The following is a 114,096-nucleotide window of genomic DNA, read 5'->3' as shown; positions in this document are numbered from 1 at the left end:
GAGCAGCAGATCGAGCAGGCCATGGCCGCCTTTATCGGCGCCAAGGCCATCCGGATGCGGGCCTTCCGCGGCCCTGAACCCTGGAGAGAACGAACCTGAGCCAGCCTCAGGTCGGCACCTCCAGGGCCGCGGAACCCGTCACACCGGGATCCGCGGCCCTTCTGTTTTGTCCGGTACGCAAGACCACCCAGGCCCTCCGGGGCCTCCGGCCCAGCACCACCAGTCCCCTGGGCCGGAACCACTGAGAAGACGAGGAAGACGCACACAGTGTCCACGGTCATCACGCCGCCCATCCCGTCCGTACCGCAGACAAGCCAGATCACCAAGGCCGACCAGGCCGACCCCCCGGAGGTTCCTTCCATGCAGCTCAGCTCGATCGAGCAGGCCGAGGCGCTCGGTCTCCCCATCCCCTGCCGCGCCTTCGACCCCGAGGTGTTCTTCGCCGAGACGCCCGCCGACGTCGAGTACGCCAAGTCCCTCTGCGGCACCTGCCCGGTGAAGGAGGCCTGCCTCACCGGCGCCCTGGAGCGGCGCGAGCCGTGGGGCGTCTGGGGCGGCGAGCTCTTCGTCCAGGGCGTCGTCGTGGCCCGCAAGCGTCCCCGTGGCCGTCCGCGCAAGACCGAGGTCATGGCGTGAACCCCGCCGACGAAGCCAGGGCCGTCCGCCGGGGAGAGCAGCCCCCGCTGGACAGCGCCCTCCGCCGGTCCGTACGGATCGCCGCCGCCAAGGCCGACGCAGCAGCCCGCACCTTCCCATTCCCGAGCACGCACCACGAGCAGGACCACGACATGACCCCCGACGCCATCGATCCCACCGTCCGCGCCGAGCAGACCACCGAACTTCAGATCCAGAACAGGACCCTCGAAATGCAACTCATGCATGAATCCCTGGCGCGTGCCCATATGCAAGACAGGCTCCACGAGGCCGAGGAACAACGCCTCGTCAGCCGGGTCATCCGGGCCCGCAAGCTCAGGCAGCGGGCCGAGCGTGCCTCCCTGCGGGCTCGCAAGGCGCTCGCCGTCGCGCTGATGTAGTCGCGCCGCCGCAGTCGTGCCGCAGGCCGCCCCCCGTCGGTGGGGAGCGGCCTGCGGCCGTGTTCACGGTCGATCAGTCGATCAGTCGATCAGTCGGTCAGCTGGTTCGGCCGGGCTTCGGGGGCTTCCTGAGCCTCTTGGGAGGCGTGTCGGCGAACTCGGGCAGCCACTCCAGCATCTCGGCGCGGAACGGCGCCTTGGCACCCAGCTGGCACAGCACCCCGATGGTGCTCAGCGTCACCCGGTGGATCAGCAGGTACGCGGGCGGCAGGTTCAGCTGCTTGCCCAGGTTGTAGGCGGGCGAGCGCGGATCGGCGATCCGGGCCGCCTGGGCGCGCATCCAGACCCGGGTGAAGTGGAAGCTGTCCACCGCGGCCGGCTCGATGATCGGCAGCAGGTAGTCCAGCACCGCGTCCGGGTCCAGCCGGATCGAGGGCTTCACGAAGCCCTCCTCGCGCAGCATCTCCAGCACGCCCGCCGCGTCCCCGGCCAGCGCCATCCGCAGGGACGCCCCGATCGGCGCGGGCAACCCGCCCGGCAGCCGGTCCACCGTGCCGAAGTCCAGCACGCCCAGCCGCCAGCCCGAGACCGGGCCACCGTCCGTCAGCAGCCGGAAGTTGCCTGGGTGCGGGTCCGCGTGCAGCAGACCGGTCCGGGACGGGCCGGCGAACAGGAACCGGGCCAGCAACTGGCCGGCGCGGTCGCGCTCCTCCTGGGTGCCGTTCGCGATCACCTCGGCCAGCGGGGTGCCGTCCATCCACTCGGTGACCAGCACCTGGTCGGTCTGCGCCACCACGCCCGGCACCACGATGTCCGGGTCGCCCGCGAACTCCTCGGCGTGCCGGCGCTGCGCCTGCGCCTCCAACTCGTAGTCCAGCTCCTCCGAGACGCGCTCGCGCAGCTCGGTGATCAGCGGCTTGATGTCCAGACCGGGGATCAGCGGGCCGAGCAGCCAGGCCACCCGGCTCAGCTGGGACAGGTCCGCCAGCAGCGCGTCACCCGCGCCCGGGTACTGCACCTTGACCGCGACCGGGCGGCCGTCGTGCCAGACCGCCCGGTGCACCTGGCCGATCGAGGCGGCCGCGGCCGGGCGGTCGTCGAACTCCAGGAACAGCTCCCGCCAACCGTCCCCGAGCCGTTGGGAGAGCGCGGCGTGCACCTTCGCGGCGGGCATCGGGGGAGCGGCGTCCTGCAGCTTGGTGAGCGCGGCCCGGTACGGCCCGGCGACCTCCTCGGGCAGCGCGGCCTCGAAGACGGACAGCACCTGCCCGAACTTCATCGCCCCGCCCTTGAGTTCGCCCAGGACCTTGAACAACTGGTCGGCGGTGGCCTGTTGGAGCTCGGCCGTGACCACCTCGGCGGAGCGGCCGCCGATGCGCTTGCCCAGACCGAGTGTGGCGCGACCGGCTATCCCCAGCGGCAGGGCGGCGAGCCGTGCCGTGCGGGTCACTGCCTTGCGCGGAAGATCGCTCACCCGGGCCTCCAATCCCTGGCCCCCCGACACCGGGCGGCCCCACCATCACTAGGCCATTGTGCCCGCTCCGGATCCCGGGCCCGTCGGTATTTCGCGGGGCGGGGAGGGCGTCCCTTCGCGGGGGCGAGGCAGGGCGGCGTCCCTTCGCGGGGAGCTGGGGGACTGGTCCGCCCGGTCGGGGCGATGGGTGGTGGCGGGCGGGAGGGCCTCCAGGTCGGAGGCGGGTGCGGCTTCGCGGTCGGGGCGGGGGTCTGCGCAGGAAGTCGGCGGAGCCGACTTCCTGCGCGTGGGCGAGGGGTCATGCGGCGGCGGCCGTGATCTGCCAGACGTGGGGGCGTTCGCGGATCATCACTCAGAAGTGGTGATCCGCCTCACATTTGCTGACACTTCTGGGGCCCGCCCCCTCCCCCCCACCCCCACCCTCCTCCTCCCGCCTCACCCTCCTCGCCCGCCGCCCACCCACCTCTCGCTCTCGCCTCGCCCTCGTTCCGCATCCGGAACAGCGGCTCCCGCTCTCTCCCGGCCCGCTGGGGTCCTTGGAGTCTCGAACGGGGGGGCGATCGCCCGTGGCATCTCGGGGGCAGGGCAGCGGCCGCTGAGCCCCGCAGCCGCTGGGCCTGCTCCCGGTGTGCTTCTCGCTCCTTCCTCCTCAGCCCGGCGGCTGGGGCTGCCACAGGCAGCCGCAGTCCGGGTGTCCTCGTAGGCGTAGGCGCCGGGGCATGCCGTCGCCCGCCGAGATCTCGCACCAGCCGTCGACGCTCGGCGGACGGCCGCCGTCCAGGTGGAGCTGGACGTGCAGGGCCGCCAGTCCGGCGACGGCTGTCGCCAGGGCCGTGTCGCAGGCCGGTGTGCGGGCGCGGCCCGGGCCGTTGTTCGCCAGCTGGGCCAGGACCCGCGGCCAGGCGGCGTCCTCGTCCTCCCTCCGTAGCACCAGGCAGTGCCCGCAGGCTGACACCCCCGGGATGACCAGCGGCCCGATGATGCCGAACTCCTCGACCACCCCCACGTACAGGTGGGGCACCCCGGCCCGCAGCAGGAGCCGGGCCTCGTACGTCCCGCCCGCGAAGGCGGCGCTGCCGTCCCGCGGTGCGAGGACCACGAAGTCGGGCGGTGGATCGCCGGGCTTGCGCCGGGGTACGGGGACCGGATTGCGGCCGGTGGCCCGTTGCACCGTCTCCCGGGCGGCCGTCAAGCGCAGCCGCCCGATGTCCGCGGGTGGCAGTCCCGCCGGGGAACAGTCGCCGGGCTGGACCCGGCCGCCGTCGGAGACCGTGACCGTGCCCGTTCCGCCTGCGGCGAGCACCGCCGCCACGGCGGCGCCGACCCGGCCCGCGCCGCGCACCTCGATCCGGGTCCCGGCCCGGCGGGCCAGGACCGCAGGTGCGGCGCCAGGGCCCGAGTGGACCAGGGACAGTGAGGCGAGGTCGGGGCCGAGCAGGTCCCGATGGGGTTGGGGGAACAGGGCCAGGGCACGGTCGGTCGCCTCGGCGTCGTCCAGCAGCCCGGTTTCCTCCAGGTCGGTCAGCAGCGTGTCGGCCGGCTCGCGGCCCAGTCCGATCCGCTCGCCGGCCTCCAGGAGTTCTGGCCGGTCGCGCGTTCCGTCGACCAGCCCGAGGAACTCGCAGAGGGTCTTGTCGGCGTTTCCGAGCACCCCCGCGTAGCGGGTGACGGTGCCGAACTGCAGGGTGTCGGAGTCCCGCCAGCTGCGGGACAGAGCGGGCTTCAGTGCGAGGCGCACGACGATCTTCCTTCCGATCGTTTCCGGACGGCTGACCGCAGCATGCCCCATCGGGCCGACCGCGTGCTGAAAGTTATCCACAGGGCCGGGTGCATGATCGCACCATCTGTTTGCACACCCTGTGGATAACTGGCCATCTCCCGTCACGTCGGTTTCCGGACACCCCTTGTCGGCCTTTCGTTCCCGATCGCTCCACGAAAGATTTCGGCCACGGCAGCGGACTTCTGTCAGTGGTAGCGGGTAACGTCGTGTGCCATGGCAGCCGAGCGGGACTCCCATCCACCGGCGTCGCGTCGGCGTGCCCGTGCAGCGTCCGGGTCGCAGATGGCGGCGCCGAACACGCGCGGGCGCCCGGATGAGAATCAGCAGAAGAGGCCGCAGTACCCGCCCGCCGGGGCCGTGCCCCCGGAAGCGCACGACCGCGCCCGGGTCGAGGTGCGGCGCAGCGCCCGCCGCAGCCGCACCGTCTCCGCCTACCGCGAGGGCGACCGCACCGTCGTGTTGATCCCGGCCCGGATGTCGCACGCCGAGGAGCAGCGCTGGGTCGCGCAGATGCTGGAGAAGCTCGCCGCCCAGGAGCGCCGGCGGATCCTCGGGGACGACGCCCTGATGGCCCGGGCCAGGGAGCTGTCAGCCGCCTACCTGGACGATCGTGCCCGGCCGAGCCAGGTCCGCTGGGTGACCAACCAGAACTCGCGCTGGGGCTCCTGCACCCCGAGTGAGGGGACGATCCGGCTGTCCCACCGACTGCAGGGCATGCCGGAGTACGTGCTGGACTACGTGCTGCTGCACGAGCTCGCGCACCTGCTGGTGCCGGATCACGGCCCGGGGTTCTGGGCGCTGCTGGAGGCCTACCCCCGGACGGAGCGGGCCCGCGGCTATCTGGAGGGCGTGGTGTCCGCCGCCCGGCTGCCGCACATTCCCGGCGCCCGGCACGGCGCCTCGGGCCAGGAGGATCCGGCGGCTTCCTGCGGTTGAAGCGGGTGGGCTGGGTGCGCCGGATGGGCTGGGTGTGCCGGGACGGCCGGAGTCCATGGAGATGAGACGAAGAAAGGGGGCGCGGGCCGCACTGGCCCGCGCCCCCTTTTTCCGGTCACACGTCAGCCGGTCAGTCGCCGCGCCCGGTCCACCAGGTCCCGCACCGAGTGGTCGGTGAGCTCCGGCAGCCGGTCGTAGTCGAACCAGCGCAGGTCCAGCGACTCCTCGCTGATCAGCGCCTGCGCCCCGGCCGGGGCCAGCGCGATGTACTGGACGTCCAGGTGGGTGTTCTCCGGCCGGTCCTTGCCGGTGCAGCGGACCAGGTGCCGGTCCAGCTTGGCCGGGACGGGCGCGCCGTCCTCCCGCAGCAGGGTCAGGTCGGGGATGCCGGACTCCTCGACGGCCTCGCGCAGCGCGGCCGAGGCGAGGTCGACGTCGCCGGGCTCGCAGTGCCCGCCCATCTGCAGCCACATGCCGACCTTGGGGTGCAGGGTGAGCAGTATTCGCCCGGCGGCCGGGTCGACGACTGCGGCGCTGGCGGTGATGTGTGCGGGCAGGCAGGACCGGTACAGGCCCTCGGGCTGCTCGGCCAGGTGCGCGAGGTAGTCGCGCCGCAGCTGCTCCTGGTCCTCGTCGGCGGGCCGCCAGCCGGTCAGGGTGCGGACGGCGTCCGCGTGCAGGGCGGACGCGCCCGTCTCGGTGGCCGTCATGCGGTGGGCTCGCCCTTTCCGTCGGTGCCGTCCTGCTCGGGGCCGTCGTGCCCCTCGCCGTCGTCCTTCTTGGTCAGGTCGGGCTTGCCGCCCGCCGCGGCCTCGCCGAGCAGCTTGTCGAGGGCGTCGAAGTCGATGCCGCCCTCCAGGCCGTCGCCGCTGCCGCGGTGCACGAAGGCGTCCGGGTCGTCCAGGTCGGCCGCGGTGGGCAGCATGTCGGGGTGCTCCCAGAGCGCGTCGCGGCCCTCGATGCCGCGCGCGTCGGCGAGCAGCGCCCACAGCCGGGCGGCGTCGCGCAGGCGGCGCGGGCGCAGTTCCAGGCCGACCAGGGTGGCGAAGGTCTGCTCGGCGGGCCCGCCGGCGGCGCGGCGGCGGCGGACGGTCTCGCGCAGCGCGCCGGCCTGGGGCAGGTGGGGTTCGGCGGCGGCGTGGACGACGGCGTCGACCCAGCCTTCGACGAGGGCGAGCGCGGTCTCCAGGCGGGCGAGCGCGGCCTTCTGCTCGGGGGTGTCCTCGGGCTGGAGCAGGCCGCCGGCCAGTGCCTCCTGGAGCGCCTCCGGGTTGGTCGGGTCGAGCTGGCCGACGAGCTCCTCCATGCGGGAGGTGTCGACCTTGATGCCGCGGGCGTAGGCCTCGACGGCGCCCAGCAGGTGGGCCCGCAGCCACGGCACGTGGGCGAAGAGGCGCTGGTGGGCGGCCTCGCGCAGGGCGAGGTAGAGCCGGACCTCCTCGGCGGGCACGCTCAGGCCCTCGCCGAACTCGGCGACGTTCTGCGGCAGCAGGGCGGCCTTGCCGGCCGGGGCGAGCGGCAGGCCGACGTCGGTGGAGCCGACCACCTCGCCGGCGAGGGCGCCGAGCGCCTGGCCGATCTGGGTGCCGAACATGGCGCCGCCCATGGAGCGCATCATGCCCATCAGCGGGCCGGCCATGGCCTGCATCTCCTCGGGCAGGACGCCGCCCATGGCGTTGCCGACGCGCTCGGCGACCGGGTCGACGAGGTCCTTCCAGACCGGGAGGGTGGCCTCGATCCATTCGGCGCGGCTCCAGGCGACGGCGGTGCCGGCGCCGGAGGGGAACTCGGTGACGCCGTCGAGCCACAGGTCGGCCAGGCGCACGGCCTCGGCGACGGCGGCGCGCTCGGTGGCGCTGACGGAACGGTCCTTGCTCTTGCCCTCGGCGGGTTCGGCGACGACGCTCTGCCGGGCGATGTTGGTGGCGAGGTCCCAGTTCACCGGGCCGCCCTCGAAGGAGAGCATCTGCCCGAGCTGCTGGAACGCGGCGCCCAGGTCGCCGGGGTTGAGGCCGCCGAACATGGCGGCGAAGGGGTTGTCGGCACCGGCGCCGCCGGGGCCTCCAGGGGCGCCGGGCATCCCGAAGATCGCGCCGAAGGGGTTGCCGGCTCCGAAGCCGAACGGCTGCGGGCCGCTGTCACCGGAGCCGGCCGGGCCCTGGTCCTTCTTCTTCTGCGCGTCGTCGGGCTTGGCCTTGCCGTCCTCGGGCTCCTCGGGCGGAACGCCGAATCCGAAGGGAAGGTCGCTCACGGGGTCCTCGATCCGGTCGGCCGTCATACGGGTGTAGCGGGAAGTACTGCCGCCCGGGGGTCCGGTGGAGGGGGACTCGTGGGCGGATCCCGCGCGGCAGGCCCGCGCCGGGTGCACCGCCGGGCCTTCGCCTCGGGCAGGATGGACGTACGTGACACACGTCCGTACGCACATAAGCTAACCGTGGAGGATGCCCGGTGAGTTCCCCGCCCTCGGACGTTCGCTCTGGGCTGACCGGAGGAGAGGACGCGTCGGACACCACGGCGTCGCCGCCTCCAGCCTACGGCGGGCGGCCGCTGACCGTGGCCGTGACCGGTGCCGCGGGAGGGCTGGGCGAGCGGGTCGCCGCCCGGCTGGTGGCCTCCCCGCACGTGCGCAGGGTCCTGGCCGTGGACGACCGGCGCGGTGACGTCCCGGGCGTGCAGTGGCGGGTGCTGGACGTGCGCGACCCGGCGGTGGCCGAGCGGCTGGCCGGGGTGGACGTGGTGGTGCACCTGGCAATGGACTTCGGCATGGAGTCCGACCCCAGGGCCCGCAGCGCCTACAACGTGCGCGGCGCCCAGACGGTGCTGACCGCGGCCGCCGCGGCCGGGGTGCACCGGGTGGTGCTGTGCACCTCCGCGATGGTCTACGGCGCGCTGGCCGACAACGAGGTGCCGCTGGCGGAGGACTCCGAGCTGAGGGCGACCGAGGAGGCCTCGCTGGTCGGGGACCTGCTGGAGATCGAGCGGCTGGCCCGCCGGGCGCCGCGCGCCCACCCGGGGCTCCAGGTGACGGTGCTGCGCCCGGCCGTGGTGGTGGGCCCCGGGGTGGACACCGTGCTGACCCGGCACTTCGAGGCGCCCCGGCTGCTGGTGGTGGCCGGCTCCCGGCCGTGCTGGCAGTTCTGCCACGTGGACGACCTGGCGGCGGCGCTGGAGTACGCGGCGCTGGGCCTGGTCGACGGCGAGGTGACGGTCGGCTGCGACGGCTGGCTGGAGCAGGAGGACGTGGAGCGGCTGTCGGGGATCCGGCGGATGGAGCTGCCGGCCTCCCTGGCGCTCGGGACGGCGGCGCGGCTGCACCGACTGGGCCTGACCCCGGCCCCGGCGGGGGACCTGGCGTACACGATGTACCCGTGGGTGGTGTCCGGCAGCCGGCTGCACGAGGCGGGCTGGCGTCCGGTGCACAGCAACGAGCAGGTGCTGGCGGAGCTGCTGGCCCAGGTGGCCGGCAAGCACGCGGTGGCCGGGCGGCGGCTGGGCGGCAAGGAGGCGGCGACCAGCCTGGGCGCGGCAGGGGCGACGGTGGCGCTGGTCGGTACGGCGGCGCTGGTGCGCCGGGCCCGCAAGCGGCGCAGGTTCTGACCGGCGGGCCCACCAGGGCGGTCCGGCCGGGCGCGGGCCCACCAGGGCGGTCCGGCCGGGCGGGGCCGGGCCTGGTCGTTCGATCGACCGAACGACGGCACTTCTCGCGATGCGAAATCCGTACGTCGTGATGTGGAAAGCCCTTGCCTCGACCGCTCCCGCATGAGGAATCATGGGGACATGCCCGAGACCCACGACCCCATCCGCCTGCTCGCCGTCCGCGACACCCCGCTCTCGCTGGACGAGGTGTACGAGGCGGTCGGCGACGACGCGGCCGGCGGTACCACCGTCTTCGTCGGGACGGTCCGTGACCACGACGGCGGCAGGTCGGTGTCCGCGCTGGAGTACAGCTGCCACCCCACCGCCGAGCAGGAGATGCGCCGGGTCGCCGAGAAGGTCGTCGCGGACTTCCCGGTCCTGGCGCTCGCCGCGGTCCACCGGGTGGGCCGACTGGAGATCACCGACAAGGCCGTGATCGTCGCCGTCTCCTGCGCCCACCGCGGCGAGGCCTTCGCGGCCGCCCGCCGGCTGATCGACGACCTCAAGCACGAGGTGCCGATCTGGAAGCACCAGGTCTTCGCGGACGGCGAGGAGGAGTGGGTCGGCGCCGGGGGCTGCTGATTCCCTTCCCGGCTTCCGTCCCGGGCGGCGCGACCGGCGGCACGTCGCAACCGGCGGCACGTGGAGCGCGTCCCACGGGGCAGGCGTGCCGGGGACTCACCCGAACGGGTTCGGACCGGCGCCCCGATTACTCCCCTGGAAGTGAGCCGATCGGCCGTCCCGTAACCCGGACGGGCTCGGCCGCGTTGTCCGCCGGAGTGGTTAATCTGCTCATAGACACGACGAGCCTGGGAGTACTGATATGGGCACGCTCGCCTGGTTGATCATTCCGGTTGTCGCCGCCCTGGTGGCCGCCGTCTGGGCGGCCTGGGCCCAGCGGGCCCCGAAGGCCACGGGGGACCCGGCCTCGCTCGCCGAGCACCAGCGCTTCATGGCCGCGATGGAACGCACCACCTCCGGGACCTCGGCCCCCGGGGAGCGCTCCGGCCGGTAGCCCGCCGGGCGTCGCGTCACCCGCGTCCCGTACTGTCGAGGCATGCCACGCCGCTCCGCGACGATGCTCGCTGCCACCCTGCTGCTCATAGCGCTGCTCTGCGTCTCGGTGCTGATGAAGGTGCCGTACACGGAGATGAGCCCGGGCCCGACGTACAACACGCTCGGCGACCAGGGTGGCAAGCCGGTGATCACCATCACCGGGCGCGACTCCTACCCGGCCAGCGGGCACCTCAACATGACCACCGTCCAGGTCACCGGGGCCAAGTACGAGCCCAGCCTGGTCAACGCGGTGATCGGCTGGCTGCGCGACGACGTGCTGGTGGTGCCGCACGACAACGTCTACCCGAAGGGGCAGACGGACGCCGACGCCAAGAAGCAGAACGCCGAGGAGTTCGCCTCCTCCGAAGACAGCGCGCGCACCGCCGCGCTCAAGCAGATGGGCATCCCGGTCGGCAACGAGCTGATCGTCAAGTCGGTCACCGCGGGCGCCCCGGCCGAGGGCCGGCTGCACGCGGGGGACCAGATCGTCGCGGTGGACGGCACCGCGGTCACCTCGGCCGACCAGGTCGTCGCCGCCGTCACCAAGCACAAGCCGGGCGAGTCGGTGGTCTTCACCGTCGTCCCGCGGGTCAAGGACGCCTCCGGCAACGGGGCCGCCCCCGCCCCGGGAGTCAGGACCGACGTGACCGTCCCGACCACGCGGGCCAAGGACCTCGACCCGCAGGCCCCGGCCGAACGGGCCGACCTCGCGGTGGTCGGCATCGGCACCGCGATCCGGCACACCTACCCGTTCCAGATCGACATCGGCCTTCAGGACGTCGGCGGCCCGAGCGCCGGGCTGATGTTCTCACTGGGCATCATCGACAAGCTCACCCCCGGCGGCGACCTCACCGGCGGCCGGTTCGTCGCCGGCACCGGCACCATCGACGACGACGGCAAGGTCGGCCCGATCGGCGGCATCTCGATGAAGCTGATCGCCGCCCGGGACGCCGGGGCCGAGTACTTCTTCACCCCGTCCTCGAACTGCGCCGAGGCCGCCAAGAACATCCCGTCCGGGCTGACCCTGGTCAAGACGGACACGCTGGACGGCGCGCTGAAGTCGCTGGAGCAGATCCGCGCCGGGCAGACCTCCGCGCTGCCGTCCTGCGCCAAGTAGCGCCGCGCGGCACCGAGTAGCGCCGAGCAGCGCCAGGCCGGCGCCGGGCAGCGCCGAGCGGCTACGAGAAGGTCGCCAGCAGCGCCTCGGTCAGGCCGGGCACCAGGTCCGGCCCGGTCAGCACCTCGCGGGCGGAGTCCTTGGAGCGCAGCCGCAGGGCGATCTCCTTCTTGCCGTCGCGCAGCACCGCGGCGGTGATCCGCACCTCCTCGCGCTTGGGGTGGTTGGCCACCCACTCGGCGAGCTGGGCGTCGCTGGCGCCCCGCGGGCGGGACTGCTCGGCGCCCGGCGGCAGCATCAGCCGCTCGACGACCAGGGCGCAGCCGGCCACCGCGTCGGGCCAGGCGATGGTGCCGAGGAACTTGTCGAGCTCGGTGCCGGCCGGGATCTCGTCCTGCTCGACCGGGGTGAGGCCGGCCTCGTCGCCTTCCGTGAGGCCGAGCTGCTTGGCGATCCGCGGGTCGGCCTTGCGCAGGGCGGTGCTGTCCACCAGGGCGAACAGCCGGGCCGGAAGGTCCCAGCCGAGGGAGGCGGCGTACTCGTCGATCTCCAGCGCGGCCCGGGTGAGCGGGGTGGCGGCGGGGAGCTTGGAGACGTCGTCGGGGGAGCCGGGGGAGTTGATGAATGCAGACGCGTCGGACATGACTCAATCCTCACACGTCGGGCGCCCCGCGCCCGCCGGGCGGGCCCGGGGCGGGGTGGGGGCGGCCCGGGAGACGGGCTGGGCGGGGGCGGCGTCGTAACCGTCTGCTAACGGTGGGAACTCGGCCAAAGCCTGGTTAAGTTTCTCTGACGACCGACCGTTCACCAGACGACACAGCTGAGGTGCCACCGTGGTATTCCAGATGCCGGAACGCTCAGGGCCGGGTTTCCGGCGCAGGGTAGGCCCGCCCTCCCGGCGGGCGCGGGTGGCCCTGTTGACCCTGGGCGTGCTCGCGGTGCTGTTCCTGTTGTTCGTCATGTTCGCCGGGTTCTGGACGGACTGGCTGTGGTTCCGGTCGGTCCGCTACTCCTCGGTGTTCACCACCCAGCTGTGGACGAAGATCGGGCTGTTCGCGGTGTTCGGCCTGCTGATGGCGGTGATCGTCGGCTTCAACATCTGGCTGGCGCACCGGCTGCGGCCGCCGCTGTCGGCGATGTCGGTCGAGCAGCAGAGCCTGGACCGCTACCGGGCGGGCCTGGCGCCGTTCAAGCGCTGGGCGCTGATCGGCGTCTCGCTGGTGATCGGCCTGGTGGCGGGCGCCGCGGCCTCGGGCCAGTGGCGGACCTGGCTGATGTGGACGAACTCGACGTCCTTCGGTGAGAAGGACTCCCAGTTCGGCATGGACGTCTCGTTCTACGCCTTCGACCTGCCGTTCTACGAGTTCGTGCTGGGCTTCGCGTTCAGCGCGGTGATCGTCTCGCTGCTGACCTCGGCGCTGGTGCACTACCTGTACGGGGGGCTGCGGCTGCAGGGCCCGGGCCGGCGGGCGAGCGCGGGCGCGCAGGGGCACCTGGCGGTGCTGCTGGGCGTGTTCGTGCTGCTGAAGGCGGTGGCGTACTGGCTGGACCGGTACGCGCTGGCGGTGAAGACCGGCGGGTACAAGGGGGTGTCGGGCTGGACCGGCCTGCGTTACGTGGACGCCAACGCGTTCCTGCCGGCCAAGACGATCCTGTTCTTCGTCGCGATCATCTGCGCGGTGCTGTTCTTCCTGACGCCGGTCCGCCGCACCTGGGCGCCGGCCCTGATCGGGCTGGGGCTGATGGTGCTGTCGGCGGTGCTGATCGGCGGGCTGTACCCGGCGATCGTGCAGCAGTTCCAGGTCAAGCCGAACGAGCAGGCCAAGGAGACGCCGTACATCCAGAAGAACATCGACGCGACGCGGCAGGCGTACGGGATCGCGGACGCGCAGACGACCCCGTACAGCCCGCAGGGTTCGACCAGCGCGGAGGCGCTGAAGCCGGACGCGCAGACCGTCGCGGACATCCGGCTGCTGGACCCGAACATCGTCTCGCCGGCGTTCCAGTCGCTGGAGCAGCAGCGCAACTACTACGCCTTCCCGAACACGCTGGACGTCGACCGCTACGGCACCGGCTCGGGCAAGCAGGACACCGTGATCGGCCTGCGTGAGCTGGACCTCAACGGGGTGCAGCGCAACTGGATCAACGACCACTTCAAGTACACCCACGGCTACGGCGCGGTCGTCGCCAAGGGCAACCAGATCGACGACAAGGGCCAGCCGGTGTTCACCGAGTCGGGCCTGCCGGCGACCGGGGCGCTGGGCGACTACGAGCAGCGGATCTACTACGGCGAGAAGACGACGTCGTACTCGATCGTCGGCGGCTCGAACAAGGAGATCGACTACACCGACACCAAGTCCGGCCAGAACGTGGAGTACACGTACACCGGTGACAGCGGGGTGTCGCTGGACAACCCGCTCACCCGGGCCGCGTACGCGGTGCGCTTCGCCGAGCCGCAGATCCTGTACGCGGGGGCGATCACCGACGGCGCCAAGGTGATCTACAACCGCACGCCGAAGGAGCGGGTGGAGAAGGTCGCGCCGTGGCTGTCGATCGACGCCGACCCGTACCCGGTGGTGCAGGACGGCCGGGTCGTGTGGGTGGTGGACGGCTACACCACCTCGGACGGCTTCCCGTTCTCGTCGAAGACGACGCTGGGCACGGCGACCAAGGACTCGCTGACCAACCAGCGCGGTGAGCTGCTGGCCGTCGCCAACCAGGTCAACTACATCCGCAACTCGGTCAAGGCCACGGTGGACGCCTACACCGGCGAGGTGAAGCTCTACCAGTGGGACGAGCAGGACCCGGTGCTGAAGACCTGGATGAAGGCCTTCCCGGGCACCGTCGAGCCGAAGGCGGACATCCCGCAGTCGCTGCTGCCGCACCTGCGCTACCCGCAGGACATGTTCAAGGTGCAGCGCGACCTGCTCGGCCAGTACCACGTGACGGACGCCAACTCCTTCTTCAACGGCAGTGACATCTGGCAGGTCCCGGTGGACCCGACCAGTGACACCAAGCAGGTCCAGCCGCCGTACTACGTGACGGTGCGGATGCCGGACGCCGCCTCCGCGAGCTTCTCGCTGACCAGTACCTTCGTGCCCAACCAGCGGCCGAACCTGGCGGCGTTCATGGCGGTGGACTCGGATCCGGGGCCGGACTACGGGAAGATCCGCATCCTGAAGATGACGGGTGAGGGCGGCGCCCCCGGCCCGGGCCTGGTGCAGTCGAAGTTCAACTCCCGCCAGGAGGTGGCCAACCAGATCTACGCGCTGAAGAACGGTGACACCGAGCTGGAGTACGGCAACCTGCTGACCCTTCCGGTCGGCGGCGGGCTGCTGAACGTCGAGCCGGTGTACGTGCGCGGGCGCGGTGCCAAGTACCCGACGATGCAGAAGGTGCTGGCGGTCTACGGGGACGACAACGTGGCGTTCGAGAACACCCTGGAGGAGGCGCTGAAGAAGGTGTTCTCCGGGGCGCCGCCCGCGGTCACCCCGCCCGCGCCGTCCACGCCGGGCACCGGGGGCACGACGCCGACCTCCCCGGCGACGCCCGCGCCCACCGGGCAGGCCACTCCGGCGCCGGGCGGGACGATCTCGCCGGAGCTCCAGAAGGCGCTCTCGGACGCGGAGAAGGCGTACAACGACAGTCAGACCGCGTTCAAGAACGGTGACTGGGTGGCCTACGGCAACGCCCAGAAGGCGCTCGGCGACGCGCTGAAGGCGGCCGAGGCGGCCCGTGGCGGCGGCGCCCCGGCGGCCCCGACGGGAACGGCGACCCCGCCCGCCACGGGTTCCGGCTCGCCGAGCCCGCAACCGTAGCCGCTGAGCTGCGGTAACCGGTTTTTGCTCCACCCCGCGTCCGTGCTACGGTATGACCACCGACGCGGGGTGGAGCAGCTCGGTAGCTCGCTGGGCTCATAACCCAGAGGTCGCAGGTTCAAATCCTGTCCCCGCTACTCAGTGGGAGAGGCCCGGAGGATTCGTCCTCCGGGCCTCTTTCGTTTCCGTCCGGGGCCCTCTCGTTTCCGTGCTAAGGTTTAACCACCGACGCGGGGTGGAGCAGCTCGGTAGCTCGCTGGGCTCATAACCCAGAGGTCGCAGGTTCAAATCCTGTCCCCGCTACTCAGGGCAGAGGCCTGGAGGATTCGTCCTCCAGGCCTCTGGCGTTTTCCGGGCCCGTTCTCGCCCGTAAGCGGTGGGAACCGCTCCGGTACTATCGACCGTCGCCAAGGGAGACGGCAGCGGGGTTTGTGGGGTGGGAGTGTCGGGAAATCGACAAAGCGCCGAAGCAATTTCGTCGGCTTCGGGTCGGCCCCGCCGGAATTCGGCCGGGGCAGGTGCACGCGGGTAGCGGGTGATGCGACGATGGGACACGTGGGGGACGGTGCACGGCCGCTGACCGGCCGTCGGGTCCGGCGCCTCCCTCAGGAGTCCCCCCGGCCGCGGGCCGGGGCACGATGCCGCGACACTCTGGGGGAGCGGGAGTCGGCATGAGGCTGATCGGCAAGTCAGGCGCCAGGTCCGCGGCGGCCGTCGAGGCGGACACCGACGCCTGGGCGGAGAGCCCCGAGAGCCCCGACCTGCGCCCCGGAGCCCTGCCCGCCCAGCGCACCGGCGGACTGTCCGAGCGCCCCCAGGTCGGGGGCTCCGGGCCGGACAGCCTCGTCCACGTGTCGACCCGTCAGTTCTCCGCCGCCGTCGGCCCGTACGGGGGCGGGGCCGGAGGGCAGCCGCCCTCCGGCGCCGCGCTGGACCCGGCGGGCCTGGACCCGACCAGCTTCGAGACCGCGCTGGCCGCCCGGGAGTCCGCCGCGCTGGAGGCCCGGCACCGGCAGGCCGCCGACGGCGGCGACCCGGACGCCGCCTCCCGGCTCGGCACCCTGCTGCTGCGCCGCGGCGAGCTGGAGGAGGCCGAACCCTACCTGCGCGCCGCCGCGGCCGCCGGGGTGCGCGCGGCCGCCAACAACCTGGGCGTGCTGCTGCACCAGCAGGGCCACCGCGCCGAGGCCGGCCAGTGGTGGCGCCAGGCGGCGGTGGCGGGCAGCGCCCCGGCCGCGCACGCGCTCGGGCTGCAACTGCGCGACCAGGGCGAGGAGGAGGCCGCCGAGTACTGGCTGCACTTCGCCGCCGACCACGGACACCCGCTCGGCGCCTACGCGCTGGGCGACCTGATGGAGCACCGGCGCGACGTCCGCGCCGAGCGCTGGTTCAAGGTCTCCGCCGACGCCGGGCACCGCGAGGCCGCCTACCGGCTGGCCCGGATGCGCGAGGCCGCCGGGGACAAGGAGACCGCCGAGGCCTGGTACCGCACGGCCGCCGCCCGCAGCCACGCCCGCGCCGCGCTGCGCCTGGGCGTGCTGCTGGAGGAGCGCGCCCGCACCGACCAGTCGCTGCTGGACGAGGCCGCCCGCTGGTACCGGCAGTCCGCGCAGAACGGCGAGGCGCGCGCGGCCTGTTCGCTCGGCTTCCTGCTGCGCGACTCCGGGGACGTCGCGGCCGCCGCCGAGTGGTGGCAGGAGGCGGCGGAGGCCGGGGACGGCAACGCCGCCAACGCGCTCGGCGCCCTGCACGCGAGCCGGGGCGAGGCCAGGGAGGCCGAGCACTGGTACCGCACCGCCCTCGACGCGGGCGACCAGAACGGCGCCTTCAACCTCGGGCTGCTGTGCGCCGGCACCGGCCGCGAGCAGCAGGCCGAGCAGTGGTACCGCCGGGCCGCGTACGCCGGGCACCGGGAGGCCTGCAACGCGCTGGCCGTCGTGCTGCTGCAGCGCGGCGACGAGTCCGGCGCCCAGCCGTGGTTCTCCAAGGCCGCCGAGGCCGGCAGCGTGGACGGAGCCTTCAACCTCGGCGTGCTGCACGCCGGGCGCGGCGAGCACCGGCAGGCCCAGGAGTGGTACGCGCGGGCCGCCGCCGAGGGCCACGGCGAGGCCGCGCTGCAGCTGGCCGTCGCTCAGGAGCGGCGCGGCAACCTGGCCGGCGCGCTGGAGCGCTACCGGCAGGCGGCGGCCGGCGGCTCGGCGGAGGGCGCGTTCCGGCTGGCGTCGGTGCTGGACCGGCGCGGGGACGCGGACGCCGAGGCCGAGCACTGGTACGCGGTGGCGGCCGACGCCGGGCACCGGCGGGCGCAGGTGCGGATGGGCGTGCGGGCGGCGGAGCGCGGGGCGTTGGAGATCGCCGAGAGCTGGTACCGGCGGGCCGCCGAGGCGGGCAGCCGCAGTGCCGCGTTCAACCTGGGGCTGCTGCTGGCCCGTCAGGACAGCGAGGCGGAGGCGATGTTCTGGTACACCCGGGCCGCCGACGCCGGGCACGGGCGCGCCGCGCTGCGGCTGGCGCTGCTGGCGCTGCGCCGGGGCGAGCCGGTGCAGGCGGAGAACTGGTGCCGGCGGGCGATCGACCACGGGCCGGCCGAGGTGGCGGAGCGGGCCGGGCGGCTGCTGGGCGCGCTGAACGCCGAGCTGAGCGCCTAGCCGGGGCGGGGCGCGTGGCCGGGGCGGGGTGCGTGGCCGGGGCGGGGCGGGTCCGGGCGGGTCGGGGTCAGGGGCGACAGTCGGGGCACAGGCCGCGGTAGGTGACCTCGGCGGCGGTGACGGCGAAGCCGAAGCGCTCGGCGGCGGGGAGGGCGGCGAGCGGGTCCCCGTGCGGATGGACGTCGCGGATCGCGCCGCAGCCGGAGCAGACCAGGTGCTGGTGGGCGCGGTGGGCGTTGGGGTCGTAGCGCCTGGCGCGGCCGTCGGTGGCGACCTCCAGGACCTCGCCGAGGGCGACGAGTTCGCCGAGCGTGTTGTAGACGGTGGCGCGGCTGATCTCGGGCAGCCGGTCCGCGGCCCGGGCGTGCACCTCGTCGGCGGTGAGGTGGACGTGCTCGCCGTCCAGGACCTCGGCCACGACCCGGCGTTGCGAGGTCAGCCGCCAGCCTCTTCCGCGCAGTCTCTCCAGCAGGTCGCTCATGCATCCAGAGTAGGTCAGGCTCCGAGATTGGTTCCAGTGTTGACTTGGACAAAGTCCAAGTTAGGATCGTGTCATCACGATCGGATCCCTCGGAGGCACCCTTATGAGCACCCAGGACGAGCTGCGCCCGACCCTCACCACGGAGGCGGGTGCCCCCGTCGCCGACAACCAGAACACCGAGACCGCGGGCGTCGGCGGCCCGGCCCTGATCCAGGACCAGCTGCTGTTCGAGAAGCTCGCGCACTTCAACCGCGAGCGGATCCCGGAGCGCGTGGTGCACGCCCGCGGCGCCGGCGCGTACGGCACCTTCACGGTGACCGCCGACGTGACGCGCTGGACCCGGGCGGCCTTCCTCTCCGAGGTCGGCAAGCAGACCGAGACCTTCCTGCGCTTCTCCACCGTGGCCGGCAACCTCGGCGCGGCCGACGCGGTGCGCGACCCGCGCGGCTTCGCGCTGAAGTTCTACACCGAGGAGGGCAACTACGACCTCGTCGGCAACAACACCCCGGTGTTCTTCATCAAGGACGCCATCAAGTTCCCCGACTTCATCCACACCCAGAAGCGGGACCCGTACACCGGCTCGCAGGAGGCCGACAACGTCTGGGACTTCTGGGGCCTGTCGCCCGAGGCGACCCACCAGGTGACCTGGCTGTTCGGCGACCGCGGCATCCCGGCCGGCTACCGTCACATGAACGGCTACGGCTCGCACACCTACCAGTGGCAGAACGAGGCCGGCGAGTACTTCTGGGTCAAGTACCACTTCAAGACCGACCAGGGCATCCGCAACCTCACCCAGGCCGAGGCCAACCGGCTCGCCGGCGAGGACCCGGACAGCCACCAGCGCGACCTGCGCGAGTCGATCGAGCGCGGCGAGTACCCCAGCTGGACGGTGCAGGTCCAGATCATGCCGGCGGCCGACGCCGCGGCCTACCGCTTCAACCCCTTCGACCTCACCAAGGTCTGGCCGCACGCCGACTACCCGCCGATCGAGATCGGCCGGCTGGAGCTCAACCGCAACCCCGAGAACGTCTTCGCCGAGGTCGAGCAGTCGATCTTCTCGCCGTCGCACTTCGTGCCCGGCATCGGGCCGTCCCCGGACAAGATGCTCCAGGGCCGCCTGTTCGCCTACGCGGACGCCCACCGCTACCGGGTCGGCATCAACGCCGACCACCTGCCGGTGAACCGCCCGCACGCCACCGAGGCCCGCACCAACAGCCGCGACGGCCACCTGTACGACGGCCGCCACGGCCGCCAGAAGAACTACGAGCCGAACAGCTTCGGCGGCCCGGTGCAGACCGGCCGCCCGCTGTGGGCCGCCACCGCCGTCGACGGCCTCACCGGCACCCACGTCGCGCCCTCGCACGCCGAGGACGACGACTTCGTGCAGGCCGGCACCCTGTACCGGCTGTTCTCCGAGGACGAGAAGCAGCGGCTGATCGCCAACCTGGCCGGCTTCATCGCCAAGGTCTCCGCCGACCGCGAGGACATCGTGGAGCGGGCGATCGACAACTTCCGCAAGGCCGACGCCGACTACGGGCAGCGGCTGGAGGCGGCGGTCCGGGAGCTGCGCAAGCAGTAGCGCCGACCGGACCGGGAAAGCGGCGGGCCCGGTGACCAGCTCCCACTGGTCACCGGGCCCGCGACCACGTCCGGCGCGGTCGGCGCCTCCGGCCCGCTCAGACGGACAGGCGCCGCAGCGCCTCCTCGTGCAGCAGGCCGTTGGAGGCGACGGCGTCCGCGCCGCCGGGGCCGGGGACGCCGTCCAGGCCGGTGAAGCGGCCGCCGGCCTCCTGGACGATGACACAGGGCGCCGCCATGTCCCACAGCGACAGCTCGGGCTCGGCGGCGATGTCCACCGCGCCCTCGGCGACCATCATGTACGACCAGAAGTCGCCGTAGGCGCGGGTGCGCCAGCAGGCGCGGGTGAGGTCCAGGAACGGGTCGAGGCGGCCGCGCTCCTCCCAGCCGGTCAGCGAGGAGTACGAGAAGGACGCGTCCTCGATCCGGGAGACGCCGGAGACACCGATCCGGGAGGACTTGGTCAGGCTGCGGCCGGCGAACGCGCCCAGGCCCTCGGCGGCCCACCAGCGGCGCTGCAGCGCGGGGGCGGAGACGATGCCCACCACGGGGCGCTCGACGCCGTCCGGGCCGTCCTCCAGCAGGGCGATCAGGGTGGCCCAGACCGGGACGCCGCGGATGTAGTTCTTGGTGCCGTCGATCGGGTCGACCACCCAGCGGCGCGGGCCCGAGCCCTGGAGGCCGAACTCCTCGCCGAGGACGGCGTCGCGCGGGCGGGCGCGCTGGAGCACGCTGCGCACGAGCTCCTCGGCGGCCTTGTCGGCGTCGCTGACGGGGGTGAGGTCCGGCTTGGTCTCGATGGCCAGGTCGAGGGCGCGGAAGCGCTCCAGGGTGACCGAGTCGGCCGAGTCGGCGAGGACATGGGCGAGGCGGAGATCGTCGTGGTAGTCGGCCATGCCCGAAACCCTAGCTCAGTGAGCCGCCCGAGCCGGTCCGCCTCAGTGGGCGGTGCCGCTGAGCTGGAGGCCGATGACGCCGGCGATCACCAGGGAGATGGAGACCAGCTTGAGCACCGAGGTGGTCTCGTTCAGGAAGGCCATGCCGTAGATCGCGGTGCCGGCCGCGCCGATGCCGGTCCACACCGCGTAGGCGGGGCCGACCGGCAGGCTCTTCAGCGAGAGGGTGAGCAGCCCGAAGCTGCCGAGGGCGAACACGCAGAAGCTGATGGTGGGCCAGAGCCTGGTGAAGCCCTCGCTGAGCTTGAGGTTGATCGCGAAGCCGGTCTCCAGCAGGCCTGCCAGGACCACTAGGGCCCATGCCATCGCGTGCCCTCCCTGTCGATCGACGGACGGACCGCGCCCGGCCCGACGTTCCTATGATCGCCAGGCCGGCGCGCTCCGACACCTCGAACGGGCCACGAGCCCCGGGGAGGGCGCGGGATCAGTCGCCCTCGCGGGTCTCCTTGCTGGCCAGCAGCCGGCGCAGCGAGTACAGCCGGGCGGCCTCGGCGTGCCCGTCGGCGACCCAGGCGTCCAGGGCGCAGTCCGGTTCGTCGTGGCTGCACGCGCGCGGGCAGTCGACGGTGCCCGGCTCCAGGTCGGGGAAGGCGTGGATGACCCGGGACGGGTCGATGTGCGAGAGGCCGAAGGAGCGGAAACCGGGGGTGTCGATCACCCAGCCGGGGTTCAGCGCCTTCTTCGAGCCGGGCTTGGCGCCGGGCGGCGGGGGCAGCCGCAGCGCCAGCGCGGAGACGGTGGTGTGCCGGCCGCGTCCGGTGACGGCGTTGACCCGGCCGGTCTGCCGCTGGCGGTCCGGGACGAGCGCGTTGACCAGGGTGGTCTTGCCGACGCCGGAGTGGCCGATGAACACCGTGGACAGGCCGCGCAGGTGCTCGCGGACGGCCTCGGCGCCGGCGGTCTCCAGTTCGTCCCTACGGGTGACGACGTAGTTGATGCCCAGCGGCGCGTAGGACTCCAGCAGCGGGGCGGCCGGGGCCAGGTCGGCCTTGGTGAGCACCAGCAGCGGCTCCATGCCCGCGTCGTAGGCGGCGACCAGGCAGCGGTCGATCAGCCGGGGACGCGGCTCCGGGTCGGCCAGCGCGGTGACGATGGCCATCTGCTCGGCGTTGGCGACGACGATCCGCTCGTACGGGTCGTCGTCGTCCGCGGTGCGCCGCAGCACCGAGCTGCGCTCCTCGACCCGGACGATCCGGGCGAGGGTGTCGGCGTCCCCGGAGAGGTCGCCGACCAGGCTGACGGTGTCGCCCACGACCACGCCCTTGCGGCCCAGCTCGCGGGCCTTCATGGCGGTGACCTCGCGCTCCTGCTTCGTCCCCGGGTCGACCAGGCAGGTGAGCCGGCCGCGGTCGACGGTCAGCACCATCGCCTCGGCGGCGTCCTCGTGCTTGGGCCGGATCCTGGTCCGCGGCCGGGAGCCCCGGCGGGCCGGGCGGTTGCGGATGTCGTCCTCGTCGGCGTCCTTGCCGTAGCGGCGCATGTGCTCAGTCTCCGCTCAGGCGCCCGCCACCGCTTCGCCCCCGCCGAGCAGGTCCGCCCACATCTGCGGGAAGTCGGGCAGGGTCTTGGCGGTGGTGGCCACGTTCTCGACCTCGACACCGGGCACGGCGAGGCCGAGCACCGCGGCGGCGGTGGCGAGGCGGTGGTCCTCGTAGGTGTGGAAGACGCCGCCGTGCAGCGCGCGCGGGCGGATCCGCAGGCCGTCCTCGGTCTCGCTGACGTCGCCGCCGAGGTCGTTGATCTCCTTGGCGAGGGCGGCCAGCCGGTCGGTCTCGTGCAGGCGCAGGTGGGCGATGCCGTACAGGTGGGACTCGGAGTCGGCGAGCGCGGCGACCGCGGCGATCACCGGGGTGAGCTCGCCGACGTCGTGCAGGTCGGCCTCGATGCCGTGGATCCGGCCGGTGCCGGTGAACTGCAGGCCGTCCTCGGTGAACTCGCAGGCGCCGCCCATCGCGGTGTAGAGCTCGCGCAGCCGGTCGCCGGGCTGGGTGGTGTGCCGGGGCCAGTCGCGGACGGTGACCCGGCCGCCGGTGACCAGGGCGGCGGCGAAGAACGGCGCGGCGTTGGACAGGTCCGGCTCGACGACGAGGTCGCGGCCGAGCAGGGCGCCGGGGGTGACCCGCCAGACGTCCTTCTCGCCGCCGTCCTCGGGGGCGTCGACCTGGACGCCGGCCAGGCGCAGCATCTCGACCGTCATCCGGATGTGCGGCAGCGACGGCACCGGGCCGCCGACGTGCCGGACCTCGACGCCGTGGTTGTAGCGGGCGCCGGAGAGCAGCAGGGCGGAGACGAACTGGGAGGAGGCGGAGGCGTCGAGCTCGACCGGGCCGCCGTCGAGGCCGCCGGTGCCGTGGACGGTGAGCGGGAAGGAGCCGCGGCCGCCGTCCTCGATGCGGGCGCCGAGTGCCCGCAGGGCGTCGATCACGCCGTGCTGGGGGCGCTCGTGGCTGCGCGGGTCGCCGTCGAAGTGCACCGGGCCGTCGGCGAGGGCGGCGAGCGGGGGCAGGAAGCGCATCACGGTGCCGGCGTTGCCGACGTCGACGGAGGCGGGGCCGCGCAGCACGGGGGCGGGGATGATCCGCCAGGCCTCGCCGCCGCCGAGGCCGCCGGAGTCGTTGTTGACCTTCTCCTCGATGGTGACCCCGAGGGCGCGCAGGCCGTCGGCCATCAGCTGGGAGTCGCGGCTGCGCAGCGGGCGGCGCACCCAGCCGGGCCCGTCGGCGAGTGCCGCCAGCACCAGGGCCCGGTTGGTGACCGACTTGGAGCCGGGGATGGTGACGGTGGCGTCGACGGGGGCGGTGGCGACGGGGGCGGGCCACAGGGTCTCGGTCATGTGGCAAGTCTAGGGGCCGTACCGGAACGACCTCCGCGACGGCCGCATGGTGAAACCCGGGCGGGGGCGCGGGCCGGGTGCGGGGGCGCCGGCTCAGTGCAGCGGCTGGAGGAGCCAGCCGGCGCCGAGGGCGAGGCTGGCGAGGGCGATGAGCAGGAAGACGGTGACCCAGGCGAGGGCGGGGACGTGGGTGAGCCGGGCGAGCTGGTCGGCGTCGGAGTCGCGGGCCCAGCCGGTGCGGCGCTGGTGCTGGAGCTCCAGGACCGGGCGGACGGCGCCGAACAGCAGGAACCAGCAGCCGAGGTAGGCGAAGCCGGCCTGGACCTGGGCGCTGCCGAACCAGGAGACCAGGAAGAAGGCGCCGCCGGCGACCAGGACGGTGAAGAGCCCGTAGGCGTTGCGGATGCGGATCAGCAGGGCCAGCAGCAGGACGACGGCCAGCCACAGCAGCAGGGTGATCCGGTCGGCGGCGAGCAGGGCGGCGCAGCCGAGGCCGAGCAGGGCGGGGGCGGTGTAGCCGGCGGCGGCGGTGAGGACCATGCCGGGGCCGGTGGGGCGGCCGTAGGACAGGGTGAGGCCGGAGGTGTCGGAGTGCAGCCGGATGCCGGCGAGCTTGCGGCCGGTGGCGAGCGCGGCGAGGCCGTGGCCGCCCTCGTGGGCGATGGTGACGGCGTTGCGGGCGACGTGCCAGACCGGGCGGGCGAGGACGGCGAGCAGGGCCGCGGCGCCGGTGGCCAGGACCAGCCAGCCGGGTGGCGCGGCCTGGGTCCCGGTGACCTGGTCCCACAGTGCGCTGAAGTTCTGTCCGTCGGCACTCATGCGCCTCCTCGCCTCCGTCCGTTGCGTTGGGCCGTTCGGGGCAGCCTCCCATGCCGGGACGGCGGGACGGGAGCGGGCGGTTCTCGTCGGGGGATGAGGAAGTGGTGAGGAAGGGCGGCATGGCAAGCTGGCCCGCATGTGCGGTCGCTTCGCAGCCAGCAGCAAGCCCGAGGACCTCGTCGAGCTGTTCGACGTGGAGTACTGGGACCCCGAGGAGACGCTGGACCCGAACTGGAACGTGGCGCCGACCAACAGCGCGTTCGTGGTGCTGGAGCGGCTGTCGAAGGAGGAGGCCCGGCCGGTGCGGCAGCTGCGGGCGCTGCGCTGGGGGCTGGTGCCGCAGTGGTCGGACTCGGCCGGGACGGCGGTGAAGATGATCAACGCCCGGTCGGACACGGTGCACGAGAAGCCCGCGTACCGGCAGGCCTTCGCCTCGCGCCGGTGCATCCTGCCGGTGGACGGCTACTACGAGTGGCAGACGGTGCCGGGCGAGCGGGGCAAGGCCCGCAAGAAGCCGTTCTTCGTGTCCCGGGCGGACGGGGAGCCGCTGGCGCTGGCGGGGCTGTACGAGTTCTGGCGCGACCGGGCGGTGCCGCCGCAGGACCCGCGGGCGTGGCTGGTGACCTTCGCCGTGGTCACCACGGACGCCGAGGAGGTGCTGGCGCCGATCCACGAGCGGATGCCGCTGTTCCTGGACCGGGACTCCTGGGGGGAGTGGCTGGATCCGGGGTCGAGCGACCCGGACGAGCTGCGCCGGCTGCTGGTGCCCCCGGCGCCGGGCGCGCTGCTGGCCACGCCGGTGTCGCCGGCGGTCGGCAGCATCCGCAACAACGGCCCGGAGCTCAAGGAGTCGTGGACCGAGGCCGAGTACGAGACCACCCTGTTCTGACGTCGTCCCCGTTGCGACGCCGTCGCGCACTTCCTGCCTGGAGCCGCCGAGATGACCACCACCGAACTCGTGTCCACCGGGGCCGGCGAGGCCCGGATCACCCTCCACGGGGCGGTCGCTCCGAAGGCCGTGCTGGCGCTCGGGCACGGCGCCGGCGGCGGGATCGAGGCCCGGGACCTGGTGGCGCTGGCGCGGGCGCTGCCGCCGCGCGGGATCTCCGTGGCGCTGGTCGAGCAGCCCTGGCGGGTGGCGGGCAGGAGGCTCGGCCCGGCGCCGAAGACGCTGGACGTGGGCTGGCGGCCGGTCGCGGAGCACCTGGTCGGGCAGGGGCTGCCGCTGGTGGTCGGCGGGCGCAGTGCCGGGGCGCGGGTGGCCTGCCGCACGGGTGCGGCGACCGGCGCGGTGGGGGTGGTGGCGCTGGCGTTCCCGCTGCATCCGCCGGGCAGGCCGGAGAAGAGCCGGGCGGAGGAGCTGCTGGAGTCGGGGCTGCCGACGCTGGTGGTGCAGGGCGCGTCGGACCCGTTCGGCGGGCCGGAGGAGTTCCCGGCGCTGCCCGGGGGGCACGAGCTGGTGGCGCTGCCGTACGGCAATCACGGCTTCGAGGTGCCCAGGCGGGCGCCGGTGGGGCAGGACGAGGTGCTGGGGCTGATCTGTTCGGCGGTGGGGGACTGGGTGCTGCGGCTGGTGTGAGCGGTGCGGCCCGGGTGCGGCCCGCTTCCGCTCGCTCACCCGTGCGAGTGAATGGCCGGCGGGGGCGGGAATGCGGGCGCGGTCCTCGTGGTTGACGCCATCGTCAGCACGAGTCACGGGGTGAGAGGCAGGGCAGATGGGTTCGATCGCGTGCCCGGAACGGCCTGAGGAGCGCGAGGCCGCTGTGGCGTTCGCTCCGTCCTGGTCGGAGTGGCTTGACGCGGGCGAGAAGCCCGTCAGCCCGATATCCTCCATTTCGGGACGTCCCGCGGTGGGGCGCGCCCGTCATGCCGAGGAGGTGGGTCCGGTCGTCGGGACCGAGCACGAGGCCGAGCCGGGCCGTGGCCCGGACGAGGCCCTGCCTGCGGGTGAGGCGCTCACCGGTGAGGAGCTGGCCGAGGCGATCGGTGAGGACACCTTCCGTGTGTCGGCGGAGGAGAGCGAGGAGGCCCGGCGGGAGCGCTTCGAGCGCGACGCCCTGGGCTACCTGGATCCGATGTACTCGGCGGCGCTGCGCATGACGCGCAACCCGGCGGACGCGGAGGACCTGCTCCAGGAGGCGTTCGCCAAGGCGTACGCGTCCTTCCACCAGTTCCGTGAGGGGACGAACCTCAAGGCCTGGCTGTACCGCATCCTCACCAACACGTTCATCAACTCGTACCGCAAGAAGCAGCGCGAGCCCCAGCGCACGGCGGCGGAGGAGATCGAGGACTGGCAGCTGGCCCGCGCCGAGTCGCACATGTCGACCGGTCTGCGCTCGGCCGAGACCCAGGCGCTCGACCACCTTCCCGACAGCGATGTGAAGGACGCGCTCCAGGCCATCCCGGAGGAATTCCGGATCGCCGTCTATCTCGCGGACGTAGAAGGCTTTGCGTACAAGGAGATCGCGGACATCATGGGTACTCCCATCGGTACGGTGATGTCCCGACTGCACCGCGGCCGCCGTCAGTTGCGCGGCATGCTGGAGGATTACGCCCGCGAGCGCGGGCTGGTCCCGGCCGGCAGCGGGGCAGGGCAGGAAGCGAAGGGCTCGGGCTCATGAGCTGCGGCGATCCGCACGAAACCGAGTGTGGCGAGGTCCTCGACCACCTCTATGAATTCCTCGACAACGAGATGCCCGAGGGCGACTGCGCCAAGCTGCGCGTGCACTTCGAGGAGTGCTCGCCCTGCTTGAAGCAGTACGGGCTGGAGCAGGCGATCAAGGCGTTGATCAAGCGCTCCTGCGGCTGCGACGACACCCCGGTCGACCTGCGGAGCAAGGTGCTGGCCAGGATCGACTCGATCCGGGCGGGGCAGCGCTCGGGCGAGCCGGTGGTGGTCGCCGTCGAGGCCTCGGTCGAGATCCACACCGAGTCCGCCCGTCCGGCGCCCAAGGCCGCCGAGGCCGTGGAGGCGGTCGAGTCCGCGGGCTCGGCCCGGGAGCCGGCCGTGCGCCCCGGCGCGCCGGTCGAGGCCGGGGCCCCGGCGGAGTGAGCGGCCGGGCGCGGTAGCCGAACGGTCGAGAGGCTGTTCGGGGACGGTCCGGGCAGGGAGTTCAGCGGCCCCGGGAGCATGCGCTCCCGGGGCCGCTCCCGTTCTGCACACATGCGCCGTCATTCGATCGAGTGACTTGGCGGTGCGCCAACTGCGCCATTGCGCCATCATGCGTCCCCGTGCCCGGACGGCGGCCTATCCTCCTGACGAACAATCACCGTCGGTCGCCCCGGCGCGTGGAGGCGGCACGGGGCCCGGAGCGCGGGGAGGTCGAGATCGCTACCGACAGTGGAGGCGCGACCCTGCCGCGGGGAGCGGCGCGCTACCTGGTGGCCGTCCCGGTGACGGCGCTGTGCTGCCTGCTGCCGATGCTGCCCGACGCGGCCGCCCCCGGGCTGCCGGGCTGGCTCGGTCACCCGGTGGACTGGCCCAAGGTCGGACTGCTGGCCTTCCTGCACGGCTGCTGGGAGTCGCTCGCCCAGGGCCTGCCGACCCCCTGCCTGCTCCTGGCGCGCCGACTGCTGCGCCGCCCGGCCCCCGCCGAACAGGTGCCCGCCCGGCCCGGGGTGAACGCCTTCTTCCCGGTGCTGTTCGCCGGGGTGCTGATGCTCCCGCCGGCCGCCGCCACCCTGGTCGCCGCCCCGGGCGCGCTGTTCGGCGGCCCGACCGGGCCCGGCTGCCGCCGCCGCCAGCTGTTCAACGGTTCCCAGCTCGCGCTGTGCGCCTTCGCCTCCTCGGTCGTCTTCCACCTGCTGCACGGCCCGCAGCTGCTGCTCGGCTCCCGCTTCCCGGCCGCGCTGCTGCCCGGCTTCGCCGCCGTCGTCGCGTTCTGCCTGGTCAACGGCGTGCTGGTGGGAGTGATGGTGATGCTCAGCGAGGGCCGCCGGGCCGGCACGGTGCTGCGAGGGGCCTGCTCGGTGTGTGGACTGCCGGTGCTGGTGCACGCCGCCGGCGGACTGATGGTCGCGGTGCTCTGGCAGGGCCCGTACGGGGCGTTCGCCGCGCTGCTGGCGCTGCTGCCGCTGTCCATCTCGGCCTGGGTGTTCGCCCAGGGCCAGCGCGAGCGGGACGCCCACCAGGCCACCGTGCAGTCGCTGGTGCAGGCCGTGGAGATCAAGGACTCGTACACCCGCGGGCACAGCGAACGGGTCGGCCGGGCCTCGGTCCTGATCGCCACTCAGCTCGGCATGGAGGCCGAACGGCTGCGCACCCTGCGCTTCGCCGGGATCCTGCACGACGTCGGCAAGCTCGGGGTGGCCACCGAACTGCTGCGCAGAAACGGTCCCCTCAGCGAGGACGAGCGCCGGGCGGTGGAAATCCACCCGGTGTACGGGTACGAGCTGGTGCGCGGGATCGACTTCCTCGGCGAGGCGCACGCCGGGATCCTGCACCACCACGAACGGATGGACGGGCGCGGCTACCCGAACGGGCTGGCCGGCGAGCGGATCCCCGAGTTCGCCCGGATCATCTCGGTCGCCGACGCCTTCGACTCGATGACCTCCACCCGCTCCTACCGGCGCGGCCGCCCGGTCGCCGAGGCGGTGGCCGAACTGGAGCGCTGCTCGGGCAGCCAGTTCGACCCGGTGATGGTGCGGGCGCTGATCGACGCGCTGGCCGGGCACGACTGGCAGCCGGTGGTGCACTCCGAGGACTGCGTGCGGGCCGTCCCGGACATCCCGCTCGGGGTGCCCGAGCCGGTGCGGGCCGCGCCCGGCCGGGTGCCCGACCAGGGCGGGACCGTCCCCGCGGCCGGGCAGCCGTGAGGCGGCCCGGGCGTGCGGGGGCCGCGCACGGGGATGCTCGTGCGGCCGGCCCTGGCGGCCCTGCCGGTTCCGCGGGGCCCGTTGGTTCCGCGGATTCTGCCGGTTCCGCCGGTTCGGCGCGCGGGCGCACCACCCGGGTGATGCACGCGGCCGCCGCCGCGCTGCTGGTGGGCGCCCTCGGCGCGGTCGCGGTGCGCGGGGTGGCCGAGCCGGGGGTCGCACTGGCGTTCACCGCGCTGATCGGGCTCGGCGAGTGCGTCCGGATCACCCTCCCGGGGGACCGCGAACAGGCGCCCATCGGTGCGGCCGGCGCGCTGGCGTACGCCCTGCTCGGGCCGTTGCGCGGGGTGCCGACCGCGCACGGGACGCTTCAGGTGGTCGCGGTGACCGGGATCGGCCTGCTGCTGGGCTGGCTGCCCGGCCTCGCCCTGCCGCACCGCCCCGGCTGCCCGCACCGGCGCCGCCCCTGGGCCGACCCGGCCCGCCGCGACAGCGCCGCCCGCCGGCTGCTCGCGGTCGGCTTCGCGGCCGCCGTCTTCCAGCCGCTCTACACCGGTGGCCTGGTCGACCGCTTCTCGCCGGAGGGCCCCGCGTACGGGGCGTTCCTGACCGCCGTCGCCGCGCTGGCCGCGCTGTGCGACGCCACCCTGGCGGCGCTGCTGCGGTGCGACCGGTCCCGCCGGCGGCCTCCGGTCGTCCGGCCGTCCGTCGTCCGGTCGTCCGTCGTCCGGTCGGGGTGGCGGCGGGCGCGCGGGAGGGAGGCCGCGGGCCCGGAGGGCGGGCTGCGGTTCCCGGCGGCGCTGGAGGACGAGCTGCGCTCGCTGTTCGGGATCGGCTCGGCGATCGTCGCCACCGGGATGCTGGTCAGCCTCGCGGCCGGCGAGGTCGGGCTGTGGGCGCTGCCGGTGTTCTGCGCCCCGCTGCTGCTCGCCCAGGTGTCCTTCCGGCGGGCCGCGGCCGTCCGCGCCACCACCGGGCAGACCATCGCCAGCCTCGCCCGGGCCACCGAGGTGGCCGGCTACACCCCGCACGGGCACGCGCGCAGGGTCGCGGACACGGCGTGCGCGCTCGGCCGCGAGCTGGGTCTGGGCACCCGCGAGCTCGCTCTGCTGGAGTACGCGGCGCTGATGCACGACGTCGGCCAGCTGTCCCTGGTCGAACCGGTGCCGGACGGCGCCACCGCGCTGCTGCCCCACGCCGAGCAGCAGCGCATCGCCCGCCTGGGCAGCGAGGTGATCAGCCGCACCGGGGTGCCCCGGCAGGTCGCCGAGCAGGTCGCCCGGCTGGCCGACCCCTGCGCCGGAGCGGTCGGCTGCGAGCGGCCGGTGCCGCTCGCGGCCCGGATCATCCGGGTCGCCAACGCCCACGACGACCTGCTGACCGCGGCCCGCGGCCGGGGCCTCGGCGAGGCGGTCGGGCGGCTGGAGGCGCTGGAGCTGCTGCGACTGGGGCGCGGACGGGTCTACGACGCCCGGGTGGTGGACGCGCTGGCCCGGGTCGGCGGCCAGGCCCGGGACTGACTCCCGGGGGCCGGCGAGGCGGGCCTCCCGGGCACCGCTCCCCGGCAGGGGTTGAGGAGGCGCGCTCCGGCGGGCAGGCTGGGGAGGGGCGGGCCCCAACCTCGGCGGTGGGGAGCGCGGGCGGGGGCGGGCGTGGTTGGATGCGGTCGTAGCGTGGAACACCGACCCGGGACACCGGGACCGGCACCCCGTCGAGGACGGGAGGGGCCCGGCGGTACCGGACTTGAGCGGACGACGACGGCAGGGACGAACGTGAGGATCTTCCACCGGGCACGGCACCGGCCGTCCGCCACCTGGCGGCAGACGACCGACCGGGCCTTCACGCTGATCGGCGACGGCCGCTACGAGGACGCCGGCGCCCTGCTGGTGATGGCCGCCGACCTGGAGCCGTGGCTGTCCGACTCCTGGTTCAACCTCGCCCTGCTGCACAAGTTCCGCCGCGACTGGGAGCAGGCCCGCTCGGCCGGCCTGCGCGCCGTCGCCCTGCTCGACCGTGAGCACGGCGCCCCGGACTGGTGGAACCTCGGCATCACCGCCACCGCCCTGCAGGACTGGCCGCTCGCCCGCCGCGCCTGGCAGGCGTACGGGCTGAAGCTGCCCGGCGGCCCCGGCACGGACGGCCCGGTCAGCCTCGACCTCGGCACCACCCCCGTACGGCTCTCCCCGGACGGCGAGTCCGAGGTGGTGTGGGGCCGCCGGCTCGACCCGGCCCGCATCGAGGTGCTGTCCATCCCGCTGCCGTCCTCCGGCCGCCGCTGGGGCGAGGTGGTGCTGCACGACGGCGCCCCGCACGGCGAGCGGGTCACCGACGGCGTCGCCTACCCCGTGTTCGACGAGATCGAGCTGTGGGCGCCCTCCCCGGTGCCGACCTACGTGGTGCTGCTGCAGGCCGCCACCGCCGGTGACCGCGACGCGCTGGAACGCCTGGTCGCCGAGGCCGGCTACGCCGCCGAGGACTGGACCTCCTCGGTGCGGCTGCTGTGCCGCGCCTGCTCGGAGAGCCGGATGGCCTCGGACGACGGCATCGTCGCCCACCACGACCCGCACGACGACGGCGACGCCGCCCACCCCGGACACCTCAGCCACCTCAGCCAGGGCGGCGCCGCCGGAATGTCCTGGCTGGTCGAGCGCGAGTGCGGGATCGCGGCCCCGGCCGACCTCGTCCGCACCCTGCTGGACCGCTGGGTCGCGGCGGCCCCCGGGAGCAGGGCTTACCGGGACCTCGAAGAGGTCTGCTGAGTACCCTGGTGAGGTACGCGTAGACCTATGGAAGCGGAAGACATGGCGGAGCAGCACGGGCACGACCACGATCACGACCACGGTCATGACCACGACCACGATCACGAGCACGGGCACGACGAGAGCCCGAAGGTGATCGGGGAGCAGCCCGACCTCAGCAAGGGCGCCGCCCGTCCGATCACCGTCGTCGGCAACCCCGTCCTGCACCGCGAGGTCAAGGACGTCACCTCCTTCGACGGTGAACTGTCCGCGCTGATCGACGACATGTTCCAGTCGATGTACGCGGCCGAGGGCGTGGGCCTCGCCGCCAACCAGATCGGTGTGGACCTCAAGGTCTTCGTCTACGACTGCCCGGACGACGAGGGCGTGCGCCACATCGGCCACGTGATCAACCCGGTGCTGGAGGAGTTCCCGAAGGACCGCAAGCGGGTGCTCGACGACGGCAACGAGGGCTGCCTGTCCGTCCCCACCGCCTACGCCGAGCTGCCCCGCCCGGACTACGCCGCGGTGACCGGCGTCGACAAGGACGGCAACGCCATCCGCGTCGAGGGCACCGGTTTCTTCGCCCGCTGCCTCCAGCACGAGACCGACCACCTGTACGGCACCCTCTACATCGACAAGCTGTCGAAGCGCGACCGCAAGGACGCCCTGAAGCAGATGGACGAGGGCACCCCGAAGTACGCGACCGTCCCGAACGAGTAAGGCGCGACCGCCAGTCGGAGGCCGGTGCGGACCGATCCGCACCGGCCTCCCGGCTTGTCCGGCCGAGTTCTTCGCGCCTCAGCGGGCGGGCAGGACGAGGGTGACGCGCAGGCCGCCGGCGGGCTCCGGGGCGAGGCGCAGCTCGCCGTGGTGCGCCTCGGCGACGGCGGCGACGATGGCGAGGCCCAGGCCGTGCCCGCGGCGGGCGGGGTCGGTCACGGCGGTGCGGCCGCGGCCGCGCAGGAACGGTTCGGTGAAGGTGGCGACGGCCTCCGGGGCCAGCTGCGCCCCGGTGTTGGCGACGGTGAGCCGGACGTGACCGGGGCGCTCGGGGTCGGGGCCGGTGGTGACGGTGACCCGGCCGCCGGTGGGCAGGTTGTGGCGCAGCGCGTTGTGCAGCAGGTTGACGGCGGCCTGGCGCAGCAGGACCGGGTTGCCGGTGGTGGGGGCCGGCCCGCAGTCGGCGGTGACGGTGACGCCGAAGGCCTCGGCCTCGTCGTGGACGGCGGCCAGGGCCTGGCCGGTGGTGACCGCGAGGTCGGTGGGGCGGGTCTCGGGCGGGGCGTGGCCGAGGTCGGCGAGCTGGAGCAGGGCCTCGCTGATCTCGATGCCGCGCTGGTTGGTGTCCTGGAGGCGGGTGACGAGCTTCGTCCAGTCCTGGCCGGCCGGGTCGGCGGCGGCGACCTGGAGCATGGTGCGGGTGATCGCCAGCGGGGTGCGCAGTTCGTGGGAGGCGTTGGCGGCGAAGCGCTGCTGGGCCTCGAAGGAGCGTTGCAGGCGTTCCAGCATCTCGTCGAAGGCGTCGGACAGGTCGGTGAACTCGTCGCGGGGGCCGGTGAGGGCGATGCGGTGCTCCAGCGCCCCGCTCGCGGCGCGGTGGGCGGCGCGGGTGATGTCCTGGAGCGGGCGCAGCACGCGTCCGGCGATCAGCCAGCCGCCGGCCATGCCGACGACGGTGAGCAGGGCCAGGGCGTAGCCGCAGGCGGTCAGGAGGGAGTTGAGGATCTCCTGGCGGGAGGGGGCGTTGGAGCGGTAGCGCGGGTTGGAGGAGGTCAGCGGGTAGTTGGGGACGTAGCGCATGCCGATGTAGACCACGGCGAGGGAGAGGGTGCCGGCGGTGACGGCGAAGAGGGTGTAGCTGAGGGTCAGGCGCATCCGGGCGGTCAGGCGGCGCGGGCGCTTTCGGGTGCTCATCGAGGGCTCCGGCCGGGGTCGGTGTCGGTCTCGGCGAGGCGGTAGCCGACGCCGGGCACGGTGTGGATCAGCCACGGGTCGCCGAGGCGCTTGCGCAGGCCGGAGATGGTGATGCGGACCGCGTTGGTGAAGGGGTCGGCGTTCTCGTCCCAGGCGCGCTCCAGCAGCTGTTCGGCGCTGATGACACCGCCGCGGGCGGTCATCAGGACCTCCAGGACGGCGAACTGCTTGCGGGAGAGGGCGACGTAGCGCCCGTCGCGGTAGACCTCGCGGCGGAAGGGGTCCACGCGCAGCCCGGCGTACTCCAGCACGGGCGGGGTGGCCTGGGCGGGGCGGCGGGCCAGCGAGCGCAGCCGTACGACGAGTTCGGGCAGGTCGAAGGGCTTGGTGAGGTAGTCGTCGGCGCCGAGTTCGAAGCCGGCGACCTTCTCGTCGAGGCGGGCGGCGGCGGTGAGCATCAGGACGCGGCAGCCGAGCTGCTGCCGGACGATGGTGCGGCAGACCTCGTCGCCGTGGGTGCCGGGCAGGTCGCGGTCCAGGACCACGACGTCGTAGGAGTGGACGGCCAGGCGCTCCAGCGCGGCGTCGCCGTCGGTGACGATGTCGCAGGCGATCGCCTCCAGCCGCAGGCCGGCCTGGACCGCCTCGGCGAGGTAGATCTCGTCCTCCACCACCAGGACCCGCACGTGCCGTTCTCCCGCCTGTGTGCCGCGTTGCCGCGTCCATTGGACCCGAAGGGGCCTTTCGAAAACGTATCGGTTGTCGCAAACATCCTGGCAACACCGCTTCTCCTCCAATGGTTGCGCTGCGGCGGCGCGTCGCGGCTGTCGTGACGAACGGAACGGGAGACGGACATGAGCTGGGCGGGTACGAGGTGCGTGGGCCGGGTCGGGCGGAGGGTGGCCGCCGGGGTGTCGGGGGCCGCGGTGCTGGTGTGGGCCGCCGCCTGTGCGGCCGACCGGCCGGCCGCCGAGTCGGCGCTGCGGACCCTGGCGGAGACCGTCAGTGCGGCGCCGTCACCCTCGGTGACCGGTGGTGCCGACGATGACGGGGAGATTCCCGACGGGGTGACGCTCAGCCCCTTCGACGACCGGGCGGCGGCGGTGCGCAACCTGGACGGGCCGCTGCTGGAGGCCGTCCGCAAGGCGGCGACCGACGCGAAGGCGCAGGGCATCGAGATGACGGTGACCTCCGGCTGGCGCAACAAGGAGTACCAGCAGCGGCTGCTGGACCGCGGGGTGGTCAAGTACGGGAGCCTGGAGCAGGCCCGGCGGTTCGTGAACACCCCGGAGAAGTCGGCGCACGTCTCCGGGAAGGCGATCGACCTCGGCCCGACCAGCGCGGACTACTGGCTGATCCAGCACGGCGCGAAGTACGGGCTGTGCCAGGTGTACGCCAACGAGATCTGGCACTTCGAGCTGCGGACGACGCCGGGCGGGACCTGCCCGGCGCTGTTGCCGGACGCGGCGGGGTAGCGGGCATGGCTGTCGACGTTCGGCCGGTTCCGTTCCGGCGTGTCCTGGGGCGGGCCGCCCGGCGCTCCTCTCGGCGCTCCTCCCGGCGGCGGGTGGTGCCGCTGTGGCGGCGCGGGTGGGTGCCCGGCGGGTTCGCGCTGCTCACCGCGCTCGCCCTGGGCGGGCACCGGCAGGTGCCGGACCTGGGGATGAACCTCGCGAGCCTGTGGGAGAGCGCCCTGCCGTGGAGCGGGCTGGTGGTGCTCGCGGTGCTGCTGTGCGCGGCGGTGCGGCGGGCCCCGGCGGCGGCCTGCGCGGCCGGGGTGCTGGCGGCGGTGTGGGCGGCGCTGTTCGGGCCGGTGCTGCTGTCGGGCGGTGGCGCGGGGGAGGGGAGGGGCCTCGTCGTGATCACCCACAACGTGAGCGCGGACAACCCGGATCCGGCCGGCACCGCCCGGGCCCTGCTGGCCGCCCACCCGGACCTGGTCGCCCTGGAGGAGGTCACCGACGCCGCACTGCCCGCCTACCAGGGCGTGCTGGACGGCGAGTTGGCGCACCACACCCGCGTCGGGACGGTCGCGCTGTGGAGCCGCTATCCGGTGGCCGACGCGAGGCGGCTGACCATCGACCCCGGTTGGAGCCGCTCCCTGCGGGCCGAAGTCCAGGCCCCCGGAGGGCCGTTGGCCGTCTACGTCGCCCATCTCGCCTCGGTGCGGCCGACCCTCTCCGGCTTCACCACCGGCCACCGCGACCGCAACCTCGGCGCCCTCGCACAGGCCCTCGACGAGGAACCGCTGGGGAGGGTCCTGCTGCTGGGCGACCTCAACACCGCCGCCGGCGACCACGCCCTCGCCCCGATCACCTCCCGCCTCACCCCGGCCGAGCGGGGCTTCGGCTTCACCTGGCCCGCCGCCTTCCCCCTGGCCCGCATCGACCACATCCTGACCCGGGGCCTGCCCGCCTCCGATGCCTGGACCCTGCCCGCCACCGGCAGCGACCACCGGCCGGCCGCGGCGCGGCTGCGGCTCCCGTGATGTCACGTTCCCGGGCGGAAGGTCCGGGACTTGTGGACATGGGACGGGCCCCGGCCCTCGTCCGCCCTTGGCAGATGTGCCCCCGGCCGTCGAGGAATTCCTCGACGGCCGGGGAGAGGACGGGCGGGTCGTTCTCGTCGCCGGGTCAGGTCGCGTTCGTGTACAGGTACTCCGGACAGTAGGTGGAGCCGCTGCCGTCGGGCAGCGGGATCGCCAGGACCTCCCGGGCGGCGGAGCGCATCGCGCCCATCGACCCGATCGCCGAGTACAGCGGCGACATCGTGCCGGACCGCCAGGCCTCCTCCAGGCTGCGCAGCATGCTGCTGTAGTGGCCGTTGAAGGTGCTGAGCTTGGCCGCGGTGTCCGGGGTGGGCCGGTTCGACGGGTCGTTGGCCCAGCCCCCGGCCGGCACCCGGGCCGCCGGGTAGCTGTCGGGCAGCGGGATCGGGTCCCCCTGGAAGTCCCACTTGGGGTGTGCGGAGTCGGAGACCTTGATCAGCTTGCGGCCGTGGTAGATCTCGCGGAACCGGTAGTAGTGGGCGAGTTCGCCCGGCTTTCCGGGGAACGGGTTCTCCGGCGAGGCGTCGGTGCCCTCGCCCTGGGCCTTGATGATCTCGATGGCCTGCAGCACGTCGTCGATCGTCCTCATCGGCACGACGTCGTTGCCCGCGCCGTGCTGGCCGGCCATGGGGAACTCGATCTGCCGCAGCCCGGTGAGCAGGTGCGCGTAGGTGGGGAAGACCTCGGCGATCCGGGTGTAGAAGGCGCCGATCGACGTGTAGGTCTCGGCGAGTGCGATCGGGTTGTCGGGCTTCTCGATCTCCGAGAACAGGAAGGCCGAATCCCGGCTCAACCCACTGAGGTAGACCTCCAGTTCGGGCCGGACGCCGCCGGGCAGCGCGCCGGGGTACTGCGGGACGGTGGTCGCGCCGGTGACCGTGGGCGTCCCGCCGATGCTGGTGAGCATGTTGCACATGAGCCCGAAGTGGGACATCTCGTCGAAGACGATCTCGCGGATCGACTTGGCGACCTCGGCCTGGTCGTCCTTGACCGACCAGAGGGCGGCGGCGTACGGCGGGATCGTCGCCAGCTCCAGCACGATGGCCCGCTGCAACGCGTCCCTGAGCCACTGCTCGTCGCACTCCTGCGGTGGCACGTGCATGAGTTGGACGATTGCGTCGCTGCGGTAGTCCAGAACGGTGGTCATGCTCCGCCCTTTCGTTCGGTGGTGGCCGGAACGTACTCGGGGGGCGGTCGTGTGCGTACGGGTGATGCCGGTGTGGCCCGGGAGTTCAGCCGGACGGCAGATGGCCGTGGGCGCGTTCAGGGGACACCGCACTCGGCGAGGCCCGCTTCTGCGCACCCGGCCCGCGTGCGCGTCACCCGCCGGGCCGCCGAAGAGCCCTCGCGCGCCGTTCACGCGGACGCCGATGCCGAGGCCTGGGCTTCGTTCCTCGCCGGGGTCAAGGGTGGGGAGTTTCCGGCCGGCTGAAACGACAGGGGTGCCCCGCACGGCTCGTGGCCGTGCGGGGCACCCCTGTCGTATCTGCGGGCTTTTAGAAGTCGTCGTCGAAGGCGACCGAGCCCTCGACGGCCACCTGGTAGGCCGACACGCGGCGCTCGAAGAAGTTGGTCAGCTCCTGGACGTTCTGGAGCTCCATGAAGCCGAACGGGTTCGTGGACCCGTAGCGGATCGGCAGGCCGAGTCGCGCGAGGCGCTGGTCGGCGACAGCCTGGAGGTACTCGCGCATCGAGGCGGTGTTCATGCCGGGCAGGCCGTCACCGCACAGGTCCTGGGCGAACTGGAGCTCGGCCTCGACGGCCTCCTCCAGCATCTCCGTGACCTGCTTGGCCATCTCGTCGTCGAAGAGGTCGGGCTCCTCCTCGCGCACGGTGTCGACGACCGACATCGCGAAGTCCATGTGCATGGACTCGTCGCGGAACACCCAGTTGGTGCCGGTCGCGAGGCCGTGCAGCAGGCCGCGGCTGCGGAACCAGTACACGTACGCGAACGCGCCGTAGAAGAACAGGCCCTCGACGCACGCCGCGAAGCAGATCAGGTTCAGGAGGAACGCGCGGCGGTCCTCCTTGGTCTGCAGCGAGTCGATGTGGTCGACCGCGTTCATGTACTTGAAGCAGAACTGGGCCTTCTGGCGGATGGAGGGGATGTTCTCCACCGCGGCGAAGGCCGCGTTGCGGTCCTCCGGGTCGGGCAGGTAGGTGTCCAGCAGCGTCAGGTAGAACTGCACATGGACGGCCTCCTCGAACAGCTGACGCGACAGGTACAGCCGCGCCTCCGGGGAGTTGATGTGCTTGTAGAGGCTCAGCACCACGTTGTTGGAGACGATCGAGTCACCCGTGGCGAAGAACGCGACCAGGCGGCCGATCAGGTGGCGCTCGCCCTCGCTCAGCTTCGCCAGGTCGGCGACGTCCGAGTGAAGGTCCACCTCCTCGACGGTCCAGGTGTTCTTGATCGCGTCCCGGTACCGGTCGTAGAACGACGGGTAGCGCATCGGGCGCAGGGTCAGCTCGAAGCCGGGGTCGAGCAGCATCTTGCGGTCTTCGGACTGAGACATTACTGGCAGGCCTCGCAGGACTCGGGGTTCTCCAGGGAGCAGGCGATGGCGGCCTCCTGCTCCGGGGTGAGGGCGGGGGTGTTCACGGGCACGGGCGCCGGCGCGGCGGCACGGGCGGCACCCGACGCGGCCTGGGCGATGCGGGTCGCCGGGCGCGAGCGCAGGTAGTAGGTGGTCTTGAGACCGACCTTCCACGCGTACGCGTACATCGAGCTGAGCTTGCCGATGGTCGGCGCGGCCATGAACAGGTTCAGGGACTGGCTCTGGTCCAGGTACGGCATGCGCGCCGCGGCCAGGTCGATCAGCGCGCGCTGCGGCAGCTCCCACGCGGTGCGGTACAGCGACCGGACCTCGGCGGGCAGCCAACCGAGCTCCTGCACCGAGCCGTTGGCGTCGCGCAGGGCGTCGCGGGTGGTCTGGTCCCAGACGCCGAGCTCCTTGAGTTCGCGCACCAGGTACGGGTTGACCTGGAGGAACTCGCCGGAGAGCGTCTCGCGCTTGAACAGGTTGGACACCTGCGGCTCGATGCACTCGTACACGCCGGCGATGGACGCGATGGTCGCGGTCGGCGCGATGGCGAGCAGCAGCGAGTTGCGCAGGCCGGTCTCGGCGATGCGGGCGCGCAGCGCGGTCCAGCGCTCGCCCCACTGCGGGGCCACGTCGAAGTGGTCGATGTGGAGCTCGCCGCGGGCGGCGCGGGTCTCGCCGTAGGCCTCGTGGCGGCCCAGCTGCTCGGCCAGGTCGGCGGAGCGCTCGTAGGCGGTGAGCATGATGCGCTCGGCGATCATCGTCGACAGGGCCTTCGCCTCGGCCGAGTCGAAGTCGATCCGCAGCTGGAAGAAGACGTCCTGCAGGCCCATCACGCCGAGGCCGACCGGCCGCCAGCGGGAGTTGGAGGCGCCGGCCTCGACGGTCGGGTAGAAGTTGATGTCCACCACGCGGTCGAGGAAGGTGACGGCGGTGCGCACGGTGGCGTCCAGCCGCTCCCAGTCCATGGCGCCCAGCAGGTCGTCGGCGGAGGCGCCGGCGGCGACGTGCGCGCCCAGGTTGACCGACCCGAGGTTGCAGACGGCGGTCTCGGAGTCGTCCGTGACCTCCAGGATCTCGGTGCACAGGTTGGAGGAGTGCACCGTGCGGCCCGGCAGCGCGGTCTGGTTGGCGGCGCGGTTGGAGGCGTCCTTGAAGGTCATCCAGCCGTTGCCGGTCTGCGCCAGGGTGCGCATCATGCGGGCGTACAGGGTCTGCGCCGGGATGGTGCGGACGGCCTTGCCGGCCAGCTCGGCCTTGCGGTAGGCCTCGTCGAACTCGGCGCCCCACAGGTCGACCAGCTCGGGCACGTCGGCCGGGGAGAACAGCGACCAGTCCTCGTTGGCGTTGACGCGGCGCATGAACTCGTCCGGGATCCAGTGCGCCAGGTTGAGGTTGTGGGTGCGGCGCGCCTCTTCGCCGGTGTTGTCGCGGAGCTCCAGGAACTCCTCGATGTCGGCGTGCCAGGTCTCCAGGTAGACGCAGGCCGCGCCCTTGCGGCGGCCGCCCTGGTTGACGGCGGCGACGGAGGAGTCGAGGGTGCGCAGGAACGGGACGATGCCGTTGGACTTGCCGTTGGTGCCGCGGATCAGGCTGCCGCGCGAGCGGATGCGCGAGTAGGACAGGCCGATGCCGCCGGCGTGCTTGGAGAGGCGGGCGATCTGCGCGTAGCGGTTGTAGATCGAGTCCAGGTTGTCCAGCGGCGAGTCGAGCAGGTAGCAGCTCGACATCTGCGGGTGGCGGGTGCCGGAGTTGAAGAGCGTCGGCGAGGAGGTCAGGTACTCCAGGCGGCTCATCAGACCGTAGAGCTCGGCCACCTCGCGCACGGACTGCTCGCTGTCGCCGACCGCCAGGCCGCAGGCGACGCGGAGCAGGAAGTGCTGCGGGGTCTCGATGACCTTGCGGGTGATCGGGTGGCGCAGCAGGTAGCGGGACTGGACGGTGCGCAGGCCGAAGTACTCGAAGCGGTCGTCGCCCTTGGTGTCGATGAGGGCGTCCAGGGCGGCGGCGTGCTTGGCGACGAAGGCCGCGGTGGTGTCGCCGATCAGGCCCTCGGTGTGGCCGACGGCGATGGAGGCGGAGAAGGAGACCGAGCCCTGGCTGTTGGCCTCGTCGACGATCTCCAGGGCGAGCAGGCGGGCGGCCAGCTTCGAGTACTGGGGGTCCTCGGCGATCATCGACGCGGCGGCGTCCACGGCCAGCCCGCGCAGCTCGGCGAAGTCCGAGCCGGCGTGGCGGCCGCGCAGCGCGGCGGCGGCGACATGGCCGGGGTCCACCTCGGTGAGGTCGGCGCTGCGGTCGGTGAGCAGCCGCAGCAGCGCGCCCCCGGGGTCGGAGACCGTCGGGTCGGTGAAGGCGGTACCGGAGCCCTGGGCGGGCAGGGTGGCTGAGGCAGCGGTGGTCAAGGCGCTCTCTCCTGGCGGCGATCGGCGGCGTGATCGGGGTCACCGGACCGTTCAGGGCAGGGGAGCACGGCGCGCACGCGGACAGCGGCGCGCGACGGTGTCTCCCCGGCCCGCCCGCGAGGCCCGGAGGGTACTGCTCGTGCCGGCGCGGCCTCTGCGGGAGGGCCGTGGCGCACGCTGTCGGCAGGTCATCGGACTCGCGGAAGCGGCTCTGGAGCCACCCGCACACCGCTGCGGGGCAGTCCCGGATTCCCACCGGGTTCCCCTGCGTCGACAGCAGAAGCGAGCATACATGTAGTGCCGTGAATCCAATGCAGCCCCACATGTAGTGTCGCGCGGCACAGTTGGCGGCACGGCCCATCGAGCGTACGTGCGATAATCTGCTCAGGTCGGCGGGTGCCACTCCTGGGCCCTGCGGCCGTCGCAGGGGCGCATCGACACCTGGGCCGTACCCCCCACCGAGGCCCCGACCGTACCCCCCGCCACGGTCCCCGCCGTACCCCCGGCCGCGCCGCCGGGATTCTCCACGCACCGCCCCGTGTCCTGGTTCACGAGCTGCCCCGCCGGAGTCACCCGCCACCGCTGGTCGGGGTGCGAGGTGCAGCCGGTGAGGACGGGGAAGCCGATGGCCGGGTCCTCGACGCAGCGCCCGGACTGGCCGATCGAGCCGTCGCCCCCCATGGTCCAGGTCTGCGCGGGCGAGCCGTCGCAGGTGCCGGCGCCGATCGCGGCCGGATCGCCCGCCACCCGGCTGTCCAGGCAGAGGCCGGGCAGGGCCGAGGTGATCGCGCCGCTCGGTTGTCCGGTGGCGGCCTGGAACGAGAAGGAGTCGCTGCTGAGCCCGGCGCCGCCGTCCCAGATCTCGAACCCGGCCTGGACAGCGCACAGGTACGAGCCGCCCGGGACGTAGCCGCGCTGCACGGCGTCGCGGGTGAAGGCCCGCAGGTCCAGGTCGGTGACGGAGGTGGCGCTGGTGGCCATCGCGTAGGTGATCAGGGTGTGGCTGCCGTTCTTCGGCGCCTCGTACACACGGTAGGACGTGCCGCCGACCTGGAGGTCGCCGGCCGGTCGGCCGAACGGCGTCTTGCCGTTGCCGTGCAGCCAGATCATCAGCTCGGCGCTCTCGGTGAAGGAGCAGCTGGTCCGGTTGCCGCTGTACCAGATGTCGTACGAGGCGTTGTAGACGCCGTCGTCGACCTGGGTGGTGTGCCAGCTGCTGGTCGCGTACCGCAGGTTGCCGACCGGGATGGGCAGCGGGCCGGTGCCGGGTTGGAGCTGGGTGCTGATGTGCGGGTAGGCGCCGGGGCCGCGGTCCGGGTCGGTGAGGCTGGCGGGGCTGATCCCGCTGCGGGTCACCCGGAAGCCGGTGGCACCGTCGGTGCTGCTGATGCAGAGGCCGCCGGTGGCGTTCCACTCGTTCGGGTTGATCACGTAACGGCCGGAGTCGACGTCCTGGGAGGGGTAGCGGTTCTGCCCGGTGGAGCAGATCTCCCCGGCGGTGGCGGCCGGCAGCGGGGTGACGGTCGGGGTGGCCCGGGCGGGCTCCCTCGGGTCGTGCTGGAGCAGCACCGCGCACAGGGCCAGCGCGGTGGCGACGGCCGGCGCGAGCCACCACCACGGGCGCGGGCGGCGGCGTCCGGTTCCGGACACGGCGGGGTCGGACACGGGGCTCTCGCCTCCCTGCGGCGGTGTGGTGGGACGGTACGGGGGCCGGGGCGGTGGCGTGCTCACCCGGCGGGTGCGGAGCTCGACCGGGGCCGGGTCGCGGTGGGGGTCGGCTTCCTGGCGGGCGGTTTGGCGGTGGCCGACGGGCTCGGGGAGGCCGCGGGGTCGGGCGTCGGGTCCGGCGTCGGGGCGGGCGCGGGGGGTGGCGGCGCGACGGTCAGGGCCGGCTCGGAGCGGACGGTCCAGGGCGTGTTGTAGCGGGGCGCGGAGACCCCTGCGGCGTACGCCTCGGCGGCGGCGGGGGACCCGGCGATCCGCCAGTCGACCTCCTTGCGCGCCTCGTACCAGATCACGCCGATGATGTCGGGGTGCTGCGGGAGCTGCGAGAACATCTCGGTGATCCACTGCGCCTTCAGCCCCGAGGTGTCGGTGGCCCCGGTCTCGGTGATCACCACGGGCTTGTGGGTGAACGCCCGCACCTGGTCGATGGTCGGCTGGAAGATCTGGTCGAAGGGCTTGTACTTCTCGACGCCGGTGGTGCCGTAGTAGCCGGAAAGGCCGATCCAGTCGACGTAGTCGTCGCCGGGGTAGAGGGAGGACAGGCTGGTGGCGTTCTCGTAGTCGACGTTGGGGCTCCACACCCAGGTGACCCGGGTGGCGCCGACCTGCTTGAAGATGTCGTGGACGTGCCGCCAGGCCTGGACGTACTGGCCCTTCCTGTTGCCGTTCGCCTGCTCGGCCCAGGGGTACCAGTAGCCGTTCATCTCGTGGGCGAAGCGCAGCGCGACGGGGTAGCCGAGGCCCTTGACGCCCTCGGCCCAGGTCCTGATGTAGTCGTCGAACCCGCCGTCGATGATGTGGGAGAGGGCGTACTCCGGCTGCTCGCCGCGGAGCTTGTCCTCCTTCGCCTCCTTGCGGTAGTCCCAGGGCTCCCAGGCGACCATGGGCATGATGCCGCGTTCGGCGGCCGTGTCGAAGACCCGGCGGTCGAACGTGCGGTCCCACCAGCCGACCGAGAACTCCAGCACGTTCGGCTGGTGCTTGACGGCGGCGGTGAACTCGTCGAGCGGGCCGAGGTCGTAGGGGCCGGACTTGGTCATGATGCCGGTGAACATGCCGCCGGCCGGCGGGAACTGGGGAGGCTGGGGCGGCGCGGCGGGTGTCGGGGCCGCCGACGGGGCCGTGGTCGCGTCCGGGGCGGCTGTGGTCGGCGGCGCGGCCAGGGCGCTGGTCAGCCAGCTCGGCATGGCCGTGGGGGCCGCGCCGGCGAAGGCGTACGGGTTCGCGTCCTGGTGGCCGCGGGAGAGCCGGGGGGCCAGCACGAAGGTGTACCCGACCATCAGGGCCAGCGCGACCAGGGCGGCGATCCTGGGGATGGTGATCCGCAGCATCAGCGGCTCCCCTGCTCGATCCGCCGGTCGGCCGGGGTCGGCTCCAGCAGCTCCTCGAACTCGTCCTCGGCGGGCGCCTGTCCAGTGAGGACGGCGGCGTGCGGGGCGGCGGCGTGCGGGACGGCCGTCCGCTGGGCGGGCAGCAGGCCGGTGGCGGGGGCCTCGACGGCCTTGGCCGCGGCGGCCCGCTGGGCCCGGGCCTCGCGGCGCGAGCCCACGAGGGAGATCACCAGCGGCGCGAGACCGGTGAACAGGCTGAGCCCGGCCCAGAACCGCAGGATCCAGATGTCGTGGTGCAGCGTGAAGCTCGCGCCGAGCAGCCCCGCCGCGGCCGCCGCCCACAGCAGGTGCAGCCGGAACGTCGACAGCGACTCGGCGCTGCGCAGGTCGCCCTTGGCGGTGACGGCGTAGGCGAGCGGGCGGCGCAGCAGCGCGGCGACCGCGGCGGCGACGTAGACCGGGCCGGCGAACAGGGCGAGCCCCATGCCGGCCATGCCGATCTCGCGCCGCTCGTGTGCGGCCAGGTTGAACCGGCGCAGCCACAGCCACAGCACGAACCAGCTGCCCATGCCGGCGCCCCACAGCGCCATCCAGTGGGTGCTGTTGAGGTGGATGGAGGTGATGCCGAGGGCCAGGTAGACGGAGGTGGCGAGGCTGCCGAGGACGGTGCTGAGCGCCACGCTCGGGTAGTAGAACTGGACCAGGCCGTAGAGCACCCGCTGGCGCAGCCGCAGCTTGATGCCGGTGCGCAGCCGGCCCTTGAGCAGGATCTCCCAGATGCCGTACGCCCAGCGCTTCTGCTGGTTGAAGTAGTCGGTCCAGGAGGTCGGGCCCTCGCCGACGGCGAGCACGTCGGGGGTGTAGACGCCCTTCCAGCGGTGGCCGGTCGCCGGGTTGACGGAGGCCTGGATCCGCATGCTGGTGAGGTGGTCCTCGATGATCGAGTCCTGGTAGCCGCCGATCTGCTGCCAGGCGGTGGGCCGGTAGAGGTGGTTGGTGCCGATCAGCAGCGGCGCGTCCATGCCGTTGCCGCCGCGCTCGACCAGGCCGGAGAAGAGGTACTGCTGCACGGAGGCGCCGTGGGCGACCCAGTTGTCGTACATGTTGCCGTACACCTGGGGGGCGACCACGAAGGCGACGTCGGGGTCGCGGAAGTAGCCGAGGGTGCGCTCCAGGAAGCAGGGCAGTGGGACGTGGTCCGGGTCCATCTGGGCCACCACGTCGTAGCCGTGCTCGTGTTCGGCGCGCCAGGCGTTGTGGTTGCCGGACTTGGTTTTGGCCCGGAACTCGCCCTCGGGCTGGTTGTACTCCGGGCGCCCCTTGCGGCTGAAGTGGTTGACGCCGAGCCGGGCGGCCATTTTCCTGACCCGGTCGTCGTCGCCCTCGTCGAGGATCCAGACGTCGATCAGGCCGTCGTACTCGATCCGCAGCATGGCCGCGAGGGTGCGCTCGACGATCTCGATCGGCTCCTTCGAGGGCACGATCGTGGTGAGCACCGCGACCCGCAGCCCGGGCGGCGGGGTGACCGGCACCGGGTCCTTGGCGCGGAACGCGAAGACCCAGACGGCGAGGTTCTGGACCAGCCGGAGCACCTCCACCGTCACGACGGCGCAGAAGCAGAGCCGGGCCACGTTCACCCGCCAGTCGGAGGACCAGCCGACGCCCGGTCCGGGGATGTGCTCGGGGAGCAGCAGCCAGCCGACGAAGGCGAGGCCTGCCAGCGCGTTGACCGCGACCAGCACGGTCATGGTGAACGTGACGCCGCGTGAGGAGACGGAGCGGTAGCGGACGGCGGCGCCGTCCTCGCCGGGGGTCAGCGGGCCGGCGGTCTCGGCGCAGGCGACGTAGGCGCGTTGGGCCGCCGCGTTGCGCAGCTCCCTGCGGACGATCCGCCGTTCGTGCCGGGCCCGGGGCAGGACGCGCCCGTGCCGCCCACGCCCCCGGCTGCCCCGTTCCGCCGTGTGCTCCCTGGTGGAGTCCACCGATCAACCCCCGTACAGCCGCTCCGTCGTCGCGGAGTGCTGGTCCCCTGCCCCGTCACCGCCCGTCGCGCCGGACGCCTGGCCGTCGGCCCGACGGAGGCGCGGTGTGTCGGCGCCCCTCGTGGGCTTGGCTGATAGTCGTTCGAGCCGTCAGCATACGGGCAGTGCTCGGGCGTTCACTCCCTGGGGGTGGAGTGCCGGTGGTCCGCAGGCCCCGCGCGGGGGCGGGGCCTGCGGATGGCGGGGCGTCAGGGCGTGATCTTGACGGAGTTCGCGATCTGGTCCATCAGCGTCAGCGCGGGGGCCTCGGCCGCCTGGTCGAGGCAGATCTGGAGCACCGGGACGGTGGTGGCACCGGCCGCCGGGGTGACCTGGAGGACGCCGCAGTAGCTGTCCGGCGCGGAGGAGCCGCTGGACATCGGGACGTGCCACAGCGCGAGGTAGCCGTCCATGCCCTGGATCTTGACGGCCGACTGCTTCACCGGCTCCGGCGGGGTCGGCGCGTCGGAGCCGTAGCGGGTGTTGTAGAGCAGCTGGCCCATGCCGAGCACCAGGGACTTCGGGTCGGACCAGCCGCCGTTGAACACCCGGAGGTTCTGGATGATCAGGCCGCGGGTGCAGGCTCCGCTGCCGTGGCCCACGCAGGCGTACGGGTTGACCGCGTAGCGGACCTCGTTCGGGGCCTTGGGGTCGACCTGGGACTGCCATTCCTGCGGCAGCATGAAGTTCATCTTCGAGTCCTGGCCGGTGATCTGACGCCAGCCCTGAATCTGCTGACCGCCGGTCAGGGCGGTGCCCATGAAGCCGTTCGGGCTCTTGGGGTCGGCGGCGGACGTCGGGTTCGCGGTCGGATCGGCCTTCGCCGTGCCGGAGTTGCCGGTCCTGTGGCCGACCACGTAGCCGCCTCCCGCCATGACGACCGACAGCACCACGGCGCCGACGGCCAGGAGCACCCGGCGCCTGGTGCGGTTCGGCTCGACGGTCTCGAACACCACCGAGGTGGGAACCGGCTTGGTGGGGACGGGGAAGGCGGACTGCGGCGTCGGTGCGGCGGTTTGGCCCGGCGCCGCGGCCGGCGTCGGCACCGAGGGCTGCGTCGGTGCGGCGGGCTGCGGGCCCGGGACCGGCGGGGCGGCGCTGGTCGGCGCGGAGGCGTTCTGCGCGGGCGGGCCCGGGAACGGCTGCGCGGGCGCGCCGCCTCCGCCCGGATTGGCCTGGGTCTTGTCGGTCCAGGTCGAACCGTCCCACCAGCGCAGTGTGTTGGGCTGCCCGGAAGGGTCCTCGTACCAGCCGCTAGGCGCACTCCCCGTCGTCATGCGGCGGATCCTAGCAGCGAGCCGATCGGATGGTCATTCCACGTCAGAGGGGGGCGTGCGGGAGCCGACGGCCCCTCAGAACGCCATGGTGTAGACCATCAGGTCCATCCCCGGGTACGGCGCCCAGTCGCGCTCGGGGGTGCGCTGGAAGCCGACCCGCTCGTACACCCGGTGGGCTGCGGTCATCTCCGGGCGGGTGGAGAACGCCATGCCGGCCAGGCCCAGTTCGCGGCTGCGGGCGATCGAGGCGCGCACCAGCGCCTCGCCGACGCCCCGGCCGCGGGAGGCGGCGGCGGTGGCGAGCATCCGGATCTCGCCCTCACCCGCGGTGGCGATGTCGGCCCACTCGGTGCCGCCGCGGGCGAAGGTCACGCAGCCGAGGACCCGTTCGTCGGCCGCTTCGACGGCGACCAGGAGCTCGGCCTCCCGGGAGCGGCGCTCGGCGTCGCGGAGCAGGTCGACGTAGCCGCTCGTGGGGTTGGTGAAGCCGTCGCCGACGAAGGCCTCGACGGTGATCCGGCCGGCGTCTTCGAGGTCCCGGGGGAGGGCCTGGCGGATGAGGTAGTCCATCGGGCCAGTGTGCCGGAGCCGTGTGCGGTGCGGATCTCGGGGGTGGCGCGGACCGGGAGGGTGGCCGGGTCGGCGGAGGGACGCAGCGAGGCGGCGGGCAGGGTGCCGTACAGCCGGTCGGAGCGGTCGGGGTCGGCCGGGTAGCCGCCCGGGTGGTGGTAGTTGTCGCGCCCGGCGGCGGGGCCGCGGGAGAGTTCGCGGCCGATCATGCCGCCGAGCAGGCCGAAGCCGCCGACGGCGCCGGCCAGGGCGAGGGCGCTTGCGAGGGTGCCGGTGTCCATGGGCACCACTGTGGCGGGCGGTGCGGGCGCCCACGAGTGGCAGGAACGCCGCATTGCCTCGAAATCCTGCCACCCCGGCCCTTCCCCGGACCCCGCCCGCCGGGGCATCCTGGGCCGCATGCTCAAGAACGTGGTCGCGGTGGTGCTGGAGGAGGTCCACCCCTTCGAACTGGGGGTGGCCTGCGAGGTCTTCGGCCTGGACCGCACCGGCGACGGCCTGCCGGGGTACGACTTCGCGATCGTCGGCGCCCGCCCGGGGCCGCACGCCACCCACTCGGGTTTCGCGGTGGACGTCCCGCACGGGCCCGAGCGGCTGGCCGGGGCGGACCTCGCGGTGGTCACCGCCTCCTCGCTGCGCGGCGGGTACCCGGAGCCGCTGCTGGAGGCGCTGCGCTCGGTGGTGGAGCGGGGCGGCCGGGTGCTGTCCATCTGCAGCGGCGCCTTCGTGCTGGGCGCCGCCGGACTGCTGGACGGCCGCCGCTCCACCACCCACTGGCGGCACACCGCGGCGCTGGCCGAGCGCCACCCGCTCACCACGGTCGAGCCGGACGTGCTGTACGTGGACGACGACCCGGTGATCACCTCGGCCGGTACGGCGGCCGGCATCGACGCCTGCCTGCACCTGGTGCGCAAGGTGCAGGGCGCCGAGGTGGCCCGGGGGATCGCCCGCCGGATGGTGGTGGCGCCGCACCGGGAGGGCGGGCAGGCCCAGTTCGTGAACCGCCCGCTGCCGCAGGACGACGGCGCCTCGCTGGCCCCGCTGCTCGACTGGCTGCGCCACCACCTGGACGAGGAGGCGACCGTCGAGCAGCTGGCCGCCCGGGTGCACATGTCGCCGCGCACCTTCGCCCGGCGCTTCCAGCAGGAGACCGGCACCACTCCGCACCGCTGGCTGGTCGGGCAGCGGGTGCTGCTCGCCCAGCGGCTGCTGGAGTCCACCGCCGAGCCGGTGGACGTGATCGCCGCCCGCTGCGGCTTCGGCAACGCGGCCGCGCTGCGACACCACTTCGGCCGCCGGCTGGGCACCACGCCGCTGGCCTACCGGCGCTGCTTCGCCGGACCGGAGCAGGGCTGAGCAGGGCTGAGCAGGGCTGAGCAGGGCTGAGCAGGGCTGATCGGGCCGGAGCGCGGCTGAGAAGGCCGGAGCGCCGCTGATCGGGCGGGAGCAGGGCCGAGCCGCGAGCGAGCAGGCCCGAGCGCGGGGGTCAGTTCCCGGCGGCCAGGTGCTCGACGCCGTTCCAGCGGTCCGGGCGCAGCCGCCCGTCCTGGGCCCGCCACAGGCTGGTGGAGCAGTTGTGCACCGGCCCGAGCGCGGTGAGCTGCTCCTCGGTGAGCCGGTCCAGCGCGTAGCGCAGCATCAGCACCGTGCAGTCGTGCGCGACCAGCAGGACGGGCCGTCCGGCCTCCTCCTCGCAGACGTCCCGCAGCACGCTGCGCACCCGCAGTGCGACGTCGGCCCAGGACTCGCCGCCGGGCGGGCGGTAGTACAGCTCGCCCATCTTGCGCCGCCGGGCCGCCTCCTCCGGGTGCTTGGCCTCGATGGCGGCCTTGGGCAGCATCTCCAGGATGCCGAGCTCGCGGTCGCGCAGCCGCTCGTCGTAGCGCACGGCCAGGGTGACCGGGACGGAGCCGAGCCCGGCGGCCTGGGCGAGCGCGATCCGGGCGGTCTCGGCGGTGCGCACGTACGGCGAGCACCAGACGCTGCGGGGGCGGTCGGCGCTGGGCAGGGCGGCCCACCAGCGGCCGAGCGCCTGGGCCTGCTGCTGGCCGTGCAGCGACAGCGGGATGTCGGCGTCGCGGCAGCTGATCGGGACGCTGAGCGCGCCGGCGGCCTCGGCCTGGTGGAACTCGACGTTGGCGGTGGACTCGCCGTGCCGGGTGGCGATGAGCACGGACGGCAGCCGGGTGGCCCCGCGGTGGGAGGCGACGTGGTGGTGGTGCGGGCCCTGCGTGGACTGGTGCTGGCCGTTGAGGGTGGTGCCGAGTTCTGCCATGGCCGCGAGCTCCCCGTGGTTCGTTCAGGTTCCGGCCGGTTGCCGGTCCGGTCTGGTGGTGCCCGGCGTGCACGCCTGTTCATACATATGATCGCGCCGCCTCCTCCAGTGTTCACGGAGAAGGCGGCGCGATCACAGGGCGCGTACCGCGTGAATCAGTGCGCCGCTACGGGCTCCGGCGCGTTCTCCCGCTCTTCGTCGCCGGCTTCGGCGCTGTAGTCGGACGGCCTGGTCTCGTCCTGCCCCACGGGCGCCTTGGCGGCCCGCAGCACCAGGGTGAGCACCACCGAGACGATCAGGTTGAGCGCGAAGGCGGTCAGGCCGATGTAGCCGATCTCGCCGATGCCGGGGATCTCGGCGGCGTTGCCGCCGAAGTGCTTGGTGGCGGGGCTGGCGATCCCGTACGCCTTCCAGGTGCCGTAGACCATGCCGGCCGCCCAGCCGGCGAACAGCGCCCAGTGGTGGAACCAGCGGGTGAACAGGCCGCCGACGATCGCCACGAAGGTCTGGAGGATCCACAGGCCGCCCAGCAGCTGGAGGTTGATCGCGGCCTGCCGGTCCATGCCGAGCACGAAGACCAGCGCGCCGACCTTCACCAGCAGCGAGACCAGCTTGGCGACGCGGGTCTCGTCGGCGGGGGTGGCGGCGGGCTTGAGCCACTCCTTGTAGACGTTGCGGGTGAACAGGTTGGCCGCCGCGATGGACATGATGGCGGCCGGCACCAGCGCGCCGATCCCGATCGCGGCGAAGGCCACGCCGGTGAACCAGTCCGGGAACATGTTCGCGAACAGCTGCGGCACCGAGAGCTGGGAGTTGTAGCCCTTGACGCCGCTGCCCACGCCCGCCGCGATCGCCATGAAGCCGAGCAGCGCCAGCAGGCCGAGCATCAGCGAGTACGCGGGCATGATCGCCATGTTGCGGCGCACCGTGTTGCGGGACTTGGAGGCCAGCACGCCGGTCACCGAGTGCGGGTACATGAACAGCGCCATCGCCGAGCCGATCCCGAGCGTCGCGTACGTCCACTCCTTGTTGGCCGGCAGGGTCAGCGAGCCGGCCCTGGTCTGCTTGAAGTGCTGCGCGGCCGTGTCGAAGATGTGCCCGTAGCCGCCGAGCCGGATCGGGATGTAGATCACCGCGACGATGATCACGATGTAGACCAGGGCGTCCTTGACGAAGGCGATCAGCGCCGGGGCGCGCAGGCCCGAGGAGTAGGTGTAGGCGGCCAGCACGCCGAAGGCGAGGAACAGCGGCAGGTCCTTGACGAACCAGTTGGCGTTCTCCCCGCCGCCGACCCCGAGCACGTCCAGCACCGCCTGGATGCCGACGAGCTGCAGGGCGATGTACGGCATGGTGGCCAGGATCCCGGTCAGCGCGACCACCAGGGACAGCGGCCGCGAGCCGTAGCGGCCGCGCACGAAGTCGGCCGGGGTGACGTAGCCGTGCACCCGGGAGACCGACCAGAGCCGGGGCAGGAAGAGGAAGACCAGCGGGTAGGCGACGATCGTGTACGGCACCGCGAAGAAGCCGGCCGCGCCGGTCGCGTACACCGCGGCCGGGACGGCGACGAAGGTGTACGCGGTGTAGAGGTCGCCGCCGAGCAGGAACCAGGTCACCCAGGTCCCGAAGCTGCGGCCGCCCAGGCCCCACTCGTCCAGGTGCGCCGCGTCGCCCGCGCGGCGCCAGCGGGAGGCGAGGAAGCCCATCACGGTGACCAGCAGGAAGAACAGCACGAAGACCACGAGGGCCGGCACGTTGACGCCCGTCATCGCGCACCGCCCTTCCGGGCCGCCTTGCGGGCCTTCTCGTCCCGGTTGATCAGCAGGTACGCGGCGACCGTGAAGACGGCCGACACCGGCACCCAGAGCAGCTGGTACCAGTAGAAGAAGGGCATCCCGGCCGCGGCCGGGTCGGTCTTGTTGTAGGAGGACACCCAGAGCATCGCGACGATCGGCACGAGCAGGGCGATCCCGGCCAGTACCCGCTCGGGGGTCACCGCCGGGACGGGCGTCCCGGCTGGCTCGGGCATGACAGGTTCGGTGGTGGGGGCGTGATCAGACGGCATCTACGGCTCCGCTTCGGAGGGTTCTCCCGTCGGCGCCGCAGCCCCGGAGGCACCTCGCACCCCCCGCGGGCCCGCCGAGCAGCACCATCGGTGACCGGCAGTCAGTATGGCTGCGCAATCTAGGGCATGGCGTGATCCATGTCATCGGAAATGACGCAACTTCCCGCCATCCGGACACGAACGGGCACCGGCGCGCGGGGTGCGTGCGCCGGTGCCCGGGGTGTTGGAGGGGAGCGGGGTGTTCGGGGGGAGCGGGGTTACTCGGGGCGCTTCAGCCGGGTGATGAACTTGTAGCGGTCGCCGCGGTAGATCGAGCGGACCCACTCGACGGGGTTGCCCTCGGCGTCGAAGGAGTGCCGGGACAGCTGGAGCATCGGCAGGCCGAGGTCGGAGCCGAGCAGGCCGGCCTCGCGCGGGTTGGCCAGGGTGGTCTCGATGGTCTCCTCGGCCTCGGCCACGGTGACCCCGTACACCTCGCGCAGCGCCGTGTACAGGGAGTTGTGCTTGGCGAGGTTGCGCCGCAGGGCGGGGAAGCGCTTGGCGGACAGGTGGGCGACCTCGATGGCCATCGGGTCGCCGTTGGCCAGGCGCAGCCGCTCGATCCGCAGGACGCGGCCGCCGGGCTTGATGTCGAGCAGCGGGGCGAGCCGGTCGTCGGCGGTGATGTAGCCGATCTCGATCAGCCGGGAGGCGGGCTCCAGGCCCTGGGCGCGCATGTCCTCGGTGTAGGAGGTGAGCTGGAGGGCCTGGGCGACCTTGGGCTTGGCGACGAAGGTGCCCTTGCCCTGGATGCGCTCCAGCCGGCCCTCGACGACCAGTTCCTGCAGGGCCTGGCGGACGGTGGTGCGCGAGGTGTCGAATTGGGCGGCGAGCGCGCGCTCGGGCGGCACCGGGGTGCCGGCGGGCTGGGTCTCGGTCAGCTGGAGGAGGTGGCGCTTGAGACCGTAGTACTTGGGGACGCGTGCGGTCGGGTCGGTGCCGGCCTGCGTCGGGAGGTTCTTCACCTCGGGGTCGTTGACCTGGGCGGTGGATCCCCCGTCGCTGCTCATCGGACCTGTTCTCCCGCTTCTCGCGAGGCCTTTTCCGACCCCGCCACATCGTTAACGGATGACATCGTTGCATGTATGGCTACGGAACGAATACCTCATCACGCGATGAACGAGGGGCGGTGTCGGCTTGATAACGGGTGGTCTCGATCAGTCGAACAGCCGTTGACAGGCCCATTGGTCTAGGCCAAGCTCCAGGCATCTGGTCTACACCACTAGGCCGGTAACGATGAATCCCCCCACCCGTTCGAAGGGGTCCGCGGCACCTTTCCTCCCGCTTTGTGTGGGGCTGCCGCTACCGCCCGACGGGGGTAACCCTGGCATCCCTCAGGAGGATGGCGTGAAGCGTCAGCTCATCGCGGCGGTCGGCGTCGCAGCAATGGTCGTCGGTCTGGCGGCTTGTAGCTCGGACGGCAAGAAGGACGACAGCTCGGGCGGTTCGTCCGCGGCCAAGAACTTCGACGGCAAGACCCTCACCGTGTGGCTGATGGACGGCTCGGCCCCCAAGGGCTGGGAGGACAGCGTCAAGGCGGACTTCACCGCCGCTTACCCGGGTGCCAAGCTCGACATCCAGACCCAGAAGTGGAACGGCATCGGCCAGAAGGTCACCGCCGCCCTCTCCGAGGGTTCGGTCGACGTCCTGGAGATCGGCAACACCCAGACCGCGGGCTACGCGGCCACCGGTGGTCTGCTGGACATCACCAAGGACAAGTCCGACCTGGGTGGCGCCGACTGGGCCGCCAACCTGAACGAGTCCTCGATCATCGACGGCAAGCAGTACGCCGCCCCGTGGTACTTCACCAACCGCGTGGTGACCTACAACAAGGACATCTGGACCAAGGCCGGCATCGCCGCCCCGCCGAAGACCCTGGAGGAGTTCTACTCCGACCTGGACAAGGTCAAGGCCGTCGCGGGCGTCAACGACGCCCTCTACATGCCCGGCCAGGAGTGGTACACCTACTTCGGTCTGCTGACCAGCGAGGGCGGCAAGCTCGCCAAGAAGGACGGCGACAAGTGGGTCGGCGGCCTGGAGAGCCCGGAGGCCCAGAAGGCCTTCGAGACCTACAAGAAGCTCCAGAGCCACTCGACCACCGCCCCGAAGGACAAGGACGAGGCCACCCCGCAGCAGAAGGACGTCTTCGCCAAGGGTGACATCGGCACCATCATCGGCCTCGGCTGGGAGGTCCCGAAGCCCGAGGAGCTGGCGGCCGACAAGATCGGCTACTTCGCGCTCCCCGGTGCGACCGCGGACAAGCCGTCCAGCGTCTTCCTCGGCGGCTCGAACCTGGCGATCGCCCAGCAGAGCAAGAACCCCGAGCTCGCCAAGGGCTTCATGAAGATCGCCATGAGCGACAAGAACGAGGGCCTGATGGCCGCGGCCGGCCTCATCCCGAACAAGACCTCGCTCAACAGCCAGGTCACCGGTGAGTTCGCCAAGGCCGCCCTGCCGGCGTCCGCCAACGGTGCGACCACCCCGAACGTTCCGACCTGGACCAACGTCGAGAACGAGCCGAACCCGATCAAGGACTTCCTGACCTCGGCTCTGACCGGCGACTACGCCGCCGCGGCCAAGAAGGCCGACGACGAGATCGCGAAGCGTCTCAACCAGAAGCAGTAAGGCAGTCGAGCGGCGTCGCTCACCGGCTCCCGGCGGGGGGCCGGTGAGCGACGCCTTCCGTCGTGGTCGGGTTTGCAAGGAAGAGAGAACGATGGCTGCGCAGTCGGAACGGGTGCAGACACAGTCCCCGGAACCAGCGAAGTCCGTGGTGGCGCCGGCAGGTACGCCCACCGATCCCGGTGCCGAGCGCACCTCGAAGAGGGGCGGCAGACCGGCGGACGGGCCGGGCCTGGCGGTCAGGCTCGCCCCCTACCTGCTGCTGCTGCCGGCCGTCGCGGCGACCCTCGTCCTGCTGCTCTGGCCGTTGGTCGAGACCGTCGTGGTGTCGCTCCAGAACCTGGGCAAGAGGCAGTTCATCCAGCACCTGACGGAATGGAACGGCTTCAGCAACTACACCGACCAGCTGGGTGACTCGGAGTTCTGGTCGATCACCCTCCGCACGGTGATCTTCACGGCGGTCAACGTCGTCCTGATCATGGTGTTCGGCACGCTGATCGGCCTGCTGCTCAACCGTCTCGGCAAGGGCGTGCGGCTGCTGCTGTCGGTCGGCCTGCTGCTGGCCTGGGCGATGCCGGTGGTCGCCGCGACCACCGTCTACACCTGGCTGTTCGACCAGAACTTCGGCGTCGTCAACTGGTTCCTGGACAAGCTGGGCTGGCACTCCATGGCCCACTTCAACTGGACCAGCGGCGAGTACTCCACCTTCTTCGTGATCATCCTGCTGATCGTCTGGCAGTCGGTCCCGTTCGTGGCCTTCAACATGTACGCGGGCCTGACCACGATCCCCAAGGAGCTCTACGAGGCCGCCCGCGTGGACGGTGCCGGCTCGGTGAAGATCTGGACCTCGGTGATCTTCCCGATCATGAAGCCGTTCCTGCTGGCCACGACCTTCCTCGAAGTCATCTGGGTGTTCAAGGCCTTCACCCAGGTCTACCTGATCAACAAGGGCGGACCGGACGGCCTGACCCGCACCCTGCCGGTGCACGCCTTCCTCGAAGGCATCGGGGCCCAGCGCTTCGGCGTCGGCTCCGCGATCGCCGTGCTCACCATCCTGATGCTGGGCGGCCTGATGGCCTACTACTTCCGCATCATTCTCAAGCAGGAGGACGAGCTGTGAGGCGCTCGCTCATCGGACGCACCTGGCCGAACCTGATCGCGGTCGTCCTCTTCGTCTTCTTCATCTTCCCCGTCTACTGGATGTTCGCGACCTCGTTCAAGCAGAACAAGGACATCGTCAGCCGGGACCCCGTCTTCCTGCCGCTGAACGGCACCTTCGAGCACTTCGACCGGGCCGTGCACGTCCCGCACTTCTGGACGTACGTCACCAACAGCCTGATCGTGACCGTCGGCGCGGTGCTCGGATCGCTGGTGATCGCCACCCTGGCCGCCTTCGCGATCGCCCGGATGCGCTTCCGCGGACGCAAGAGCTTCGTCCTGGTCGTGATGGCCGCCCAGATGGCCCCCTGGGAGGTCATGATCATCTCGGCCTACCTGATCGTCCGCGACAACGACATGCTCAACAGCCTGGTGCCGCTCACCGCCTTCTACCTGATGATGGTGCTGCCCTTCACGATCTGGACGCTGCGGGGCTTCATCGCCGCCGTGCCGAAGGAGCTGGAGGAGTCGGCGATGGTGGACGGCTGCACCCGCACCCAGGCCTTCGTGAAGGTCATCTTCCCGCTGCTCGCCCCCGGCCTGATGTCGACCTCGCTCTTCGGCTTCATCACCGCCTGGAACGAGTTCCCGTTGGTCAACATGCTGAACAAGAAGGAGACGGCGCAGACGCTGCCGGTCTGGCTCTCTTCGTTCCAGACCGCCTTCGGCACCGACTGGGGCGCCACCATGGCCGCCTCGACCCTCTTCGCCCTGCCGATCCTGATCCTGTTCATCTTCCTGCAGCGCAAGGCGGTCGGCGGTCTGACCGACGGCGCCGTGAAGGGCTGAGTCAACGTGAGCATCCTCGTTCCCACCGTCCCGGACAGCGATCAGCTGCACCGCGACGCCCTGACCGTCCTGCAGCCCGGCTTCGTCGGCACCGAGCCGCCGGAGTGGCTGCGCCGCCACCTGGCCGCCGGGCTGGGCTCCGTCGCGCTGTTCGACCGCAACGTGGTCGACCTCGACCAGCTCTCCGCGCTCACCCGGGCGCTGCGGTCGGAGAACCCCGACCTGCTGATCGCCATCGACGAGGAGAGCGGCGACGTCACCCGACTGGAGGCCGGCTCCGGCTCCTCCTGGCCGGGCAACCTCGCGCTCGGCGCGATCGACGACCCGGAGCTGACCCGGGACGTCGCCCGTGAGCTGGGCCGGGCGCTGGCCGCGGCCGGCGTCAACTACAACTGGGCGCCCACCGCCGACGTCAACTCCAACCCGCGCAACCCGGTCATCGGCGTCCGCTCCTTCGGCGCCGACCCCGAGCTGTGCGCCCGGCACACCGCCGCCTGGGTCGAGGGGCTCCAGTCGGCCGGCGTGGCCGCCTGCTCCAAGCACTTCCCCGGCCACGGCGACACCGCGGTGGACTCCCACCACGGCCTGCCGGTCATCGACGTCGACCTGGACGTGCTGCGCGCCCGCGACCTGGTGCCGTTCCAGGCCGCGATCGCGGCCGGCACCAAGGCCGTGATGACCGCTCACATCATGGTCCCGGCGCTGGACCCGAAGCTGCCGGCCACCCTGAGCCCGACCGTGCTGCGCGACCTGCTGCGCGCCGCCCCGGCCGACGGCGGCCTCGGCTACCAGGGCCTGATCGTCAGCGACGCGATCGAGATGGGCGCCATCGCCGACACCTTCGGCATGGGCGAGGGCACCGTGCTGGCCCTGGCGGCCGGCGCGGACGCGATCTGCGTCGGCGGCGGACTGGCCGACGAGGAGACCGTGCTGATGCTGCGCGACGCCATCGTGGCGGGCGTGCGCTCCGGCCGGCTCGCCGAGGAGCGGCTGGCGGACGCCGCCGACCGGGTCCGGGCGCTGGGCAGCTGGGGCCGGATCGCGGCCCAGGGCGAGAAGGTCGAGCCGGACCTCGCGGTGGGCCTGAGGGCCGCCCGCCGGGCGCTGAAGGTGGTCCGGGCGCCGGGCCGCGAGGTGCTGCCGGTGCGCGAGCGCCCGTACGTGGCCTCGTTCTCGGACGAGCCGAACATCGCGGTCGGCGACGTCACCCCGTGGGGCGTGGCCGGCATGCTGGCCGACCGCTTCCCCGGCACCCGCACCCGTGAGGTGTCGGCCGCCGAGGCCGCGCCGGAGCTGCTGGACGCCCTGGTCGCCGAGCTGCTGGCCGGCGCCGAGGGCCGCCGCCTGGTGCTGGTGGTCCGGGACGCGCACCGGCACACCTGGATGTCCGCCGCGCTGGACCGCCTGGTGGCGGCCCGGCCGGACGCCGCCGTGGTCGAGATGGGGCTGCCCCAGTCCGAGCCGGTCGGCGCGCTCCACATCGCCACCCACGGCGCCGCCCGGGTCTGCGGGCTGGCGGCCGTGGAGGTCCTCACCGGGCAGCCGGGAGCGATCTGCTGAACCGATCGAGGAGACGTCACCGGCCGTGTCCGGTGGGCGTCGGCCAACGGGCCCGTCATGCGCATGTCGCATGGCGGGCCCGTTCCGTTTTCCCCGTGTTGACCTGCGATTTCGCCGTGTGACCGTGCTCCCTCAAGTGAGCCTTAAATCCACCTTAAGTTCCACTTAGGGTGACGGCCCGGCAACTGATCGCCACGCGGTACAACAGGTGTGCAACGGCGTTGGCGACAAAGGCTTTTGGCCGTTGACACCATTTGTGGTCTAGGCCAGAGTCCAGTCATCCGGTTCGAACTTCAACCTCACCGGATGTGGTATCGCGCCCTCCGTAGCTCTTCGCCGCCCCGCCCGGACTCCCGCCGCGGGCGCCAATCGCGCTGTCGACGGGCATCACCGTTCTTGAACAACCCTCGGAGGATGGCGTGAAGAAGCGTCAGCTCATGTCGACGCTCGGGATCATGGCGCTGGCCGTCGGATTGACGGCCTGTTCCTCGTCAGGCTCACCGTCAAGCGACGGCAAGAGCTCCTCCGCGGACCCGAAGGCCGCCAGCGGCACCGTCACCGTCTGGCTGATGGACGACGCCCAGAAGAACTGGCCCGACCTGGTCCAGCGCGTCAACGACGAGTTCGCCGCGAAGTACCCGGGCGTCACCCTCAAGCTGGTCTACCAGGGCTGGGCCGACAAGGTCACCAAGCTCGACAAGGCCCTCGCCGACGGCAACGCCCCCGACGTGGTCGAGCTCGGCAACACCGAGACCATGAAGTACGTGCTCTCCGGCGCGCTGGCCCCGGTGGACCGCACCACCTTCGACAACTCCGACAGCTGGATCAAGGCGCTCGCCAACACCTGTACGTACCAGGACAAGCTGTGGTGCGTGCCCTACTACGCCGGCGCCCGGGTCGCCATCTACAACTCCGCCACCTTCCAGCAGGCCACCGGCAGCGCGGACTTCCCCAAGACCGAGGCCGACCTGACGACGGCGCTGGACAAGATCGCCGAGAAGAACAAGGCCGACAAGACCTTCTCCCCGCTCTACCTGCCCGGCCCGTACTGGTACGCCGCGATGAGCTACGTGGCCGCGTACGGCGGCAGCATCGCCAAGTTCGACAGTTCCGGCAACTGGCACGGCACCCTGCACGACGCCAAGTCCCAGCAGGGCATCAGCCACTTCGTCGACCTCGTCCGCAAGTACAACAAGGGCGACCTGACGCTGAACGAGCAGAACCAGTACGAGGCGATGGCCCGCGGGCACGCCGCGTCCTTCTACGGCAACGGCTACGAGTCGGCCAGCGTCACCGCGCCGGTCACCGGCGACCCGAGCCTCAAGGACGCCGTCAAGCAGGCCACCATGCCCGGCCCGGACGGCAAGCCGCTGCCCACCTTCATCGGCGGCTCCGACCTCGCCGTCACCGCCAAGTCCTCGCAGGTGGCGCTGGCCACCGACTGGGTCCGGATGTTCACCAGCGGCAAGTCCGAGCAGGCGCTGGCCGACAAGGACATCCTGCCGAACAACCTCACCCAGCTGAACCCGCTGAAGAACAAGCCCACCACCGCCGCCGCGGCCAACGCCGTCCCGGACGCCTGGTTCACCCCGCTGGCCCCCGGCTGGGGCGCGGTGGAGAAGCAGAAGATCATCCCCGACATGCTGACGGCGATCCTCAAGGGCAAGCCCGTGGACCAGGCCACCAAGGACGCCGACGCCGCGATCGACCAGCTGATCAACAACCAGTCCTGATCCGGTGTCCGGACGCCCCTCCCCGCCGCCGGGAGGGGCGTCCGGCGTGCCGTGCGGTCCGGGCGGCACCGGCCCCCGTTCGGGGGTGCCGCCCGGGAGGCGTCCTCGTAGGATTGCGCCAGGAACGCCAGGAAAACCGCAGCGAGTGTGCGGACTCGCCGCCGTGGAGGGTCCCCGTCGGGCAACCTGCCCGGGCGGGGTCGAACCATCTCATCGGAGGCACATCCAGATGTCCGACCCGCAGACCGCTTCCGTCCCCGGCCGGATCATGGCGGCGGAGATGGCCGAGCAGCCGGCCGTCCTCCAGCGCATCCTCGACGAGGGCGCCCCGAAGATCCGCGCGATCGCGGCCGAGATCGCCGCCCGCAACCCCCGCTTCGTCCTGCTGACCGCGCGCGGCACGTCCGACAACGCGGCGCTCTACGCCAAGTACCTGATCGAGATCCTGCTCGGCAAGCCGGCCGGTCTGACCTCGATGTCCACCACCACCGCGTACGGCGCCAAGCCGGACCTCACCGACGTGCTGGTCATCACCGTCAGCCAGTCCGGCGGCTCGCCGGACCTGGTGGCCTCCACCAAGGCCGCCCGCGAGGCCGGGGCGATCACCCTCGCCGTGACCAACAACCCCGACTCGCCGCTGGCCGAGGTCTCCGAGTTCCACATCGACGTGCTGGCCGGCCCGGAGAAGGCGCTTCCGGCCACCAAGACCTACACCGCCGAACTGCTGGCGCTCTACCTGCTGGTCGAGGGCCTGCGCGGCGGGGACGGCTCGGCCGCCAAGGAACTGCCCGGCCTGGCCGCCGGGGTGCTGGCCCGCCAGTCCGAGGTGAGGGCGCTGGCCGAGCGCTACCGCTTCGCCCAGCGCCTGGTGATCACCTCGCGCGGCTACGGCTACCCGACCGCCCGCGAGGCGGCGCTCAAGCTGATGGAGACCACCTACATCCCGGCCAGCCCGTTCTCCGGTGCCGACCTGCTGCACGGCCCGCTGGCCATGGTGGACAACGTCTCGCCGGTGATCGCGATCGTCCCGGACGGCAAGGGCGGCGAGGCCCTCCAGCCGGTGCTGGACCGGCTGCGCGGCCGCGGCGCGGACCTCGTGGTGGTCGGCCAGCAGGCCCAGGTGGACGCCGCCTCGGCGGGCTTCGCGCTGCCGGCCGGCGTGCCCGAGGAGGTCCAGCCGATCCTGGAGATCCTGCCGTTGCAGCAGCTGGCCTACGAGGTCACCATCGCCCGCGGCCAGGACCCGGACGCCCCGCGCGCCCTCGCCAAGGTGACCGAGACGCGCTGACCCGGTGGCCGGGATGAGCTGACCCGCCCGCACGCCCGCACGACGAAAGAACCGGCCCTCCGTCCACAGACTGTGGACGGAGGGCCGGTTCTCTGAGCGGCGGATCGTGGATCCGGCGGGGGAGCCCCGACAAAGCACTACGGGCCACGGCGCCGACACGGGACCCTCAACCCATGCGGCACCGCAGCCCGGAGCTGTCGTCGGGCACCGGGTTCGATCGAGAACTGTGCGGGGTCCTCGTTCGGCGGCGTCCGACCGAGGAGAAGCCGCGCGCGGTCAGGGCAGTTGCGCGGTGGGCCTCTCCTTGGTGCACTTTCATTGTGGACTAGACCAATCTGGGTTGTCCAGGCCTCTCGGCAAATTGGTCTAAACAACTTCGGACAGTCATCCGCCGGGTCCGCACAGTCCGCCGAGCCCGACACCGACCGGCGGCGCTACCCTCGCCATGTGCCCTCGTTGAACGAACTCGTCCGCCGCCACACCACCCTCACCGGGGCCGATGTGGAATGGCTCCACATGCTGGTCTCGGAGTGGCAGCTGCTCTCCGACCTCTCCTTCGCCGACCTGGTGCTGTGGATCCCCACCTGGGACGGCATCCGTTACGTCTCCGTCGCGCAGATGCGGCCCAACACCGGGCCCACCTCCTACCAGGACGACATGGTCGGCCACCTCGTCCCGCGCGGTCGCCGCCCGCTGCTGGACGCCGCCTTCGACGAGGGGCGGATCGTGCGCGAGGGCGACCCGGAGTGGCGCGAGGAGGTCCCCGTCCGGGTCGAGTCGATCCCGGTCCGGCGCGAGGGCAAGGTGCTCGGGGTGATCGCCCGCAACACCAACCTGCTGACCGTCCGCACCCCCAGCCGGCTGGAGCTCACCTACCTGCAGAGCGCCTCCGACCTGGCCCAGATGATCGCCGCGGGCAGCTTCCCGTTCCCCGGCGTCGAACAGGCGGACATGGACGCCGCGCCCAGGGTCGGCGACGGCCTGATCCGCCTGGACGCGGACGGCGTCGTCACCTACGCCAGCCCCAACGCCCTCTCCGCCTACCACCGGCTCGGCCTCACCACCGACCTGGTCGGCAGCCATCTCGGCCGGGCCACCGCCGAGCTCGCCCCGCCGTCCCGCTCGGCCGTCCACGAGGCCCTGGTGAAGCTGGCGAGCGGCTGGGCGCCGCGTCAGACCGAGGTGGAGGCGCAGGGGGGAGTGGTGACCCTGCGGGCGATCCCGCTCAAGCCCAAGGGCGTCCTGACCGGCTCGCTGGTGCTCTGCCGGGACGTCACCGAACTGCGCCGCCGCGACCGCGAACTGATGACCAAGGACGCCACCATCCGGGAGATCCACCACCGGGTGAAGAACAACCTTCAGACCGTCGCCGCCCTGCTGCGGCTCCAGTCCCGCCGGATGGACTCGGAGTCCGGCCGGGCCGCGCTGGACGAGGCGGTGCGCCGGGTCGGCTCGATCGCGATCGTGCACGAGACGCTCTCCCAGGCGCTGGACGAGCAGGTCGCCTTCGACGAGATCGCCGACCGGGTGCTGGCGATGGTGATGGAGCTGTCCCAGGACGGCCGGGTGGCGACCCGCCGCACCGGCAGCTTCGGCATCCTCTCCGCCGAGGTGGCCACCCCGCTGTCGATGGTGCTGACCGAGCTGCTGCAGAACGCCCTGGAGCACGCCTTCGGCCCGACCGCCTCCGGGAACCTGGAGGTGAGCGCGCTGCGCGGACGGGCCCCGGCGACGGGCATGGGCTGGTCGGACAGCTGGACCGGCGGCGCCCGGCCGGAGGAGTACCTGCTGATCACCGTGCAGGACGACGGCCGCGGCATGCCAGAGGGCTTCGACCCGCAGACGGCGGGCAACCTCGGCCTGCAGATCGTCCGGACGCTGGCCACCGGAGAGCTCGGCGGCACCTTCGACATGGTGGCCGGACCGAACGGCGGGACCAAGGTGATCCTGGAGATCCCGGTCCGCTGAGTCCCGGTGCGCTGAGCTCTGGTCCGCTGAGTCCTGCTCCCTGGGGATTCGGTTGCACAAGGAGCGCGGCGGGGGCGTGTGTCCGGCGGAAGCGCCGGGCGCACGCTCCGTGAGCCGGCGGCGCGGGCGTGGAAGCGGGGCGCGGAAAGGGAGCGCCGAAAGGGGGCGGAAACAGAAACGAGGCCCTGTCGACCGGGGGGGGGTGGGTCGACAGGGCCTCTCAACCCGTTCCGGCCGTCGGGGGGAGTCGGCCGGAACGGGGGCTCTGGGTGGTGCGACACCTCGCATGTGCGTTGCACACGGTGAGCGCCACAGCTCCACAATATTGCTCTAAGTGAACAGTATCAAGTGGCCGGGCGGTCCGGTGTCGCGGGACCTCGCTGGGCAAGGTCCTTTGTGCGGAAGGCTTCACCAGGAGGTGCAGGGAAGCCTTTGATCATGTGTTGATCGGTACTACGGTCACTGCTGGTGCTACGGCGTGTGATCAGTCGGGTGATCAGGCGGTGCGGGCGCGGTTGCGGGCGGCGCGGCGCTTCATGGCGCGACGCTCGTCCTCGCTCATGCCGCCCCAGACGCCGGCGTCCTGGCCGGTCTCAAGAGCCCACTGGAGGCACTGCTCCATCACCGGACAGCGGCGGCACACGGCCTTGGCTTCCTCGATCTGCAGCAGAGCAGGACCGGTGTTCCCGATCGGGAAGAACAGCTCCGGGTCCTCTTCGCGGCAGACAGCGCGGTGGCGCCAGTCCATGGTCGTCCAACTCCTCCTGCCGCGGGGGGTGGCCCGATCGGCATAATCGAATGGCTTGTGAATGTGAACGCTTTCACGAATCCCACAACAGCAAAAGAGACCAAAGGCCCACCGGGCCCGGGTGGTCTGTGCTGGGAGGGGATTCGGCGATTCGAGGGACGCTCCGCGGTCGGCGCTCCTGTGGTTCCGGAGTTGCCGTCGCTGCGATGTGTCCCGATCGCCATGTAGAGGTTCGCAAACCTCGGGCTCGGATACAACCCCCTTCGGGGAGGAATTTTTGATTCTTCGGTGTCGCCTAGCTCACAGCCAGTACTTCTATGGAGTGAAGGGGGCTTGCGCGTTCGAGAAGAAGGGCGAAGGCCGCTTCCAGTCACACAATCACACGCAGTGCCCGCCGTACGCCTGTGAAACTGACGCGACTCCTGTCTCCAAGATGGTCGCCGTCGACCTGGAACGGGACGGGTTCCTGCGAAACCAAGGTGAAGTGTTTGACGTCGTGATAGGAGACGACGTGCTTCCCGGACGGGCCGGCCTGCGGTGCGCCATCGCTCGAAGGCTCGTACGACCGCAGGATCTGACGGACCGTTCGAGCCGTGCCGAACGCCGTCATCCGAGTGATCCCGAAGACGTCCAGATCCGTGTCGAAGGAGGCGAGCGGTGAGGGGTAGACCGGGCGGTTGCCCAGGAAGGTCCACGGGGAGGTGTTGCTGACTATCGCCATCACCAGGCCCGGCACGGGCTCGCGGCCCGGCAGTTCCAGGCTCACCGGGCCGGAGCGGCGCTGCTCACGCTGGGTGAAGTAGTGCCGCAGCGCCTGCCCGACGTAGAGGGCGTGGGTGGACTTGCGCCCGGCTCTGCGCTGCTCCTCGACGCGTCCGACCACGCCGGCGTCGAAGCCGAGGCCGGCGGTGAAGGTGAACCAGCGGTCCGGCAGGCCGTCGGTCATCGCCTTGCCCAGACCGATCGGCCGCTCCCGCCCGTGCTCCAGCGCGTCCAGCAGCACCCCGGTGGCCTCCACGGGGTCGTTGGGAAGGCCCAGCGCGCGGGCGAACACGTTGGTCGAACCGCCCGGCACCACGGCCAGTCGCGGGACCTTGTCGCCCGGGCCGTGCGTCATCAGCCCGTTCACCACCTCGTTGACGGTGCCGTCCCCGCCCAGTGCCACCACCAGGTCGACCGTGCCGTCCTGCGCCGCCTCGCGGGCCAGGTCGCGCGCGTGGCCCCGGTACTGCGTCTCGGCGACCTCCAGCTTGAGGTCGCTGCGCAGAGCGTGGATGAGCACGTCCCTGGTCCGGCCACTGGTGGTGGTGGCCTTGTGGTTCACGACCAGGAGAGCGCGCATGGGGAAAGCCTACGGGGCAGTACGGACCAACCGGCGGCTACCCTGCTGGAGTGACCGCAGAAACCTCCGCACCCGTACCCGCTCGCCCGGTTTCGCTCACCGTGGGCGCCGTCATCACCGCCCTGGAGGGCGCCGCGCTGGCCGTCGTCGGCGTCTCGGACATGGTGTCCGCGCTGTCCGGGCAGGCCAAGCAGCTCGCCCTGAACGAGTTCGGCGGCGCGGTCATCGTGCTGCTCGGCGTGCTGCCGATACTGGCCGCCCGGGCGCTGCTGAAGGAGCGCCGCTGGGGCCGCAGCCCGGCGGTGCTGACCAACTCCATCTGCCTGCCGGTCGCCTACTACATGATCCAGAGCGGCGGCGCGATGATCGCGGTCGGCGTGGTGGTCGGACTGCTCGGCCTGGTGGGCATCGGGGCGCTGCTGAACCCGAGTTCGACCGCGGCCCTGTACACCCAGCACGAGGACTGAGCACACAGGGCCGCTGAACGACTGAACGACTGAACGACGACGGCCGCCGAGCGGCCGTCAGTCCTACTCCTCCACCAGGAGCTTCTCCCGCAGCTGGGCCAGCGTCCGGGCCAGCAGCCGGGACACGTGCATCTGGGAGATTCCCACCTCTGCGGCGATCTGCGACTGGGTCATGTTCCGGAAGAACCGCAGCACCAGGATCTTCTGCTCCCGGGGCGGCAGTTGGGCCAGCAGCGGCTTGAGCGACTCGCGGTACTCGACGCCCTCCAGCGCCTCGTCGGTGGCGCCCAGGGTGTCCGCCACGGCCGGCGACTCGTCGTCGCTGTCCGGCACGTCCAGGGACAGCGTGGAGTACGCGTTGGCGGACTCCAGGCCCTCCAGGACGTCCTCCTCGGAGATGCCCAGGTGCTCGGCCAGCTCGTGCACCGTGGGGGAGCGGCCGTGCCGCTGGGAGAGCTCGCTGGTCGCCGTGGTGAGCGACAGCCGCAGCTCCTGCAGACGGCGTGGGACGCGCACCGCCCACCCCTTGTCGCGGAAGTGCCGCTTGATCTCGCCGACGATGGTCGGCGTCGCGTAGGTCGAGAACTCGACCCCGCGCTCGTGGTCGAAGCGGTCCACCGACTTGATCAGCCCGATGGTGGCGACCTGGGTGAGGTCGTCCAGCGGCTCGCCCCGGTTGCGGAAGCGCCGGGCCAGGTGCTCGACCAGCGGGATGTGCATCCGCACCAGCTGGTTGCGCAGCTCGACCCGCTCCGGGGAGCCCTCGGGCAGCTCGGCCAGCCGGACGAACAGCGCGCGGGCGGCCTCCCGGTCCGGCGCGCCGGTGCGGTGCGAACCCTGGGCGGGCACGGCGCCGTGCAGGTCCGCGGCCTCGTCCGCCTCCTTCGCCACGTCCGGCTGGTCCGGCGGGTTCGGGGAGGCGGGCGTCGGATCGGACGTCGGCTCGGTCGGGTGGCTCATCCGGTGGGCGTCCTTCGGGTGCGCTTCGTCGTTTGCGGCGAGGCCGGGAACGCTCGCCTGGGTCGGTACGGCAGGGCCCGTCGTCGCGAGGCCGGTACGGTCCAGATCACTCACGGCCATTCCCCCGTTCCGTTCCGGGAGCACCGGGGCCTCGGCCCCGGCATCGTCTCGTTGGTCGTACCGCCTGGGGCGGTACCGGGAGCCGCCCGCCGACCCCGGACGGGGGAGCGGCGGGACGGCCCTTGCAGGGTGCTGCTGGGGGCCCGGTCAGTGGGCGGCGGACCCGCCGCGCTTCTTGTGCAGGCTGATCGACACGGTGTTGTCCTCGGCGACCGAGGAGTCGACCTCGCCGGCCAGGGCGGACAGCACCGTCCAGGCGAAGGTGTCCCGCTCGGGGGCCTTGCCGTCGGTGGTCGGGGCGGAGACCGTCACCTTCAACGAGTCGCCGACCAGCCGGAACTCGCAGGACAGGACGGAGCCGGGCACCGCCTGCTGGAGCAGGATGGCGCAGGCCTCGTCGACCGCGATCCGCAGGTCCTCGATCTCGTCGAGGGTGAAGTCCAACCGGGCCGCGAGCCCCGCTGTCGCTGTTCGCAGCACGGAGAGGTAGGCCCCCGCCGCGGGCAGCCGGACCTCCACGAAGTCCTGAACTCCGAGATCGCTGTCGATCTGGGACACCCTTGCCTCCTGGGTGACGCGCTGTGCTTGCTTGGTGCCCCCGTGCGGGGGCCTTGCCTGTCCCTCTTGTTACCCCGAGGAGGGGTACCTTCTCCACCCCTTGGAGGGGTGTCGATGCCGAGGGGCCGTCATCGCCGGCCGTATCTCCGCACCCCGGTGCGAGAGTTACTCATGGTAAGGCATTGCGACGCAGGGTGGCAGGGCCTTTGCCCGTCCTCCGCGGTCCGTTCGGTGACTTCTCAACGACTTCTCAACGACGGGCGGCGGTCGTCAGTGCCTCGTCGGTGAGCCGGTAGACGGTCCAGCCGTCCATCGGCACCGCGCCGAGCGACTTGTAGAAGTCGATCGAGGGCTGGTTCCAGTCCAGGACCGACCACTCCACCCGTGCGTAGCCGCGCTCGACGGCGATCCGCGCCAGCTCCAGCAGCAGGGCCTTGCCGTGGCCGCCGCCGCGGGCCTCCGGGCGGACGTACAGGTCCTCCAGGTAGATCCCGTGGGTGCCGCGCCAGGTCGAGAAGTTGAGGAACCAGACCGCGAAGCCGACCGGCTCGCCGGTGGCGTCGTCCTCGGCGATCAGGCCGAACAGGGCCGGGTTCGCCCCGAACAGCGCCTCGTGCAGCTGCTCCTCGGTGGCCACCGCCTCCTGCGGGGCCTTCTCGTACTCCGCGAGTTCGCGGATCATGGCAAGGACGAGGGGAACGTCGCTGGCGACGGCGGTGCGGATCATGCCGCGAGCCTACTGCTCGGGACCGGTCTCGTCCCAGGCCTGGACGGAGGTCTGGTCGACGATCCGCCCGTCCCTGAGGTCGGCCATCGAGGCCATCACCACCCGTACGCCGTCGGGGTAGCGGCAGGACTCCAGGAAGGCGACGTGGTCGCCCTGGACCACCACCTGTTCGAGCGTGTGGGTCATCTCGCGGCCGTAGACGTCGCTCAGCATGGCGCCGATCTCGTCCCGTCCGTGCATCACCAGGGGGTGGCTGGGCTGGGTCGTGCGGTCGACCACGCGCAGTTCGGCGTCCTCGGAGTACAGCGCCAGCAGGGTCTGGGCGTCGCAGCGCTCGATGCCCTCGCGCAGTGCGCGGGCGTCGAAGGCGGACGGCGCCCCCAAAGTGGACATGATCTCGCTCCTCCGGTCGGTTCCGTCGGCTCGTACCTTGAGCCTACGCCCGGGGCGTCGGGCGGAGGAGCGGGATCACGGCCGGTCAGCGGGCCGGGACGGTGCGCAGGTAGTCGGCCAGCGAGCTGATCGCGGCCGGGTTGCGCGGGCTCTCCACCAGGTCGACGTAGTCCATGACGAAGATCCGGTCGTTCTTGATGGCGGAGACGTTCGCCAGCGGGGGGAAGGACTTGAGGAACTTCCGCTTGTCCTCGGCGTTCGGGGTCGCGTAGTTGTTGATCACGATCACCTCGGGGTCGCGCTGCACCACGCTCTCCCAGCCGGCGGTGACCCAGGTGTCGGCGAGGTCGCCCATGATGTTGGTCCCGCCGGCCTTGGCGATGATCTCGTTCGCGGCGGCGAACTTCCCGGCCGTGTACGGCTTGTCCTGCCCGCTGTCGTACAGGAAGACGGACGGGTGGCGCTCGGGCTGCGGGACGGCGGCGATCTGCGCCTTGAAGTCGCCGATCAGCTTGTCGGCGCGGTCCTTGACGTCGAAGACCTCGCCGAGGTTGGCCAGGTCGGTGTAGAGCGCCTCCAGCGGGTCCATCACGCCGCGCTCGGTGCCCTTGCCGCTGCGGCAGGACTCGCTGAGCACGTACGAGTCGATGCCGAGCGTCTTGAACGCCTGCGGGGTGACGCCGCTGCCCTCGTCGAAGCCGTAGTGCCAGCCGGCGAGGACCAGGTCGGCCTTGGCGTCCAGCGCGATCTCCTTGGTGAGCACCTTCTTGGAGAGCCACTGGGTCTGCTGGTAGCCGTCCTTCCAGGCCACCTTGTCGACCTGTCCCTTGTCGTCGGGCATCACGTAGCCGGCCATCCGGTCGGCGAGGCCGAGGGAGAGCATCAGCTCGGTGATGTTGACGTCGTTGGTCACCACGCGGGCGGGCTTCTGCGCGAAGGTGAGCTTCTCGCCGCAGTTCTCCACGGTCACGGGGTAGTGGGCGGAGGCGGTGGAGGCCTCCGTCGGGGCGATCTCGGCGCCGCAGGCGGTGAGCCCGAGGGTGAGCAGGGCGGTGGTGGCAACGGCCTTGGTGCGCACGGTGGTTCCTTACGAGGGGCGGGGAGGGGTCAGGGGAGGCGGTCGAACAGCAGCTGGAGGGCGCCGGTCTCCGGGTGACGGACCGGGGTGGCCCGGACGCCGAACACCTCGGCCAGCAGTGCGGGCCGGAGCACCTCGTGGGGCGGGCCGGAGGCGACGATCCGGCCGGCCCGCAGCACGTACAGCAGGTCGCAGTGGCCCGCCGCGAGGTTGAGGTCGTGGAGTGCGGTGAGCACCGTCGGCCCGGCCTCGCGGGCCAGCGCCAGCACCTCCAACTGGTGTGCGATGTCCAGGTGGTTGGTGGGTTCGTCCAGCACCAGCAGCCGGGGCTCCTGGACCAGCGCGCGGGCGAACAGCACCCGCTGCTTCTCGCCCCCGGACAGGCTCAGGAAGCCCCGCTCGGCGAGGTGCCCGGCCCGGACCTTGCGCAGCGCCTCCGCGCAGCGCGCGTCGTCCCCGTCGGCCGGGGAGCCGAAGCCGCGCCGGTGCGGCAGCCGGCCCATGGCGACCACCTCGGCCACGGTGAAGTCGAACTCGGCGGAGTGCTCCTGGGTCAGAGCGGCGACCCGCCGGGCGGTCTCGCGGGCGGTGAGCGCGTGCAGGTCGTCGCCGTCCAGCCGGACGGCCCCGCCGGCCGGCTTCAGCACCCGGTAGACGCAGCGCAGCAGGGTCGACTTGCCGCTGCCGTTGGGGCCGATCAGTCCGACCACCTGCCCGGCGGCCGCGTCCAGGGTGACCTCGTGCACCAGCCGGGTGCCGGCCAGCTCCACCGAGACGGCGTCGACGGCGAGGTCCTGGGCCGGCGCCGTGCCCGTCGTGCCCGTCGTGTTCGTCGGGCCCGTCGTGCCGGTCATCGGCTGCCTCCGAAGGCCTGGCCGCGACGGCGCATCATCAGCAGGAAGGCGGGCACCCCGAGCACCGCGGTGAACACCCCGACGGGCAGTTCGGCGGGCGCCAGCAGGGTGCGGGAGGCGATGTCCACCCAGACCAGCAGCAGCGCCCCGGCGAGCGGCGCGACCACCAGCACCCGGCGGTGCCCGGCGCCGACCAGCATCCGGGCCAGGTGCGGCACCAGCAGCCCGATGAAGCCGATCGCCCCGCTGACCGCGACCACGGTGCCGGTGACGGCGGCGGTCACCACGAACAGCTCGCGGCGCAGCCGGTCCGGGTCCACGCCGAGCGAGGCGGAGGTCTCGTCGCCCATCGCGAGCGCGTCCAACCGCCCGGCGGCGCAGGCCAGGTAGGCGAGGCCGGCCAGTACGGTGCAGGCGGCGATCGGCACCGAGCCCCAGGTGGCGCCGCCGAGGCTGCCGAGCAGCCACATCATGGCGTCGCGGGCGGCCTCGCCGCGGTCGGCGGCGAAGACCATCAGGGTGGTGATGGCGGAGAAGCCGTACGAGAGGGCGGTGCCGGTGAGCACCAGGCGCAGCGGGGTGAGCCCGTACGCGGTCCGGGCGGCGAGGTAGACCAGCGTCATGGCGACCAGCGCGGAGCCGAACGCGGAGGCGGAGATCGCCCACACCCCGAGCGAGGCGAAGGCGCCGAGCAGCAGTACGGCGTTGGCGCCGACGGCCGCGCCGGAGGAGATGCCGAGCACGAAGGGGTCGGCGAGCGCGTTGCGCACCAGCGCCTGGACGGCGACGCCGGTGGCGGCCAGTCCGGCGCCGACCACGGCGGCCAGCACGGTGCGCGGCAGCCGGATCTCCCAGACGATCGCGTACGCGGCGGCCTCGCTCGCGTCCAGTCGTCCGCCGGTCAGTCCGGCGCCCAACAGGCGCAGGACGCGGGGGAGTTCGATCCCGGAGCTGCCGAACGCGACTCCACAGACCAGGGAGAGCAGCAGGGCGGCGGCGAGGCCGACGGCGAGCGGGAGCGTTGGTATTCGGCGAACGGGGTCACTCACGTGCGGCGCGCCTTGCCTCGGGCCGCGGGTGTGCCGGGGCGGGCGCCGGCCGGGGGCGTGCCCGGGCGCCTTCCCCTCGCAGTCCACGGCGAGTTGTCGGGAGTTCAGCGGCCGAGGGCGATCGGGCTGGCGCGGCCGTGGGGACTGCTCCCCGGGCCGTGCTCACCGTTGCGGGTCAGCGCCGGATTCACACCGGACTTCCCCCTCGGACGCCCTGGCAGCATAACAGCCGCTCAGGCCTGGCACCCCTTACCAAGGGCCTGTCTCTTGGGTCCTTGCCGGGTCCGCGGCGCTGGGGCACGCACCTCGCCGCGTTGTCGTCGGTCGCCAATGCTCCGCAGTGGCTCCCTCCTCCGCCTTGCGATGCACGCACCCCAGCGCCGCGGCCTATCCGACAAAACCCAAGAGACAGGCCCTGGGCCAGGTGGGACGTGAACGCACGACCGCCCCCGTCCGACGGGGCGGACGGGGGCGGTCGGGGTGGCGACGCGTCAGGCTCAGGCCTGCTTGGTCTCCCAGAAGATCTTGTCGACCTCGGCGATCAGGTCCAGCAGGGCCTGGCCGGTGGCCGGGTCGGTGGACGCCTTGGCGGCCGAGGCGGCCTTCAGGGTGTCGTTGATCAGCTTGTGCAGCTGCGGGTACTTCTCGAAGTGCGGGGCCTTGAAGTAGTCGCTCCACAGCACCGAGATGTGGTGCTTGACGGCCTCGGCGCGCTGCTCCTTGATGATGATGGCGCGGGCGCGGAAGTGCGGGTCCTCGTTGGCCTGGTACTTCTCCTGGGTGGCCTTGACCGACTCGGCCTCAAGCTTGGCCTGCGCCGGGTCGTACACGCCGCAGGGCAGGTCGCAGTGGGCGTGGGCGGTGGCGCGAGGTGCAAACAGACGAGAGAACATGGGAGTCCTTCCTTAGATCGTCTTCCCGGGCCCGAGACTACCCTTCCGACCCCCGGGTTTCGCGGTCGGGCGGTGGGCCTAGGGCAAAAGGCGGACCTGGAACCGGGGTAATCCGGACATCGAACGGATGGCGGTCCGTACGGCAGACTGGGGGCGGGCGGTCCGGGAGGAGGAGTCGTGGCGCGGAGTGCGGAACCGGTGGGCGACGGCCGGGGCGGTGCGGTGCCGTTCGGGCTGGTCGACGTGGCGGGCCCGTCGATGGTCCCGACCCTGCGCGAGGGCGACCAGCTGCTGGTCCGCTACGGCGCTCCGATCCGGCCCGGCGCGGTGGTGCTGTTCCGGCACCCCTTCCAGCAGGACCTGCTGGTGGTGAAGCGGGCCGCCGAGCGCCGCCCGAGGGGCTGGTGGCTGCTGTCGGACAACCGCCCGGTGGACAGCGACAGCCGCAGTTACGGCCCCGTCCCGGACGAGCTGGTGCTCGGCCGGGCGCTGGCGCGGCTGCGCCCGGACCCGGCCTGGCTGGCGCCGGGCCGCCGGCTGGAGAGGTTGCTGCTCAGCCCCCGGCTGGTCCGGGTGCCGGGCCTGGCCCGTCGGCTCGGCGCGTGGGTGGAAGAGGTCTGAGGGCGGTCCGCCCCCGGCCGGTCCCTGTCGGCGGCCGGTGCCCGGCTCAGGCCCCGGTGCTCAGTGCCGCCTCGGCCTCCTGCCGCTTGCGGGCCCGGTAGGCGGCCACGTTGGCGCGGGTCGCGCAGCGGTCCGAGCAGTAGCGGCGGGAGCGGTTGGTCGAGGTGTCCAGGTAGGCGTTGCGGCAGGGCGCGGCCTGGCAGATGCCGAGCCGGTCGGCGCCCAGCTCGGTGAGGTGGACGGCCAGGCCCATGCAGGCGACCGCGCTGAAGTGCGCGGTGGCGGTGGGCGAGTTGTCGGCCAGGTGCAGGTGCCAGCGCGGCCGTCCGGCGTCGTCCAGGTGGTCGTGCCCGGAGACCAGCGGGCTGACCGGGTACTCCATCAGCAGGCTGTTCAGCAGGTCGACGGACCGGATCTCGTCCCCCTCGGCGGCGGCCTCGAACACCCCGCGCAGCCTGGTGCGCACCGCCCGCAGCCGGGGCACGTCGGAGTCGTCGGCGAGCGCGGCGGCCCGGGAGCCGTCGGAGAACAGGGCGCGCACCGCGTCCACGGAGGTCAGCGTGTCGGTGCCGCGCTCGGGCTCCTCGGTGTTCACCAGCCGAACGGCGAGGTCGGCGTAAGAGGCGAGCTCCACGGAGGTCCTTCCAGAGAGTCGGTAACGGGCTGAATGCCTCCAGCCTATTACCCGGCGGGGGAAACGGCGGCGCCCGGCAGGAAACCGCCTGCCGGGCGCCGATCGTACGGGGTCAGAGCACCTTGGAGAGGAAGGCCCTGGTGCGTGCGTGCTGCGGGTTGGTGAGCACCTCGCGGGGGTTGCCGGACTCGACCACCACGCCGCCGTCCATGAACACCAGCGCGTCGCCGACCTCGCGGGCGAAGCCCATCTCGTGGGTGACGACGATCATCGTCATCCCCTCCTCGGCCAGGCCGCGCATGACGTCCAGCACCTCGCCGACCAGCTCCGGGTCGAGCGCCGAGGTGGGCTCGTCGAACAGCATCAGCTTGGGCTTCATGGCGAGTGCCCGGGCTATCGCGACCCGCTGCTGCTGGCCGCCGGAGAGCTGGGAGGGGTAGTTGCCCGCCTTGTCGGCGAGGCCGACCCGCTCCAGCAGGGCCATCGAGCGCTCCCGGGCGGCGGCCTTGTTCTCCCGCTTGACCTGGACCGGGGCCTCCATGACGTTCTCGACGGCCGTCATGTGCGGGAACAGGTTGAAGCGCTGGAAGACCATGCCGATGTCCCGGCGCTTCAGTGCGACCTCGCGGTCCTTGAGCTCGTGGAGCCGGTCGCCCTTCTGCCGGTAGCCGACCAGTTCGCCGTCCACCCAGAGGCGGCCGCCGTTGATCTTCTCCAGGTGGTTGATGCACCGCAGGAAGGTCGACTTGCCGGAGCCGGACGGGCCGACCAGGCAGAACACCTCGCTCTGCCTGACCTCCAGGTCTATGCCCTTGAGCACCTCGACCAGGCCGTAGGACTTGTGCACCCCCTCGGCCTTCACCATCGGCTCGGCCGAGGCGGCGTCGCGGGGGGTCTTGGTCAGATCGGTCATACGTGACCACCTCCCTCAAGCCCCGGGACCACGTCGTGCCCGGTCTTCGGGGCGGGCCTGCCGGCGAACAGCGAGCGCAGCCGTTGGAACGGTGTGGGCGGGAGCGTCCGGTTCGCACCACGAGCGTAGTACCGCTCGATGTAGTACTGCCCGACGGTGAGGATCGAGGTCATGAGCAGGTAGTAGATGCTGATCGCGACCAGGACCGGGATGGTCTGGTACGTCCGCGAGTAGATGTCGTGGCCCGCGGTGAACAGCTCGGACAGCGAGATGACCTGGACCAGCGAGGTGGTCTTCAGCATCGAGATGGTCTCGTTGCCGGTCGGCGGGACGATCACCCGCATCGCCTGAGGAAGAACGATTCGGCGCAGTGTGGCCGTCCGGCTCATGCCCAGGGCGTGCGCGGCCTCGGTCTGGCCCTCGTCGACGGACTGGATGCCGCCGCGGACGATCTCCGCCATGTACGCCGCCTCGTTGAGGCCGAGGCCGAGCAGTGCGGCGGTGAAGGTCGGGATCAGCTTGTTGGTCGACTCGGACCAGAACTCCGGGCCGAACGGGATGCCGATCGAGAGGTTCTCCCAGATGGCGCCGAGGAAGTTCCAGAACACCAGCTGGACCAGCACCGGGGTGCCGCGGAAGATCCAGATGTAGAACCAGGCGGTCCCGGAGAGGAGCGGGTTCGGCGACAGCCGCATGACCGCCAGGATCACGCCGCCGACCACGCCCATCAGCATGGACAGCACGGTGAGTTCCAGCGTCACCCCGATGCCGTGGATGATCGTGTCGTCCTGCATGGTCTGGCGGACGACGTCCCACTGGAACGCGGGGTTGAAGATCAGGGCGTGGACCAGCATCGCCGCGAGGACGAGGATGATGATGGCTCCGGCCCAGCGTCCGGGGTGGCGCACCGGAACGGCCTTGATGGGTTCGGGCCGCACCGGTGTCACCACCCCCTTCTCTGAAGGATTCACAGTGGATGGCCTCAGGGGGTGTGGTGGTACGGAGGATCAGCTCTTGGCGGCGTTGATCTCGGACTTGTCGATCGCGCCGGCCTGGACGCCCCACTTCTCCAGGATCTGCTTGTAGGTGCCGTCGGCGATCAGCGACTGGATGGCGCCCTGGACGGCCTTGGTGAGCGGCGAGCCCTTGTCGACGATCACGCCGTAGGGCGCGCTGTCGTAGGTGTCGCCGAGCTTCTCCAGTTGGCCGTTGGTCTGCTTGAGCGCGTAGTCGACGACCGGCGAGTCGGCCATCATGACCTGGTCGCGGCCGGCCACCAGGGCCTGGGTGACGTCGGTCTGGAGGGTGAACTTGTCGCCGTCGTTCGGGATGGTGGGCTTGCCGGCCTTGGCGCAGTCGGGGTTGCGGGTGTCCTTGATCTCGTCGGCCTGGGTGGTGCCGGTCTGGACGGCGACCTTCTTGCCGCAGAGGTCCTTGGGGTCGATCTTGTCCGGGTTGCCCTTCTTGACGGCGACGGCGCTGCCGGCCTGGAAGTAGGTGACCATGTCGACGGTCGCCTCGCGCTCCTTGGTGTCGGTGAAGGAGCTCATGCCCAGCTGGTACTTCTTGGCCGAGATGCCCGGGATGATCGAGGTGAAGTCGGCGTTCTGGACGTCGGCGGTCAGGCCCAGCTTCTTGGCGATCGCGTCGGCGAGATCGACGTCCATGCCGACGACCTTGCCCTTCTCGTCCTTGAACTCGTTGGGCGCGTACGAGGCGTCGGCGGCGACCACCAGCTTGCCGGAGGCCTTGACGTCGGCCGGGACGAGCCCGGCCAGGGCCGGGTCGGCGGTCACGGCGGCGACCGAGGCGCTCGGGTTGGCGCCGGCCGCGGAGCCGGACGAGGACTTGCCGCTGCCGCAACCGGTCAGCACGAGGGAGATGGAGACTGCGGCCACGCCGGCCGCGAGGAGACGGGTGCGCTGGGTACGGGCGGTCATGAGGGGGATCTCCTCCTAGGGGAGAGAAATCGGGCGGAGCGCGCCGCGGGAGCGGCGCACCGGGGCAGCAGTCCGTACGGAGCCGTACGGATGGGGCGTGTCGCTGGTACGTCGTCGTACGTGCGGACCGGTGGTGCAGGGCCCGGGCGCAGGGGGCCGCCCAGGGTGTTGCAGGTACTGCGTCCGCCACCCTCCGCCGAGGTGGACGTTGACCGAACCGTCTCGACCAGTGGCCGGCTCGATCCGAGATGGGGGGAATCCTGCCATCTGATGACGGTCAGGTGGCCCCCATCCAGATCAAAATCGGATAACGAGGGGGCGCCGTGTCCGCTATTCGGACCGATCCCGTGGCCCTGTCACCCTGCGCATAAGTATGCAGATCCGTCTGTATCCAGCCAGGAGGCCCGCCGCCCGCATCCACCGCCCACTTGCCCGCCCTGCCGGGCCCGTTGGCGGGTGTGTCAGAATTCGGTACCGGGTGACCCCCGAACGTTCGAACCAGGCCGACGAGCCCCGACAGGCTCGGGGTGCTCGGGAACGGAAGTCATCACGTGGCTCCGTATCCGGAGTGCCGACTCCCCTTCAGGTCTGCGTTCACTCCTGCGGGTTCGTGTGCGTCCATGCCGTTGCCGCCGCGGAGCCGGGCGCTTCCGACGCCGGGCCCGTTCGATGCGCCGGGACGGTGATGAACGCCACGTGACGAGGACGAAAAGGCATAGGTGCGATGCCTCCGTCCGACTTACGCTCGGCCCGGTAGCACAACACGGACAACACCAGACCCAATAAAAACCCTCATCCGAGGGCGCCGCCGACGGCAGCGCCCCGACCCCGCCCCGGGTCCGCTTCGGCGTACCCGGTTTCCGGTTTCCGGGCGGGGCCGTCCTGCCCGTCGGTCGCGCGGCCCTCGCCGATTCCAATGACGAAGAGGTCATCGTGGCAGCGGAGATCATCCACAGCAGCACCCAGGACACCGACGATCCGGTCGACGCCGTTTTCGCGCTTCACCGCGGCGGCAAGATGGAGATCCGGGCGACCGTCCCGGTCCGTGACGCGGACGACCTGTCCCTCGCCTACACCCCCGGTGTCGCCCGGGTCTGCACCGCCATCGCCGAGCAGCCGGAGCTGGTCAACGACTACACCTGGAAGTCCAACACCGTCGCGGTGGTCACCGACGGCACCGCGGTGCTGGGCCTCGGCGACATCGGCCCGCAGGCCTCGCTGCCCGTGATGGAGGGCAAGGCGATCCTGTTCAAGCAGTTCGGCGGCGTGGACGCGGTGCCGATCGCGCTCGACTGCACCGGGGTCGACGAGATCGTGGAGACCGTGGTCCGGCTGGCGCCCTCCTTCGGCGGCGTCAACCTGGAGGACATCTCCGCGCCCCGCTGCTTCGAGATCGAGCGCCGGCTCCAGGAGGCCCTGGACATCCCGGTCTTCCACGACGACCAGCACGGCACCGCGATCGTCACCACCGCCGCCCTGTGGAACGCGGCCAAGGTGACCGGCCGTGAGATCGACTCCCTGCGGGCCGTCATCTCCGGCGCCGGCGCGGCCGGCATCGCCATCGCCAAGATGCTGCTGGCGGCGGGCATCGGCGACGTGGCCGTCTGCGACCGCAAGGGCGTGGTGTACGAGGGCCGCGGCGACCTGACCGACGTCAAGGCCGAGATCGCCGGGCAGACCAACCGCTCGGGCCTCAAGGGCTCGCTGGCCGACGCGCTGGCCGGCGCCGACGTGTTCATCGGCGTCTCCGGCGGCACCGTGCCGGAGGAGGTCGTCTCGACCATGGCCGAGGGCGCGTTCATCTTCGCGATGGCCAACCCCAACCCGGAGATCCACCCCGAGGTCGCGCACAAGTACGCGGCGGTCGTCGCCACCGGGCGCAGCGACTTCCCGAACCAGATCAACAACGTGCTGGCCTTCCCGGGCATCTTCGCCGGCGCCCTCCAGGTGCGGGCCTCCCGGATCACCGAGGGCATGAAGCTGGCCGCCGCCAAGGCGCTGGCCGGCGTGGTGGCCGACGAGCTCACGCCGCAGAAGGTCATCCCCTCGCCGTTCGACGAGCGGGTCGCCCCGGCGGTCAGCAAGGCGGTCGCCGAGGCCGCTCGGGCCGAGGGCGTCGCCCGGATCTGATGCTCTTCTGACGGTCCGACGAACCAGGGCCGACGGTCCGAGGCCGGGACACGCGTCACACCCACGCGTGGTTCCCGGCCTCGGCCGTCCCGGCTATCGTCCGGGTCATGTTTGCTGCCTACGCCGCACGTATCGACGCCGACGACCCGCTCAGCGGGCTGGAGTTGGGCGAACTCCCCGAGCCGCAGGCCCGCCCCGGATGGAGCGTGGTCACGGTCCGGGCCGCCAGCCTCAACCACCACGACCTGTGGTCGCTGCGGGGGGTCGGCCTGCCCGCCGAGAGGCTGCCGATGATCCTCGGATGCGACGCCGCAGGGGTCGACGAGGACGGCAACGAGGTGGTCGTCCACTCGGTGATCGGCCAGACCGGCCACGGGGTCGGCCCGAGGGAGCCCCGGTCCATCCTGACCGAGCGCTACCAGGGTGCCTTCGCCCAGCAGGTGGCCGTGCCCACCTGGAACCTGTTGCCCAAGCCCCCCGAGCTGAGCTTCGAGGAGGCCGCCTGCCTGCCCACGGCCTGGCTGACGGCGTACCGGATGCTGTTCACCAACGCCGGGGTGAAGCCCGGGGACACCGTCCTGGTGCAGGGGGCCGGCGGCGGCGTGGCGACCGCGCTGATCGTCCTCGGCAAGGCGGCCGGCCTGCGGGTCTGGGTCACCGGCCGGGACGAGGCCAAGCGCCACCGGGCGGTCGAGCTCGGCGCGGACGCGGCCTTCGAGAGCGGAGCCCGGCTGCCCGAGCGGGTGGACGCGGTGATGGAGACGGTCGGCGCCGCGACCTGGTCGCACTCGGTGAAGGCGCTGCGCCCGGGCGGCACCATCGTCATCTCCGGCGCCACCTCCGGCCCCAACCCGAGTGCCACCGAGCTGAACCGGATCTTCTTCCTGGAGCTCAAGGTGGTCGGCTCGACCATGGGCACCAAGGAGGAGCTGGCCGGGCTGCTGGCGCTGTGCGCCAACACCGGCGTCCGGCCGGTGATCGACTCGGTGCTGCCGCTGTCCGAGGCCCGGGACGGCTTCGCCCGGCTCGCCAAGGGCGAGGTGTTCGGCAAGGTCGTGCTGACGCCCTGACGCCCTGACGCCCTGACGCCCTGACGCCCTGACGCCCTGACGCCCGACGTGCGGCGGCCCGGCGCCGCTCCGAGGAGGACGCCGGGCCGCAGCCGTGCGGTCAGCCGAGCAGCCGCTTCAGCCGCTCACCGGCCGAGCCCAGCACCGAGCGGGCCTCGGCCAGCTTGTCGGCGCTCACCCCGCCGTCCCGGGCGGCGTCGCGGACCTGGTCGCGGAAGCGGTCGAGCAGCCGCTCCAGCTCGCGGGTCGGCTCCCCGGCCGGGTCGGTGTGCGTCCACGGCGGCAGGTCGGCGGGGGCGGTGGCCCCGGCCCGGCCCCCGGCACCGCCGTTGTCCTGGTCGTCGTCCTTGTCCAGGTCGATCCGGGTCACCGTGACCCGCTCCTGCGGAGCCGCCGGCGGGGCCTCCTCCGGGGCCTCGGCCGGGTGACCCCAGCGGGCCGCGTCGGCCAGCCCGGCCAGGCCCCTGGTCAGCTCGGACAGGCCCTCGGCCAGCCCGGTCGGCCAGTCGCCCTTGGCCGCGTGCTCGCGCACCTGCTGCTCGACCCGGCGCTTGATCCGCAGCGCCTCCTGCTGCGCGGCGGTGCGGGAGGCCTTGGCCTGCTCGCGCAGCCGGCGGGCCTCCTCCTCGGCGGCCTTCGCCTTGGCCTTGGCGGCCTTCTCCTGCTCCCGGGCGCGCTTGGCCTGCTCCTTGGCCTGCCGCTTGAACTCGGCGAACTCGTCCTTGGCGCGCTGCCAGGACTCGTTGTCGCCCCAGGGCCCGGCCCACGGGTCACCGCCGCCGCCCTCGGTGCGGTCCGGCCGGGGGGCCTGCTTGGCGGCCTGCCACAGCTCCTCGCGCAGGTCCTTGGCGCTGTCCCGGACGTCCTCCCGGATCGCCCCGGCCAGCTGCGCCACGGACTCGTGGATCTCCAGCTCCAGCTCGTCCAACTCGGCCTGGCGGGCCTGGAGTTCGACCCGCCCGGCGTCGGTGAGCCGGTAGACCTTGCGGCCGCCCTCGGTGCTGTGGCTGACCAGGCCCTCCTGCTCCAGCTTGGCCAGCCGCGGGTAGACCGTGCCTGCGGAGGGCGCGTACAGGCCCTGGAAGCGCTCCTCCAGCAGCCGGATCACCTCGTAGCCGTGCCGCGGGGCTTCGTCCAGCAGCTTCAGCAGGTAGAGCCGGAGCCGTCCGTGGCCGAACACGGGGCTCATCTCAGGCCTCCTTGGTGAGGTCGGGACCGGTGGGCTTGTCGAAGTCCGGGGCGGCCGGGAGCTCCTTGACCACCACCTGGCCGTCCTCGTCCGACTCGGGGCGGTGCAGCACGGTGACCGCGCCGGAGACCGTGGTGACGTTGAGGCTGCCGCGGCCCTCGCCCAGCCGGCCGGAGATCTTCTTGGCGCCCCAGGTGCTGCTCATTTCGAGCTGGTCGAAGGTGCTGGAGACGTCGCCGCTGGTGGAGCCGGCGTGGACGGTGGCGTCCGCCAGCGAGGGGATGCGGACCACGACCGGGCCGCTGACCGTGTTGACCTTGACGTCGGTCTCCCCGGCCACGTCGAGGTCCAGGGTGACGGCGCCGGTGACGGTGTTGGCCTGGACCCGGTCGGCGGTGCCGGCGATCACGGTGAGCTGCCCGGAGACGGTGTTGACCTTGAGCTGGCCGCCCACCGCCTGGGCGTCCACGTCGCCGGTGACGGTACTGGCGTCGATCCGGCCGGTCAGCCCGGCCAGGGTGGCGTCGCCGCTGGCGCTCTGCACCGAGACGTGCCCGTCGATGCCGGTGACGGTGGCGTCGGCCGAGACGGTGCCGACCTTGACCTCGGTGCCGGACGGGACGGTCAGGGTGACCCCGGCGGAGCGCTTGCGCTTGAAGGAGTCGAAGAAGTTGCGGACCGAGCCGATCGACTTGATCCGGTCGCCGAACTCGCCCCAGCTGTTGATGTCCTTGTAGGTGACGGTCAGGACGCCGTCGACCAGGGTCACGTGCAGCGGCTCGCCGCTGAGCTCGGTGACCTCCAGCCGGGCCGGGCCCTCGGCCGCGACCACGTTGACCGTGCCGTCGATGATGCGCACGTGCAGCGCGCGGACCGCGTCCTCGAAGGTGATCCTCTCGGGACCGTCGACCGTCCACTGGCTCATGCCTGCCGCCTCCCGTTGTCGATCGCGATGTATCGCGTTCTCTTTTAAAGACGATATATCGCGTGCTGGGAAAAGCAAGCGGTTCCGGCCCTGAGACGGCCCGGACGGGACCCCGATCCGCCCCCTACGGGACGCGCGAGGGGCCCGGGAGGCGGTTGCCTCCCGGGCCCCTCGACGGCCGTCACCGGGTCACTCGTCGTCCTCGTCGTCGAGCCGGGCCAGCCAGGTGGCCAGCCGCTCGACCGGGATCTCGAAGTCCGGGTTGAGGTCGACGAACTCGCGCAGGCGCTCGGCCAGCCACTCGAAGGTGACCTCCTCCTCGCCGCGCCGGTTCTGCAGCTCCTCGATGCCTCGGTCGGTGAAGTACACGGTTCGCTCCGGTCCGATGGGGATTGACCCGGTCAGGATAGACCGGGCCGGTCGGCCGTCGTCGCGTCGGCCGGCGACGGCGGGGTCGTACGACGGAAGGCCCGCGGCCCCCGGCCTCCCTGGACGGGAGTACGGGGGCCGCGGGTTCCAGCGGTGCGGGGCCTCGGCGCGTCAGAGCGCGAAGACCTCCTCGATCAGCGCCTGCTGCTCGGCGGCGTGGCGCTTGGCCGAGCCGACCGCGGGGGACGAGGCCGCCGTGCGGGCGACCCGGCGCAGACGGGCGTCGCCGCCGCTGCGGCCGATGACGACCTGCAGGTGGTCGACCAGGTTCATCGCGATGAACGGCCAGGCGCCCTGGTTGGCCGGCTCCTCCTGGGCCCAGACGAACTGGACGTTGTCGCCGTAGCGGGCCAGCTCCTCCTGGAGCTCGGCCACGGGCAGCGGGTAGAGCCGCTCGACCCGGACGATCGCGGTGTCGGTGACGCCGCGCTCGGTGCGGGCGGCCTCCAGGTCGTAGTAGAACTTGCCGGCGGTGATGACCACCTTGCGGACCTGGGCCGGGTCGACGGTGCTGTCGCCGATGACCGGGCGGAAGGAGCCGGAGAGGAACTCCTCGGCCGAACTGGCCGCGGCCTTCAGGCGCAGCATCGACTTCGGGGTGAAGACGACGAGCGGCTTGTGGTGCGGGTTGTGGGCCTGCCAGCGGAGCAGGTGGAAGTAGTTCGACGGGAGGGTCGGCATGGCGACCGTCATGTTGTTCTGGGCGCAGAGCTGGAGGAAGCGCTCCGGGCGGGCGGAGGAGTGGTCCGGTCCCTGGCCCTCGTAGCCGTGCGGCAGGAGCAGGGTGACGCCGGAGTGCTGGCCCCACTTCTGCTCGGCGGAGGCGATGTACTCGTCCACCATGGTCTGGGCGCCGTTGACGAAGTCGCCGAACTGCGCCTCCCACATGACCAGCGAGTTCGGGCGGGTCAGCGAGTAGCCGTACTCGAAGCCCATGGCCGCGTACTCCGACAGCAGGCTGTCGTAGACGGTGTAGCGGGCCTGGTCCTCGGTGAGGTACTGCAGCGGGGTGTAGTCCTCGCCCGTCTTGCGGTCGATCAGGACGGCGTGCCGCTGGCCGAAGGTGCCGCGGCGGCTGTCCTGGCCGGCCAGGCGGACCGGGTGGCCCTCCATGAGCAGCGAGCCGATGGCGAGGGTCTCACCCATCGCCCAGTCGATGGAGTTCTCCCCCACCGACGCGACCCGCCGCTGCAACTGCGGCAGCAGCCGCGGGTGGACGGTCAGCCACTCCGGCAGGTTGACCTGCGAGGCCGCGATCCGCTTGACCATGTCGGCGGAGATACCGGTCTGGACGGACACCGGGAAGTCCGCCACCGGACGGCCCGTCTCCGCCGGCGCCGGGGCGGTGGTGGCCTCACGGACCTCGGCGAAGACCTTCTCCAACTGCCCCTGGAAGTCCTGGAGCGCCTGCTCCGCCTCCTCCATGGTGATGTCGCCGCGACCGATCAGGCCCTCGGTGTACAGCCTTGCCCATCGCCCAGTCGATGGTGTTGTCCTCGACCGAGGCGGCGCGGCGCTGCAACTGCGGCAGCAGGCGCGGGTGGACGGTCAGCCAGTCCGGCAGGTTGACCTGCGAGGCGGCGATCCGCTTGACCATCTCCTGGGAGATGCCCGTCTGGATGGAGACCGGGAAGTCGGCGACCGGCTTGCCGGCGGTGGCGTCGGCCGGCGCCTGGGCCGCGTCGCGGACCTCGGCGAAGACCTTCTCCAGCTGCCCCTGGAAGTCCTGGAGCGCCTGCTCCGCCTCTTCCATGGTGATGTCGCCGCGACCGATCAGGCCCTCGGTGTACAGCTTGCGCACCGAACGCTTCTTGTCGATCAGGTCGTACATCAGCGGCTGGGTGAACGACGGGTTGTCGGCCTCGTTGTGACCGCGGCGGCGGTAGCAGATGAGGTCGATCACGACGTCCTTGTGGAACGTCTGACGGAACTCGAAGGCGAGGCGCGCGACGCGGACCACGGCCTCCGGGTCGTCGCCGTTCACGTGGAAGATCGGGGCCTCGATCATGCGGGCCACGTCGGTGCAGTACATCGAGGAACGCGAGGCCGCCGGGGCGGCGGTGAAGCCGACCTGGTTGTTCACCACGACGTGCACGGTGCCGCCGGTGCGGTAGCCGCGCAGCTGCGACATGTTCAGGGTCTCCGCGACGACGCCCTGGCCGGCGAAGGCCGCGTCACCGTGGATCTGGATCGGCAGCACCGGGAAGGTCGTGCCGCCCTGGTCCAGGATGTCCTGCTTGGCGCGGGCGATGCCCTCGACCACCGGATCCACCGTCTCCAGGTGGGAGGGGTTGGCGACCAGCGAGACCTTGACGGTCTCCCCGTCCAGGCCGGTGAAGGTGCCCTCGGCGCCCAGGTGGTACTTGACGTCGCCGGAGCCGTGCATCGACTTCGGGTCGAGGTTGCCCTCGAACTCGCCGAAGATCTTGCCGTACGGCTTGCCGACGATGTTGGCCAGCACGTTCAGACGGCCGCGGTGGGCCATGCCGATGACGGCCTCGTCCAGGCGGTGCTCGGCGGCGGAGTCGATGGTCGCGTCCAGCAGGGCGATCAGCGACTCACCGCCCTCCAGCGAGAAGCGCTTCTGGCCGACGTACTTGGTCTGGAGGAAGGTCTCGAAGGCCTCGGCGGAGTTCAGGCGGCGCAGGATGCGCAGCTGCTCCTCGCGCTCGGGCTTGGCGTACGGCTTCTCCAGGCGCTCCTGCAGCCACTTGCGCTGCTTGGGGTCCTGGATGTGCATGTACTCGATGCCGACGGTGCGGCAGTAGGTGTTGCGCAGCAGGCCGAGGATGTCGCGGAGCTTCATCATCTTCTGGCCGCCGAAGCCGCCGACGGCGAACTCGCGTTCCAGGTCCCACAGGGTGAGGCCGTGCTGGACGACGTCGAGGTCGGGGTGCTTGCGCTGCTTGTACTCCAGCGGGTCGGTGTCGGCCATGAGGTGGCCGCGGACCCGGTAGGAGTGGATGAGCTCCATGACGCGGGCGGTCTTGTTGACCTCGTCGTCGTGGGTGGTGGCGACGTCGGTGGCCCAGCGGACGGGCTCGTACGGGATCCGCAGCGACTCGAAGATCTCGTCGTAGAAGCCGTTCTCGCCGAGGAGGAGGCGGTGGATCTCGCGCAGGAACTCGCCGGAGGCCGCGCCCTGGATGACGCGGTGGTCGTAGGTCGAGGTCAGCGTCATGATCTTGGAGACGCCCAGGCGGGAGAGGGTCTCCGGGGCGGAGCCCTGGAACTCGGCCGGGTACTCCATGGCGCCGACGCCGACGATGGTGCCCTGGTTCTGCATCAGGCGCGGCACGGAGTGCACGGTGCCGATGCCGCCGGGGTTGGTCAGCGAGACCGTGACGCCGGTGAAGTCGTCCATGGTCAGCTTGTTGGCGCGGGCCCGGCGCACGATGTCCTCGTAGGCCTGCCAGAAACCGAAGAAGTCGAGCGTCTCGGCCTTCTTGATGGCCGCGACGACGAGCTGGCGGTCGCCGTTGGGCTTGACCAGGTCGATGGCCAGGCCGAGGTTGACGTGCTCCGGCTTGACCAGGAAGGCCTTGCCGTCCTCCACCTTGTAGCTGTAGTTCATGCCCGGGGCGGCCTTGATGGCCTGGACCAGGGCGTAGCCGATCAGGTGGGTGAAGGAGACCTTGCCACCACGGGCGCGCTGCAGGTGGTTGTTGATGACGATGCGGTTGTCGATCAACAGCTTCGCCGGAACGGCACGCACCGACGTCGCCGTCGGCACCTCCAGCGAGGCGTCCATGTTGGTGGCCACGGCCTTCGCCGGGCCGCGCAACTGGACCAGCTCGAAGCCCTCCGCAGCACCCTTCTCCGGGGCGGTCACGGGCGCCGGCGGCGCGGCCGGAGCGGGAATCACCACAGCCTTCGGAGCGGCCGGTACGGCCGACGGATCGGCGCTCGGACCCTGCGCACCCGGCTCGTGGTCGGCGAAGAACTCCCGCCATGACTGGTCGACCGAGTTCGGATCCTGTCGGTAGCGCTGGTGCAGGTCTTCGACCAGCCACGCATTGGCACCGAAACTCTGCGCGAGGTCCGGGGAGGCCGGTCGCTCCTCTGCGGACCCGCCGGGGATGCTGCTGCGGTGAGGCTCTGGAGACACGGCGGCGACGCCCTCTTCCACTCTCTTCAGCTACGGCAATCTTCGCGGGAACACTACCTCCGCCACCTGAACACCGCAGTCGATTCCCGTCAATTCCAAGCCAGTTCAGACCGGCGACCAGGCACCCGCACCCTCCTGTCGGACCACCGGTGCCGGACACCGGTCGCCCCGGCCCGGGTACCGGCCAGGGTTCGGCACCGGCTCGACGGGCCCGCGGTCCCGGGATCGTGATCGGTGGACGCCGACCGGCTTCCACCACGGCGAAGGAGCTGACGAAGTGGAATTCAAGATCGAGGTCATGGTCGTCCCGGTCTCGGACGTGGACCGGGCCAAGGACTTCTACACACGGATCGGGTTCCGCGAGGACGTCGACTTCTCCGGCCCCGGCGGCTTCCGGATCGTGCACCTGACCCCGCCCGGCTCGGCCGCGTCGCTCGTCATCGGCAGTGGCGTGACCGACGCGGCACCGGGCTCCGAGCACGGTGTGCACCTGATCGTGGACGACGTCGTCGCGGCCCGCGCCGAGTTGGCGGCCGCCGGAGTCGAGGTCAGCGAGGTCTTCCACGACGCCGGCGGGGTCTTCCACCACGCCGGCACCGCCGAACGGGTCGCCGGCCCGCACCCGGCACGGCTGTCGTACGGCTCCTTCGCGTCGTTCGCCGACCCGGACGGCAACACCTTCGTCCTGCAGGAGGTCACCACCCGGCGCCCCGGCCGGATCGACCACGTGGTCCACCGCTCGGCCGCCGAGCTCGAATCGGCGCTGCGCGACGCGGCGCTCGCCCACGGCACGTACGAAGTCGCGCTCGGCCACGCGGATCCGGACTGGCCGGCGTGGTACGCCACCCACATGGCCCGCGCGGCCGGACTCGGCAGCTGAGAGGCGCCGGCGGGGCCCGGCTCAGGGGCGGGCCGGACGACGGCTGTCACCGCCTGCCGACGCCCGCCGCCAGGGTGAAACGACAGGACTCCGCCGTGGAATTCGTTTCGCTACACGGAACACACCATCTGATCACATAGCGTAACCCGCCGGGTTGCACCCTCTCCCACATCCCCCGGCGGGTGCAACGCGGTCGTCCACCTGCCCGAGAAGACCGATCCCGGGCCGGTCCTGGACCGCACCCGCCCGTGCGACCGGGGGCGCGCAGAAGGAACGATGATCATGAATGCGAGCTCCTCCCCTCCGCTCCGGCGGTCCCGTACGGCGCGCCTGACCGCCCTCGCCGCCGTCGTCGCCGCCGTCGCCGGAGCACTCGGACTGCTCAGCGCGTGCGGCGGATCGTCACACCCCGAACCCGCCACCGCGCTGAGCCCCGGGGCCGGCCAGACCCTGCCGGGACTTCCCGGCGCCACCGGAACCGGCGACACGGTGACGGCCACCCCACCACCCGGCACGTCCCCGGCCTCACCCGCCGGCAGTCCGGCCTCACCCACCAGCAGTCCGGCCTCCGCCCCCGCGACCGCCAACGCGGTGTCGATCAAGAACTTCGCGTTCTCCCCGGCCGAACTGACGGTCAAGGTCGGCACGAAGGTGACCTGGACCAACACCGACCCCGACGCCCACACCGTCACCAGCAAGCAGGGATCGAACGGACCGCTGCAGTCGGCGGCCCTCGCCACCAACGACACCTACAGCTACACGTTCACCACCCCCGGCACCTACGCCTACTACTGCAGCATTCACCCCTTCATGACCGCGACCGTGGTGGTGACCCCGTGACCGATGACATTCGCGACTCCAACGGCGTCGGCGAGCACGGCATGACGCGCCGTCAACTCGCCCGCCACTCCGCCTGGTTCGGCGGCGCCGTGATCCTGACCGTCACCGCGGGAGAGGTGATCAGCCACATCCCCGGTTCGGCGGCTCCGCCCCCCGCGAGCAGCACGGACCTGCGGTTCGTGCAGATCTCCGACAGCCACATCGGCTTCCAGGGCCCGGCCAACACGGACGTCACCGCGACGTTCGCCGCGGCGATCGACCAGGTCAACTCCCTCGGGTTCCGGCCCGACTTCGTCATGCACAGCGGCGACATGACCCACCTGTCCACCCCCGCCCAGTTCGACCAGGTCAAGCAGATGCTGACGCAGCTGGACACGGACCGGGTCTTCACCGTGCCGGGCGAGCACGACTCGATCGGGGACAACGGGCCGATCGCCTACCGGCAGGCCTTCGGCAAGAACACCCTCGGCGACGGCTGGTACAGCTTCGACACCCACGGTGTGCACTTCATCGCGCTGGTCAACACGCTGCACCTGGAGCAGCTCGGCCACCTGGGCAACGACCAGATCGACTTCGTGCGCAAGGACCTCGCCGGCCTGTCGTCGGACACCCCCATCGTCGTCTTCAGTCACATCCCACTGTTCGCGATGTACCCGACCTGGGGCTGGGGCACCGACGACGCGGTACAGATCCTGTCGATGCTGCGCCGCTTCTCCTCGGTCACGTGCCTCAACGGGCACGTCCATCAGCTGTTCACCAAGACCGAGGGCAACATCACCTTCCACGCCGCGGCCTCCACCTGCTACCCGTTCCCCAAACCCGGCGAGGGCCCCAGCCCCACCCCGCAGGTGCTGCCCGCCGGACGCCTCAAGGACGCACTCGGCATCCGCACCGTCAACTACTCGCAGGGCAGCCACGCACTGGCCGTCAAGGACGAGAAACTCGCATGAGCACCCGGAGCCTGCCCGCCCTCGCACTACGCCTGCTGCTCGCCGCCACACTGGCGGCGAGCGGGTACATCCACGCCCAGCTCTACATCGACGGCTACCGCTTCATCCACGTCATCGGCTCGATGTTCCTGCTGCAGGCCAGCGCCGCCTTCGCGGTGGCCGCGCTCCTCCTGCTGGCGGCGCCCCTGATCCTGCGGATCGCCGCCGCCGGAATCGCGATCGGCGCACTCGTCGGGTTCGCCGCATCCCGCACCATCGGAGTGTTCGGGTTCTCCGAGCAGGGCCTGCAGCCCGCCCCGCAGGCCCTGATCAGCCTCATCGCCGAGGCGCTCACCCTGCTCGTCCTCGCGGTCTGGCAGGTGTTCGACGTCTCGTCGAGATCGGGAGCGGAGGCCGCCGATCACGTGGAGGACCCCGCCCACCCGGCCCACCCCGCGGAACTCCAACAGCCCTTCGACGCCCTGTGGATGCTCCTGCCGGTCGTGGTGATGGCCGGCCTCTTCTGGTACGGCCGGGTGCACACCCCCAACTACGAGACCAGCCTCTTCGGAAACCGCGGCAGCGACGCGAGCCTGCTGAAGGCCCAACTGGGCTCCGCACTCCTCGGGCTGGCACTGATCCAGCTGCTCCTCGCCCTGTGGATCTACGGCCGCCTGCCCGCCCTGCGAGCCGCACCGCACGCGGTCCACACCACGCACCGCCTCATCGGCCTGGCCGCCTTCCTCCTCTCCCTGCCCATCGCCCGGCACTGCATCACCGCCTACGGCGTCCAGTTCGCCCCCACCCGCGTCGCGCTGCACTCGCTCACCGCCTGCTTCCTCTACGGGGCCTTCGTCGCCAAGGTCATCGTGGTCCGACACCGCCGCTGGCCCGGCTGGGCACTCCCCCTGTCCGGCGGCGCCCTCGTCACCGCGATCGCCCTGATCTGGTACGCCGCGCCCCTCTGGTACCTGAACGGCTCACAGGCCCCCGGCCTGTGAGCCGAACAGCCTCATCCACGGTGCCGGGCACTCGGCCGACGACGCCTGCGCACCAGGAACCAGCGGCCGACGGCCAGGAGCGCCACCGCCACCACCCCCTTCGACACCCAGCCCCCGTACTCCTCGACCAGCCGCCAGTTGTCGCCCAACCAGTACCCCGACAGCACGAACACGGTGTTCCACACCAGGCTGCCGGCGGCGGTCATGACGGTGAAGGCCACCGGTGACATGCGCTGGATCCCGGCCGGTACGGAGATGAGGCTGCGTACCACCGGCACCATCCGGGCGATCAGCACGGCCTTGCGGCCGTGCCGCTCGAACCACGCGTCGGCCCGGTCGATCTCGTGCGCACTGATGAACGGGACGCGGGCGGCGAGTGCGCGGGTCCTGTCGCGGCCCAGGAGGGCGCCCGCGGCATACACGATCCAGGAGCCGACGACGGAGCCGACCGTGGTCCAGACGATGACGGCGGGCAGGCTCAACCTGCCCTGCCCGGCGGCGAATCCGGCGACCGGAAGGACGATCTCGCTGGGAATGAACGGCAGGACGGTGTCGACCAGGTTGGTCAGGCCCGCACCCATGGCGCCGAGGGTGGTCATGACATCGACGGCCCATCCGGCGATGCCGCCCACGGGCTCGGCGGAGGCGATGGAGAGCGGCGCGGAAGCCAACGTTGCGATCATGCCGTTCACGCTAGGAGGCGGAAACGGCCGCCACCATGCGGTCAACCGCCGAGTGATCCTGCGGTTTCCCGTAAGCACCTTGACGACCAGTTGGACGCGCTGGAGACCCGCGCCGGCGTCGAGAACCACGCCGGCGTCGAGACCCGCGCCGGCGTCGAGACCGTGGTCGGCCACCCGACCGCACGGCCCGGGCCGCCGCGGCGTCCGGGCGATCTTGCCCGGGTTGCGCGGCCGCACTAGGCTCCGACCTCGTGCGAGTTGATCCAGCAGGCGCCGCATCCCACCACCCGACGGAACTTCCGGGTGATCACGGCGCCGCTGGGGACGAGACCGCCACACCGGCCCGCTCCCGGCCGCGGCGCAGCCTGGGGGTGCTGATCGGCTGCCTGACCGCCCTGCTCGGCGCGCTGTACCTCCTCGCCGTCGGCGCGGTCCTCGGCCCCTTCCTGCTCCGGCCGCGCAGCCGACCGGGCGCCCTGGAGGTTCTGATGGCCGGGGCCCGCCGACTGACCGCTCTGGAGCGGAGGCGGCGCTCCGCCTTCTTCGGCGACCGCTTCCCCGAGCACTACAAGGCGTCCGACCAGAAGCTCCTGCGCTACCTGGCGGTCCGCTGCTACACGGGGCTGCTCTGCGCCGTCGTCATCGGACTGCTGGGTTTCGGGGCCGTCCTGGCCGGGCTGGTGGTCGTCGGGGCGGCCCGGGACACGCTCACGTGGGACCAGCTCCTCATCCAGGCACTGCTGGGCGGCGTCCTGCTCTTCCTCGACCTGCAGGGCCTGCACTCGCTGGCGGCCCTGGACACCCGGATCGCCCGCGAGTGCTTCGGCCCCTCCGAGCGGGAGCTGCTCCAACGGAGGGTCGACGAACTCTCCACCAGCCGGGCCGCGGTGGTCCAGGCCGTGGACGCCGAGCGCCGGCGCATCGAACGCGATCTGCACGACGGCGTCCAGCAGCGCCTGGTGGCGCTGGCCGTGCTGCTGGGCCGGGCCCGCCGGGGCCGCGACCCCGAGCAGGCCGGCGCGCTGCTGCTCCAGGCCCACGAGGAGTCCCGGGGCGTGCTGACCGAACTGCGCGAGGTGGCCTGGCGGGTCTACCCCTCGGTGCTCGACAGCCTCGGCCTTGAGGAGGCGCTGGGCGGGGTGGCCGAGCGGTGCGGCATCCCGCTGCGGACGGAGTTCCAGGTCGGCGCGGCGCTGCCCAAGCCCGTGGAGACGGCCGCCTACTTCGTGGTGTCCGAGTCCGTGACCAACGCCGCCAAGCACTCCTCGGCTTCGGCCATCTCGGTGCGGGTGGCGCTCAGCGGCACCCTGCTGACGGTCCGGGTCGAGGACAACGGCACGGGGTGCGCGGACCCGGCCGGCAGCGGACTGACCGGACTGCGCGGCCGGGTGGCCGCGCTGGACGGCGTCCTGCACGTCCACAGCCCCCTCGGGGGACCGACCACCATCACTGCGGAGATCCCATGCGCGTGATCCTCGCCGAGGACTCGACCCTGCTGCGGGAGGGCCTGGTCCGGCTGCTCGTCGAGGAGGGCCACGAGGTCCTGGCCGCCTTCGGCGACGCGGTGACACTCCTCCAGGCGGTCGAGGCGCAGCAGCCGGACGTCGTCGTCCTCGACATCCGGATGCCCCCGACCCACACCGACGAGGGGCTGCGGGCCGCCGTGGAGATCCGCGACCGCTGGCCGAAGGTGGGCGTGCTGGTGCTCTCACAGCACGTCGAGCGCACCTACGCGGCCAAGCTGCTGGCCTCCAACGCGGAGCGGGTCGGCTACCTGCTCAAGGACCGGGTGGCCCAGGTCGAGGAGTTCCTCGACGCACTGGAACGCGTCCACGCGGGCGGGGCGGCGATCGACCCGGAGGTCGTCCGACGACTGGTCGTCCGCACCACGCACGGCGATCCCCTCGCCAGGCTCACCCCGCGCGAACGCACCGTGCTGGAGGCGCTGGCCCAGGGGCACACCAACGCGGCCATCGCGCAGAAGCTGCACATCTCCCTGAGTTCCGTGGAGAAGAACCTCAACACCGTCTTCGACAAGCTGGAACTGAGCCACACCACCGGCTACAGCCGACGGATCCTGGCAGTCCTGCGGTACCTGGAGTCCTGACCCCCGACGCGCCGGACGAGCACGCGAGCAGCTGACACCATCGCCACGCCGACCAGGCGTTAGCATCCACACAGTCGAGGCCTCACGGCCCGGAACACGTGGAACGGAAAGGCAGAGACCGTCATGGGAGTTGAGATCCAGATCGAGCCCCTGGGTGACCACGAGCACCTGGTCCGGGTCCGCGAGGGCGCCGCCGAGGCCGAGACCCGGATCCGGGTCACCGACGGCGTCCTCGACCTGCCCCAGATCACCGGCGTCGACGAAACCCGGATCGTCCACGAGACGGTGACTTTCCTCATCGAGCACCAGCCCGTGAACGACATCCCGCCGATGATCGACCTCGACGACCTCTCGGACGCCTACGGCACCCCCTACCTGGACTTCCTCAACCGCCGCCTCACCCCGCAGTAACACCACCACGCCGGTACGAGGCACACGGTCAGCTCGCCTTGCCGCCGCCCGCAGCCCTCGACGAACCGCACAGGCACACCTGCGAAACCGCACGGTCCCGAGCCTCCCCCACCCCGCACACTGCCCCCCTCCCTGACGAGCCTCCGCCCACTGGTCCCCCGCAAGATCGCCGGAGGCCCGACACAGACGGCACGGGCACCAATGACCCACCCATGCAAAAGGCCGCCGCCCTGGGATTTCTCCCGACCAACGGTCTTTCCAACTACTGTCGGGACGACAGGATCCGAACCTGCGACCCCTTGACCCCCAGTCGCCCGACGATAACCATCGCTGCACGTCAGACGGTAGACAGCTCGCGCTGTTCGTTCACCGAAAGGCACCTCGGAGGCGATGGCGAACACCGTGTGGTCCCCGACAAGTCCCCGAGCCTCTCCCACCCCCCTGGCCGACCTGCCTCTCGTGCTGGTCGGACGCATTTGCTCGGACCGCGTCATGCTCCGCGACCTGGGCCCCACCCGCTGCGGGCCGAAGGGCGGACGCCCGCGCCGGCACGACGGCGTCCTGACCTTCGCCAAGCCCGACACGTGGCAACAGCCCGGGGTCACCACGGCCACGGACACCGCCCGCTACGGCAAGGCGAGACGGTGGCCTGGGACCGGATGCACCCCAGGCTCACCCACCTCGGCCCCTGGCTGGAGCACGCCGAGGATGAACTGATCATCCTGCACGGCACGTTGGTGCAGTTACAGGTGACCGCCTACCTGGTGACCGCGACCCGAAACCGGTCTGGCCGTGGTACTCGGCCACCGCTGCCGGCCCCGTGGACGTGGACCGCTGGTGGCAGTCGTTCCTCCGCCGCTTCGACCTGGAGCACACGTTCCGGCTGATGAAGCAGCCCCTCGGCTGGACGGCCCCGAAGGTCCGCCACACGGCGGACACCGCCGACCTGTAGAGCTGGCTGCTCATCGCCGCCCACACCCAGCTCCGTCTTGCCCGCGCCTCGCCGAGGACCTCCGCCGCCCCTGGGAACGACTGGCCGAGCCCCGCCGACTCACCCCCGCCAGCGTCCGCCGGGGGTTTCGCAACGTCCGCGCGACAGCCGTTTACCCGGCAGCCGCACCGAAACCGTCCCGGCCGGGCCCGGGGCGGCCTCCCGGCTCGTAGAACAAGCACCGGGCCAAGCGCCACGACGGCGGCAAGACGGTCAAACGCGCCGATTCGATCAAGGAGCATCAAACCCGGCGAGAATAAACCAAGCTCAGGATGCCGGGAAGAAGCCGAGGTTCCTCTGTTTCAGCCCTCCGACGACGAGCGCCCGGTCGAGGAACCGGTTGTACTCTTCGCACGCGGTTTCGGGGAGAAGGGCGCAGCTATGGCAGGCGGCGAGGTTGCAGGACCCAGGGCCCTGGCCACGGCTTTCGATACAGACAGGGTCGGAGGAGCACCAGGCGGCCTGTCCGAGGGCGTTCTGGAGCACGTCTTCGAGGCGGCCGGGCTGGCCCATCCGGACGAGGCCGCCAAGGGTGCCTTCGGAGTCGCCGGCGGCGGTGTAGATGAGCAGGGCCGCCATGCCACCGGCGCCAGGGCTGACGTAGAGGCGTTCTCGCAGGGAGGCCGAGCTGTATCCGCACTCATAGATGAGCTGGTTGATGAGCAGGTGGGCGAGGGTGTGCAGGAGCACGAAACGGGGTGACAGCTCACGTTGCTGCAGCCCCCGGTCCGCAGCGAGGCGGGCGAAGCGCCGGGTGAGGAGGTCGGTTCGTTCAAGTACACCGGACTGTTCCTCCCAGGGGGCGAGCCTGCCGGTGTCGAGTTCGAGGTAGATGCCTTCTCCGCTGACCGCGTAAGCGGGAAGCCATCCACTGCCCGGACGGGCCGGGGTACGCCGCAGGAGGGCCTTGCGGGACGTGCGGTCGTACGAGGACTCCGCGAAGACACGGTTGAAGCCCCAGAGCACCCGGGTCTCCCGGAGCTTCTCCACCAGCCGCACGCGCGCGAAGGCTCCGGCCACGGCCTGGCCGTAGACCGCCGCTGGCTGGCGGACCACGAGTTCGCTGGACTCGATGGAGTCACGCAGCGCCTGGTACTCGGTAACCCGGAAGTCCGCTGGGTCTTCTGCCAGGACAGGCCCACCGGGGCTGGGGCCAGGGCTGGAGCTGCCAGTGGTCTCGGCGTCGTGGAGGGCCTTGAGGCCAGCCTCAATCTGTGGGTCGGTGAAGCCTTCGAGGATGAAGGCGTTTCCCTGAGCGACCCTCCGGAGCAGGTCCGGCGAGGGGATCACTCCCTCTCCCACGAACACGGCTGCCTGCCGCCGGGCCTGAACGATCGTCCCGTCCTGGAGGGCTTCCAGAACCTTGGGGTCAGCGGCGCTGTTGCCGTCCTCGGGCACGAAGATGGAACTGCTCAGAAGCGGGTAGTACACATTGGCGGCTGCCCGGAGGCTTCCCCTGAGCGGACTGCCACAGGGCTCTCCCACGCATTCGATGCCGAGCCAGGGCGCGGCACCCCGGCACAGGTAGGGGGGTCCGCCCGGTTCGAGTTCCTCGGACAGAACGGTGGAGGAGCCGTTGTCCCTGCTGGCCGTTGTCGAGGTCACGCCTTCCAGGCTCCGGCCCTCGCCGCAGCTGCACGAGACCCGCTGGGCTGAGAGGGTGCCTCCGCCTGAAGAACGCAGTGAGAGGGTGTGATTGCGGCAGGAAGGCGCGGCGGAACGGTGCGCCCACTCGTTCCACGGGAAGTCCTGGAGGTGTCCCCGCTCGCAGATGGCCACGAAGGGGACCTGGGCGATGACGGGCTTGCGGCGGGTGCCCTCGTGGTGATCGCATACGGGGCGGCGGTCGGCGTGGAGACGGTCTCTGGTCAGCGTCCGGCAGCTCGGGCAGAAACCCCAGACAGGGAATCGGAGGACGGGGACACGGGCCTTTCTGTTCATCTCGTCCTCTGACCAGACCCGGTAGTCCGGCGGCGAGTAGAGTGCGTCGATACCCAGATGCTGCTCCAGACGCCACTCGTGGATCCGGTACTCCTCACGGTCGCGGTCCTTCCCGGTCGGGAACCAGTGGTCAAGGCCCGCTGTCACGACGGACGTACCGTCAGAGAGCACGTGCATGGCGCCAGGGCCGAACGGGACAACCAGCTGGGAGCGGCGGACACTTCCGCGGATCATGAGTTTCCTTCCTCGATCGCGTACTGCACGGTGACCTCGACCTCGGATTCGGCATCGACGCCGCGCATCGACGAGGGGATCGCCCAGCTCAGATTCCGCTGGTTCTCGGGTGCGTAGTGGCCGAGCGGCCGCAGGAGCCGGCCATGGCCCACGGGGCCGAAATCGCCCCACTCGCCGGGCCGCCATGCCTCCCATTCCTTGCGCATCCGGTCCAGCAGGGCCGCTGTACGGCCGGCCTCGTCGGGGTCACAGAATTCAGCGCGGCCGAGCAGCAGTTCCCTGGCTTCCTCCCATCGATCAGCCGGGAAGGGGAGGGGAGCGTCGACGGCCTTGCCCCCGGCCTGACGGATGTAGGCGACGGCGACGGCCCTGAGGGCCCGGTCCAGGGCGGGCGGGGCGAACGGGGTCGAGCTGGTGGGCTCAACCTGGGCGTACAGGCGCTCGTGGTAGCTGCGGAAACGTTCGAAGTGGCTGCGGTCGCGGGGCTTGCCGGCGCCGTAGAGGGTGACGACCAGGCCGGGGATCCGACGGCCGACACGGCCGGTGACCTGGATGTACTGGGAGGTGCTCTTGGGCTGGCCCACGACGGCCATGAGGGAGAGACGGGGGATGTCGATGCCGACTTCGATCAGGCTGGACGCCAGGCAGGTGTCCACGGCCCGCTGTTCCGGGGTGAGTTGCCGCTCCAGCTTCTGGATGGCCTCGGGAACCTCATCCTGCCGGAGGCGGCTGGTCATCTCCTCGACCCAGTTGAGGTAGCGCATGCCGCTGCGGTCCGCGATGGAGCGGTTGTTGATGGTGCGCAGGTAGTCAGGGATGTCGGACTGCATGAGCGAGAGCGAGTTGCCGAGCTCGCGGAGGCTGTTGAAGAACGCGAGCAGCGTCCACCAGGGGTCGCGCTGGTCCTCGGGGAGGTCCCCGGCAGCCTGGAGAAGCGCCGCGAAGGTGCGGACCTGGACGGTCTGCATGGAGCCGAGAGCAGGGGCGTGCACGCCGATGTAGCGCCGTCCGGGCTTGAGCAGGCCGGTCTCGGGGTTCCGGTCGTATACGGCGAAGAACGAGTCGGAGGCGTCGATGCCGTGCGGCGGGAAGAGGTGAACCCGCTCACGGCCGTAGAGGGCGCGTACCTGTTCCTCGTGGCGGCGGATCGTGGCGGTGGAGGCGACGATCTTCGGGCGAACGGGAGTGCCGCTTCGCCGGTCGGTGCACAGCTCTTCGATGACGCCCTCGTAGAGGCCGGCGAGGGAGCCGAGTGGGCCTGCGATGAGATGCAGCTCGTCCTGGATGACCAGTGACGGCGGCGAGAAGTCCCGGGCACCGTCGGGGCCGAGTCCTGAAGCTCCCAGGCCGAACAGAGCGCGGGCCCCGGGGCGCCAGGCGAGCAGGGCGAACTTGTCGATGGTGCCGATGACGAGCGTCGGCCGGCGGTCGTAGAGGTCGTCATCGGTCACGAAGACGGGCAGCGGGGTGTCGTCCGCCGAGAAGCGGCACTCGTAGTCCGGACAGATGAACCGTACGGTCCCCGCGTACTCGACGTACCCCGCCACAGGAGTGCGGCTCGCGGAGGCAGCCTGACCGCCCCTTCCGCCCCTGCGGGGACGCCGGCGGGGCGCACCGCTCTCTTCCTGCCCGACGACGGGACCCATCTGGGCCGCACACCAGGGGCAGCGCAGCAGGAGGAAGGGATTGTCCTCGCCGCCGGCCCGGAGTCGGCCGAGGGCCGAGGTCGCATCGCCGCGCTTGTTGGGGGTCGTGTCGCCGCCCACCCAGATGCCGATAGAGAAGGGACCCCCAAGGTCCGGCTCATCCTCCCGCAGTTCTTCGAGCGCGCAGATGAGGGAGGCCGCACGCAGGAACTGCTGCGCGGTCAGCAGACGCAGGGTGTAGCGCATGAGGATGGTGACCCCGGCGTCGGCGGGGTCACGCAGACGGCGCAGAAGAATGGTGAAGGCGGACAGACCGAGGTACGCCTCGGTCTTGCCGCCACCAGTGGGGAAGTAGATGAGGTCGACGGTGTCGCGGTCGTCGTGGAACGGGTCCGCGGTCGACGGGACAGCGGCGAGGAGGAAGGCGATCTGGAACGCGCGCCAGTTGCCCTTTCCCTGGCTGCGGGCCGTGTCTTCGTCCAGTTGGACGCCGTCCACCTCGTAGCAGCCGTTGACGTAACGGGTTCTGCGCAGAGGCGCACCGGAGCGCAGCTGTTGGCGCAGCATCACCCGGTTCGTCATGCGGAACGCGCGACCGGCATCCGTGCTGGGGTCGCGGACGAGTTCGAGGCCCTCCCGCATCCGGGCCAGGGCGGTGCGGCAGCCCTCGATGTGCTTGGCGGCGGTCGGCTGGAACCGTCCATCGAGTCCTGCGGCCTTCTCCTCGAGTCCGTCGATCCACTGCGCGTAGGCGGTGACGACCCGGCTGAGCTGCTCGGGGCCTTCCGGTCCGTCTCCTGCCAGCTGGTCCATGGAGACGGTCAGCGGGGTGCCGTCGGGCAGCCGGATGTCGGGAGTGATGCTGGGGGCTTCATACTGCGGCATGGGATCGGCCCTGGCCCAGGAGGAGCGGTCCCCCGCCGGTGTGTCCCAGTCCGCCGCACAGCCGTGTCCGACGGCGAAGGTACGAGCGCCCCGGTAGATCAGGCTGAACGATGCATCGTCCGGGTGGGTTCCGGCTTCGGCCGCCTCCGGGTACGGGGCCAGCCAGCCCTGTACCGGCTCGACGGTGATCTCGGTCTGGAACAGGCTGAGAGCGTCGGGGGCCCCTTTGCCCAGCGGTGTCCGGTTGACGAGGGCGACCGTGATGAGGCGCCCGTCGCGGTGGGGCCTGATGCGGACGGTGAGTTCGAGGTCCAGGCCATCGAGGCCGGTCGAGGTGTCGGAGGACGGCTGCGGCTTGCGCAGGAGGGGGCCGGCGCTGGCGAGCGCCTCCGGCGACAGATCCCAGACGGCCGCGACGGGGCCGCGGACCCACCAGTGACGGACGCTGCTGCCGATGTGCACGGTCCGGCGCCGGTACCGGCCACCGGTGGCGGAGATCCGCAGCCCGGCCTGTTCTCCTGCCAGGAGGATCGACAGGCCCATGGCGCTGGGGCGCCGGTCGTTGGCGCCGAGGAGTTCGAAGTCATCGTCGTCAGCATGGCCGCCCTTGCGCGCGTATGCCTCCTGGATGCCTTCGGGCACCTCCGGAGCGTCTTCGTCCTCCTCCCCGTCCGGCCCATCTTCGTCGGCATCCACCGTTTTGTCCGCCTCGGAGTCCGCGCGCTGGCCAGCGGTGTCCTCCGGTGTCGCCGGGTAGAGGATGCCGACGCCGTAGCGCAGCAGGGGAGCACGGTCGAGGATCTCCTCGCCGCTGTCAGCGTCGGTCCACGGTCCGCGGGCGGCGGGCCAGCCGTCGAACGACGTCTGGTCGAGGGGCTTGCCTGCGGGGGCCGGGCCCATCAGCTCGGCCCGCAGGGCGTCGATGACGTCCTCCCGGGCCCCGAGGTTGTCACTGGCCGTGGTCATGCTCTGCCTGCTCCTTGAACCTGCTTGATGTATCCGGGGCGTGCGCTGTGGGCCATCAGCACGGTGAGCTCGTCCCTGGCCCGGGAGGCACCGACGTAGAAGAGCGTCCGGTCCCGGTCCGTGCCGAAGGAGGTGATGTCGGTGAGGACGACGGCGGGGGCGTCCAGCCCCTTGAACGTGTGCACGGTTCCGTACCGGACGGATCCCGGATTCGGGGAGTCCAGGGGTGTCAGCCGTCCCTTCCAGCTGGGGGCACGGCAGGTGCCAGCGGCACTGAGCTCGTCCCGGAGCGGAGACAGGACGACGATGTCCTCGGGCGGGAACCCCTCCCGGGTGAGCTCCGTGAGGCGGCTGGCCAGCTGTCGCTGCTGCTCCTCTTCGTCTGCCCACCAGAGGTTCGTGGCCTGGCGGTCGTTGGAGGGCCTCAGGGTGCCCGCGTATCCGGGGTCGAGTACCGACGTGACCTCCACGTACAGCGTGATGCCGGGGACGCTGCGGCAGTTGTGGTTCAGCGTGACCGAGGGCAGTTCTCCGGCCCGTTTGTGCAGGACGTCCATGCCCTCGCCGTCGGAACCGTAGAGGGCCTGGCGGGTGAAGTCGCCGAAGCCCAGCCATCGGCCTGCGGACAGGCCGCCCCGTACGGAGAAGTCGAGGACATCGAGGTAGGACTCACGCATCAGGTCCTGTGCCTCGTCTACGACGAGCACGTCGAACGGGGGCTTGTCCTTCTCCATGAGGACGTCCAGGGCGGCCTCGGGCAGCACCTCGGTGAAGAAGTCCCCGGTGCCGCCGGCATCGCGGGCGGACGGGGCCAGCCCGGCCATGTAGGAATGGAAGCTGGTTGCCGTCACCCCTGGCAGGCCCGCGGTCTCCTCCTTGAGCCAGCGGCCGAGGTGGCGGTTGAAGCAGCACAGGAGCACCCGCTGTCCCCCGGCGGCGTAGCGGCGTGCCGCCTCCACCGCCACGTAGGTCTTGCCCGTCCCGGCAGCGCCGTCCACCATGCAGCGCCGGTTCCTGGCGATCATGTCGAGCACTTCGTACTGTTGCTGGGTGAACGCCTCCGTCTCGCGCTCCATCCGCTGCCGCCTCAGCTTCGGCGGCTCGGCGAACTCGAACGAGGGCCGCAGAGCCTGGATGATCCGCTCAGCCTGCCCGGCATCGGGTGCCACGGACGCCGGGTCGAACCACGCCGCTCCCGGTGTGGCCGCGAGGTGGGCCCGGTGCGCGTCCAGGACCCCAGTGACCAGCGCCGCCACGGAGCGGCTGCGGAAGGCGACCGTGTCCAGTGCCTGCCACGAGTGCCACTCCATCGGCCCGGACACCGCGAAGCGGCTGTGGGTGAACAGCACCGCGAATGCGACCGGCACCGCACCGGCACCGCCGCTGGGGCCCCCGAGCTTCTTCCTGACGGCGTGCATGGCCTCGTCGGCCTGCTGGAACGGGCTCCGATTGGTCAGGGGCTGATTGCCGAGGCGCCACTCCCCGCTCGGCAGCCGCCGCACCTGGAGATGCGCCTTGACCTCCAGGACGAGTATCCCCTTGCCCGGGACGATGATGACGAAGTCTGCCTCCCCCTGGATCTGTCGCGGGTGCTGGGCGATTCCGAGCGAGTGGAGGACGGTCCAGTCCCCGGTCGCCGGATCGTCGCGCAGCCGCTGGAACACCTCCCGTTCCCCCGGGCTCGGCGTGCAGGCCGGATCGAACGATGGCGGGATCATACGTGCCATCAGGGAACCTCCGGGGAACGGAGCCGGCACAGGTAGTGCACGGGAACGGTCAGCTGCCCGGGCAGCAGCACATCGATAAGGACCACCCGCGCGCCTGCCTCGGTGTCGTCTAGGGAGATGTCGCACCACTGATCGGACTGCAGGGTCTCCCAGGTGCCGCCCGAGACGGCCCTCTGGACGACCTCGGCGTAGTTGCGCCCGGCGCTGCGGTGCGCGTGGTCGATGCGGCCCAGCGCGTCCCAGGCGTGGTCGGCTTCGTCGCCGCGTCCGAGGTAGCGCATCACCACGGTGAAGTCTGCTTTGAGGCGGGTCCGGATGCACCACGGCCCTGTCCAGTAGCCCAGGTTGGCGGTCGTCGCGCCTTGGGACTTCAGGTCGGCGGCGACTCCGTGGACCCCGTCCCGGTGGCGGGCGACGCGGTCGCGCAGCTGCGCCTTCCACGCCCGCTGGATCTCGCGCAGCATGAGGGCGTCCTCGCCGAGTGCGGCGTCGGCGCGCTCGACCAGGCTCTGGTAATAGGACCCGCCGCGCAGTACGACGGCGTCGCCGATCGTCACCGTGGCCGCGTCCACCGCCTCGACGGCCGGCCTGCCCTCGTCGTCCGCCTCGACGAGCAGCACCTTCTGAACGCCCGCGTCCCGGGGCAGCAGTACGAAGGAGCCGTCGGCCAGTTGGGCCGCCTGAGCGGCCACACGCTCATGCGCGCCCGGAGCAGGCTGCTCCAGCACGTCGGCGGGCAGCCCCGCGACCGCTTCGCCAGCCAGGGAGAGCACATCGAAGCCGGTCAGCTCCGGCGTCTCACTGGCCTCGGGAATGCCTGCCCTGAGACCTTGCGCTCCCCCGAGGAGGAGGGACGGGCGCCGGATGATCCGCGACGGCATCCGGCCACGCCGGACCGGTCCTTCCCCGAACAGCGGCCAGACGTCCTGCGGCTCGCGGTAGAAGTCATAGTGCACCAGTCCGATCCGGGAGGCGCGCGGAGCGTTCAGCACCCCGGGCGGAAGCCAGCCCACGGGCCCGACAACGACCGCGGCACCGTACACGCAGGTCCCGGCGAGGTCCCGGGCGGTGCCCACGTCGACCGGGCACCTCAGTGCGGTGAACGCGGCCACCGCGTCGTCCTGGTGGGCGCGACTGGTGACCACCACCAGGACGCTGCCCGCACCGGGTGATTCCAGGTACTTCATCACGCCGCGGGCCAACGGGTTCTCGCGCTCCCGTCCCAGGTTCCGCAACGCGTCGGCGACCGCGTCGAACTGCCTCAGCAGGCCGCGGTCGGCGACGCGCTCGATCACCCTCGCACGGCCGGCCAGGGCTTCCGCGGTCTCCCGCAGTCCCAATGCGCCGGAGTTGAGCGGCAGGGGCACCGTCCCGATGAGCCACCGTGCCCGGCGGATCTCCGCACATGACTGCCGCCACAGGTCGGAGCCCTCCGACTCCCCCACTGCGCGCAGGAGTTGTGATGCCGCGTGCATGAACGTGCTGACACCGGAGTGCCGTACCGGCTGCTCCGCTATCTCGGCGTCTGCCCTCTGGTACACACCGTCCGCATCCAGCATGCTCACCACTGCCTCCGCCTGGTCCGCCAGGCCAGCGCCTCGACGCCGGCAGGGAGGGCCCGTACGAGCCCGGCGGGCATGGGCAGATCGGCCTGGCGGCGCGCACGGTTCGCGTAGAGCGCGTCCGCCGCGGCCACGGCCGAGGGGCTCGTCCGCTCGACCACGGCCATCGTCACCTCCGCCAGGCTCGCCGCCATCCACCGCCGCACCGTCGCGGCACCGTCCAGCACCGCCACGGCCGGCTTTCGGGACCGCACAGGATCACGGATCTCCTCCGGATCGCTCCTGCTCGACAGGACGACGCTGCGGTAGTGGTTACCCGGTGAGTGCACACCGCGCAGACGCATCAGCTCCTGAAGGGATAGCCCGGGACAGCCCGGAGCCGCGGCAACCTCCTGCGCCTCCGCCAGAACCGTGCTCACGACCCCCACCAATACGCAGTCGAGCGAGCAGTGCCGGTAGTACTCGTCCAGGGGGCCCGTCAGCAGTCCGCTGGCGCCGCCCGGTGCCCCGGTTTCCTCGCTGAAACGGTTGCGGTCGGTGTAGTCCCCAGGCTGATCGGGCCAGGGGAGCGTCTGAATCCGGTACCGGTCCGCTGGGAACCACGACACCATGCCCGGGCGCCCGCCGGGGCCCGGGCGTCCCGACAGCTCGTAGACCTTCCCGTGATGGTTCTCCACCGCCCTCAGGAAGAGGCCCGAGTATGCTCGCTTCCCCGCACCTGGAAAATCCGCCGGCACGATCCGAACACAGGTCCCTGCCGGGAGGACCCATGCCTGCTCGAATCCGAGCTCCCGCTCGGCACGCGATTGCGCCGTCCATGACGTCCGGTCCACCGAACCCAGCGCGAGAAGTACGGCGGCGTATTCACGGGCCGGGACGGACAACGCCACGACGGCGCTGTCGCCGGCCTCGCTCAGCTCGGCGGCCCAGCCGCCGGCCCGAACGAACCACACGGCCCACTCGGGCAGCTTCCGCCAGCCCCCCTCCGTGCTCAGGTAGGCGCCGCGGAGCGCAGACCCGCCTTCCGCCACCGCCCCAGCCCCTAAGCCCGCCCGAGAGTTCCCTTGTGCCGCCACGCGACCTCTAGTACTGGCAGCGCTCGCGATCGTACAACATTTTCACAATTCGTCGCATCAACTTCATTGCCTCAAAGCGGATTTACCGCTACCAGCTATGCGGCCTGCGCGCTGCGGCTGATCAGCTCCCGGGCATCCGCGTGGCCGCCGGCGTCCATCAGATGACCCACCACATCGAGGACGAAACGGTCGGGTCGGCCGCCGACCTTTCGCAGGAGAACATCCACGACCTCCGCGAGACCCCGGCTACGGCACGTCTGAATCGCGGCAGCAGACTCCAGCGCAGGCGCCTCGTCGCCGGCATAGTCCAGCATGCCGACGACATGCTCGTACCGGCCGCTGTCTAGGTGCAGCACCAGTTCGTCGACCGGCCACTGCAGCCCGGTCGCACGTTCGTTGCGCCGGTCCCCCTCGGCGGGCGGGACCGGCGCAACGGCTGGCGCACCGGTGCCGCCCTCCTGCGCACCGCCGCCCATGCCAGTGGCCTCTTCCAAAGCCGGCCTGTCGGCTTCAGCAATGCTGTTGTCGGCGGCGGCAGCGTGCTCACCCTCATCGAGAACCCGCTGCAGGAGAGCCCTCAGGTCGCTCTCGGGCACCACTTCGACACCGGTCCTGCGCTGCGCGAGCCGGTGCAGCTTCAGAACGGCGTCCGTGTCAGGGAACAGGACCTTCCCCGACGCGAGCCGGTAGAGGGCCGAGCGGGAGCTGTGGATCTGACCTGCGACGCTGCGCAGCGTGCCGCCGATCGCCCTCAGCATGGCGCGCACCGCCCCGGCTAGTTCGCGGCGTGCCGGGGGAACGGAGGACGGAAGGGCCTTCATCTGTCCGCGCGGAGGCAACGAAGCTCCCTAGAGGTAGGGGTCGGCGAAGTGTCATCCCATCTTGGCAAACGCCTATGACAGCTGAGCGGTCCTACGGCACGGGAGGGACACCCCGGGACACCGGGAGAGAGGGGGACACCGGGGGACAGAGAAGCCTTCCCCTGTCGGCGGACCATGCGCTTCGCTTGAAGAGCAGGCGGGACCGGCCCGTTGACAGCCCACCAGGGCCGTCACTGCGCTGTGCACGAGAGGATCCGAAGAGCATGGTGGCAATTCCGTCCTGGACGGACGAAGGACTCGGCACTATGAAGCGCGTTGCGCTGTGGCTGGTGCAGGAGGTCGGAATCGGCAGCGTGTTCACCAAGGAACAGCTCCGGACCGCATTCGAGGGGGTCAGCCAGGTCGATCGCCGCATGAGGGAGCTCCGCGACCACGAGTGGCAGATCGACACCAACAGGGAGGACCCGGCCCTCGACCCCAGTGAGCACCGGTTCGTGTGTGAGGGTGCTCCGGTATGGCAGCCCGGCAAGGGAGGCCGCAAGGCAGCCGAGTCCGTGGGAGCGGTGCAGCGCCGCGCCGTGCTCCTGAACGACAACTATCTGTGCCGGACCTGTGGCATCGGCAACGGCGAGGCGTACGCCGACGGCCACGGCGCCACCTCCCACCTGGACATCGCGCGGCGCCAGGTCACCCTACCCGGCGGCGGCACCGAGGTGCAGCTAGTCACCGAGTGCAACCGGTGCCGCGTCGGCGGGCGCGACGCCGGCGCCGATCTGAGCGCCTTCACGGCGGCGGTGGCACAGCTGTCGACATACGAGCGCAAGATGCTTTCGTCCTGGATGGAGCAGGATGCCCGCGGCTTCAACGAGGTCGAGAAGCTCTGGGGCACCTACCGGACCCTGCCGGCGGCGGCGCGCGCCGATGCCCGCAACATGCTCCTGTAGTCCCCCTCCGGGGCGGCAGCGGAATCCCCGGTGCCGCCCCGTTCCCAGCCCTGGCAGTATCGGCATCGCTTTCACACACACGAAGGAGCACACCCGTGTTGATCGACTTCGGCCAGCCCCACGAAGCGGCCGGCAACCGCGAGCTCGTGGCCCACCGGCTGAAGGAGCTGCACAGCGGAATCGGCGTCCCGGAGACGCTGACCGTTGAGTGGCGTGGGAAGCCCATTCACATCGAGGTCATCGACATGCCGGTCGAGGTCCTGCGCTACAACCCTGGCACACACCGCATCCGTGCCCAGCGTGCCTACGACCCTGCCCGGGATCAGGCACTGACTCGGGACCCCTGGAGCCCCGAGAGCCAGGACTATCTCCACTTCCTGCTGAAGGCCCTGCCGGCTGACCCCTCCAGGACCGACAAGGCCTTCGAGGACCTGTCGGAGAGTCTGCGCGAGTACCAGCAGAACGAGCCCGGACTGATCACGCACGAGGGCATCCTCGTCAACGGCAATACCCGCCGCGCTGCGCTCAAGGAGCTCGGACGGACCAGCATGCGGGTCGGCGTTCTGCCGGAGAGCTGCGAGTGGAGTGACATCCACGCCGTCGAGCTCTCCCTCCAGCTGCGCCCGGACACCCGACGGGACTACTCCTACATCAACCACCTGCTCGCCCTGGAGGAGCAGGTGGCGCTCGGCAAGCCGATGCCGGAGATCGCCCGGAATTTCCACACCACGACGCCGGCCTGCGACCGCGACCTGTGGATCCTGGCCCAGCTTCGGGATCTCATCAGCCGTAGCGCTACCGGAACCGCCTCGCTGCGGCTGATGGACTTCGAAGAGGCCAAGGAGCGGTTCTTCGAGCTCTACCGCGCCTACAACACCGAGTCCGCACGCAACCGGGAGCGTGCCGACCTGCTGAAGGAGGGCCGACTCTCGGCCATCGTGCTGGAGTTCGCCAAGACGGATGTCCGGTTCATCCAGCCCGACTTCCAGGAACGGTTCCTGGACCAGCGGCTGCCCGCAGAGCTCAGGCCCGCTCGAACCGATGCGGCACCGGCGGTGGCCATCCCCGGCCTCGGCCGCACCGTCCAGGCCGCCGGCGCGAGCGTCGCCGCGGCCAAGGCGCTCACCGACTCCCTCCTGCAGGCCAAGGCTGTCAAGGCGGCCGGCGCCGCCGCAACCCCCGAGGAGCAGACGGCGGCCGCCGAGGTCCTCGACCGCACCCGGGACGTCTTCAACGAGGCGTTGGAGTTCGCAGGCAAGGACTTCCGGCTCCGAAAGAAGCGCCTCGCTGCCCCCGACCGCGTCACCGACGCCTGCAAGGACCTGGAGCAGTGCGTCACCGACCTCGTCCTCGCCCGCGGCAACGGGAGCCTGGACGAAGGGGCGTTCGACGACGCCCTGCTGAAGCTGCGCACCATCATGGAGCGCGTGGCCGTCGAGGCCGGCAAGAGCGTGCCGCTGCCGGGTGAGGGCCTGGCCTGGCTCAACGTGGCTGTGGGGAAGCAGCAATGACGGATACCCAGACCGAGCCGTCGCTGCGGATCGTATTCGACGTGTCGCGGACCCGCGTTGTCCTGCGCACCACGCCCGGGCACGAGCAGGACTTCGCGGACCTCGCCGCGCGCATCGCCCCCGGCGGCCAGCGCGGGCCACTGGTAGGCGAGTTCGAGCTCGACGACTTTCTCGACCGCATCATCGAGCTCGGCTCCTGGCGCCACGACGGCGTCGAGTGGGAGGACGCGCTGGTCCAGCTCGTCACCGGCGTCCTCGACGACGCCGAGCGGGCCGAGCAGACCCTCCGCAGTGGCGCGGACGTCGGCCAGGGCGCGGTCGCACCGGACGACGTGCCAGGTCTCCTAGGTGACGGCTGGACCGGAGACCTCACCCCGTTCCAGCTCCGCGATGCTGCACAGCTGCTGTCACTCGGGCACGGCGCAAACTTCAGCGTCCCCGGCGCCGGCAAGACCCGCGTCTCACTGGCCGTCTACGCCGCCATGCGTGAACAGGGCCTGGCCAAGCGGCTCCTGGTCGTCGGGCCCAAGTCCGCCTACGAAGCATGGCAGACCGAAAGCCAGCTCTGCTTCCGAACGCCGCCACGCATCGCCGTCATGGGCCGCACCCCCGACTACGGCGCAGAGGTACTGCTGGTCAACTACGAGCGCCTGTCCCGGGCCGTACCCGGGCTTGCGTCCTGGCTGGGCGCGGCGCCGTCGATGCTGGTGCTCGACGAGGCCCACCGCATGAAGCTCGGCGCCAACGGAACCTACGGCTCCGCCTGCCTCGCACTCGGGCCCACCGCCACCCGGCGGCTCATCCTCACCGGCACACCGGCCCCCAACGGGGCTCGGGACCTGGAGAACCTGCTGTCGTTCGTCTGGCCCGGCCGCGGCAAGCGCGTCGTCTCTGACGCTGTACGCGGCGGCGACCTCGCCTACGCCAGCACGGTGCTGCGGCCGCTGTTCACCCGCACCACCAAGCGCGAGCTTGGTCTGCCCCCGTTCGAACCGAAGGTCCGGTACGTCAGCCTTCCGCCGATCCACCGGGAAGTGTACGAGGCGCTCAAGGGCAACTTCTCCCCACGGGCTGAGGCGTCCCGTGCTGACATTGAAGCCCTCGGGCGGGCAGCACTGCGCCTGCTCATGGCCGCAACCAGCCCGGCGCTCCTAGTCGAGGGCAGCAGCCCGTACGAGCCGCTCGCCTACCAAGTGCCGGCACTGGAGGCCGCCCCCGGCGAGTCCCTCCACGCGCTCCTGCGCGACCTTCCACGCTACGAGCTCTCCCCCAAGTTCCAGGAGGCCGTCCGGATCGTCGCCGCGAACGCGGCAGCGGGCCGCAAGACGATCGTGTGGACGACCTTCGTACGCAACATCACCACCCTGGCCGAGCTCCTCGCCCCGTACTCACCAGCCGTCGTCCACGGCGGCACAGCCGACCGGGACGAGGAGATCCGACGGTTCCGCGAGGATCCCGACTGCATGGTGCTGCTCTCAAACCCGGCTACCTTGGGCGAGGGCATCAGCCTGCACCAGGTCTGCCACGACGCCGTTTACGTCGACCGCGATTTCGTGGCTGGTCGGTTCCTGCAGAGCCTCGACCGCATCCATCGCTTGGGCCTTGCCCCCGGTACGGAGACGAGGGTTACCGTCCTCGTCGCGGAAGGCACCATCGACGAGGTGGTCCAGTTGCGTCTTGAGGCAAAGCTGGAGTTCATGGGCAGCATCCTGGACGACCCGGAGGTGCGCCAGCTCGCAGATCTCGTCGAAGAACCCGTCGGCAGCGTCGGCCTGGATATGGCGGACATCCGGGAACTCCTGCGCCACCTCGAGCCCCCCAGCCTTGCTCGATGAGCAACCACGGGGTGAGGCCCGGGACCCGCGACCGCGGCGGGCCTAGGGTTCCACACGGATCGGAAGGAGTCCTCGAATCCGCCGTATTCAGCGGGAGGAAGATATGACACACCCAGAAGTGGACAGCGAGCGCCCGCTGCCCGACCCCACTGATCCGTCCGTCAACGATCTCTTCAGCAGCCAGGAGGCCGCCGAAGCCTGCCGGTTCCTCCTCATGCGGCTGGACAGCCCCCCGACTACGGCGGAGTGGCTGGCCCGGTCGCAGCAGGTCTTCGGCAAGTCCAACGTGCAGAGTCAGCGTCGGCTGCGCGAGGTCCGGAGCCACTTCGTGGTGCAGAGCCGGCGCCGCACCGGTGACGGAAAGTGGATCTACCAGCTGCTCGGCTGGAAGAAGGCGGCTTCCGCTGCCGTGAAGATCTCGGCCCGGCTGCAGGCGGAGGCCTTCGGCAAGAAGGGCCGCTTCTGCCAGATGTGCGGGCGCGGCCCCCAGGACGGTATCCGGCTGCAGATCGACCACATCGCGCCCGAGTCGTGGGGCGGCAAGACGGTGTACTCGAACCTGGAGCCTCTGTGCGAGGAGCACAACCACGGGAAGCAGGCGTTCTTCGCCTCGCTCGACGCATTCGGCCCGGCTATCGGGCGAGCTCTCCCCCGCCCGACTCCGTGGGAGCGCATCGGCGAACTGCTCATCTCCTTCCAGGAGATGGGGAAGTCGACGCCGGTCGAGCTCATCGAACTGGTCGCACAGGACACCCACAAGGGCGACCCGAAGAAGCGGCTGCGAGAACTCCGCTTCATCCTCGGCTGGGACATCGTCGCGCACCGCAGGAAGACGGACGGCGTTACTGAGGTGACCTACGAGCGAAGGCGCAAGGAGCGCAAGACCGCTGAACACGCCGCAACCAAGTCCGACTGACCCGGCCCACGCACCGTAGACAAGCTGCCGAAATCCTGCATTATCCCTTCATAAGAATTGAGTTGACGTGACGTCAGTCGATACCTTATTTTCCGTCTCCTCTATCCTGCCCTCCGATACGGAGCTGGCCCGCGTCCGCGCCGAAATCCTGGCGGCGGACCCGTGCGGCGAGATCTTCGCTGCGGCTCTGCGCCGTACGTTCGACATGCTGCTCGACGGACAGCACACGGGCCGGTTCCGCTGGGAAGAGCTCCACAAGACCGAGAAGACGCATGCCGGCACTCTCGTGGAGATCAACCTCCAGCGTGCCTTCGGCTTCGCTGACGGCGACAGGATGGACTACTCAATTCACGGTATTGACGTGGACTGCAAGTACTCCCAGGACCTGGGCCGCTGGATGATCCCTCCGGAGGCTATGGGACATCTGTGCCTCGGAGTGTGGGCCAGTGATGACGCCGGGCGCTGGTCGGCGGGGCTGTTCCGCGTCTCTGAAGAAATACTGACCAAAAAGGAGGGAAACCGGGACGGCAAGCGGTCTCTCACCGCCGCTGCCCGCAGGAATGCCGTTCACTGGCTCTTCGAGGACGCACCGCTCCCCGAGAACATTCTGCTGCGTTTGCCCGAGGAGGACATCGACGCGATCTTCGCGTCACGGTATGGCACTCAACGGGTGCATGAGCTGTTCCGGCGCACGCAGGGCCGTATAGTCTCCCGCGGTGCGGTCGCCACAGTCGCACAGCAAGACGACTTTATGAAGCGTGTCCGGTACAACGGTGGCTCCCGCTCAGCTCTCCGACCGGAGGGAATCGTGATCCTCGGCCAGTACGGCAATCACCAGGCGGTGGCCAATGGCCTCGGTCTGCCGGTGCCAGGCGCCGGTGAGTCCGTGAGCGTGCGCCTGGCACCCTGGACACCGGGACATGTGGACGCACGGTGGGTGGAACTGGAGGGCGTCAAGTGGGTGGTGGCACGGGAAAACGACCCGGTCGTCGAGGCACCGCTGCTGCCGGAGCCGCGGGAACGGTAAGCGCTAATGCCGCCGAGTGGGTCGCCCCGGAAGGATCATGGGCCTCTTCAGCCGCCAGGCGCCGCAACATGCAGGCGATCCGGAGCCGGGACACGTCCCCCGAGCTCGCGCTGCGTTCCCTTGTCCACGCCGAGGGGCTTCGGTACCGGGTAGCGGCAAAGCCGCTACCCGGTATGCGGCGGACTGCTGATCTTCTGTTCCGCCCCACAAGGGTGGCCGTCTTCGTCGACGGGTGCTTCTGGCATGGGTGCCCGGAGCACTTCGTTCCGCCGAAAACCAATCCCGCGTACTGGGAGTCGAAGATCGGCGGGAACGTCACCCGCGACCGGGATACCGATGAGCGCCTCGCCGACGAGGGGTGGCTCGTGCTGCGATTCTGGGAACACCAGTCGCCTGAGGAGTGCGCGGACGCGGTGGTAGCCGCCGTGGTAGCGCGGAGGAGGGAGCTCGCTGAGCGGAAGCGGCAGCGTGTGGAGGACAAGCAGGGCCGTCCAGGCGCCGTGCCGCCCACAGGCTGATGCCTGCGAGCGGCAGGTCGATCAGACTCAGCTGATCTTGGCCTTGTTCGCCTTGAAGAGTTCGTGCCGGTCGTGGTCTTCCTGCCCGACGAAGGCCTTAAAGTCACGGAGCAGGTAGCCCATCGCGCCGTCCTGGCCGGCCTCGGTCTCTTCAATATGGAAGTCGCGGCCGAGGTGGGAGAGGCGTCGCTCGATGTCGTTCATTCCCATGACGACACCGGTCTTGTCCAGTGCGGCGACGATCTGCTCTGCGGTCATGGCTTCGCTCTTACCCCGGAGGAGCCGGTACACAGGGTCATGGGTGGTTTCAACCCGCTTGCGGGGGTCGCCCTCCTTCCGGAGTGCCCTCGCGATGGAAAGCCCGACCGCCCTGGCGACCGGCGGCGGGAATGCGTTGCCAATCTGGCGGTATCCGGTGGTCTTCCCCCCGGCGAACTGCCAGTCGTCGCTGAACCCCTGGATCCGCGCGGCCATGCGGCTGGTCAGCTTCGGACCACCCCTGACTTCGCCCTTCCTGCTCACTGCAGGCTTGAAGTCATCACCCGGCGCCTCGTTGGCAATGCCCCACGCGTCGACCCCCAAAGCCTCCCAGGCCGCCTTGGCCCGGGAGGGGCCGAGGTCTGCCCCGCCGTGTTTCTTGGAGCCGCCGACGATCGTGGGTGCGATGTCACTGGCCTTGGCGGCCCATGCCTCCGCGCCGCCCCAGCCGTTGTCTGCCATGAGGTCCTTCAGCGTCTCGCCAACTGTAGGCGCAGGTCCGGGCAGAGGCTCGGGCCAGTGGAAGTACTCTGCGTACTCGTCCTGGAGTGCCACCAGCACGAACCTCGGCCGGAGCTGCGGCACCCCGAACTGGGATGCCTGGAGAAGCCGCCACTCGCCCACATACCCGAAGTCGCGGAGCGTGTCCAGGACGTGCTGCCGGTAGGCCGAGAAGCGATTGGCACTTAGCCCCCGCACGTTCTCCAGCATGAGCGCCTTGGGCTTGATGCGGCCTGCCAGCTGGACTGCCCAGGCAAAAAGGTCGCGCTCATCGGTAGCGCCGAGCTGCTTGCCGGCGATGGTGAACGGGGGGCAGGGCACACCTCCCGCCAGGAGCGAGACACCTTCGTACTCGTCGGGGTTCCAGATCGAATCGTCCGCGACGTCGCCCTCTGCGACCTTCCACGTCGGTCGGTTCAGCCTGAGGGTGTCGCACGCGTTCGGGTCGAGCTCGACTGCGAGCCGGTGTTTGAATCCTGCCCCTTCGAGGCCTAGGGCCTGCCCCCCTGCTCCTGCGCAGATCTCGACAACCTCAAGGGCAGACATTCTTCCTCCGTACAACACGCGCCGAGCCTGCGGGATGGGAGGCGCTAGGCGTCGAGCTGGAAACAGCCATGATATCGAACAAACTAGCTACCTCCCTTCGGGTGTGACCTTGCCGCTCCATCCCCCGCCCAAGCCTCACCCGCGGGGCACGCCGGGACAAACAGCCTGTGTGGACCGGATCGACCAGTCTAGTTGCGCGCTCTGACATGCCGGCCGACGTGGCCCGAATCCTGCCCCGCCTCTGCACAACGCGCCGATGTGAACGAGGACACGCGTACCGTCCTCCTCGCACTGACCCGGACCGCTGAAGACCGCCGGCGAGAAGGGCTGGGACACTGACCACCTGATGCGCGATGGCCTGGAGGAGCGTGTCAGGAAGTTCGTGTAAGTCTGTGATCTGGAAGGCTGCTCTGGGCCCCCGATTGAGGGCTCTGGCCGGCCGGAACGGACAGGACATGGGCGAGAAGGACGGACCGGTCGTCGAGCCGGTCGATGAGCGGTTGGTGGACGAGGTCGTCGAGCGGTTGATGAACCGCGCCGACGCCTCAGGGGCGGCCCTGCTGGGCGAGGGCGGCCTGCTGACCCAGGTCACCCGGGCCGTTCTGGAGCGGGCCCTGGACGCGGAGATGACCGAGCACCTGG

97 protein-coding genes, 2 tRNA genes, 4 pseudogenes and 2 riboswitches (1 of these 105 running past the window's edge) are annotated in these 114,096 nt (G+C 71.4%); of the genes and pseudogenes, 51 read left to right on the top strand and 52 right to left on the bottom strand.

Translation table 11 applies throughout. The annotated features are described in order from the left end of the window. The 3 genes from RZ50_RS04490 to RZ50_RS30300 form a co-directional block, all read left to right on the top strand. Positions 1-99, top strand: the end of a protein-coding gene (locus RZ50_RS04490; protein ID WP_196948109.1) for a hypothetical protein. It extends 360 nt beyond the left edge of the window; 99 of the gene's 459 nt are visible here — the last part of the coding sequence; the start codon falls outside the window, past its left edge; the stop codon is at positions 97-99. 168 nt (positions 100-267) lie between these two features. Then, positions 268-636, top strand: a complete 369-nt coding sequence (locus RZ50_RS04485; protein ID WP_374199870.1) for a WhiB family transcriptional regulator — start codon at positions 268-270, stop codon at positions 634-636. Between the two features lie 152 nt (positions 637-788). Next, on the top strand, positions 789-1,034 hold the full coding sequence (locus RZ50_RS30300) for a hypothetical protein (RefSeq protein WP_374199897.1): 246 nt from the start codon (positions 789-791) through the stop codon (positions 1,032-1,034). 97 nt (positions 1,035-1,131) lie between these two features. Here RZ50_RS30300 and RZ50_RS04475 read toward each other — a convergent pair whose 3' ends face one another. Both RZ50_RS04475 and RZ50_RS04470 read right to left on the bottom strand, forming a co-directional pair. Beyond that, the gene (locus tag RZ50_RS04475; protein WP_196948112.1) at positions 1,132-2,508 is read right to left on the bottom strand and encodes an AarF/ABC1/UbiB kinase family protein; all 1,377 of its coding nucleotides are present in this window, start codon (positions 2,506-2,508) and stop codon (positions 1,132-1,134) included. A gap of 649 nt (positions 2,509-3,157) precedes the next feature. After that, the gene (locus RZ50_RS04470; RefSeq protein WP_196950891.1) at positions 3,158-4,246 is read right to left on the bottom strand and encodes a ThiF family adenylyltransferase; all 1,089 of its coding nucleotides are present in this window, start codon (positions 4,244-4,246) and stop codon (positions 3,158-3,160) included. Positions 4,247-4,645: 399 nt separating this feature from the next. On the opposite strand from RZ50_RS04470, the gene RZ50_RS04465 reads away from it, so the two are divergent. Further along, positions 4,646-5,224 carry a YgjP-like metallopeptidase domain-containing protein gene (locus tag RZ50_RS04465; protein ID WP_308271364.1) on the top strand — a complete coding sequence of 193 codons (579 nt, stop codon included), beginning with the start codon at positions 4,646-4,648 and terminating at the stop codon, positions 5,222-5,224. 122 nt (positions 5,225-5,346) lie between these two features. Here RZ50_RS04465 and RZ50_RS04460 read toward each other — a convergent pair whose 3' ends face one another. Together RZ50_RS04460 and RZ50_RS04455 are read right to left on the bottom strand one after the other, a co-directional pair. Beyond that, positions 5,347-5,934 (bottom strand): NUDIX hydrolase, encoded by a 588-nt coding sequence (locus tag RZ50_RS04460; protein ID WP_196950889.1) that lies wholly within the window; start codon positions 5,932-5,934, stop codon positions 5,347-5,349. Continuing rightward, the gene (locus tag RZ50_RS04455; protein ID WP_196950888.1) at positions 5,931-7,475 is read right to left on the bottom strand and encodes a zinc-dependent metalloprotease; all 1,545 of its coding nucleotides are present in this window, start codon (positions 7,473-7,475) and stop codon (positions 5,931-5,933) included. Before RZ50_RS04455 ends, RZ50_RS04460 begins: the two co-directional genes overlap by 4 nt. A gap of 197 nt (positions 7,476-7,672) precedes the next feature. Between RZ50_RS04455 and RZ50_RS04450 the strand changes: the two genes are divergently transcribed. The 4 genes from RZ50_RS04450 to RZ50_RS04435 all read left to right on the top strand — a co-directional run bounded on the left by RZ50_RS04450 (position 7,673) and on the right by RZ50_RS04435 (position 11,033). Beyond that, positions 7,673-8,821: an NAD-dependent epimerase/dehydratase family protein gene (locus RZ50_RS04450; RefSeq protein WP_374199869.1), complete on the top strand. Its 1,149-nt coding sequence runs from the start codon at positions 7,673-7,675 to the stop codon at positions 8,819-8,821. A gap of 180 nt (positions 8,822-9,001) precedes the next feature. After that, positions 9,002-9,442, top strand: coding sequence for a molybdenum cofactor biosynthesis protein MoaE (locus tag RZ50_RS04445; protein WP_254801978.1), 441 nt, complete (start codon positions 9,002-9,004; stop codon positions 9,440-9,442). Positions 9,443-9,683: 241 nt separating this feature from the next. After that, positions 9,684-9,875, top strand: a complete 192-nt coding sequence (locus tag RZ50_RS04440; protein WP_196950886.1) for a hypothetical protein — start codon at positions 9,684-9,686, stop codon at positions 9,873-9,875. Positions 9,876-9,917: 42 nt separating this feature from the next. Beyond that, positions 9,918-11,033, top strand: a complete 1,116-nt coding sequence (locus RZ50_RS04435; RefSeq protein WP_196950885.1) for a PDZ domain-containing protein — start codon at positions 9,918-9,920, stop codon at positions 11,031-11,033. A gap of 61 nt (positions 11,034-11,094) precedes the next feature. Here the strand turns inward: RZ50_RS04435 and RZ50_RS04430 are convergent, their stop codons facing one another. Next, a complete protein-coding gene (locus tag RZ50_RS04430) occupies positions 11,095-11,676 on the bottom strand; it encodes a PPA1309 family protein (RefSeq protein WP_254801977.1) in 582 nt (193 codons plus the stop codon). Between the two features lie 202 nt (positions 11,677-11,878). Here RZ50_RS04430 and RZ50_RS04425 point away from each other — a divergent pair, with 202 nt between their 5' ends. The 4 genes from RZ50_RS04425 to RZ50_RS04410 all read left to right on the top strand — a co-directional run bounded on the left by RZ50_RS04425 (position 11,879) and on the right by RZ50_RS04410 (position 17,499). Further along, positions 11,879-14,851 carry a UPF0182 family protein gene (locus RZ50_RS04425; RefSeq protein WP_196950884.1) on the top strand — a complete coding sequence of 991 codons (2,973 nt, stop codon included), beginning with the start codon at positions 11,879-11,881 and terminating at the stop codon, positions 14,849-14,851. A 63-nt stretch (positions 14,852-14,914) separates the two neighbouring features. Further along, positions 14,915-14,988 (top strand) — tRNA-Met (locus RZ50_RS04420). A 92-nt stretch (positions 14,989-15,080) separates the two neighbouring features. Beyond that, positions 15,081-15,154, top strand: a tRNA-Met gene (locus RZ50_RS04415). Positions 15,155-15,522: 368 nt separating this feature from the next. Then, positions 15,523-17,499, top strand: a complete 1,977-nt coding sequence (locus RZ50_RS04410) for a tetratricopeptide repeat protein (RefSeq protein WP_254801976.1) — start codon at positions 15,523-15,525, stop codon at positions 17,497-17,499. A 67-nt stretch (positions 17,500-17,566) separates the two neighbouring features. On the opposite strand, the gene RZ50_RS04405 is transcribed toward RZ50_RS04410, so the two are convergent. Then, on the bottom strand, positions 17,567-17,980 hold the full coding sequence (locus RZ50_RS04405) for a Fur family transcriptional regulator (protein ID WP_196950883.1): 414 nt from the start codon (positions 17,978-17,980) through the stop codon (positions 17,567-17,569). A 103-nt stretch (positions 17,981-18,083) separates the two neighbouring features. Between RZ50_RS04405 and RZ50_RS04400 the strand changes: the two genes are divergently transcribed. Beyond that, a complete protein-coding gene (locus RZ50_RS04400) occupies positions 18,084-19,559 on the top strand; it encodes a catalase (RefSeq protein WP_196950882.1) in 1,476 nt (491 codons plus the stop codon). A gap of 97 nt (positions 19,560-19,656) precedes the next feature. Here the strand turns inward: RZ50_RS04400 and hisN are convergent, their stop codons facing one another. From hisN to RZ50_RS04375, 5 genes are all read right to left on the bottom strand, one after another. Continuing rightward, the gene (gene hisN / locus RZ50_RS04395) at positions 19,657-20,454 is read right to left on the bottom strand and encodes a histidinol-phosphatase (RefSeq protein WP_196950881.1); all 798 of its coding nucleotides are present in this window, start codon (positions 20,452-20,454) and stop codon (positions 19,657-19,659) included. A gap of 42 nt (positions 20,455-20,496) precedes the next feature. Continuing rightward, positions 20,497-20,820, bottom strand: a complete 324-nt coding sequence (locus RZ50_RS04390; protein WP_196950880.1) for a multidrug efflux SMR transporter — start codon at positions 20,818-20,820, stop codon at positions 20,497-20,499. A gap of 118 nt (positions 20,821-20,938) precedes the next feature. Continuing rightward, positions 20,939-21,994: a ribosome small subunit-dependent GTPase A gene (gene rsgA / locus RZ50_RS04385; RefSeq protein ID WP_196950879.1), complete on the bottom strand. Its 1,056-nt coding sequence runs from the start codon at positions 21,992-21,994 to the stop codon at positions 20,939-20,941. Between the two features lie 15 nt (positions 21,995-22,009). Beyond that, positions 22,010-23,347, bottom strand: a complete 1,338-nt coding sequence (gene aroA, locus RZ50_RS04380; protein ID WP_196950878.1) for a 3-phosphoshikimate 1-carboxyvinyltransferase — start codon at positions 23,345-23,347, stop codon at positions 22,010-22,012. A 93-nt stretch (positions 23,348-23,440) separates the two neighbouring features. Continuing rightward, a complete protein-coding gene (locus RZ50_RS04375) occupies positions 23,441-24,166 on the bottom strand; it encodes a M50 family metallopeptidase (protein ID WP_196950877.1) in 726 nt (241 codons plus the stop codon). 136 nt (positions 24,167-24,302) lie between these two features. Between RZ50_RS04375 and RZ50_RS04370 the strand changes: the two genes are divergently transcribed. From RZ50_RS04370 to def, 8 genes are all read left to right on the top strand, one after another. After that, positions 24,303-25,055 carry an SOS response-associated peptidase gene (locus RZ50_RS04370; protein WP_196950876.1) on the top strand — a complete coding sequence of 251 codons (753 nt, stop codon included), beginning with the start codon at positions 24,303-24,305 and terminating at the stop codon, positions 25,053-25,055. A gap of 51 nt (positions 25,056-25,106) precedes the next feature. Beyond that, complete coding sequence (locus tag RZ50_RS04365) at positions 25,107-25,745, top strand: alpha/beta family hydrolase (RefSeq protein WP_196950875.1); 639 nt, start codon at positions 25,107-25,109, stop codon at positions 25,743-25,745. A 298-nt stretch (positions 25,746-26,043) separates the two neighbouring features. Further along, positions 26,044-26,787 (top strand): sigma-70 family RNA polymerase sigma factor, encoded by a 744-nt coding sequence (locus tag RZ50_RS04360; protein ID WP_374199896.1) that lies wholly within the window; start codon positions 26,044-26,046, stop codon positions 26,785-26,787. Beyond that, positions 26,784-27,218 carry a mycothiol system anti-sigma-R factor gene (gene rsrA, locus RZ50_RS04355; protein ID WP_196950874.1) on the top strand — a complete coding sequence of 145 codons (435 nt, stop codon included), beginning with the start codon at positions 26,784-26,786 and terminating at the stop codon, positions 27,216-27,218. Before RZ50_RS04360 ends, rsrA begins: the two co-directional genes overlap by 4 nt. A 368-nt stretch (positions 27,219-27,586) precedes the next feature. Beyond that, positions 27,587-28,981, top strand: coding sequence for an HD-GYP domain-containing protein (locus RZ50_RS04350; RefSeq protein WP_196950898.1), 1,395 nt, complete (start codon positions 27,587-27,589; stop codon positions 28,979-28,981). A 140-nt stretch (positions 28,982-29,121) separates the two neighbouring features. Then, positions 29,122-30,501: an HD domain-containing protein gene (locus RZ50_RS04345; RefSeq protein ID WP_196950873.1), complete on the top strand. Its 1,380-nt coding sequence runs from the start codon at positions 29,122-29,124 to the stop codon at positions 30,499-30,501. A gap of 252 nt (positions 30,502-30,753) precedes the next feature. Beyond that, entirely contained in the window at positions 30,754-31,740 is a 987-nt protein-coding gene (locus tag RZ50_RS04340; RefSeq protein ID WP_196950872.1) for a hypothetical protein, read from the top strand. 42 nt (positions 31,741-31,782) lie between these two features. Next, complete coding sequence (gene def / locus RZ50_RS04335) at positions 31,783-32,442, top strand: peptide deformylase (protein WP_196950871.1); 660 nt, start codon at positions 31,783-31,785, stop codon at positions 32,440-32,442. A 78-nt stretch (positions 32,443-32,520) separates the two neighbouring features. On the opposite strand, the gene RZ50_RS04330 is transcribed toward def, so the two are convergent. Together RZ50_RS04330 and RZ50_RS04325 are read right to left on the bottom strand one after the other, a co-directional pair. Continuing rightward, positions 32,521-33,636, bottom strand: coding sequence for a HAMP domain-containing sensor histidine kinase (locus RZ50_RS04330; RefSeq protein WP_196950870.1), 1,116 nt, complete (start codon positions 33,634-33,636; stop codon positions 32,521-32,523). Beyond that, positions 33,633-34,322, bottom strand: coding sequence for a response regulator transcription factor (locus tag RZ50_RS04325; protein ID WP_196950869.1), 690 nt, complete (start codon positions 34,320-34,322; stop codon positions 33,633-33,635). Before RZ50_RS04325 ends, RZ50_RS04330 begins: the two co-directional genes overlap by 4 nt. 168 nt (positions 34,323-34,490) lie before the next feature. Here RZ50_RS04325 and RZ50_RS04320 point away from each other — a divergent pair, with 168 nt between their 5' ends. Beyond that, positions 34,491-35,111, top strand: a complete 621-nt coding sequence (locus RZ50_RS04320; RefSeq protein WP_196950868.1) for a M15 family metallopeptidase — start codon at positions 34,491-34,493, stop codon at positions 35,109-35,111. Between the two features lie 5 nt (positions 35,112-35,116). Continuing rightward, complete coding sequence (locus RZ50_RS04315; RefSeq protein WP_196950867.1) at positions 35,117-36,124, top strand: endonuclease/exonuclease/phosphatase family protein; 1,008 nt, start codon at positions 35,117-35,119, stop codon at positions 36,122-36,124. Between the two features lie 145 nt (positions 36,125-36,269). On the opposite strand, the gene RZ50_RS04310 is transcribed toward RZ50_RS04315, so the two are convergent. The 8 genes from RZ50_RS04310 to RZ50_RS04275 form a co-directional block, all read right to left on the bottom strand. Then, entirely contained in the window at positions 36,270-37,331 is a 1,062-nt protein-coding gene (locus RZ50_RS04310) for a ferritin-like protein (protein ID WP_196950866.1), read from the bottom strand. 349 nt (positions 37,332-37,680) lie between these two features. After that, positions 37,681-38,700, bottom strand: coding sequence for a ribonucleotide-diphosphate reductase subunit beta (locus RZ50_RS04305; protein WP_196950865.1), 1,020 nt, complete (start codon positions 38,698-38,700; stop codon positions 37,681-37,683). Beyond that, positions 38,700-41,108, bottom strand: coding sequence for a ribonucleoside-diphosphate reductase subunit alpha (locus RZ50_RS04300; protein WP_196950897.1), 2,409 nt, complete (start codon positions 41,106-41,108; stop codon positions 38,700-38,702). Before RZ50_RS04300 ends, RZ50_RS04305 begins: the two co-directional genes overlap by 1 nt. A gap of 188 nt (positions 41,109-41,296) precedes the next feature. Next, positions 41,297-41,439, bottom strand: a riboswitch (cobalamin riboswitch). A gap of 77 nt (positions 41,440-41,516) precedes the next feature. Next, on the bottom strand, positions 41,517-42,797 hold the full coding sequence (locus RZ50_RS04295; RefSeq protein WP_196950864.1) for a ricin-type beta-trefoil lectin domain protein: 1,281 nt from the start codon (positions 42,795-42,797) through the stop codon (positions 41,517-41,519). Between the two features lie 62 nt (positions 42,798-42,859). After that, positions 42,860-44,188, bottom strand: a complete 1,329-nt coding sequence (locus RZ50_RS29660; RefSeq protein ID WP_196950863.1) for a glycoside hydrolase family 26 protein — start codon at positions 44,186-44,188, stop codon at positions 42,860-42,862. Then, on the bottom strand, positions 44,188-46,170 hold the full coding sequence (locus tag RZ50_RS04285; protein ID WP_196950862.1) for a glycosyltransferase family 2 protein: 1,983 nt from the start codon (positions 46,168-46,170) through the stop codon (positions 44,188-44,190). Before RZ50_RS04285 ends, RZ50_RS29660 begins: the two co-directional genes overlap by 1 nt. Positions 46,171-46,418: 248 nt before the next feature. After that, positions 46,419-47,486: a DUF2510 domain-containing protein gene (locus tag RZ50_RS04280; RefSeq protein ID WP_196950861.1), complete on the bottom strand. Its 1,068-nt coding sequence runs from the start codon at positions 47,484-47,486 to the stop codon at positions 46,419-46,421. 75 nt (positions 47,487-47,561) lie between these two features. Next, complete coding sequence (locus RZ50_RS04275; protein ID WP_196950860.1) at positions 47,562-48,056, bottom strand: GNAT family N-acetyltransferase; 495 nt, start codon at positions 48,054-48,056, stop codon at positions 47,562-47,564. Positions 48,057-48,455: 399 nt separating this feature from the next. Between RZ50_RS04275 and RZ50_RS04270 the strand changes: the two genes are divergently transcribed. Next, positions 48,456-49,412, top strand: coding sequence for a helix-turn-helix domain-containing protein (locus RZ50_RS04270; RefSeq protein ID WP_196950859.1), 957 nt, complete (start codon positions 48,456-48,458; stop codon positions 49,410-49,412). Between the two features lie 130 nt (positions 49,413-49,542). Here RZ50_RS04270 and RZ50_RS04265 read toward each other — a convergent pair whose 3' ends face one another. From RZ50_RS04265 to RZ50_RS04250, 4 genes are all read right to left on the bottom strand, one after another. Continuing rightward, on the bottom strand, positions 49,543-50,331 hold the full coding sequence (locus tag RZ50_RS04265; RefSeq protein WP_196950858.1) for a histidine phosphatase family protein: 789 nt from the start codon (positions 50,329-50,331) through the stop codon (positions 49,543-49,545). Between the two features lie 155 nt (positions 50,332-50,486). Then, on the bottom strand, positions 50,487-52,097 hold the full coding sequence (gene mctP, locus RZ50_RS04260) for a monocarboxylate uptake permease MctP (RefSeq protein ID WP_196950857.1): 1,611 nt from the start codon (positions 52,095-52,097) through the stop codon (positions 50,487-50,489). Beyond that, complete coding sequence (locus tag RZ50_RS04255; protein WP_196950856.1) at positions 52,094-52,357, bottom strand: DUF3311 domain-containing protein; 264 nt, start codon at positions 52,355-52,357, stop codon at positions 52,094-52,096. The genes mctP and RZ50_RS04255 overlap by 4 nt, the downstream gene beginning before the upstream one ends. Before the next feature lie 293 nt (positions 52,358-52,650). Further along, positions 52,651-53,442 (bottom strand): GntR family transcriptional regulator, encoded by a 792-nt coding sequence (locus RZ50_RS04250; RefSeq protein WP_196950855.1) that lies wholly within the window; start codon positions 53,440-53,442, stop codon positions 52,651-52,653. A gap of 337 nt (positions 53,443-53,779) precedes the next feature. On the opposite strand from RZ50_RS04250, the gene RZ50_RS04245 reads away from it, so the two are divergent. The 7 genes from RZ50_RS04245 (at position 53,780) to RZ50_RS04215 (ending at position 63,550) form a co-directional block, all read left to right on the top strand. Beyond that, positions 53,780-55,057 (top strand): extracellular solute-binding protein, encoded by a 1,278-nt coding sequence (locus RZ50_RS04245; RefSeq protein WP_196950854.1) that lies wholly within the window; start codon positions 53,780-53,782, stop codon positions 55,055-55,057. Between the two features lie 91 nt (positions 55,058-55,148). After that, positions 55,149-56,174: a carbohydrate ABC transporter permease gene (locus RZ50_RS04240; RefSeq protein WP_196950853.1), complete on the top strand. Its 1,026-nt coding sequence runs from the start codon at positions 55,149-55,151 to the stop codon at positions 56,172-56,174. Further along, complete coding sequence (locus tag RZ50_RS04235) at positions 56,171-57,001, top strand: carbohydrate ABC transporter permease (protein ID WP_196950852.1); 831 nt, start codon at positions 56,171-56,173, stop codon at positions 56,999-57,001. Before RZ50_RS04240 ends, RZ50_RS04235 begins: the two co-directional genes overlap by 4 nt. Positions 57,002-57,007: 6 nt before the next feature. Then, positions 57,008-58,561, top strand: coding sequence for a glycoside hydrolase family 3 protein (locus tag RZ50_RS04230; RefSeq protein WP_196950851.1), 1,554 nt, complete (start codon positions 57,008-57,010; stop codon positions 58,559-58,561). Between the two features lie 437 nt (positions 58,562-58,998). Continuing rightward, on the top strand, positions 58,999-60,294 hold the full coding sequence (locus RZ50_RS04225) for an extracellular solute-binding protein (RefSeq protein WP_196950896.1): 1,296 nt from the start codon (positions 58,999-59,001) through the stop codon (positions 60,292-60,294). A 229-nt stretch (positions 60,295-60,523) separates the two neighbouring features. Beyond that, the gene (locus RZ50_RS04220) at positions 60,524-61,582 is read left to right on the top strand and encodes an SIS domain-containing protein (RefSeq protein ID WP_196950850.1); all 1,059 of its coding nucleotides are present in this window, start codon (positions 60,524-60,526) and stop codon (positions 61,580-61,582) included. A 456-nt stretch (positions 61,583-62,038) separates the two neighbouring features. Then, a complete protein-coding gene (locus RZ50_RS04215; RefSeq protein WP_196950895.1) occupies positions 62,039-63,550 on the top strand; it encodes a sensor histidine kinase in 1,512 nt (503 codons plus the stop codon). Positions 63,551-64,046: 496 nt separating this feature from the next. Here the strand turns inward: RZ50_RS04215 and RZ50_RS04210 are convergent, their stop codons facing one another. Beyond that, positions 64,047-64,298 (bottom strand): WhiB family transcriptional regulator, encoded by a 252-nt coding sequence (locus RZ50_RS04210; protein WP_014138019.1) that lies wholly within the window; start codon positions 64,296-64,298, stop codon positions 64,047-64,049. A 370-nt stretch (positions 64,299-64,668) separates the two neighbouring features. Then, positions 64,669-65,640, bottom strand: a complete 972-nt coding sequence (locus tag RZ50_RS04205) for a diacylglycerol kinase family protein (protein ID WP_196950849.1) — start codon at positions 65,638-65,640, stop codon at positions 64,669-64,671. Positions 65,641-65,690: 50 nt separating this feature from the next. Here RZ50_RS04205 and RZ50_RS04200 point away from each other — a divergent pair, with 50 nt between their 5' ends. Next, the gene (locus tag RZ50_RS04200; protein WP_196950848.1) at positions 65,691-66,107 is read left to right on the top strand and encodes a hypothetical protein; all 417 of its coding nucleotides are present in this window, start codon (positions 65,691-65,693) and stop codon (positions 66,105-66,107) included. Between the two features lie 63 nt (positions 66,108-66,170). Here the strand turns inward: RZ50_RS04200 and RZ50_RS04195 are convergent, their stop codons facing one another. The 8 genes from RZ50_RS04195 to sodN form a co-directional block, all read right to left on the bottom strand. Further along, the gene (locus RZ50_RS04195; protein ID WP_196950847.1) at positions 66,171-67,187 is read right to left on the bottom strand and encodes an RNA polymerase sigma factor SigF; all 1,017 of its coding nucleotides are present in this window, start codon (positions 67,185-67,187) and stop codon (positions 66,171-66,173) included. A gap of 147 nt (positions 67,188-67,334) precedes the next feature. Beyond that, positions 67,335-67,745: an anti-sigma regulatory factor gene (locus RZ50_RS04190; protein WP_196950846.1), complete on the bottom strand. Its 411-nt coding sequence runs from the start codon at positions 67,743-67,745 to the stop codon at positions 67,335-67,337. Between the two features lie 250 nt (positions 67,746-67,995). Further along, positions 67,996-68,472, bottom strand: coding sequence for a GNAT family N-acetyltransferase (locus tag RZ50_RS04185; protein ID WP_196950845.1), 477 nt, complete (start codon positions 68,470-68,472; stop codon positions 67,996-67,998). Between the two features lie 9 nt (positions 68,473-68,481). Further along, the gene (locus RZ50_RS04180) at positions 68,482-68,865 is read right to left on the bottom strand and encodes a nuclear transport factor 2 family protein (protein ID WP_196950844.1); all 384 of its coding nucleotides are present in this window, start codon (positions 68,863-68,865) and stop codon (positions 68,482-68,484) included. A gap of 85 nt (positions 68,866-68,950) precedes the next feature. Beyond that, positions 68,951-69,943 (bottom strand): ABC transporter substrate-binding protein, encoded by a 993-nt coding sequence (locus RZ50_RS04175; protein ID WP_196950843.1) that lies wholly within the window; start codon positions 69,941-69,943, stop codon positions 68,951-68,953. A 29-nt stretch (positions 69,944-69,972) separates the two neighbouring features. Continuing rightward, a complete protein-coding gene (locus tag RZ50_RS04170; protein ID WP_196950842.1) occupies positions 69,973-70,797 on the bottom strand; it encodes an ABC transporter ATP-binding protein in 825 nt (274 codons plus the stop codon). Further along, a complete protein-coding gene (locus RZ50_RS04165; protein ID WP_196950841.1) occupies positions 70,794-71,846 on the bottom strand; it encodes an iron ABC transporter permease in 1,053 nt (350 codons plus the stop codon). Before RZ50_RS04165 ends, RZ50_RS04170 begins: the two co-directional genes overlap by 4 nt. 94 nt (positions 71,847-71,940) lie before the next feature. Then, positions 71,941-72,092, bottom strand: a riboswitch (cobalamin riboswitch). A gap of 251 nt (positions 72,093-72,343) precedes the next feature. After that, positions 72,344-72,739 carry a superoxide dismutase, Ni gene (gene sodN, locus RZ50_RS04160; protein ID WP_030057980.1) on the bottom strand — a complete coding sequence of 132 codons (396 nt, stop codon included), beginning with the start codon at positions 72,737-72,739 and terminating at the stop codon, positions 72,344-72,346. A gap of 258 nt (positions 72,740-72,997) precedes the next feature. Between sodN and sodX the strand changes: the two genes are divergently transcribed. After that, complete coding sequence (gene sodX / locus RZ50_RS04155) at positions 72,998-73,360, top strand: nickel-type superoxide dismutase maturation protease (protein ID WP_196950894.1); 363 nt, start codon at positions 72,998-73,000, stop codon at positions 73,358-73,360. Between the two features lie 46 nt (positions 73,361-73,406). On the opposite strand, the gene RZ50_RS04150 is transcribed toward sodX, so the two are convergent. The 4 genes from RZ50_RS04150 to RZ50_RS04135 all read right to left on the bottom strand — a co-directional run bounded on the left by RZ50_RS04150 (position 73,407) and on the right by RZ50_RS04135 (position 76,847). Further along, positions 73,407-73,994 carry a CGNR zinc finger domain-containing protein gene (locus RZ50_RS04150; RefSeq protein WP_196950840.1) on the bottom strand — a complete coding sequence of 196 codons (588 nt, stop codon included), beginning with the start codon at positions 73,992-73,994 and terminating at the stop codon, positions 73,407-73,409. A 112-nt stretch (positions 73,995-74,106) separates the two neighbouring features. Continuing rightward, a complete protein-coding gene (locus RZ50_RS04145; RefSeq protein WP_374199868.1) occupies positions 74,107-74,907 on the bottom strand; it encodes an amino acid ABC transporter ATP-binding protein in 801 nt (266 codons plus the stop codon). After that, positions 74,904-75,854 carry an amino acid ABC transporter permease gene (locus RZ50_RS04140; RefSeq protein WP_374199867.1) on the bottom strand — a complete coding sequence of 317 codons (951 nt, stop codon included), beginning with the start codon at positions 75,852-75,854 and terminating at the stop codon, positions 74,904-74,906. Before RZ50_RS04140 ends, RZ50_RS04145 begins: the two co-directional genes overlap by 4 nt. A gap of 60 nt (positions 75,855-75,914) precedes the next feature. After that, a complete protein-coding gene (locus RZ50_RS04135) occupies positions 75,915-76,847 on the bottom strand; it encodes an ABC transporter substrate-binding protein (RefSeq protein ID WP_196950839.1) in 933 nt (310 codons plus the stop codon). 933 nt (positions 76,848-77,780) lie between these two features. Here RZ50_RS04135 and RZ50_RS04130 point away from each other — a divergent pair. Continuing rightward, positions 77,781-78,977: an NADP-dependent malic enzyme gene (locus RZ50_RS04130; protein ID WP_196950838.1), complete on the top strand. Its 1,197-nt coding sequence runs from the start codon at positions 77,781-77,783 to the stop codon at positions 78,975-78,977. Between the two features lie 107 nt (positions 78,978-79,084). Further along, positions 79,085-80,047: a zinc-binding dehydrogenase gene (locus RZ50_RS04125; RefSeq protein WP_196950837.1), complete on the top strand. Its 963-nt coding sequence runs from the start codon at positions 79,085-79,087 to the stop codon at positions 80,045-80,047. Positions 80,048-80,147: 100 nt separating this feature from the next. Here the strand turns inward: RZ50_RS04125 and RZ50_RS04120 are convergent, their stop codons facing one another. The 5 genes and pseudogenes from RZ50_RS04120 to RZ50_RS04100 all read right to left on the bottom strand — a co-directional run. Next, a complete protein-coding gene (locus RZ50_RS04120) occupies positions 80,148-81,236 on the bottom strand; it encodes a helix-turn-helix transcriptional regulator (RefSeq protein ID WP_196950836.1) in 1,089 nt (362 codons plus the stop codon). Between the two features lies 1 nt (position 81,237). Continuing rightward, positions 81,238-82,161 carry a DUF4097 family beta strand repeat-containing protein gene (locus tag RZ50_RS04115; RefSeq protein ID WP_196950835.1) on the bottom strand — a complete coding sequence of 308 codons (924 nt, stop codon included), beginning with the start codon at positions 82,159-82,161 and terminating at the stop codon, positions 81,238-81,240. 189 nt (positions 82,162-82,350) lie between these two features. Further along, positions 82,351-82,530, bottom strand: coding sequence for a DUF6104 family protein (locus tag RZ50_RS04110; protein ID WP_196950834.1), 180 nt, complete (start codon positions 82,528-82,530; stop codon positions 82,351-82,353). A gap of 171 nt (positions 82,531-82,701) precedes the next feature. Continuing rightward, positions 82,702-84,054 (bottom strand): annotated as a pseudogene (gene kgd, locus RZ50_RS04105) (multifunctional oxoglutarate decarboxylase/oxoglutarate dehydrogenase thiamine pyrophosphate-binding subunit/dihydrolipoyllysine-residue succinyltransferase subunit); the annotation flags it as partial. Positions 84,055-84,082: 28 nt separating this feature from the next. After that, a pseudogene (locus tag RZ50_RS04100) lies at positions 84,083-86,698 on the bottom strand (multifunctional oxoglutarate decarboxylase/oxoglutarate dehydrogenase thiamine pyrophosphate-binding subunit/dihydrolipoyllysine-residue succinyltransferase subunit); the annotation flags it as partial. A gap of 277 nt (positions 86,699-86,975) precedes the next feature. On the opposite strand from RZ50_RS04100, the gene RZ50_RS04095 reads away from it, so the two are divergent. From RZ50_RS04095 to RZ50_RS28840, 4 genes are all read left to right on the top strand, one after another. Then, positions 86,976-87,578: a VOC family protein gene (locus RZ50_RS04095; RefSeq protein WP_196951876.1), complete on the top strand. Its 603-nt coding sequence runs from the start codon at positions 86,976-86,978 to the stop codon at positions 87,576-87,578. Positions 87,579-87,860: 282 nt separating this feature from the next. Further along, the gene (locus RZ50_RS04090; RefSeq protein ID WP_196951875.1) at positions 87,861-88,418 is read left to right on the top strand and encodes a plastocyanin/azurin family copper-binding protein; all 558 of its coding nucleotides are present in this window, start codon (positions 87,861-87,863) and stop codon (positions 88,416-88,418) included. Next, on the top strand, positions 88,415-89,368 hold the full coding sequence (locus tag RZ50_RS04085) for a metallophosphoesterase (protein WP_308271349.1): 954 nt from the start codon (positions 88,415-88,417) through the stop codon (positions 89,366-89,368). Before RZ50_RS04090 ends, RZ50_RS04085 begins: the two co-directional genes overlap by 4 nt. Further along, on the top strand, positions 89,365-90,348 hold the full coding sequence (locus RZ50_RS28840; RefSeq protein WP_254801974.1) for a DUF6529 family protein: 984 nt from the start codon (positions 89,365-89,367) through the stop codon (positions 90,346-90,348). The genes RZ50_RS04085 and RZ50_RS28840 overlap by 4 nt, the downstream gene beginning before the upstream one ends. 11 nt (positions 90,349-90,359) lie before the next feature. Here RZ50_RS28840 and RZ50_RS04075 read toward each other — a convergent pair whose 3' ends face one another. Continuing rightward, positions 90,360-91,031, bottom strand: coding sequence for a DedA family protein (locus RZ50_RS04075; RefSeq protein ID WP_196951874.1), 672 nt, complete (start codon positions 91,029-91,031; stop codon positions 90,360-90,362). A 371-nt stretch (positions 91,032-91,402) separates the two neighbouring features. On the opposite strand from RZ50_RS04075, the gene RZ50_RS04070 reads away from it, so the two are divergent. The 5 genes from RZ50_RS04070 (at position 91,403) to RZ50_RS30290 (ending at position 94,501) form a co-directional block, all read left to right on the top strand. Further along, positions 91,403-92,503: a histidine kinase gene (locus RZ50_RS04070; protein WP_308271346.1), complete on the top strand. Its 1,101-nt coding sequence runs from the start codon at positions 91,403-91,405 to the stop codon at positions 92,501-92,503. Continuing rightward, positions 92,494-93,138 (top strand): response regulator transcription factor, encoded by a 645-nt coding sequence (locus RZ50_RS04065; RefSeq protein WP_196951872.1) that lies wholly within the window; start codon positions 92,494-92,496, stop codon positions 93,136-93,138. Before RZ50_RS04070 ends, RZ50_RS04065 begins: the two co-directional genes overlap by 10 nt. Before the next feature lie 123 nt (positions 93,139-93,261). After that, positions 93,262-93,549 carry a hypothetical protein gene (locus tag RZ50_RS04060; RefSeq protein WP_196951871.1) on the top strand — a complete coding sequence of 96 codons (288 nt, stop codon included), beginning with the start codon at positions 93,262-93,264 and terminating at the stop codon, positions 93,547-93,549. Between the two features lie 390 nt (positions 93,550-93,939). Continuing rightward, entirely contained in the window at positions 93,940-94,266 is a 327-nt protein-coding gene (locus tag RZ50_RS30295) for a transposase (protein WP_374199866.1), read from the top strand. A 103-nt stretch (positions 94,267-94,369) separates the two neighbouring features. Continuing rightward, the gene (locus RZ50_RS30290) at positions 94,370-94,501 is read left to right on the top strand and encodes a hypothetical protein (protein ID WP_256463660.1); all 132 of its coding nucleotides are present in this window, start codon (positions 94,370-94,372) and stop codon (positions 94,499-94,501) included. Between the two features lie 306 nt (positions 94,502-94,807). Here the strand turns inward: RZ50_RS30290 and drmB are convergent, their stop codons facing one another. The 6 genes from drmB to RZ50_RS04025 form a co-directional block, all read right to left on the bottom strand. After that, complete coding sequence (gene drmB / locus RZ50_RS04050; protein ID WP_217680230.1) at positions 94,808-96,715, bottom strand: DUF1998 domain-containing protein; 1,908 nt, start codon at positions 96,713-96,715, stop codon at positions 94,808-94,810. Further along, the gene (locus tag RZ50_RS04045) at positions 96,712-100,212 is read right to left on the bottom strand and encodes a helicase-related protein (protein ID WP_217680229.1); all 3,501 of its coding nucleotides are present in this window, start codon (positions 100,210-100,212) and stop codon (positions 96,712-96,714) included. Before RZ50_RS04045 ends, drmB begins: the two co-directional genes overlap by 4 nt. Continuing rightward, entirely contained in the window at positions 100,209-101,939 is a 1,731-nt protein-coding gene (locus RZ50_RS04040) for a nuclease-related domain-containing DEAD/DEAH box helicase (protein ID WP_196951868.1), read from the bottom strand. The genes RZ50_RS04045 and RZ50_RS04040 overlap by 4 nt, the downstream gene beginning before the upstream one ends. After that, positions 101,939-103,498: a hypothetical protein gene (locus tag RZ50_RS04035; RefSeq protein ID WP_196951867.1), complete on the bottom strand. Its 1,560-nt coding sequence runs from the start codon at positions 103,496-103,498 to the stop codon at positions 101,939-101,941. Before RZ50_RS04035 ends, RZ50_RS04040 begins: the two co-directional genes overlap by 1 nt. A gap of 2 nt (positions 103,499-103,500) precedes the next feature. Then, the gene (locus RZ50_RS04030; RefSeq protein ID WP_217680227.1) at positions 103,501-104,532 is read right to left on the bottom strand and encodes a hypothetical protein; all 1,032 of its coding nucleotides are present in this window, start codon (positions 104,530-104,532) and stop codon (positions 103,501-103,503) included. A gap of 140 nt (positions 104,533-104,672) precedes the next feature. Then, positions 104,673-105,335 (bottom strand): hypothetical protein, encoded by a 663-nt coding sequence (locus RZ50_RS04025; protein ID WP_196951865.1) that lies wholly within the window; start codon positions 105,333-105,335, stop codon positions 104,673-104,675. A gap of 368 nt (positions 105,336-105,703) precedes the next feature. Here RZ50_RS04025 and RZ50_RS04020 point away from each other — a divergent pair, with 368 nt between their 5' ends. The 6 genes and pseudogenes from RZ50_RS04020 to RZ50_RS03995 all read left to right on the top strand — a co-directional run. Further along, positions 105,704-106,342 (top strand): hypothetical protein, encoded by a 639-nt coding sequence (locus RZ50_RS04020; RefSeq protein WP_254801973.1) that lies wholly within the window; start codon positions 105,704-105,706, stop codon positions 106,340-106,342. A gap of 95 nt (positions 106,343-106,437) precedes the next feature. Next, positions 106,438-107,853 (top strand): transcriptional regulator, encoded by a 1,416-nt coding sequence (locus RZ50_RS04015; RefSeq protein WP_196951864.1) that lies wholly within the window; start codon positions 106,438-106,440, stop codon positions 107,851-107,853. Next, a complete protein-coding gene (locus tag RZ50_RS04010; RefSeq protein ID WP_196951863.1) occupies positions 107,850-109,688 on the top strand; it encodes a DEAD/DEAH box helicase in 1,839 nt (612 codons plus the stop codon). The genes RZ50_RS04015 and RZ50_RS04010 overlap by 4 nt, the downstream gene beginning before the upstream one ends. 118 nt (positions 109,689-109,806) lie before the next feature. Beyond that, positions 109,807-110,604 carry an HNH endonuclease signature motif containing protein gene (locus RZ50_RS04005; protein ID WP_308271343.1) on the top strand — a complete coding sequence of 266 codons (798 nt, stop codon included), beginning with the start codon at positions 109,807-109,809 and terminating at the stop codon, positions 110,602-110,604. Positions 110,605-110,671: 67 nt separating this feature from the next. Next, positions 110,672-111,631, top strand: a complete 960-nt coding sequence (locus tag RZ50_RS04000) for a NaeI family type II restriction endonuclease (RefSeq protein WP_196951861.1) — start codon at positions 110,672-110,674, stop codon at positions 111,629-111,631. Between the two features lie 17 nt (positions 111,632-111,648). After that, positions 111,649-112,149, top strand: a pseudogene (locus RZ50_RS03995) (very short patch repair endonuclease); the annotation flags it as partial. Between the two features lie 27 nt (positions 112,150-112,176). On the opposite strand, the gene RZ50_RS03990 reads toward RZ50_RS03995, so the two are convergent. Further along, positions 112,177-113,454 carry a DNA cytosine methyltransferase gene (locus RZ50_RS03990; RefSeq protein WP_196951859.1) on the bottom strand — a complete coding sequence of 426 codons (1,278 nt, stop codon included), beginning with the start codon at positions 113,452-113,454 and terminating at the stop codon, positions 112,177-112,179. Positions 113,455-113,909: 455 nt separating this feature from the next. Here RZ50_RS03990 and RZ50_RS03985 point away from each other — a divergent pair. Further along, positions 113,910-114,096, top strand: a pseudogene (locus RZ50_RS03985) (IS256 family transposase); the annotation flags it as partial.

This window comes from Kitasatospora sp. SUK 42, from assembly GCF_015776785.2.
GTDB lineage: Bacteria > Actinomycetota > Actinomycetes > Streptomycetales > Streptomycetaceae > Kitasatospora.
This window is presented reverse-complemented; position numbering and strand designations above follow the sequence as displayed.

Coding starts and splice junctions, on each gene's coding strand:
- rsgA (WP_196950879.1), bottom strand. CDS start 21,994: ATGCGCCGCTACGGCAAGGACGCCGACGAGGACGACATCCGCAACCGC.
- RZ50_RS04345 (WP_196950873.1), top strand. CDS start 29,122: ATGCACGCGGCCGCCGCCGCGCTGCTGGTGGGCGCCCTCGGCGCGGTC.
- RZ50_RS04440 (WP_196950886.1), top strand. CDS start 9,684: ATGGGCACGCTCGCCTGGTTGATCATTCCGGTTGTCGCCGCCCTGGTG.
- RZ50_RS04400 (WP_196950882.1), top strand. CDS start 18,084: ATGAGCACCCAGGACGAGCTGCGCCCGACCCTCACCACGGAGGCGGGT.
- RZ50_RS04305 (WP_196950865.1), bottom strand. CDS start 38,700: ATGTCTCAGTCCGAAGACCGCAAGATGCTGCTCGACCCCGGCTTCGAG.
- RZ50_RS04375 (WP_196950877.1), bottom strand. CDS start 24,166: ATGAGTGCCGACGGACAGAACTTCAGCGCACTGTGGGACCAGGTCACC.
- RZ50_RS04120 (WP_196950836.1), bottom strand. CDS start 81,236: ATGAGCCCCGTGTTCGGCCACGGACGGCTCCGGCTCTACCTGCTGAAG.
- RZ50_RS04275 (WP_196950860.1), bottom strand. CDS start 48,056: ATGGACTACCTCATCCGCCAGGCCCTCCCCCGGGACCTCGAAGACGCC.
- RZ50_RS04330 (WP_196950870.1), bottom strand. CDS start 33,636: ATGAGCACCCGAAAGCGCCCGCGCCGCCTGACCGCCCGGATGCGCCTG.
- RZ50_RS04430 (WP_254801977.1), bottom strand. CDS start 11,676: ATGTCCGACGCGTCTGCATTCATCAACTCCCCCGGCTCCCCCGACGAC.
- RZ50_RS04315 (WP_196950867.1), top strand. CDS start 35,117: ATGGCTGTCGACGTTCGGCCGGTTCCGTTCCGGCGTGTCCTGGGGCGG.
- RZ50_RS04250 (WP_196950855.1), bottom strand. CDS start 53,442: ATGAGCAGCGACGGGGGATCCACCGCCCAGGTCAACGACCCCGAGGTG.
- RZ50_RS04210 (WP_014138019.1), bottom strand. CDS start 64,298: ATGGACTGGCGCCACCGCGCTGTCTGCCGCGAAGAGGACCCGGAGCTG.
- RZ50_RS04065 (WP_196951872.1), top strand. CDS start 92,494: ATGCGCGTGATCCTCGCCGAGGACTCGACCCTGCTGCGGGAGGGCCTG.
- RZ50_RS04145 (WP_374199868.1), bottom strand. CDS start 74,907: ATGACCGATCTGACCAAGACCCCCCGCGACGCCGCCTCGGCCGAGCCG.
- RZ50_RS04310 (WP_196950866.1), bottom strand. CDS start 37,331: ATGACCACCGTTCTGGACTACCGCAGCGACGCAATCGTCCAACTCATG.
- RZ50_RS04410 (WP_254801976.1), top strand. CDS start 15,523: ATGAGGCTGATCGGCAAGTCAGGCGCCAGGTCCGCGGCGGCCGTCGAG.
- RZ50_RS04025 (WP_196951865.1), bottom strand. CDS start 105,335: ATGCTGAGGGCGATCGGCGGCACGCTGCGCAGCGTCGCAGGTCAGATC.
- mctP (WP_196950857.1), bottom strand. CDS start 52,097: ATGACGGGCGTCAACGTGCCGGCCCTCGTGGTCTTCGTGCTGTTCTTC.
- RZ50_RS04280 (WP_196950861.1), bottom strand. CDS start 47,486: ATGACGACGGGGAGTGCGCCTAGCGGCTGGTACGAGGACCCTTCCGGG.
- RZ50_RS04125 (WP_196950837.1), top strand. CDS start 79,085: ATGTTTGCTGCCTACGCCGCACGTATCGACGCCGACGACCCGCTCAGC.
- RZ50_RS04010 (WP_196951863.1), top strand. CDS start 107,850: ATGACGGATACCCAGACCGAGCCGTCGCTGCGGATCGTATTCGACGTG.
- RZ50_RS28840 (WP_254801974.1), top strand. CDS start 89,365: ATGAGCACCCGGAGCCTGCCCGCCCTCGCACTACGCCTGCTGCTCGCC.
- RZ50_RS04390 (WP_196950880.1), bottom strand. CDS start 20,820: ATGGCATGGGCCCTAGTGGTCCTGGCAGGCCTGCTGGAGACCGGCTTC.
- RZ50_RS04265 (WP_196950858.1), bottom strand. CDS start 50,331: ATGGCAGAACTCGGCACCACCCTCAACGGCCAGCACCAGTCCACGCAG.
- RZ50_RS04435 (WP_196950885.1), top strand. CDS start 9,918: ATGCCACGCCGCTCCGCGACGATGCTCGCTGCCACCCTGCTGCTCATA.
- hisN (WP_196950881.1), bottom strand. CDS start 20,454: ATGGCCGACTACCACGACGATCTCCGCCTCGCCCATGTCCTCGCCGAC.
- RZ50_RS04115 (WP_196950835.1), bottom strand. CDS start 82,161: ATGAGCCAGTGGACGGTCGACGGTCCCGAGAGGATCACCTTCGAGGAC.
- RZ50_RS04060 (WP_196951871.1), top strand. CDS start 93,262: ATGGGAGTTGAGATCCAGATCGAGCCCCTGGGTGACCACGAGCACCTG.
- RZ50_RS04445 (WP_254801978.1), top strand. CDS start 9,002: ATGCCCGAGACCCACGACCCCATCCGCCTGCTCGCCGTCCGCGACACC.
- RZ50_RS04320 (WP_196950868.1), top strand. CDS start 34,491: ATGAGCTGGGCGGGTACGAGGTGCGTGGGCCGGGTCGGGCGGAGGGTG.
- RZ50_RS04460 (WP_196950889.1), bottom strand. CDS start 5,934: ATGACGGCCACCGAGACGGGCGCGTCCGCCCTGCACGCGGACGCCGTC.
- aroA (WP_196950878.1), bottom strand. CDS start 23,347: ATGACCGAGACCCTGTGGCCCGCCCCCGTCGCCACCGCCCCCGTCGAC.
- RZ50_RS04090 (WP_196951875.1), top strand. CDS start 87,861: ATGAATGCGAGCTCCTCCCCTCCGCTCCGGCGGTCCCGTACGGCGCGC.
- RZ50_RS04040 (WP_196951868.1), bottom strand. CDS start 101,939: ATGGCACGTATGATCCCGCCATCGTTCGATCCGGCCTGCACGCCGAGC.
- RZ50_RS03990 (WP_196951859.1), bottom strand. CDS start 113,454: ATGTCTGCCCTTGAGGTTGTCGAGATCTGCGCAGGAGCAGGGGGGCAG.
- RZ50_RS04170 (WP_196950842.1), bottom strand. CDS start 70,797: ATGACCGGCACGACGGGCCCGACGAACACGACGGGCACGACGGGCACG.
- rsrA (WP_196950874.1), top strand. CDS start 26,784: ATGAGCTGCGGCGATCCGCACGAAACCGAGTGTGGCGAGGTCCTCGAC.
- RZ50_RS04365 (WP_196950875.1), top strand. CDS start 25,107: ATGACCACCACCGAACTCGTGTCCACCGGGGCCGGCGAGGCCCGGATC.
- RZ50_RS04045 (WP_217680229.1), bottom strand. CDS start 100,212: ATGACCACGGCCAGTGACAACCTCGGGGCCCGGGAGGACGTCATCGAC.
- RZ50_RS04370 (WP_196950876.1), top strand. CDS start 24,303: ATGTGCGGTCGCTTCGCAGCCAGCAGCAAGCCCGAGGACCTCGTCGAG.
- RZ50_RS04405 (WP_196950883.1), bottom strand. CDS start 17,980: ATGAGCGACCTGCTGGAGAGACTGCGCGGAAGAGGCTGGCGGCTGACC.
- RZ50_RS04225 (WP_196950896.1), top strand. CDS start 58,999: ATGTCGACGCTCGGGATCATGGCGCTGGCCGTCGGATTGACGGCCTGT.
- RZ50_RS30295 (WP_374199866.1), top strand. CDS start 93,940: ATGGCGAACACCGTGTGGTCCCCGACAAGTCCCCGAGCCTCTCCCACC.
- RZ50_RS04240 (WP_196950853.1), top strand. CDS start 55,149: ATGGCTGCGCAGTCGGAACGGGTGCAGACACAGTCCCCGGAACCAGCG.
- RZ50_RS04205 (WP_196950849.1), bottom strand. CDS start 65,640: ATGCGCGCTCTCCTGGTCGTGAACCACAAGGCCACCACCACCAGTGGC.
- drmB (WP_217680230.1), bottom strand. CDS start 96,715: ATGATCCGCGGAAGTGTCCGCCGCTCCCAGCTGGTTGTCCCGTTCGGC.
- RZ50_RS04075 (WP_196951874.1), bottom strand. CDS start 91,031: ATGATCGCAACGTTGGCTTCCGCGCCGCTCTCCATCGCCTCCGCCGAG.
- RZ50_RS04185 (WP_196950845.1), bottom strand. CDS start 68,472: ATGATCCGCACCGCCGTCGCCAGCGACGTTCCCCTCGTCCTTGCCATG.
- RZ50_RS04135 (WP_196950839.1), bottom strand. CDS start 76,847: ATGACCGCCCGTACCCAGCGCACCCGTCTCCTCGCGGCCGGCGTGGCC.
- sodX (WP_196950894.1), top strand. CDS start 72,998: ATGGTCCCGACCCTGCGCGAGGGCGACCAGCTGCTGGTCCGCTACGGC.
- RZ50_RS04020 (WP_254801973.1), top strand. CDS start 105,704: ATGAAGCGCGTTGCGCTGTGGCTGGTGCAGGAGGTCGGAATCGGCAGC.
- RZ50_RS04255 (WP_196950856.1), bottom strand. CDS start 52,357: ATGCCCGAGCCAGCCGGGACGCCCGTCCCGGCGGTGACCCCCGAGCGG.
- sodN (WP_030057980.1), bottom strand. CDS start 72,739: ATGTTCTCTCGTCTGTTTGCACCTCGCGCCACCGCCCACGCCCACTGC.
- RZ50_RS04425 (WP_196950884.1), top strand. CDS start 11,879: ATGCCGGAACGCTCAGGGCCGGGTTTCCGGCGCAGGGTAGGCCCGCCC.
- RZ50_RS04195 (WP_196950847.1), bottom strand. CDS start 67,187: ATGGCCGTGAGTGATCTGGACCGTACCGGCCTCGCGACGACGGGCCCT.
- def (WP_196950871.1), top strand. CDS start 31,783: ATGGCGGAGCAGCACGGGCACGACCACGATCACGACCACGGTCATGAC.
- RZ50_RS04220 (WP_196950850.1), top strand. CDS start 60,524: ATGTCCGACCCGCAGACCGCTTCCGTCCCCGGCCGGATCATGGCGGCG.
- RZ50_RS04350 (WP_196950898.1), top strand. CDS start 27,587: ATGCTGCCCGACGCGGCCGCCCCCGGGCTGCCGGGCTGGCTCGGTCAC.
- RZ50_RS30300 (WP_374199897.1), top strand. CDS start 789: ATGACCCCCGACGCCATCGATCCCACCGTCCGCGCCGAGCAGACCACC.
- RZ50_RS04270 (WP_196950859.1), top strand. CDS start 48,456: ATGCTCAAGAACGTGGTCGCGGTGGTGCTGGAGGAGGTCCACCCCTTC.
- RZ50_RS29660 (WP_196950863.1), bottom strand. CDS start 44,188: ATGCTGCGGATCACCATCCCCAGGATCGCCGCCCTGGTCGCGCTGGCC.
- RZ50_RS04180 (WP_196950844.1), bottom strand. CDS start 68,865: ATGTCCACTTTGGGGGCGCCGTCCGCCTTCGACGCCCGCGCACTGCGC.
- RZ50_RS04035 (WP_196951867.1), bottom strand. CDS start 103,498: ATGCTGGATGCGGACGGTGTGTACCAGAGGGCAGACGCCGAGATAGCG.